Source organism: Variovorax sp. TBS-050B, from assembly GCF_029893635.1.
Classification (GTDB): domain Bacteria; phylum Pseudomonadota; class Gammaproteobacteria; order Burkholderiales; family Burkholderiaceae_C; genus Variovorax.
In genome coordinates this window covers 449,931-559,439 of sequence record NZ_JARXYR010000001.1, presented here as the reverse complement: position 1 = coordinate 559,439, position 109,509 = coordinate 449,931, and the positions used below count along the sequence as shown (strand labels likewise).

Sequence of the window (109,509 nt, the reverse complement as noted above, 5' to 3'; positions counted from 1 at the left end):
TCGCGGGCACCTGGGCCGAGGCGGGCCGGCTGCGCGCCGGGGCCGGCACGTGGCTCGGCCGTCTCGCGGCGCTGGCGGGCTTCGGCCTGCTGAGCGGGCTCTTCTATTTCGGCTGGGTGTTCTGGCTGCAGGACTACCCGCGCGGCGGCAATCCGCTGGGCGCGCTGGTCCTGCTGGCGTTCTACGTGCCCGCGATCTGCACGGTCGGCCTGCTGCTCGGCTGCTGGTTCCGCGACCGCGAGCGCGCGCTGCAGGTGCTGCTCTTCACTGCACTGCCGATGGCATTCCTGTCGGGCTTCTCGTGGCCGGTCGAGGCCCTGCCCGGGCCGCTGCAGGCGCTGCGCTGGCTCTTCCCGAGCACGGCCGGCATCCAGGCCTCGCTGCGGCTCAACCAGATGGGCGCACCGCTGCACGACGTGCTGCCGCATCTGGCGGCGCTGGCGCTGCTGGCCCTGGCAGGATGGGCCACGCTGGTGTGGGTGGCGCGGCCGCCGCGGCGCTGAGCGGCGGTGCGCGCGGCTCCTACAGCGGCCGTCCTGCTTCGCCCACACGCGGCGGCGGGGCCGGAGGGAGGATCGGTCTTCGGCATCTTTCGCCGGAACGATGAAAAGGAGCACTCATGCCCAAGCGCGCACAGAACGATCCGGGCGACGACACCGGCCGCCCGGACGCGATCGGCCCCCACGGGCCGAACCCGCCCTCGCGTGGCCGTGTGAGCGGCGGCGACGCCGGCGCGGAAGCGGAAGTCAATTTCGATGACGACGAGATCTATGCCGGCAGAGGCAACAACGCGCGCCGCGGCGGGACCTCGACGAGCACCGGGGCCGACAGCGGAGCGCTCGGCCCGCCGTCGGAGCAGCTGTCTGACAGCAACCAGCCGAGCGATGACGACGAGGCCGGGCCCGGCACGGGCGGGAACGCGCCGGCTTCCTGAAGCAACGCGGCCCTGAGTCGCTCAAGCGGGCCGCCGGGCCTCGGCGAAGATCAACGGAGGGCTTCCGCCTTATGCTGTGCGCGATGCGGCGCAGTGGCAGCCGACCCGACACGAGCAAGCGAGAGCACGACATGACGAGCATCCAGCAGGACGCGGCGACCGAGGTCGCCGTCTACATCGGCCGGTTCCAGGTCTTCCACAACGCGCAGCTCGCGCTGTTGCGGCGCGCGCTCGCCGCCGCGCCGCAGTGCGTGGTCGTGCTCGGCTCGGCCTTCCAGGCGCGCTCGCCGCGCCATCCCTTCACCTGGGAAGAGCGCGCGGCGATGATCCGCGCCGCGCTGACGGCCGAGGAGCAGGAGCGCCTGCAGTTTCTGCCCGTGCGGGATTGCTACGACGCCGCGCGCTGGACCGCGGCGGTGAAGCGCGGCGTGGCCGCGCTGCATCCGGCCGCGCGCTCGGTGCGGCTCGTGGGGCATCTGAAGGACGAGACCAGCGGCTACCTGCGCGACTTTCCCGAATGGCGCCTCGACGCGGCCGAACGCCAGGGCGACATCAGCGGCACCGCGCTGCGCGACGCCTACTTCCAGGCCGCGGCCGATGGCTCGGTGGCTGCGGCACTCTCGGCGCTGGTGGGCCAGGCGCCGGCGAGCACGCTGCAGTTCCTGCGCGCGTGGGCCAGCCTGCCCGCCTACGCGCGGCTCGCGGACGAATGGGAAACGCTGCGCCGCGAGAAAGCGATGTGGAACGGCTCGCCGTACCCGCCGGTCTTCGTCACGGTCGACTGCGTGATCCAGTGCGCCGGCCAGGTGCTGCTGATCGAGCGCGGCCGCGCGCCCGGCAAGGGGCTGCTCGCGCTGCCGGGCGGATTCCTCGAACCGCACGAGACCGTGTGGCATTCCGCCCTGCGCGAACTCGAGGAGGAAACCGGCCTGCGCCTGCCCGACAGCGAGATCGCGGCCGCGTTCAAGGCCGTGCGCGTGTTCGACCACCCCGAGCGCAGCCAGCGCGGCCGCGTGCTCACGCATGCCCACTGGTTCGACCTCGGCGAGCGCACGCCGCCCCGGGTGAACGGGGCCGACGATGCCGCCGCCGCGCACTGGACGCCGATCGCCGACATCGCGGCCATGGAGGACCGGCTGCACGACGACCACTTCCACATCCTCGACACCTTCCTCGGGCTCACGCGCGACACCGCCGCGGAGGCGGCGCGATGAGCGGCGAGCAAGCGGCGCAGGACACGGCCGAGTACATCCCCTTCGAGGAATTCCGCGACGGGCTGCCGCGGGGCCGCTTCCGCGTGATCGTCAATCCCGCGCTCGCGGCGCCGTTCGTTTCGTACCGCACGCATGCGACGATGCTCTCGATCGCGCTCGTCGGCCCCGGCATCGCGCTCGCGCTCGCGGGCCATCCATTCCCGGGCGGTGCGCTGGTGGCGGCCGGCATCGCGCTGCGCTGGTCGGTCAAGGCCCAGGCGCCGCGCATCCTGCTGCACCTCGCCGCGCGCATGCCGGCGGTGTACGAGCAGGCGACCGAGCACGGGGTGATGGAGGTGCGGCGGGCCTGAGTTCAGGGCGCATAGCGCAGGCCCGGCTCCCAGGCCGCACGCATCCGCGCCAGAAGATCCTTCGACACCCGGGCGTCGTGCGGGGCTTGATCGAGCGTCCGCTGCATGGCGTGCGCGATGCCCTCGAGCACCTGCGCAGGGTGGCTGACGCCGCAGACGCGCCGGCCGAAGTCATGGAGTTCTTCGACGGTCGGGTAGGCCTTGGTCTGGTGCCTGCCTGCGAACAGCTTCAGCGCCAGGGTCCGGTCCTCGAGTTCCGGGCCGCCCGGATGCATGGTGTAGCGGTAGATGGAGGTCGTCACGACATCGAACATCGGTGCCAGCCACACTTCCTTCGCGGAACGGTACAGCACGCCGAAGTTCTTCAAGTGCGCGTCGCCGTTGCGCACCATGATCGAAAAGGCCACCTGCTCGAAGAAGCGTTGAAGGTTGGCGCTGTGCAACTGCAACTGGCGCAGAAGCTCCGCGATGCGCTGGTAGCTGCCCTGGTACTTCCGGTCCGCGAGGACGTCACGCACGCGCAGGCCCGCGAGCGCCGCGATGTCTTCGAAGCCGAGCCGCTCGACGCGCCCGTCCTCGTGCCGCACCAGATCGAAACGGTCGAGGATCAGCATCTGCCCGTCGTCGGACAGTGCGAAGTCGGGGACTTCGATGCCAGCCTCGCGCGCCGCGCTCAGGCACAGGAATTCGTTGACCGCGAGACCGGGATAGGCGGGGCTTGCCGCCTTCACGATCAGCGACGGGATGGGCACCGTCGCACGATCGGGAACCATGATCTTGGGCTGCATGCCCGCGATGCCCGCCCCTGTGCTCAGATAGGCGGCCACCAGTTCGTCGAAGACCTCCGGCGTGTAGCGGATCTTGAGCAATTCCTCCTTGCGCATCGGACGCGCAGCGGGCGTGGCGTCCTGATCGGGGAGTGCGTACCCGAGCCGACCGATGCCATTGCGACCCACGAGCGCGAGAAGGTGCATCGGTGTCATCGGCTGCTTCGGAAACAGCTCGCGAATCCGCATGAACAGATCTCCTTCGGGGAGGTTCTGGTCCATGGGCGAGAACAGGTCGCCCTCCTGCCATGTGAGCCGCTCCCGGGCCGGCATGAGCAGCGCCACCGAGGCCTGCGCCGGATCGGAGGACAGGTAGCGGAATTCATAGACGGAGGTCCGCAGCAGCTGGCCGGCCTGCTGCGCATCGCCGATGGAGACGGTGAGCGCGCGGATCTTCTCAGGAAGCATCGTCCTCCTCCTGGAAGCGGCGGGCGACTTCCTGCGCCGTGGGCAGACCGACGGGCTCGAGGCGCATCGCGAGGCCCAGCGCACCGAGCACCGCCATCAGCGAGGACACTGTCGTGTCCTCGCCGGCCTCGAGGCGGTAGATGACTTCCCGGACCTTGCCTGCCTTCTCGGCCAGATCTGACTTGCTCATTCGCAGGGCCTTGCGGCGCAGGAGCAGCTGCTGACCAAGTTCGTCGGGCAAGCGGATGATGTCAGTCATGGCTTGCAATTTAGGCCTGATCTGCGCAAATCGCAAGCTATAACTGACATTTCTGTGTTTGCCGCGCCGGTATTCAAGCGTTGCAGGGCGTGCGGAACCGCCCCGAGGTCCGACCCGGTGCTGGAACACCCACGAGGGGGCGCGTCACCCGGCGCGCACGTTCACCGCCCCGCGTCGTAGACGACCTTGCCGTCCACGATGGTCTGCAGCGGCACGATGTCCTTGATCTGCGCCTCGGGCACGCTGAGGTAGTCGGCCGACAGCACCACCATGTCGGCGAAGCGGCCGACCTCGATTGCGCCCTTCTTGCGCTCCTCGAAGGTGTAGTAGGGCCCGGCGTTGGTGTAGAGGCGCAGCGCCTGCTCGCGCGTGATCGCCTGGTCGGGGCCGTAGATGCGGCCGCGCGGGTCCTTGCGCGTGACCATGACGTACATGCCGACGAAGGGGTTGAGCAGGTTGACCGGGTTGTCGGTGCCTGCGGCCGTGCCTTCGTAGCCCAGCGTGTCGAGCAGCAGCTTCGTGGGCACGGCGCGGTTCGCGAGCCTCGGGCCCATGTAGCGCTCGACCGTGGCGGCCTTGTCCCACATGAAGGCGTTCTGCGCGTCGATGCGCACGCCGAGCTTCTTCGCGCGCGCCACCTGCTCGGGCGTGATCAGGCTGGCGTGGATCAGCACGAAGCGCTTGTCGCGCAGGCTCTGGTCCCTGTCGGCCGCTTCATACGCATCGAGTGCGAGGTCGACCGCTGCGTCGCCGACCACGTGGGTGCCCACGCGCCAGCCGTAGCGGTTGGCGAGCCGCACGTTCTCGCGGTAGACCGCCGGGTCGGTCGCGAGGGTGCCGTGGTTGTGCGGATCGTCGGCATAGGCGTCGCGGATGTAGGCCGACTTGAGCGTCATGCCGCCGTCGGCGAACATCTTGATGCCCGCGGTGCGCACCCAGTCGTTGCCCGTGTTGTCCTTGAACTTCGCGGCCTTGAGCATGCGCTCGAAGGCCTCGGGGCTGTCCGCGCGCGCCAGCCACTTGGTGCCCGTGCGCACCGAAGCCTGGCCACGCTCCGCGACGGCGAAGTAGACGCGGATCTGCTCCTCGTCGACCGCCGCGTCGACGGTGCTCGTGATGCCCGAGCGGTTGTAGATGCGCTGCGCCGCGATGGTTTGCGCCACCAGGTCCTCGAAGCCCGGCTTCGGGATCTTCGCTTCGACGAGGTCGATCGCGGTCTCCTCGAGCACGCCGGTCGCCTCGCCGTTGGCGTCGCGGAAGATCTTGCCGCCGACCGGGTCACGCGTCGTGCGCCCGATGCCCGCGAGCGCGAGCGCGCGCGTGTTCGCCATCGCGAAGTGGCCCACGGTCTGCACGAACACCGGATGGTCCGGCGCGACCGCATCGAGCTCCTGCCGCGTGAGGTAGCGCTGCTCCTGCAGCTGCGAGGGCGGATGCCAGCGGCTGGTCTGCACCCAGTGCCCGGCCGGCACCTGCTTCGCGCGGATGAAGTCCGCGATGATCGCCTGGGCCTGGGCGATGGTCTTCGCGGGCAGCATCTGCGCGGTGGTCTCGGCAGTGCCGGCATTGTTCATGTGGCTGTGGCTGTCGGTCATGCCCGGGATCACGGTGCGGCCCTGCAGGTCCACGGTGCGCGTCGTCGGGCCGGCGAGCTTCTGCATCTGCGCATTGGAGCCGACGCCGACGAAGCGGCCGTCCTTAACTGCGACCGCCTCGGCGATCGAGAACGCCTTGTCGGCCGTGATCACCTTGCCGTTGAGGTAGACCGTGTCGGCCGGTCCGGTGCCGCCGAGGCTCGCGCAGGCGGCGAGCGCGGCGGCGGCCGCGAGGGTGGCGAGGGAGGGGAGCAGTCGCATGGGATGCCTTTCTGGAGTGTCGTTGTCGCGGAAGGGAGAGGAGGGCGCGGGCCGCCTCAGGCCGGCACCTCGGCGATGCCGACCCCGAGCAGTCCGTCGAGCAGCGCGCGGTCGCGCGCGAGATCCCGGCTCGGGCCTGCGTGCACCACCGTGCCGCGTTCGAGCACGATCGCCTGGTGCGTCATCTCGAGCGCCAGCACCGGGTGCTGCTCGACCACGATCGAGGGCAGCCCCTCGCTCTCGCACAGCCGCCGGATCGCGCGCGCGAGCTCCTCGACGATGATGGGCGCGAGGCCCTCCATCGGCTCGTCGAGCAGCAGCAGCTTCGGGTTGGTCATGAGTGCGCGGCCGATCGCGAGCATCTGCTGTTCGCCGCCCGAGAGCTGGTTGCCGTAGTTGCCGCGGCGCTCGCGCAGCCGCGGGAAGAACGCGTAGACGCGGCCCAGGTTCCAGGCGCCGGGCCGCGCGACCACGGTCAGGTTCTCCTCCACCGTGAGCGAGGGGAACACCTCGCGCTCCTGCGGCACCCAGCCCAGGCCCGCGCGCACGCGGCGGTGCGCCGGCCAGCGCGTGATGTCCTCGCCGCGCCAGCGGATCGCGCCGCGCGGCACGCGGGTGTTGCCCATCAGCGTCTCGAGCAGCGTGGTCTTGCCCACGCCGTTGCGGCCGAGCACGGCGAGGCTCTGCCCCTCGGCGAGCGAGAAGCTCAGGCGGTCGAGCACCACGGCGTTGCCATAGCAGGCGACGACCGCGTCGAAAACAAGCGCTTCAGACATGCGAAGTCCCCAGGTAGACCTCGCGCACGCGCGGGTCGGCGCCGATCTCGGCGGGCGTGCCCTCGGTCAGGATCCGGCCCGCGACCAGCACCGAGATGCGGCGCGCGAAGCGGAACACCAGCTTCATGTCGTGCTCGATGAAGAGCACGCTGATGTCCTGCGGCAGCTCGGCGATCACCTCGAACAGCTCCGCGCTCTCGTCCTCGGGCACGCCGGCGGCAGGCTCGTCGAGCAGCAGGATGCGCGGCTTTGCGGCCAGCGCCAGCGCGATCTCGAGCAGCCGCTGCTTGCCGTAGGCGAGCTCGGCCACCGGCACCTCGGCGAGCGCGTCCAGCCGCAGCCGCCCGAGCAGCGCATGGGCCTCGTCGAACAGCGCCCGGTGGCGCGCGAGCGGGCGCCACCAGACCGCGCTCAGCCCCTCGCGCTCCGCGATCGCGAGCACCACCGACGACAGCGGCGTGAGGCTCGGGAACAGCGTATTGATCTGGAAGGTGCGCGCGAGCCCGAGCCGCGCGCGCCGGTCGGCCGTCAGACGCGTGAGCTCCTGCCCGCCCATGTGGATCGTGCCCTGCGTGGGCCTGAACACGCCCGTGAGCAGGTTGATCAGCGTGGTCTTGCCGGCGCCGTTGGGGCCGATCAGCGCCTGCCGCGCGCCCGGTTCGAGGTGCAGGTTCACGTCCTGCACCGCGCGGAACGCGCCGAAGGAGATGCCGAGGCCCTCGGTGCGCAGTGCCGCCGCGCTCACGAGGGCCTCCCGCTCGTCTTCACGAGGCGCGAGAGCGCGCCCATGATGCCGCCGCGGCCCAGCATCACGGCCGCGATCAGGAACACGCCGAGCCAGAACATCCAGTACTCGGGGTTGAGCTCGGAGAACCAGTCGTGCAGCAGCATGTAGACGATCGCGCCCACCATGCCGCCGTAGAGCCGCCCGGTGCCGCCGAGCACCAGCACGATCAGCACCTCGGCCGAGCGGTTGAAGCCGATCGATTCGATGCCGACGAACTGCGTGGTCTGCGCGAGCAGCGCGCCCGCGACGCCGGCCACCCCGGCCGACAGCGCATAGGCGGTGCGCAGCCGCGCGTCCACCGGCGAGCCGATCGCGAGCATGCGCTTGCGGCTGTCGTGGATGCCGCGCAGCGCGAGGCCGAACGGCGAGCGCAGCACCAGCCGCACCGCGAGGAACATCGCGAGCACCACGCCGTAGGCGTAGACGAAGGCGGTGCGGCCGTAGAGGTCGAACTCGAAGCGGCCGAGCACGGGCGAGATCGTCACGCCCTGCAGCCCGTCGGAGCCGCCCGTGATGAACGAGAGCCGGTTCGCGAGCTCGGCCAGCAGCACGCACACGCCGATGGTGATCATCAGCCGCGTGAGGTCGGCGCCGCGCACCACCAGGTGGCTCAGCAGCCAGCCGAGCGCGGCGCACACCGAGAGCGCGAGCACAAGGCCGCTGAAGGGCTCGCCGAAGCCGTGCTTCGCGAGCAGGCCGGCCGTGTAGGCGCCCATGCCGAAGAAGGCCGCATGGCCCACGGTGATGATGCCGGCGTAGCCGAGCGCCATGTCGAGCGAGACCGCGAACAGCCCGAAGATCAGCACCTGGCTCATCAGCGTGAGCTTGTCGGGCAGGAGGAAGAAGCTCGCGGCGAGCGCGAGCCAGAAGGCGATCTCGGCGCCGCGCAGCCGCGCGGGCGAGAGGACGAGCGGCTTCATGCCAGCCCTTTCCGCGGAATGATGCCGTTCGGCCGCAGCAGCAGCATCGCGATCATGACCACATAGATGAGGAAGGCGCCGGCTTGCGGCAGGTAGTACTTGCCGGCCACGTCGACGATGCCGACCAGCAGCGCGGCCACGAAGGGCCCGGTGATGGTGCCGGCGCCGCCCACGCAGACGACGATGAGGAAGTACACGAGGTACTTGAACGGGAACGAGGGCTCGAGCCCGAGCATGCCCAGGCTCAGCGCGCCGCCTAGGCCCGCGAGCCCGCAGCCGAGCGAGAAGGTCAGGAAGAAGAGCCGCTGCACGTGGATGCCGGTGCCGCCGGCCACGCGCTGGTTGTCCACCGCGGCGCGCACCATCGCGCCGTAGCGCGTGCGGCCGAGCGCGAGCAGCAGCGCCGCGAGCACCAGCACGCCGCAGACGATCAGAAACAGCCGGTAGCGCCCGACCTCCATGCCGAGCAGCGACACGCGGCCGTCGAGCACCGGCGGCAGGCTGAAGGGCTGCATGCCCGGCCCGAAGAAATAGGTGAACACCGCCACCGCCACGAACACCAGGCCGATCGACAGCAGCACCTGGTCGAGCGCATGCGCACGGTACAGGCGCCGGTAGAACAGCAGCTCGAGCACCGCGCCGACGAGCGCCGCCGCGACGAAGGCCGCCGCGAGCGCGGGGAAGAAGCCCACGCCGAAGCGGCTCATCAGCAGGCTCGCGGCATAGCCGCCGACCATCGCGAAGGCGCCGTGCGCGAGGTTGACGAAGTTCATCAGCCCCATCGTGATCGACAGGCCGACGGCAATGAGGAACAGGAGCATGCCGTAGGCGATCCCGTCGAAGATGATGATGTGCATGGAGGTTCCGTGTGCGCGGCGCGCCCGGCGCGCCGCTGGCTGCCTACTGCGCTTCCTTGGCCGGATCCTTGACGCGCTCGAACTTGTCGAACTCCACGTTCACCAGCTTGCCGTTCGCGCGCTCGGTCCTGCGGATGTAGACCGTCTGCACGATGTCGCGCGTGGCGGCGTCGATCTCCACCGGCCCGCGCGGGCTCTCGAAGGCCAGGCCCTTGAGCGCCGCCATGAACTTGTCGCCCGCGGTGTCGCCCTGGGTCTTGGCGAGCGCGAGGTCGATCGCGGCCATCGCGTCGTACGCGGTCACGGCGAAGTAGCTCGGGCGCATGGCGGTGCCGAACTGGGCCTCGAAGTCCTTGACGAACTTCTGGTTCTTCGGCGAGGCGTGGGCGTACGAATAGTGGTGGCTCGTCACCAGGCCCAGCGCCACGTCGCCGGTGGCGTCGAGGTAGCTGTCGTCGGTGGCTTCTCCGGTCGCAAAGAGCTTGATGCCCGCTTCCTCCATGCCGCGCTCCTTCCAGACCTTGAGGAAGGCCGGCGGCATCACGCCCGAGGGAAAGAAGAAGAACACCGCCTGCGGCTTGGCGTCCTTGATGCGCTGCACGTAGGCCGAGAAGTCGGGGTTGTTCATCGGCGTGCGCACCTCGCCCGAGACCTTGCCGCCGCCCGCGGTGAAGGCCTTCTTGAACGCGGTCTCGGCATCGACGCCCGAGGCGTAGTCGGCCACCACCGTGTAGGCGTCCTTCACGCCCTGCTTGAGCATGTGGCGCGCCATCGGATCGGTGACCTGCTGCACCGTGAACGACAGCCGCGCGACGTACGGCGAGCTGGTGGTGATCGCCGAAGAGGCCGCGTTCATCACGAGGGTCGGCACCTTGGCCTGGGTCGCGATCGCGCCCACCGCATAGGCGTTGGGGCTGAAGTCGAGGCCCGTGAGGATGCTCGCCTTGTCGCGCACGATCAGCTCCTGCGCGATGCGCTTGGCCGCGTCGGGCGCGGGGCCGCCGGTGTCCTTCTTGAGGATCTCGACCGTGCGGCCCGCGATCTTGCCGCCGTGCTCCTTGAGGTAGAGCGCGACACCCGCATCGAACTGGCGGCCGTAGTCGGCATAGGGGCCGGAGTAGGTCGCGATCAGTCCGATGCGCAGCGGCGGCTCGGCGGCGGAGGCGGCGCCGGCGGCGCCGAGGCCGGCGAGCGCGAGGGCGGCCAGCAGTCTTCTTCTCTCAATGCTTCTCATCGTGGGCTCCGTTAGGGTGGGGTGGGAATTCGGGATGGGGCTCAGGCCGGCGCGGGCCGCCGAAGCTCGAAGGAGGGATCGGCGAGCTCGGCGGCGCCGAAGCGCGTGCCCTCGGCGATCAGCTTGCGGCTGTGCAGGTGCTCGGCCGGCCGGTTGACCGACTGCGCGGCCGCGAGCACGCCGTCGCGCAGGTAGAACACGCTGAAGCGGTCGCTGGCCATGTCGCCGCGCAGCACCACCTCGTCGCCCGGCTGCGGCAGGCCGGCCATCTGGAACTTGAGGTGGTACTGGTCGCTCCAGAACCACGGCACCGCGCGCCAGGGCTCGGGGCGCCCGGCGACCAGCGAGGCCGCGGCGCGCGCGCCGTCGTTGGCGGCCTGGATCGATTCGAGCCGCATGCGCCGCGGCACGCCCGGTGCGGGTGGCAGCTCCATCGCCGCGACGTCGCCGATCGCGAGCACGCCCGGCGCCGAGCTGCGGCCGAGCCGGTCGGCGAGGATGCCGTTGTCGAGCGCGAGGCCGGCCTGCTGTGCGAGCGCATCGTTGGGCAGCACGCCGATGCCGAGCACCACCATCTCGCACTCGATGCGCCGGCCGTCGTCGAGCACCACGGCGGCCACGCGGCCCTGCGCATCGCCGAGCAGTTCGCGCACGCCCGTGCCCGTGAGCACCTGCGTGCCCTGGGCGCGATGGGCCCGTGCGACGTAGTCCGACATCGCGGGCGGAAAGGCACGCGCGAGCAGGCGCGGCTGCGCTTCGACCACGGTCACTTCGGCGCCGCGCGTGCGCAGCGCCGAGGCCACCTCCAGCCCGATGAAGCCGCCACCGATCACGCAGGCCCGTGCGCAACTGTGCGCGGCTTCGGCGATGCGTTCGGCGTCGTCGAGCGTGCGCAGGTCGAACACACCGGCCAGCTCGGCGCCCGGACACGTGAAGGGGCGGCAGCGCGCACCGGTGGCGAGCGCGATCCAGCCGGCCTCGAGCCGGGCACCGTCGTCGAGCCTGACCGTGAGCGCCGCCGCATCGAGCGCCTCGGCGCGCCGCCCGAGCAGGAGCTCGATGCCGTTCTCGGCGAAGAAGTCGGCACCGCGCAGCGACAGCTGCTCGCGCGTGGTCCTGCCGCTCAGCAGCCCCTTCGACAGCGGCGGCCGCTGGTAGGGCGCATGCCGCTCGTCGCCGACCAGCACGATGCGGTCGGCGAAGCCCAGCTCGCGCGCGCTCGCGGCCAGCTGCACGCCGGCGTAGGACGCGCCGACGATCACCAGGGGCTTGCGGGCCTCGGCCATCAGCTCTGCGTGTCCGGCACGCGCACGGTGAGGCCGTCGAGCGCCGCGGTCACGGTGATCTGGCAGCCCAGGCGGCTCGTGGGCCGGCGCTCGGCCGCGACCACCTCGAGCATCTCGCGCTCCATGTCGTCGGGCGGCGGCAGCAGCGCGAAAAAGGCGTCGTCGACATAGACGTGGCAGGTGGCGCAGGCGCAGGAGCCGCCGCATTCGGCGTCGATGCCGCGCACGTTGCCGCGGATGGCGTTCTCCATCACGCTGGTGCCGGCCTTGGCGTCGATCGCGCGCGTGCTGCCGTCCTGGAGGATGTAGTGGATCGTGGGCATGGGCTGGCTCAGAACATGTCGAAGTACTCGCGGTGTTCCCACTCGCTGACCTCGAGGTTGAAACGCGCGATCTCGGCTTCCTTGATGCGGCAGAGGTAGTCGACGAAGCCGCGGCCGAGCTCGGTGCAGAGCATCTCGTCGGCGCGCAGGCAGGCCAGCGCCTCGGCGAGCGAGCGCGGCAGCGCCTCGGCCGCGGTCTCGTAAGGCGCGTCGGCCGAGGGGCCGGGGTCGGTCCCGCGGCGCATGCCGTCGAGGCCCGCGAACAGCTGAGAGGCGAGGTAGAGGTAGGGGTTGGCGGTCGGCTCGCCCACGCGGTTCTCGATGCGCGTCGCGCTCTGGCCCGGGCCGCCGAGCACGCGCAGCATCGCGCCGCGGTTGTCGCGCGCCCAGTTCGCGCGGTCGGGCGCGAGCGAGAAGGGGCGGTAGCGCCGGTAGCCGTTGATCGTGGGGCTCGCGAGCGCGGCCGCACCGCAGGCATGGGCCTTGAGGCCGCCGAGGTAGTGCCGGCCCGTTTCGCTGAGCGCATCGCCGTCGCGTTCGGGCATGAAGGCGTTGAGGCCGTCGGCCTTGCGCCGCAGCGACTGGTGCAGGTGCCAGCCGCTCGACATCACGTTGGGGATCTTCGGGCGGCACATGAAGCTCGCGTGGTAGCCCGCGCGCTGGCAGATCTGCTTGATCGCGCTGCGCAGCAGCACCATCGTGTCGGCCGGCAGCACGCCGGCCGTGGGGCCGAAGGTGAGCTCGAACTGGCTCGGGCCGAACTCGATCTCGAGCGAGCGCAGCGGCAGCCCGAGCGCCATGAGCTGCGCGCGCAGCAGCTCCATCACCGCATCGACGCGGTCGTAGCGCAGCTCGGTCAGGTACTGGTGGCCGTGCGTGAGCAGCGACACGCGCGGCGGCTCGCCGGGCTGGCCCGAGTCGCCGAGCGCCATGCGCGCATCGTCGAGCCTGAAGACGTGGAACTCCACCTCCAGCCCGGCGACGAAGTCGAGACCGAGCGCGTCGAGCTCGCGCACCGCGCGCTGCAGGATCTGCCGCGTCGCATAGGGGCAGGGGCGCCCGTCCGCCATGTAGGCGTCGCAGAGCACCCAGCCGGTGCGCGGCGCCCAGGGCAGCACCTTGAAGGTCGCGGGGTCGGCCACGATGGTGAAGTCCGCGCCGCCCTGGAAGCCCTCGATCTCGAAGCCGCCGCCGGCCGCGAACACCGGGAACACCGTCTTGTGCGAGGTGTCCTTGGCGAGCAGCGTGGAAGTGAGGTTCACGCCCTCGCGCAGCGCCGAGCGCGCCTCGCCGGCCACCAGCGTCTTGCCGCGCAAGAGGCCGTGCTGGTCGGGCCAGGCGAAGCGCAGCACGTCGATCTCGCCGGCGTCGATGCGGGCGATCAGCTCGCGCGCCTGGCGCGCCTGGTCCTCGCTCCAGAGGCCGTGGCGTTCGGTGAAGAACGTGCTCATGGCGCGAGCCGGGCCGAGGCCCAGTCCGACTTCAGGCGGCGCGCGCGGTCGGCGCTCAGCCAGTAGCCCTCGGTGTCGCCGGTCTCGCCGATGCCGTCGATGGAGGGCGGGCCGGTCAGCGTGCGCGCCTGTGCGTCGTCGATCAGCATCGGCGCGCCTTCGCCGGCGAGCGTGCCCTCGATCGCCTTCACCAGCATGCGGCGGTAGGCGATGATGCCCTTGTCGGTGCTGCCCAGGTGCTCGCGCGTGCGGTCCTGGATCGGGCCCTGCGACTCCACGGCCCACTGGTCGTGCACGTTGATGTCGTCGCCCATGCCGGTGTAGGTGGCGGTGAGCTGCTCGTCGACGCTGTAGCCGTAGTTGTTGCGCTTGTTCTTGCGCGAGGTGTAGGCGGGCAGTTCGTAGAGCTCGAGGCGCTGCGCGCGCATCTGTTCCTTGTCGACCGGGCCGGTGAAGCTGGTGAAGATCGCGAACCAGTAGCAGTGCGTGTCGTCCACCGGCACATGCCACTGCGAGATCGTCATCTCGGCGCTCATCGGGATCACGAAGGCCTGCGGGAACACCACGTTGGTCACGCGCACGTGCGTGCTCTGCTCGGAGAGCCGGCGCAGCGCGGTCAGGCGCAGGCCGTAGTCGGTGGGGTCCACGCTGATCTCGGGGCGCTCGAATTCGCGCAGCACCTTGGTGATCGGCATGTCGGAATCGGCCGAGGCGCCGCGGAACTGCTTGCCGTAGCTCCCGGCGGTGTCGGCGTCTTCGAAGAAGCGGTGCAGGTACGAGGCGTGCGCCGGGTCGATGCCGACCTCCAGCGCCTGCAGCCAGTTGCATTCGAACAGGCCCATGAAGGCGAAGGTGTGCGAGTCCGGCGCGACGAAGCAGTCGAAGTCGGGAAAGGCCGGCGGCTCGCCTTCGCCGATGTAGGCGAACACGGTGCCCGCGCGCTCGACCACCGGATATGCCGACTGCCGGATGCGGCTGCAGAGCTTGCTGCCCTCGGGCTCGGCGGGCGTCTCGAGGCAGCGGCCCCGGGCGTCGAACAGCCAGCCGTGGAAGGCGCAGCGGATGCCGCCGTTCTCGAGCCGGCCGAAGGCGAGGTCGGCGCCGCGGTGCGGGCAGTCGCGGTCGAGCATGCCGAGCTGGCCGTTCTCGTCGCGGAACAGCACGAAATGCTGGCCCATGAGCTGCACCGGCCGCACCGGCCGCGGCCCCTGCAGGTCGGCCGACAGCGCCACCGGCTGCCAGTAGCGGCGCAGCAGCCTGCCCGCCGGGGTGCCCGGGCCGACCCGGGTCATGAAATCGTTCTGTTCAGCGCTGATCATGGGTGCTCCATCGAGGGTGTGGGTCCGTGCATGCATTGCATACAACTGGATGCATTGTTCGGGTTGGGGTGCGACGAAGTCAATCCGGAAGCCGACGAATCTTCGGATTTCGGCCCTGAAACACGGGTTAATACCTACAAATTCGGTGCACTCGATCGGTGCGGCGAGTTCTGTTGCATTCAATGAATCCTGATTGCATGCAACAACAATGCCAAGTTTTAGATGCTGTGTGCAGCGGCGCCCGGCTGCCTACAATTCCCCCACCTTTCCGCCCTGCTTCACCGATGGACTCCCAACAGAACCGCGTGCTGGTACAGCTTCGAGACCTGATCCTCAAGGGCGAATTCGTGCCCGGCGAGCGGCTGGCCGAGATCCCGCTGGCCGAGAAGCTCGGCGCCTCGCGCACCCCCGTGAGGCTCGCGCTCACCAGCCTGGAGCACGAAGGCTTGATCGAGCCCTCGCCGAACGGCGGCTACCAGATGCGCCGCTTCACCTCGCAGGAGATCGCCGACGCGATCCGCGTGCGCGGCGTAATCGAAGGCTTCGCCGCGCGGCTGCTGGCCGAGGACGGCGCGCCGCGGCAGCTGCTGCGTGAACTGCACGAATGCCTCGACGAGGGCGACCGCGTGGTCAACAAGCCCGCGATGAGCCTCGACGACTACGCGGCCTACGTGCAGATGAACGACCGCTTCCACACGCTCATCATGCAGGGCTGCTCCAACAGCGCACTGCAGCGCGTGATGGAGATGCTCGACCGCCAGCCCTTCGCCTCGCCGAGCGCGATGCTGCCGATGCAGTCGTCCATGGAGGAGGGCCAGCAGTGGATGAAGATCGCCCACCGCACGCACCATGCGCTGGTGCAGGCGATCGAGCGCGGCCAGGGCTCGCGTGCGCAGGCGCTCGGCGAGGAGCATGTGGAGATCGCGCGCATGAACCTCGACTACGCGCTCGAACGGCCCGAGCTCGCGGCCGAGCTGATGCCGGGGCTGCGGCTGGTGGCGGGCAAGCGGCGCGAGTGAACCTCGGCCCGCCGGCGCGAATTCTCCCGATGCCGTCTGGATGATTCGCAACCGACCGGTCCGCGCGGCTTTGTCGGACAGGCACAGGCGCCGTCGGCGCCGGAGGTGGACCGGCGGCGCCCTGTAGAACGGGCGCATGACCGTTTCGCTCGCGGCCTCCCTCCTCGAACTCGCATTGGGCCTGCAGCTCGGCGCGACGGGCTCGGCCGGGCGCAACCGCTGCACGATCGAAGGCCTGACATGCCGGCCCCGCGAGGACGGCGCGTTCGAGATCGGCATCGAGCGGCTCGAAGCGATGGCGCTGCGGATCGCATCGGGCGCGCATGGGCTCGAGGTCGAGCGCATCGATGTGCAGGGGCTCGCCGCGCAGGTGCGCGCCGACGGCGGCACCGCGCGCATGGTGTCGCTCCAGGCACGCGAGGCCGCCTTCTCGGGATTGAAGCTGCACGGCCCGGTGGCGCTGCCGCCGCAAGTGCGCAAGCTGCGGGAGGCCATGCAGGCGCCGGCTGCGTCGGCGCCTGCTGCAGGCGTGGCCGCGGGCCAGGCGCGGGACGACGCATGGCGGCTCGATCCGCTCGCGGCCGCCGAGGGCACGGTCCGCAGCCGCATCACCGATGCGCACCTGCTGTTCGATGCCGACGTGACGGTGCCGATCCGCGCGGGCGGCATCGACTTCAACGATGCGACGGTCGAGCATGTCGGGCCCGACTCGCGCATGGGCGTGAGCAAGATGGGCCTGTACGTCGATGCGCCCGACGGCCGCAGCTACCTCTACCAGTTCGCCGCGGCGCCGGTCGCGGGCGTGACGTTCGAGCGCCGCGGCGCGCTGCTCGGTCCGTGGATCTCGGAGCGCGGCAGCCTGCGGCTCCAGGAGTTCGCCGAATCGATGCTGCGCCAGGGCCGGCGTGGGCCCGGCCAGGGCCTGACCGAACAGGCGCGGCTGCTGCTCGGGCGCACGGCGCTGTCGGGCGAGCTGCGGCTCGGCGACGGCCTCGTCGCGATGCCGGGGCTGCAGGTCTTCGTCGAGGCCAACGAGGGCGGCGGCCATGTGGTGGCGCTGCATGCCGAGTCCGTGGGACGCGGCCTCACGGCGGAAATCGCGTCGCTGACGGCGCGCGATGCGGTGGCGGACTGGGGCGGCTTCGCGCTGGGCGCGGCGCGGTTGAAGGCGGCGCTCTCGCTGCAGCTGCGCGTCGACGACTCGCAGATGCGCTTCGAGCTCGCGCTTGCGGACGGCAGGGCCGAAGGCCTGCGGCTCGAAGCCGCGCCGGCCGCTAGCGCACCAGCCCTGCCCACGCCATGAGATAGCGCATCAGCATCGCGAGCGCGCCGGTGGACGCGACGCCGGCGATCCACAGCAGCACCAGCCACCCGAAGCGCCGCAGCCACCTGCCGCGCGACCGCGCGCGCTCAGTGGTACCCGTCGCCATGGCGCACCTTGCCGCGGAACACCCAGTAGCTCCAGGCCGTGTACATCAGGATCACCGGAATGATCAACAGCGCCCCCACCAGCGCAAAGCCCAGGCTCTGCGGCGGCCCCGCCGCCTGCCAGATGCTGATCGCGGGCGGCACCACGTTCGGCCACAGGCTGATGCCCAGCCCCGTGTAGCCCAGGAACAGCAGCGCCAGCGTCAATACGAAAGGCGAGGCATGCCCCTCGCCCTTCAACCCTTGCAGGAGGCGCCACGCCACCAGCCCCACCAGCAGCGGCACCGGCGAGAACCACAGCAGGTTCGGCCAGCTGAACCAGCGCTTCGCGATCGCCGCGTGCGCGAGCGGCGTCCAGAGGCTGATCGCCACCACCACCGCCAGCATCAGCCACACCAGCGGTCGCGCCAGCGCGCGCATGCGGTCCTGTAGCCGGCCCTCGGTCTTCATCACCAGCCACGTCGCCCCCAGCAGCGCATAGGCCGCCACCAGCGCCAGGCCCGTGAAGAGCGAGAACGCCGACACCCAGTCGAAGGCCCCGCCTGCGTAGTTGCCATCCACCACCGGCACCCCGTCCAGAAAGGCCCCGAGCGTCACGCCCTGGAAGAAGGCCGCCGTCACCGAGCCGCCGATGAAGGCATGGTCCCACCAGCGCCGCCGGCCCGCGCGCGCCTTGAAGCGGAACTCGAAGGCCACCCCGCGAAAGACCAGCCCGACGAGCATCAGGATCAGCGGCAGGTAGAACGCGCTCAGGATCACCGCATAGGCGAGCGGGAAGGCCGCCAAGAGCCCCGCCCCGCCCAGCACCAGCCAGGTCTCGTTGCCGTCCCAGACCGGTGCGACCGTGTTCATCAGCACGTCGCGGTCTTCCTTCGCCGGCACGAACGGAAACAGGATCCCGATGCCCAGGTCGAAGCCGTCCATCACCACGTACATCATGATCCCGAACAGGATGATCACGGCCCAGATCAGCGGCAGGTCAATGCCCATGGCGGTGCTCCTCGTTGCGTTCGCTGATCTCTTCCTCCCCCGCCGCCGACAGCGGCCGCGCCGGCGTGCGCGGCGCGCCCGGCCCGCCGCGTGCCGGATGCGCGGCCTCGTCGCTCGCCGGCCCCTTGGCGATCAGGCGCAGCCCGTAGGCCGTGCCCGCGCCGAAGACCACGAAGTACACGATGACGAAAAGCGCCAGCGTGAACCCCACCTGCGCCGCCGAATGCTGGGGCGACGCCGCCTCGGCCGTGCGCATCAGGCCCTGCACGATCCAGGGCTGGCGCCCGATCTCGGTGGTGTACCAGCCCGCGAGGATGGCCGCGAGCCCGGCGGGCGACATCGCGAGCGCGAAGCGCAGGAAGCCGCGCTTCGCATAGAGCCGGTCGCCGCGGCGCAGCCATAGCCCCCAGAAGGCGAGCGCGATCATCAGCAGGCCCAGGCCGACCATGGTGCGGAAGGTCCAGAACACGACCGTGGCGTTGGGACGGTCCGCGGGCGCGAAGTCCTTGAGCGCGGGGATCTGGCCGTCCCGGCTGTGGGTGAGCAGCAGGCTGCCCGCGCGCGGGATCTCCAGCGCATAGCGCGTGGTCTCGGCGGCCATGCCGGGCCAGCCGAAGAGGATCAGCGGCACGCCCTCGCCCTCGGGCGAGCGCTCCCAGTGGCCTTCGATGGCGGCGAGCTTGGCGGGCTGGTGCTCGAGGGTGTTGAGGCCGTGCTGGTCGCCGATCAGCGCCTGGATCGGCGCGGCCGCGAGTAGCATCCACAGCGCCATCGAGAGCATGGTGCGCACGCGGGTGTTGTCGTGGCCGCGCAGCAGGTGCCAGGCCGCGCCGCCCGCGACCATGAGCGCGGTGGCGATGTAGGAGGCGACCACGGTGTGGGCGAGGCGGTAGGGGAAGGAGGGGTTGAAGATGACCTGGAACCAGTCGACCGGCACCACGCGCCCGTCGATGATGGCGTGGCCCTGGGGGGTGTGCATCCAGCTGTTGGAGGCGAGGATCCAGGTGGCGGAGACGAGGGTGCCGAGGGCGACGGCGAGGGTGGAGACGAAGTGCAGTGCGGGGCCGACGCGCTGGCGCCCGAAGAGCATGACGCCGAGGAAGCCCGCTTCGAGGAAGAAGGCGGTGAGCACTTCGTAGGCGAGCAGGGGTCCGGTGATGCCGCCTGCGAAGCGCGAGAAGTTGCTCCAGTTGGTGCCGAACTGGTAGGCCATGACGAGGCCGGAGACCACGCCCATGCCGAAGGCGACGGCGAAGACCTTGATCCAGAACTCGTAGAGATCGAGGTAGACCTGGCGCTGCGTGCGCAGCCACAGCGCCTCCAGCACGGCCAGGTAGCTCGCCAGCCCGATGGTCAGCGCCGGGAAGATGATGTGGAACGAGATCGTGAAACCGAACTGGATTCTGGCGAGAACGAGGGAGTCCATGAGGGACAGCACTCCGGCAGTGGGCGTCGGGCCGCGATGCGGCGGATGAACAGCATTGGACGCCCTGCCGGCGCGCCTGTGAATTGGACCTTTTGTCTTGGACGTTTTGTCACAGCGCGTGCTGCTGCGCCGCGAGCCATTCGCGCGGCGACACGCCCACCCGCTGCGCGAACAGCCGCGACAGCGCCGATGCATTCGCGTAGCCGAGCTGGTCCGCGATCGCCTTCACCGGAGCGCCGCGCCGCAGCTCGGCCTGCGCGATCGACAGGCGCCAGTCGGCGAGGTAGTCCGCGGGCGTGGTGCCGACCACCGCCTTGAAGCGCGCCGCGAGCGCGCTGCGCGACAGGCCCGCCTCGCGCGCCATCTGGTCGAGCCGCCAAGCGTCGCCCGGGCGCTCGTGCAGCGCGACCAGCAGCCGTGCGAGCGGCGGATCGCCGAGGCCGGTGAGCAGGCCGACCGGCAATGCGCCTTCCTCCGGATGGTCGAGCAGCCAGCGCAGCAGCTGGATCAGCACCACCTCGAACAGCCGGTCCGCGAGCAGCCGGTGGCCGCATTGCACGCGCGTGGTCTCGCCGAACAGCAGCGCGAGCGACTGCTCGAGCCCGTCGACCGCGCGCAGCGGCAGCCGCACCAGCGCAGGCAGCGCACGCGCGAGCGGATGCGCCTCGCCGTCGTCGAACGCGACCGTGGCGCAGACGAAGTCCGAGCCCTCGACCGGCGGGTTGTGGAAGTGGTGCGCGAGCGGCCGCGGATAGAACAGCAGGCTCGGCTCGCGCACGGTGATGCGGCGCGACACGCCCGCGCGCGACGGATGGGTCACGACCATCTCGCCGCGTCGCAGCACATGCAGGAAGCCGCGCCCCTTCTCGGGCGCAAAACTCGTCACGCCGCACAGCGGACCGGCATGGAACAGCTGCGTGCGCACGCGGAAGCGCTCGAGCAGGGACGAGAGCCGGTCTATCGCTGGCATGGGCGTCATTGGACGAAAAGATATGTTCGATGGATCAAACGATACCCATCATACAAAGAGCTGGCGCAAACTGCCTGCACCGACATCACTTCAACCAAGGAACCTCTCATGTCCTCCGCCCGCATCGACCCCGTGACCGACACCACCGCCAGCCCGGAAGCCAAGGCCGTGCTCGCGCAGATCCACGGTGCCTTCGGCGCCACCCCCAACATGTTCCGCACCGTGGCCCGGTCGCCGGCCGCGCTCCAGAGCATGTGGGGATCGTTCGGCGCCCTCGGCGGTGGCGTGATCCCCGCGCCGCTCGGCGAGCAGATCGCCGTGGCGGTCGCCAACTACAACGGCTGCGACTACTGCCTTGCGGCGCACACCGCGCTGGGCCGCAAGGCCGGCGTCGGCGCGGCCGAGATGGCGGCCGCGCAGCTCGGCGAATCGGCCGATCCGCGCACCGGCGCGGCGCTGCGCTTCGCGCTGCAGCTCGTCGAGCGCCGCGGCCACGTGGGCGAGGCGGACGTGCAGGCGCTGCGCGACGCGGGCTTCGACGATGCGCACATCGTCGAGATCGTCGCGCACGTGGCGCTGAATCTCTTCACCAACTACGTGAACGTGGCCTTCGCGGTGCCGGTGGATTTCCCCGGCGTGAAGCTGCGCCCGGCCGCGGCCTGAGCGCGCATCCTCGGGCAGACTGCCGGGGCGGGCCGCCGCCGCGCCCCGGCGTCGCCCCTCGAACCGGAGCCAGCACCATGACCCACCACCATCCCGAAGCTCCCGCACTGCAGGTCGCGCAGTGGCTCAACACCGAGACCGAGCCGACGCTCGCGGCGCTGCGCGGCCGCATCGTCGTGCTGCATGCGTTCCAGATGCTCTGCCCGGCCTGCGTCTCGCACGGCCTGCCGCAGGCGCGCAAGATGCGCCAGCTCTTCGCCGCGCGCGACGTCGCCGTGATCGGGCTGCACACGGTGTTCGAGCACCATGCGGTGATGACGCCCGCGGCGCTCGACGCTTTCGTGCGCGAATACCGCTACACCTTCCCGATCGGCATCGACCGGCCCGTGGCCGGCAGCAGCATCCCCGCGACCATGCGCGCCTACCAGCTGCAGGGCACGCCGAGCACCGTGCTGATCGACCGCCAGGGCCGCATCCGGCTGAGCCACTTCGGCCTGCTCGACGACATGGCCGTGGGCGCGGCGATCGGCCAGCTGGCGGCCGAAGCGGCCGAATCGCCGCTGGTCGCGGCGGCGCCTGAAGAAGCCGGCGTGCCGGACGATGCAGGCTGCGATGCGCAGAAGGGCTGCGGCCTCGGCACCGGCGCGGAGGGCACCTGACCATGCAATGCATTGCCCTGCAGCACCTCGCCTTCGAGGACCTCGGCCTCTTCGCCGAACCGCTCGCGCGCGCGGGCTACCGCATCAGCTACCGCCAGGCCGGCATCGCGCCTTTGCGCGAAGAGGAATGGCGCGAGGCCGATCTCGTGGTCGTGCTCGGCGGCCCGATCGCGGCCTACGACACGCGCGGCTACCCCTTCCTCGACGACGAGATCGCGGGCCTGCGCGCGCGCCTCGCGCTGCGGCGCCCCACGCTGGGCCTGTGCCTCGGCGCGCAGCTCATGGCACGGGCGCTCGGCGCGCGCGTGCATGCCGCACCGGCCAAGGAGATCGGATGGGCCCCGGTCGCGCTGAGCGAAGCGGGCGCGGCCTCGTGCCTCGCGCCGCTCGCGGATGTGCCGGTGCTGCACTGGCACGGCGACACCTTCGACCTGCCGCCGGGCGGCGAGCTGCTCGCGCGCACGGCGGCGACGCCGCACCAGGCCTTCCGGCACGGCGGGCATGCGCTCGCGCTGCAGTTCCATCCCGAGGCCGATCCCGCGCGCATCGAAGCCTGGCTGATCGGCCATGCCTGCGAACTGGCGGCAGCGGGCATCGACGTGCCCGCCTTGCGCGCAGAGTGCGGCGCTCGGCGATGCGACGCGCGCGGCAGCGACGGCCATGCTCGCGCGCTGGCTGGACGAGCTGCGATGAGCCCGCTCGCGCCGACCACCGTCGATGCGCTGCTCGTCGGCGCCGTGGGCCTGCTGCCCGACGGCCGCACCGCGAGCGCCATCGGCAAGTCGCCGGTCGCGCATGCGCTGTGGCTCTCGCCCACGGGGCTGCAGGGCGATGCGCAGGCCGACCTGCGCATCCATGGCGGGCCCGAAAAGGCCGTGCACCACTATCCGCACGAGCACTACGCGGCGTGGGGTGCGTGGAGCCGCCGCACCGACCTGCTCGCCCACGCCGGCGCCTTCGGCGAGAACCTCTCGACGCAGGGCTGGGACGAATCCACGGTGTGCGTCGGCGACGTGGTGCGGCTCGGCGAGGCGCTGGTGCAGGTCTCGCAGGGCCGGCAGCCCTGCTGGAAGCTCGATGCGCGCTTCGGCGAACCCGGCATGGCGCGGCAGATGCAGGCCAGCGGCCGCACGGGCTGGTACTACCGCACGCTGGAGCCCGGCTGGGTGCGCGCCGGCGCGGCCATGACGCTCGTCGACCGGCCGCATCCCGCGTGGCCGCTCGCGCGCCTGATCGCCTTGCTGTTCGCGCGCGACGTACAGCACGCGCCCGAGTGGGCGCAGGCGGCCGAGCTTGCGTCGCTGGCCGAACGCTGGCGGCTCACCTTCCGGCGCCGGGTGGAGTCGAGAGAGGTCGAGGACTGGGGGCCGCGGCTCGGCAGGCCGGAAGCCGGGGACGAGGGCGCCTGAAGGCGCCCGAGCGCTAGAGGCCCGTCCCGAGTTGGAGCCGCATGCGCGCGCCGCCGAGGTGCGAGGCGCCGACGGTGAGGCTGCCCTGGTGCAGCCGTGCCACCTCGGCCACCAGATGCAGGCCAAGGCCGGCGCCGCTGCCGCGCGGATGGATGCGGTGGAAGGGCGCCACCACGCGCTCGCGCTCGTGCACCGGGATGCCCGGTCCCGAATCGCAGACCTCGACGGTCGCGGGCGCGCGCACGTGGACCTGGATCTCGCAGCCTGCGCCGCCGTGCTCGGTGGCGTTCTGCACCAGGTTCGACACCGCGCGTTCGATCGAGGTCGCGTCCGCGCGCGCGAACACCGGCTGCGGCGCCTCGACCGACAGCGAACCGCCGTTCCGGATCACCAGCGGCGCGAGGTCCGCGGCCACGCGCTCGCACAGCGCGCGCAGGTCGACGAGGTCGCCGGCGACGGCGACGCGCCGCAGCCGCTCGAGGTCGAGCAGCTGCTCGGCCAGCGTCACGAGGCGCGTGGTGGCGCGCACCAGCCGGGCCTTCTCGGCGTTCTCGTGCGGCAGCGACTCGACCTGGATGCGCAGCGTGGTGATCGGCGTGCGCAGCTCGTGCGCCGCATCGGCGAGGAAGCGCTCCTGGCGGCGGTAGCCGTCGTCGAGGCGGTCGAAGGCGCGGTTGACCGCCTCCACCAGCGGCCGGACCTCGGCCGCCACGCCCTCGAGCGGCAGCCGGGTGGCGAGCCGGTCGACGTCCATCTGCTCGGCCCTCGCCGCGGTGGCGACCACGCCCTCGAGGCCGCGGCGGATCACGAAGGGCGTGGCGATCACCACCACCAGTCCCGTGACGAGCAGGATCGGCGCCACCAGGATCAGGAACGCGATCGTGACCCATGCGGACTTGCCGGTCACGGACAGCGGCGCGCGCGTCTGCACGATCAGGTCGACGGGCCCGGTCGGCGTCTCGATGCGTTCGAAGCGCGCCGCGGGGCGGGCGTTGGGCTCGGCCAGGTCGAGCGCGGCGCGTCCCATGCCGCCGAGCGCGCGCACGAGTGCCTGGTAGCGCGGCGGGACCTCGCCGCGGCGCAGCTCCTCGCCCTGCGCATCGCGCGCGACGAACCAGAGCGAAGGCGCCGCATCGAGCAGCCACCGCGCCTCCGCATCGGGCGTGAGCACGAGCCGGCCCTCGGGCGTGTGGCCGAGCGCGCCGCCGATGATCTGCGCCGCGCGGTCGCCGCCTTCGTCGACGAAGCGTCCGGCCGCGGCCATGAGCGCGAGGAAGCCGAGCAGCACCAGCAGGCTCGCGGCGACCTGCAGCGCCACCAGGCTGCCCACCAGGCGCCAGCGCAGCGAGTGCGTCTTCATGCGGCGCGGACCGCGGCCTGCAGCAGGTAGCCGACGCCGCGCACCGGATGGATCTCGACGCCTGCGCCGATGCGCTCGAGCTTGGCACGCAGCCGCGAGACATGCGCATCGAGCGAGTTCGAGCGGATGTCGTCGCCGTCGCCGTAGACGCGTTCGACCAGGCGCTGCCGCTGCACGGTGCGCCCCTTCGACAGCACCAGCGCCTCGAGCACCAGCAGCTCGCGCCGCGGAAGGACGAGGGCTTCGCCGTCGACGTCGAACTCGCGCGCCTCGTGGTCGAAGCGCAGGCGGCCCGCCAGGGTGGCCGGCCGCGCGCGCACGGCCGGCCGCCGCGCGAGCACGCGGATGCGCGCCATCAGTTCGTCGATCGAGAAGGGCTTCGCCAGATAGTCGTCGGCGCCGCGGTCGAGGCTGCGCACGCGCTCCGCGACCTCGCCGATCGCGGTCAGCACCAGCGCCGGCGTCGAGCGGCCGGCGCGGCGCAGTTCCTCGATCAGCGACAGGCCGTCGCCGTCGGGCAGGTTCCTGTCGACCACCAGCACGTCGTGGTCCGCATCGAAGGCCAGCTCGCGCGCCTCGCGCAGCGACAGCGCGGTGTCCACCACCATGAGCTGGTCGTGCAGCGCCGCGGCGAGCGCCTGGGCCAGGTCGAGGTCGTCTTCGACAACGAGGATCTTCACGGGGGCGAGGAAGGGTGCAGTACGGATCCGCGATTCTCGGCCACCGGCGGCACCGCCGCGCGCCGGCGCAGGCGGGCCGGCCTGCGCCACGCGAGGCACAGCGCGAGCCGCGTCAGCGCCAGCCCGCCCAGCACGTCGACGAAGACATGCTGGCGCGTGGCGAGCGTCGAATACACGATCGCCGCGCACCAGAGCCAGTTGAGATGCCGCGCCCAGCGCGGCGCCCCGAGGCTGGCGAGCTGGCTCGCGATCAGCAGCGCGGCGTAGCAGGCGAAGGCCACGTGCAGCGAGGGGAAGGCGTTGCCGCCCGGGTCGGAACTCTTGAGGAACTGCAGCAGCGGATAGCGCGCCCAGTCCACGTCGAAGGCCGGCGTGACGGTCGGGAACACCCAGTAGCTCGCGAGGCCCAGGCTCGCGATCGCCAGCGCCCCCGCGGCCTGCGCGCGAAGCGCCCCCGCGTTGGCCGCGAACGCCGGCGCCAGCGCGAGGTACAGCCACAGCGACGCGTAGGGCAGCAGCGCGATCTCGCTGACACCGACCCAGCGGTCGATCCAGGTGAGCGGCAGCGTGACGGCCCGGTCCGCGGTGCCGTGCAGCGTCCAGGCATACAGCACGAAGAACAGGCCGATGCCGAGGGTGGTGCCGGCCATCTTCAGCAGCCAGAGGGTGCGGGCGCGGCGCCAGAGCAGCCGGGTCCAGGAAGGCCGAACAGGGTGCGGGCGGCGGGGTCGCATCGGTGCTCCGGATGGATGGGATGCGAGGAAGGCTATGCACGGACATTGCGGCAACATTGCGGCCGCGCATCGGAACCTCAGCCCGGCCGCAGCCGGCACGCCGCGCGCACGATCCGCGCCGTGGGGTTCGGCGTCATGTCCCGGAAGCGCAGCGGCCGCGGCGCATCCGCGTAGTCGGCCTCGTGGTGCGGCTCGCCGCGCCACAGCGGCTCGGCGTAGTAGCGCGCGTGGACGTAGGCGGCGCTCTTCGAGCGGCAGTCGAAGACCACGCGCGACTCGTACGACCGGTAGGGAATGCCGTCCCAGTTGTAGCGCGGCGCCGCGCGGTTCACGCGCACCCGCATCTCGACGGTGCCCCCGTCGGCCGCGGGGTCGCCCGTCACGCGATCGGGATCGACCTGCACCGTGTCGACCATGCGGTCGAGCGGATCGCCCACGACCGTGAACCATGCGGGCTGCGCCCACGCCAGGCCCGCGCACATCGCCAGCCCTGCGACCACGTACCGATACCTCACGCTGCTGCTCCTTCGCTCGTTGTGGTGGCGTGCGCATTGCCGAAGCGCTCCTCGAAGCAGCGCGTCACCCAGTCGATGAACACGCGCACGCGCGGCGACAGCAGCCGCGCCTGCGGGTAGAGCACCGAGTAGAGCATCGGCGGACACGGCGCATGCGCGAGGATCTCGACCAGCGTGCCCCGGCGCAGCCGCTCCTCGACGCCATAGCGCGGCACCTGGATGATGCCGCAGCCCTGCTCGGCGCAGGTCTTGTAGCTGTCGGCGCTGTTGACGCTGATCCAGCTCTTCATGAAGTGCTCCTCGATGCGGCCGTCGACCTCGAAAACACAGGGGAACACGCCCGTGCGCGAGGACGAGAAGAAGTTCACCGCCCAGTGCTGCGCCAGGTCCGAAGGCTGCAGCGGCGTGCCGTGCGCGGCCAGGTAGGCCGGGCTCGCGCAGGTGACCTGCGGAATCAGCGCGAGGCGCCGGGTCACGAGCGAGGAGTCCTTCGGCTCGCCGGCGCGCACCACGCAGTCCACGCCCTCGCGCACCAGGTCCACCAGCCGGTCGCCGCTGCCCATCACGAGTTCGATGTTCGGATAGCGCGCATGGAATTCGCCGATGCGCGGCAGCACGATCTCGTTCGCCGGCGCGCCGTGGATGTCGATGCGCAGCCGCCCGCGCGGGTTGACGGCGTGCTGCGCGAGCGAGGACTCGGCGTCCTCGAGTTCGTGCAGCAGATGGCGGCAGCGGTCGTAGAAGGCCTGGCCGTCGAACGTGGTGCGCACCTGCCGCGTGGTGCGTTCGAGCAGCCGCACCTGCAGCCGCGCCTCGAGCTGCTTGATCGCGTGCGTCGCGGTGGCGCGCGGCAGGTCGAGCGCCACGGCGGCCTGCGTGAAGCTGCCGAGCTCGACGATGCGCGTGAACAGCCGCATGGTCTCGAAACGGTCCATGAGCGCGTGGATTGTTGAGGTTCGTTGGATTGTATTGACAACATTCGGGCATTTATTCGGCGGAGCCAAACATCCAGACTCCAGCGCATCCCCACCCCGAGGAGTGCACTGCGATGCGATCGATCCTGCCGCGACTGCGCGGTTTCTGCGAGCGGCTGGAGCCCTGGAGCTATCTGCTGCTGCGCGTGGCCTTCGGCCTGATGCTCATGACCCACGGCCTGCCGAAGATGCTGGGCCGCAGCCACGGCAGCATGGCCGACCCGATGGCGGGCTCGGTCCACCTGATCGGCAACGTGCTGCACCTGCCCGCGGCACCGGCGATCGGCTGGTTCGTCGCGCTGCTCGAGGGCGTGGGTGGACTGATGCTCGCGGCCGGGCTGCTGACGCGGCTGGTGGCGCCGATGGTGGTGGTGCAGATGCTCGTGATCTGCTGGCTGCTGGCGCCCACCTTTCCGTGGATCGACCGCGGCTTCGAGTACCCGCTGATGCTGTTCTTCACCGCGCTGCTGATCGCCGCACGCGGCGGCGGCCGCGCCTCGGTCGATGCATGGCTGGCGCGGCGCGCCTGAATCGTGCGGCCGACTTCACAAGGACTTCCACGATGACCTCCCTGAACACCCTGTCCGCCGCCGGGGGCGGCGCCACGCCGCCGCTTCGCCGGCGCACCTTCATGATGGCCACGGCCGCCGGCCTCGGCGCCGCGGCCGCACCGGCCGCCGGCGCGGCCGACGGGCCGGCGCCCGCGGCCGGTCCCTACGAAGGCAGCCAGCCCACGCAGGTCACGGTCAACGGCCAGGTGCACCGGCTGATGCTGCAGCCGCGCACCTCGCTGCTCGACATGCTGCGCGAGCAGCTCGGCCTGACCGGCGCCAAGAAGGGCTGCGACCACGGCCAGTGCGGCGCCTGCACGGTGCACGTCGACGGTCGCCGGGTCGCGTCCTGCCTCACGCTCGCCGTCAAGACCGACGGCTGCGCGGTCACCACCATCGAAGGGATCGGGTCGGCCGACGGGGCGCTGCATCCGATGCAGCAGGCCTTCATCGACCACGATGCGCTGCAGTGCGGCTACTGCACACCGGGTCAGGTGATGGCCGCGATCGCCTGCGTGCGCGAAGGCCATGCCACGAGCGACGCGCAGATCCGCGAGTACATGAGCGGCAATCTCTGCCGCTGCGGCGCCTATGTGGGCATCCTGGAGGCGATCCGCGCGGCCGCGCCGCAGATGCTGGCGCCGGAGGGCCGCCGCCATGCGTGATTTCGCCTACCTGCGTCCGCGCGAGGCCGGCGAAGCTGTCGCGCTGCATGCCCGCCACAGCCCCGGTGCGCGCTACTTCGCGGGCGGCACCACGCTGTTCGACCTGATGAAGCTGGGCGTGGAGTCGCCCGCCACGGTGATCGACGTCACGCGCCTCGAGGGCCTGGCCGGCATCGACGCGAGCCGCCGCGGCGAGCTGCGCATCGGCGCGCTGGCGCCGATGAGCGACGTGGCCGAGCATGCGACCGTGCAGCGCGAGTTCCCGGCGCTGTCCGAAGCGCTGTGGAAGGCCGCCTCGCAGCAGTTGCGCAACATGGCGACCGTCGGCGGCAACCTGCTGCAGCGCACGCGCTGCGCCTATTTCCGCGGCGCGGGCGAGTACGCCTGCAACAAGCGCGTGCCGGGCAGCGGCTGCGCGGCGCTCGACGGGCTCAACCGCGGCCATGCGGTGCTGGGTGCGAGCGAGGCCTGCGTGGCGGTCTATCCGGGCGACATGGCGGTGGCGCTCGCGGCCTTCGATGCGGTGGTCGACACGCTGAGCCCGCGCGGCGAGCGCGCGGTGCCGGTGCGCGAACTGCATCGCGCGCCCGGCAGCACGCCGCACCTGGAGACGGTGCTGGCCGAGGACGAGCTCATCGTGCGCATCCGCGTGCCGCGCGGGCCGATCGGCCGGGCCTCGACGTACCACAAGGTCCGCGACCGCGAGTCGTATGCCTTCGCGCTCGCCTCGGCCGCGGTGGCGGTGCAGCTGCAGGGCAACCGCGTGGCGGATGCACGCATCGCGCTCGGCGGCGTCGCCACGCGGCCCTGGCGCGCCGACGAGGCCGAGCGCAGCCTGGTCGGCCGGCCGCTCACGCGCGCCGCGGCGCGGCGCGCGGCCGAGCTGGCGTTCGCCGAGGCTCGGCCGCTCGCGCACAACGGATTCAAGGTCGCGCTCGGCATCGAGACCGTGACCGACGCCCTCATGATCGCCAAGGACAGGAGCTGAACCGATGGCCACTTCGACCCCCACGGCGGCGCGCAGGGCGCGCCCCGGCGCCGAGCGCGTGGATGCGCGCGACAAGGTGCGCGGCCTCACGCGCTATGCGGCCGACGACACGCGCCCCGGCCTGCTGCATGCCGCGCTCGTGCCTTCGCGCATCGCGCGCGGCCGCATCGTGCGCATCGACACCGCGGCCGCAGAGCGCGTGCGCGGCGTGCGCGCCGTGCTCACGCACGAGAACATCGGGGCTTTCGAGAGCGCCGGCTTCCTGATGGCGGGCGGCTTCGGCTTCCAGAGCTTCTATCCGCTGCGTTCGGACCAGATCGCCTACCGCGGCCAGAGCGTGGCGATGGTCGTGGCCGACACGCTCGAAGCCGCGCGCGAGGCCGCCGCGCGCGTCGAGGTCGCGTACGAAGCCGCGCCGTTCGCCGCCACGCTCGATGCCGCCGACGGCGCGCCGCTCGCCCAGTCCGAGGTGCTGCCGCAGCCGATGTTCGCCGACCGTCGCGTGGGCGATGCCGAGGCCGCGTTCGCGCGCTCCGAGGTGCGCGTGGACCAGCGCTACGACCTGCCGCCGCAGCACCAGAACCCGATGGAGATCATCGCCACCGTCGCGCAGTGGCAGGACGGCATGCTGACCGTGCACGAACCGACGCAGAACGCCGAGGGCGTGCGCCACGGCCTCGCGAAGCAGCTCGGTCTCGATCCGGCGCAGGTGCGCGTGCTCTCGCCCACGCTCGGCGGCGGCTTCGGCCAGAAGAACTCGCTGCAGTCGCACACCGCGCTGGTCGCGCTCGCGGCGCGCCGGCTCGGCCGGCCCGTGAAGCTCTTGATGACGCGGGCGCAGCTGTTCCACAACACGAGCTTCCGGCCCGCGGGCCGGCACCGCGTGCGCCTGGGCGCGGACCGCGAGGGGCGGCTCATCGCGGCGGTGCACGAGATCGACCAGCAGACCTCGCGCCACGACCTGTTCCCTTCGGTGGGAACCGAGATCACGTCGCGGCTCTACGGCGTGCCCCACTTCCTCGGCCGCGAGCGGCTGGTGCGCACCGACGTGCAGACGCCCGGCTACATGCGCGCGCCCTTCGAGCATCCGGCCGCCTTCGCCTTCGAAAGCGCGATCGACGAACTGGCCTATGCGCTGGATCGCGACCCCGTGGCCTTCCGGCTCGCGAACGATGCCGCGGCCGATCCGCTGACCGGCAAGCCTTTTTCCTCGCGCCATGTGCGCGAGTGCCTGATGCGCGGCAGCGAGATGTTCGGCTGGCAGCGCCGCACGATGGCGCCGGGCTCGATGCGCGCGCCCGACGGCAGCCTCCTGGGCTGGGGCGTGGCGCTCGGCATCTACAAGGCCGCGATGGCGCCGGCCGTTGCGCGCGTGCGGCTGCGCGCCGACGGCACCGCGCGCGTGAGCGTGGGCGGCCACGAGATGGGACAGGGCCTGCGCACCGCGATCGCGGTCGCGGCGGCGCGCGCGCTCGGCATCGGCACCGCGGCGGTCGAGGTGGTGCTCGGCGACACCGCCGCCGCGCCGCAGCATCTGACGGCGGGTTCCTGGGGCACCGCGACCGCGCTGCCGCCCGTGGCGGAGGCGATCGAGCAGCTCGTGGACGAACTGCGCGCCCAGGCCGACCGCGCCGCACCCGATGCCGCGCCGCTCGCGCTGCTGCGCGCATCGGGCCGGCCCTTCGCCGAGGCCGAGAGCCGGCGCCGCGCGCCCGGCCAGCCCGAGCAGGTCTACGGCCGGCTCACGGGCGGCCTGCCGGCAGCCGCCGGGCCGGTGTACCCGGACTTCGTGGCCTTCAGCTTCATCGCGCATTTCGTCGAAGTGCGCATCGAGCCCACCACGCGCCGCATCCGCGTGCCGCGCGTGGTCAGCGTGGCCGACTGCGGCGCGGTCGTGAGCCCGCGCACCGCGCGCAGCCAGGTCGAGGGCGGCGTGGTCTGGGGCATCGGCGCGGCGCTGCGCGAGATCAGCGAGGTCGATCCGCGCCATGGCGGCTTCCTCAATGCCGACCTGGCCGAGTACGTGCTGCCGGTGGCGGCCGACATCGGCCGCATCGAGGTCGACTTCGTCGGCCAGCCCGACACGCGCTTCAACGCGCTCGGCGCGAAGGGGCTCGGCGAGGTGGCGATGGTGGGCGTGGCGCCCGCGATCGTGAACGCGGTGTTCCACGCGACCGGCAGGCGGCTGCGCAAGCTGCCGGTGCTGGTGGAGGACCTGCTTCAGGCCGCCTGAGCGCGGCCCACGGGGGGATCAGTCGCGGTCGCCGTAGTAGTAGTGCTCGCGCTCCCACTGGCGGCGGCGCCATTCGCGGCGCGCGCGGCGCTCTTCCCAGCGTTCGGCGCGGCGTTCCTCCCAGCGGCGCTCCTCCCAGCGGGAGGCGTCGTAGGCGGGTGCCGGGACCACGTAGGCCGGCTGCGCAGGCGGGTAGTACACCGGGGCCGGGCGCGAATAGACCGGCGCCGGCTCGTAGTAGACCGGTGCGGGCTCGTTCACCACCACGCCCGGGACGCTGATGCCGACGGACCAGCTGGTGCCGGCGCTGGCGGAGGCGGCGCCGAGCAGGGCGCCGGCGCCCACCAGGGCTGCGGCGGCGAGCTTGAGAGCGGTTCGCGAAGAAGTCATTCTGGGTTCCTGAAAGGGCGGAAAAAGGCCCTTGTGCGTCTTCCAACGCCCCGCGGCCGGGCGCCGCGCACATCCCGATGGTGAAGAAGGTTCCCAAATGTCACGGCGGGGGCCCGCGCGGGCGCACCGCAGGCGGCGTCAGGAGCCCGGATTGACGATGCGCTGCAGCGCATCGGCGTCGGCAATGCGCAGATGGCGCTTTTCCACCTGCACGATGCCGTCCTCCATGAACTTCGACAGCGTGCGGCTCACCGTCTCGAGCGTGAGGCCGAGGTAGCTGCCGATCTCCTCGCGCGTCATGCGCAGCACGAACTCGGAGCGCGAGAAGCCGCGCGCATGCAGGCGCTGCACGAGGTTGAGCAGGAAGGCCGCGAGCCGCTCCTCCGCCCGCATGCTGCCGAGCAGCAGCATCACACCGTGTTCGCGCACGATCTCGCGGCTCATGATCTGGTGCATATGGCGCTGCAGCGCGGGAACCTCGCGCGAGAGCTGCTCGATGCGGTGGAAGGGCATGACGCAGACCTCGGCGTCCTCGAGCGCGACCGCGTCGCAGGTGTGCTGGTCGTTGACGATGCCGTCGAGGCCGATGATCTCGCCGGCCATCTGGAAGCCGGTGACCTGGTCGCGGCCGTCCTCGGTGGCGACCCGGGTCTTGAAGAAGCCGGTGCGGATCGCGTACAGGGCGCCGAAGGTTTCGCCGTTGCGGAACAGCACTTCGCGGCGCCGCAGCTTGCGGCGCGAGGCGACCACCTCGTCGACGCGCTGCAGCTCCGCCGGCGTGAGGCCGATCGGCATGCAGAGCTCGCGCAGCGAGCAACTCGAACAGGCGACCTTGACGTTCTCGGCTTTCATGGATGGGCTTCGGGGTTGGGGCGATTCTGTGGCGCAGGGCAGCCGCGAGGCTTGATGCACATCAAGGCCGGCCGGCCGGAGCCGCCGCATAGTGGGCCATTGCCAGCAGCCTTGCGAAGCCGCGATGAATCCCTCCCTTGCCCTCGAAGCCCTTGCCGATCCCGAGCCCGTGATGCCTTCGCCGGAGGTGCTGCGGCGCTTCGACGTGACGGGGCCGCGCTACACCTCCTATCCCACCGCGGACCGGTTCGTCGACGCCTTCACCGCGGAGGACTACGCCCAGGCCCTGCGGCAGCGCAGCGAGCTCGGTGCGCACGGCCGGCCGCTGTCGCTGTACGTGCACATCCCGTTCTGCGAGTCGCTGTGCTACTACTGCGCCTGCAACAAGATCGTCACGCGGCACAAGAGCCGGGGCAGGGAGTACCTGGACTACCTCGCGCGCGAGGCGGCCCTGCAGGCCCGGCAGCTCGGCCGCGGCGGCGTCGTCAGCCAGCTGCACCTGGGCGGCGGCACGCCGACCTTCCTGAACGATGCCGGCCTGCGCGAACTGGTGACGATGCTCGACGACACGTTCACGCTGTCGCCGGTGCGCGAACAGTCGATCGAGATCGATCCGCGCACCGTCGACGGCGCGCGGCTCGAGCGCCTGGCCACGATGGGCTTCAACCGCCTGAGCTTCGGGGTGCAGGACTTCGACCCCGAAGTGCAGAAGGCCGTGCACCGCATCCAGCCGGCGGCGCAGGTGTTCGACCTGGTGGCGAGCGCACGCTCGCTCGGCTACGGCTCGATCAACATCGACCTCATCTACGGCCTGCCGCGGCAGGACACCGCCTCCTTCGACCGCACCCTGCACCAGGTCTGCGAGCTGCGGCCCGACCGCATCGCGCTCTACGCCTATGCGCATCTTCCCGAGCGCTTCAAGGCCCAACGCCGCATCGCGGCCGACGCGCTGCCGGACGCGGCCACCAAGGTGCAGATGCTGTCGCGCTCGATCGCCGCGCTCACCGCGGCGGGCTACGTGTACATCGGCATGGACCATTTCGCGCTGCCCGACGATCCGCTCGCCGTCGCCAAGCGGCAGGGGCGGCTGCACCGCAACTTCCAGGGCTACAGCACGCAGCCCGATTGCGACCTGGTGGCGCTGGGCGTCTCGGCGATCGGGAACGTCGGCGCGACGTACAGCCAGAACGCCAAGACGCTGGAGGAGTACTACGACCTGCTGAACCAGGACCGGCTGCCGGTCGTTCGCGGGCTGGCGCTCACGCGCGACGACGTGCTCCGGCGCGCGGTGATCATGGCGCTGATGTGCCAGGGCCACGTGGACTTCGAGGCGATCGGGCAGGCGCACCTCGTGGACTTCAGGCGCCATTTCGCGGGCGAGCTCGCGGCACTCGCGCCGCTGGCCGCGCAGGGCCTCGTCGAGCTGCGCAGCCGCGAGATCGAGGTCACGCCGCTCGGGTGGTTCTTCGTGCGCGCCATCGCGATGGTGTTCGACCGCTATCTGCAGGCGGACCGCAACCGCACGCGCTTCTCGCGCATCGTCTGACGGGCCGCGGCCCCGTCAGTCCGCTCAGTCCGCTCAGTCCGCTCAGGCCTCTCCGGCCGCCGCGCGCCGACCGCCAGCGGCCCGGGTCAGCTGCGCGACGATCGCGGCCTTCAGCGGCGGCAGGCGCTGGGCGCCGTCGAGGAGCAGGCGGCGGGCCAGGCGCTGCGGCGCGCCGTTGCTCGCGTAGAGCCTGGCCACCGCGTTGGTGCCGTGGTAGAGCACGGCCGAGCCGCGCCGGTGCGCGCGCTCGTAGCCTTCGAGCACCGCGGGCTGCGCGATGTCGCGGCGCTGCGCGAGCGCCTCGGCCAGGGCCTGCGAGAGCAGTTCGACGCTGCGAAGGCCGAGGTTGTAGCCATGGGCCGTGACGGGATGCATGCCCACCGCCGCATCGCCCACCAGCACCGCGCGCGGTGCGGCGAAGCGGCGCGCCCAGGTGGCGACCAGCGGATAGGGGTGGCGCGGCCCGCTCAGGTGCATGGCGCCGAAGCGGTCGCGGAACTGGCGCTGCACCAGCGCCGCGAACTCGGCCTCGGGCAGCGCCATCAGGCGCGCCGCGGACGCGCCATCGGTGGTCACGACGACCGAGGATTCGGCCCCCACGGCGGGCAGCACCGCGAGCGTGCGCTCGTAGCCGAAGCATTCGTAGGCGATGTCGTCGTGCGGCCGTTCGTGCCGCATGCGGCAGACGATCATGGTGCGGCCGAAATCGACCATGTCGACGCCGATGCCGAGCTGCCGGCGCGTCGAGGAGAAGCGGCTGTCGGCGGCGACCAGCAGCCGGCCCTGGAGCCGCTGCGCTGCCTCCGGCGCGGTCTTCGGTGCCAGTTCCAGCTCCGCATGCGAGGACCGGACCTCGACGCGCTGCACCTGCGTGCCGGTCAGCAGCTGCACGCCCGCGCGCTCGGCCGCGGCGGCGAAGCTCGCGCGGCGCAGCGCATGGTTGGGCACGATCCAGCCGAGCGCTTCGGTCGCCCACCCCGGCGCGACGAAGCGCAGCGCGGCGTCCTGGCGGTCGCCGTCGATCACGCGGGCTTCGCGGATGCGCCCGATCTCGCCGGGCAGCAGCCGCTGCCACAGGCCGAGCGCGCGCAGGGTGTCGACGCTGGCATGGGTCAGTGCGATGTCGCGTCCGTCTTCGGGCGGCGCGGCCAGCCCCTCGCGCGGCTGGGCGTCGACCACGGTGACGGCGAGGCCGGCATCGCTCAGTGCGATGGCGAGCGCCAGGCCGGCCGGGCCGGCGCCGACGATGAGGACGTCACGGGGTTGCTGCTGCTGCATGGCCTGATGGGGTTTGGAGTGTGAAGGCGCCCGATTGTGGGCAGCCCCTCCGCACGCGTGTTGACCTGGCTCAAGAAGGAGGCCGGTCCGCGCCGCGCCGCAGCGCCATCTCCGCGCCCATGGCCTCGCGCGCACGCTCGTCGAGCAGCGCCGCGGCCGCCGGATAGGCCAGCGCCTCCTCGGCTTCGATGTGCCCGTCGTAGGTGTGCGCGAAGGCATCGAGCGGCGCCGCTTCCTCGGCCGTCAGCGCCTGGATCTGCGCCGCCTCGATGCGTGCGAGCACCGCGCGCGCGGCCTGCCACTGGGCGGCCATCCGCAGGTGGTCCTGCTGCAGGCGCGCGACCAGCGCGCGCACGTCCGGGCCGCCGTGCGCGAGCAGCGGCGGAAACACGTGCAGTTCCTCGTCCTGGTGGTGCTGCGGCGCGGCCAGGTCGAAATAGCGCATCACGTCGCGCGCGGCCTGCTGCGCCTGCGCGTCCGCGCCGTGGCGCGCGACATGCGCACGCAGCCGCGCGAGCAGCCGCAGCGTGCGCTGCACGCGTTCGTGGCAGGCCTCAAGCATTTCGAAGGGCTGCTCGAAGCCGGCCGCCGGCGGCGCGACCAGCAGTCCGAGGCGGGCGGCCGGCTTCATGGCGGCGTACCCAGCTCGCGCATGTAGCGCTCGCGTGCCGGGCGGTCCGGCGCGGCCCTGGCGGCCGTCGCGGTGCCGATGCTGATGAAGCAGAGCGGCTCGTCGTCGGGGCCCAGCGAGAACAGCGCGCGCAGCCCCTCGGAGCGCAGCGCCTTGCCGGTGGTGAGCGCCGAGCCGAAGCCCAGCGCCGTGGCCATCAGCAGCATGTTCTGGACCGCGCATCCCGCGGAGATCAGCCGCTCGGTGGACGGGATCTCGTGGCCGGCCGGACCGAGCTGCGCCACGGCCAGCATCAGCAGCGGCGCGCGGAAGGCCTTCTCGCGCGCCTGCTCGCACTGCGCAGGCGTGGCCGCGGCGTCGCGCGCGCGCAGCGACTGCGCGAACACGTCCGCGAGCCGCGCGCGCTGAGGCGCCGGAACGACCACGAAGCGCCACGGCACCAGCCCGCCGTGGTCCGGCGCGGCGGCCGCGGCCCCGAGGAGCAGATCGAGTTCCGGCCCCTCGGGCCCGGGCGCGGCGAGCCGCTTGGGCAGCACGGTGCGGCGGGCCTGCAGCAGCGCGTCGAGCTGCCGTGCGGTCACCGGCGCATCAGCCGGGTCGGTGGTCGGCGCGCGGGCGCCCATACCAGGAGGCATGTCGGATTCCCCAGATGAACATGAGCGCCAGCCAAAGAAGGGCGGCGAGGGTCAGGATGCGCTGCGCCCCGGCGAAGGTCAAGGCCGCCGCGATGCGCAGCAGCGTCGCGGCCTGCAGCGCCGCGAGCAGCCCGCTCAGCAGGCCTTCGGCATGCACCGGGCGACCGGCGTGGGCCATGGAGATGCGCGCCACCATCGTCAGCATCAGCGTGCCGAGGCAGCCCATGCCGAGCGCATGCAGGCCCGCGAGCGGCAGCTGCACCTCGCCGGTCGCGGTCGTCAGCAGCCGCGCGGCCGCGGCGAGCAGCAGCGACAGGCCGAGCCACAGGAAGCCGAGGTGCAGCATCCCGACCCAGCGCAGCGCGAGGTTCTGCGCCAGGCGCCAGCGCGCGCAGAGCCAGATCACGCCCGCGCCGGCGACGAGCTCCACGCCGGCGCGCGCGGCTTGCTGCATGTCCGATCGCCCGCCGGCCGCCTCGAGCAGCTCGGCACCGGCCTCGAAGGCCGCCAGGCCGGCCATCGCCCAGAGGCTCCAGGACTGGCGGAGCCAGCGCGAGGCCGGGAACAGCTCGGAGGTGAAGAACGGGATCAGCCGATGGGCGACCACCAGGAACACCGCGACGACGAAGCCCCAGAGGCCGCTGCGCACCCAGCCGATGGCGGCGCGGTCGGCGCCCGCCGCGGTGCATGCCGCCACGGCCATGAGGCAGAGGCCGCCGAACGCCAGCGCCAGGCCGATCAGCCGCGCATGCACGCGATCGGGCTCGACGCTCGCGTGCACCATGCGGCCGAAGCCAATCGCCATGCCGAGCAGCCCGCCCGCCGCCAGCGCGAGGCCGGCGCAGGCGGCCAGCCGGTGCACATGGCTGCCGGCAAGCCAGATGAGCCAGCCGGCAGCCTGCGCGAGCAGCGGCGGCGCGATGCGGCGCGCCGGGGGGGCCGGCACATGCAGCCACTTGGGCAGGGCGGTGAAGAGAAAGCCGCCGAAGAAGAGCGGCATGAAGCCGAAGCTCGTCACGGCCGCATGCACCAGCGACGGCGACACCGAGAGCGCGAGGCCCGGCACGTGGCCGCCGCGCATCAACTGGACCGCGGCCCACCACAGTGCGGCGGCGAGCAGCACCAGCGTTGCGAGGAAGAAGCCGAGCCGGTGCGGCGCCAGCAGCAGGTGGCGCGCCCGCCAGCGCCGGGCTTCGGCCCGTGCGGCGGCATCGGCCTCACCCACAGCTGCCCAGGTGCCCGCACTGCGTGCAGTAGTCGCAGCCGTCCTTGCGGATCATCGCGTGCGCACCGCACTCGGGGCACTTGGCGCCCATCAGCGGCGCGGGCACCGCGGCCGCGGCCGTGGATGCGGGCGCGCCGGCCGGCGGCGGCGCGGTGCCGCTGCGCTGGGCGATCAGGTTCTGGATGGCGAAGGCGATCGCGCCGACTTCCGAGTCGTGCCACATCGGCACCGGAGTGCCGTCGGCCTTCACGTGGCTGCCCAGGCGCACCGGGCCGCGGTCCCAGGCGACCTTGCGCATGTCGGCCAGCGCCCGGTCGAGGAAGCCGCCGCGCGCGGCCAGCGACAGCAGCCGCATGCTCGCCGTGATCCATTGCTGCGACTCGCCGCTCTGGCCCACGGGCATGAAGAACTCGACCGCGCGCTCGCGCCCGTCGGGAAGCGGCAGGAAGGACACGACCAGGTACAGCGTCTGCCGGCCCTGCTGGGTCCAGTACTCGATCTTCTCCGCGAGCGCGCTCAGCGCGCCCGTCGGACGGCTCTCGATCATGGCGCGCATCGGGTCCGCCGGTGCGGCGCCGGCGGCCGCTTCGGCTTCCTTCGCCGCCGGCGTGGCCTCGAGCACCGCGCCGAGGATGGCGTTGGGCCGATAGGTCGCGAGGCCCTTCAGCCGCGCGCGCCAGGCCTGCAGGTAGAGGTCCTTGAAGTCCTCGTACGGATACTCGGCCGGCACGTTCACCGTCTTCGAGATCGCGGTGTCGACGAAGGGCTGCACCGCTTCCATCATCGCGAGGTGGTCGGCCGCGGGCATCGACAGCGCCGACACGAAATAGGGCGGCAGCGCGTCGGTGTCGCCGCCGAGGAAGCGGTAGAGGCGCCAGGCATGGTCCTCCACCTGGTACTCGGTCGTGCTGCCGTCGGCCTCGCGCTTCCTGCGACGGTAGGTCCAGGAGAAGGGCGGTTCGATGCCGTTCGAGGCGTTGTCGGCGAAGGCCAGGCTCACCGTGCCCGTGGGCGCGATCGACACCAGGTGACTGTTGCGGATGCCGTGCGTGCGGATGCGCTCCTGCAGCGCGGGATCGAGCCGGCTCGCGAAGGTGCCTTCAGCGAGGTAGTGCGGCGCGTCGAATTCGGGGAACGGGCCTTTCTCGCATGCGAGCGCCACCGAGGCCGCATAGGCGGCGTCGCGCAGGCTGCGCGCGATGCGCGCCGCCATGGCGCGGCCCTCGGGGCGGTCGTAGCGCAGGCACAGCATGGCGAGCGCATTGCCCAGGCCCGTGAAGCCGACGCCGATGCGCCGCTTGGCCATCGCCTGTGCGCGCTGCTGGGGCAGCGGCCAGTGCGTGAGGTCGAGCACGTTGTCGAGCGCGCGCACCTGGAGCGCCACGGCCTGCTCGAAGCGGTCGAAGTCGAACCGGGCGGCGCCGCCGAAACCGAAGGGATGGTCGACGAAGCGCGGCAGGATGACCGGGCCGAGGTCGCAGCATCCGTAGGGCGGCAGCGGCTGCTCGCCGCAGGGGTTGGTGGCCTCGATGGTCTCGCGGTCGCGCAGGTTGTTGTCGGCGTGGATCGTGTCGGTGAACAGGATGCCGGGCTCGGCGAAGTCGTAGGCCGAGCGCATCACCGTGTCCCACAGCGTGCGCGCGGGCACGCGGCGGTAGACCCAGCGGCCGTCGTCGGCCTGCGCCGCGCCCTGCGCGATCAGCGCGGCGCCGGGCCGCGCGGCGTGCACCAGCGCCCAGTCCTCGTCGGCCGCCAGCGCCTGCATGAAGCGGTCGCTGACCGCCACCGACACGTTGAAGTTGTTCCAGCGGCCCGGCGTGCGCTTCGCGGTGATGAAGTCCAGCACGTCGGGATGGTCGATGCGCAGCACGCCCATCTGCGCGCCGCGGCGCGCGCCCGCGCTCTCGACGGTGGCGCACGAGCGGTCGAACACGTCGATGTAGCTGCACGGGCCCGAGGCAAGCGAGGCGGTGGCGCGCACTTCGGCGCCGCGCGGGCGGATGCGGGAGAAGTCGTAGCCCACGCCGCCGCCGCGGCGCATCGTCTCGGCGGCTTCGCGCAACGCCTCGTAGATGCCGGGATGGCCGGCCGCGTCCTGGCCCTGGATGCAGTCGCCCACGGGCTGCACGAAGCAGTTGATCAGGGTCGCCTCGAGCCCGGTGCCGGCGGCGCTCATGATGCGCCCGGCGCCGATGGCACCCGCGCGCAGGTTGTCGAGGAAGCGCGCCTGCCACTGCGCGCGCACGTCCTCGGCCTCGACCGATGCCAGCGCCTGGGCGACGCGGGCGAACAGGTCCTCCGCCTCCTGCTCGCCCGGCTTGAGGTATTTCTCGCGCAGCACGTCCTGGCTGATCGGCTGCACCGGCAGCGCGGTGGCTGCGGCATCGTCGCGTTTCATGGAATTCCTGGCATGGGGGTGGCGCGCCGACCGGGCGCCGGCGGGGCGCTCAGAGGCCGGCAACGACGAGGATGGCGGTCGCGACGAGGGTGGCGAAGGCGAAGGCCGCGGCCTGCAGCGCGTCGGATTTGGTGAAGGTCATGGCGGATCCTGTGCGTCGGTGGATGGAGGTCACGACTCTAGGGAGGGCGCGGCGCGCGCGCCTTGCGGTAGATCAAGCGCGGCGCAGCGGCCGCGGGCCCGCCGGTTGATGCGGCGCAAGCCGCGCGGGCGCTTCGCGAGCGACCATGGCCGCTCCAGAACGCCCGACCCCGCCATGACCCCGCCTTCCCCGCACTCCGCCCCTTCCGACCGGCCGGCCGCCGGCGTGCTCGCGGACCGCCTCGGCCGGCCGCTCACGGACCTGCGCATCAGCGTCACCGACCGCTGCAACTTCCGCTGCACCTACTGCATGCCGAAGGAAGTGTTCGACAAGGACCATCCCTATCTGCCGCACGCGGCCATGCTGAGCTTCGAGGAGATCACGCGGCTCGCGCGCCTCTTCGCGCGGCAGGGCGTGCGCAAGATCCGGCTCACGGGCGGCGAGCCGCTGCTGCGCCGCGGGCTGGAGCGGCTCGTCGCCTCGCTCGCGGCGCTGCGCACGCGCGAAGGCCGGCCGCTCGACCTCGGCCTGACGACCAACGGCTCGCTGCTGGCGCAGAAGGCCGCGGCCCTGCGCGATGCGGGGCTCGGCCGCGTGACCGTCAGCCTCGACGCGCTCGACGATGCGGTGTTCCGGCGCATGAACGACGTCGACTTCCCCGTCGCCAAGGTGCTCGCGGGCATCGAGGCGGCCCAGGCTGCGGGCTTCGCGCGCATCAAGGTCAACATGGTGGTGAAGCGCGGCACCAACGCGCAGGAGATCCTGCCGATGGCGCGCCATTTCCGCGGCACCGGCGTGGTGCTGCGCTTCATCGAGTACATGGACGTCGGCGCCACCAACGGTTGGCGCATGGACGAGGTGCTGCCGTCCTCCGAGGTGCTGTCGCTGCTGTCGCAGGCCCATCCGCTGGTGCCGCTCGAGGCCTCCGCGCCGGGCGAGACGGCGCAGCGCTGGGCCTATGCCGATGGCGCGGGCGAGGTCGGCGTGATCAGCAGCGTGACGCACGCCTTCTGCGGCGCATGCAGCCGCGCACGCCTGTCGACGGACGGGCGGCTCTTCCTGTGCCTGTTCGCGCACGACGGCCACGACTTCAGGGCGCTGCTGCGCGACGAACCGGAGGCGGCGGGCGATGCGCGCATCCAGGCCCGCCTCGCGCAGATCTGGCAGGCGCGCGCGGACCGGTATTCCGAGCTGCGCGCGCTCGGCGCGGCGCCGCCGCGGAACGCCGCTCGCCGGATCGAGATGAGCTACATCGGCGGCTGAGGCGTGCACGATCCGCGGCCGCCGTGCCTTGATCCAGCGCAAGCCCGCGAGAGCCCGGTGCATGGACGCTATGGGGATGACAGCTCTCTCCCTTTTCGACACGCTGCTGCAGGCCGCCGCGATGCAGCCCGAACCCCAGCGACTGCTTTTCGTGTTCACCGAGGCGGAACTCCCGTCCGACGCCACCGATGCGCAGCGTGCGGGCTTCCGCGCCCGGCGCGGCGGCGCCCTCGCGCCGCTGGCCTGCGCGGACAAGCGCCTCGACGAGCTGAGCGATTTCGCGGCGCTGGTGGCCGAATCGCGGCGCGCCTGTCCGCCCTGGTCCTTCGTGTTCATCGCGGCGCTCGCGGGGCGCGATGGCCAGGCGCCGTCCGACGCGCAGGTGGACACCGCGCTCGAGACCATGGTGCGCAACGTGCGCGAGGGCAGCTTCGGCGGCTACATGGCGCTGGACCCGTCGGGCGAGCCCGTGCGCTTCTTCGCCGGCTAGCTGAACGGCGCGGGGCGGCCGGACCGGCTCAGGCGACGTAGCGCAGCACCGTGACGTAGTGGCAGCCGCTGCCGGCGAGCACGCACAGGTGCCAGAAGCCGTGGCCGTGGCGCAGCCGGTGGTCGGTCGCGTAGAAGCCGATGCCCGCGGTGTAGACCACCCCGCCGGCGGCCAGCCAGGCGAAGCCGCCGGGCGTGAGCGCGCGCCACAGCGGCCAGGCCGCCGCCAGCGCCATCCACCCCATCAGCACGTAGATCGCGAGCGACAGCCTGCGCGCCCCCTTCGCGAACCAGATCTCCTGCGCGATGCCCAGCAGCGCCAGGCCCCAGACCGTGCCCAGCAGCGTCCAGCCCCAGGGGCCGCGCAGCGAGACGAGCGAGAACGGCGTGTAGGTGCCGGCGATCAGCAGGTAGATCGCGCAGTGGTCGAACTTGCGCATCACCGCCTTGGCCCTGCCGCGCAGGCTGTGATAGAGCGTGGAGAAGAGGTAGAGCGCGACCAGCATCGCGCCGTAGATGCTGAAGCCGACGATCTTCCACGGGTCGCCCGAAGCGCTCGCGTGGGCGACGAGCAGCGCGGAGCCGCCCGAGGCGCAGCCGGTGCCCACGAGGTGGCTGATGCTGTTGAAGCGCTCGCCGTGGTGCATGGGCGACGGCTTCAGCCGCAGGCGGCGGCGCGCGGGCCGTGCGCTTCGTCTTCCACGTAGGGCGGGTAGGGACCGGTGCCGCTGTTGGAGGCGATGGCGGCGGGCACGAAGTCGCCCGCGAGCGCGTCGAAGACGTGCACCGCGCCGTCCTCGATGACGTAGTGCCAGCCGTGCAGCGTGATCGCCCGGCGCTCCACCCGGCTGCGCACCATGGGGTAGGCCATCAGCCGTTCGAGCTGCAGCACCACCGCGCGCTGCTCGCTGCGCCGCAGCGCGTCGGGGCCCGGGCGCACCGGCAGCAGGGCCTCGTCCGCCAGGCGCAGCCACGACTTCAGCGCCACGGCCTCGGCGGGCACGCCCTCGTAGGCCGCGCGGATCGCGCCGCAGTGGCTGTGGCCGCAGACCACGATGCGTTCCACCTTCAGTTCGAGCAGCGCGAATTCGATCGCGGCCACCGTGCCGTGCAGCCCGTGCTGGCCGTCGCAGGGCGGCACGAAGGCGCCCACGTTGCGGATGATGAAGAGCTCGCCCGGCCCGGTGCCGGTCAGCAGGTACGGCACGAGGCGCGAATCCGAGCAGCCGATGAAGAGCGTCTTCGGATGCTGGCCCTGCGCGACCAGGTCCTGGAAGCGCTGCTGGTGCAGCGGGAAGTAGTCCGACTGGAAGTCGCGCAGCCGCGACAGCAGTTCGTCGGGGCCGGCCTCGGCGTTCATTGCACCAGCAGCGAATCGGCGCCTTCGAGCGCCAGGCCCTCCACGTCGGCCGCGCCGGCGAGCAGCTGCATGTACTGGTGCAGCGCCTTGGCGCGCGACTGCTGGGCCAGCTGCACGGCGATGCGCTCGCGCACCTCCTCGAAGGACTGCTGGCGGCCGGGGTCGCGCTGCAGCACCTCCACGACGTGGAAGCCGTAGCGGCTGTGCATCAGGCGCGGATGCAGGCCGACCGCGTCGCGCGCGCCCTCGGCATGGAACAGCTCGGCCGTGAGTTCGTCGGCGCAGTCGTCCGGGCCGATCCATCCGAGCTCGCCGCCTTCGGCGCCGCTCGGGCAGTTCGACAGCTCGCGCGCCAGCTCGGCGAAGCGCGCGGAGTCCGCCGGCTGGCGCAGCGCGATCAGGCACTGCTCCGCCCGCGCGGCCAGCGCCGGCACGTCGATGCCCTGGGTGACGGCGAAGAGGATGTGCCGGGCCAGCACCCGCCGGCCGATCGCGAAATGCGCGCGGCGCGCCTCGTAGTAGCGGCGGCATTCGGATTCGCCGGGCGCGGGGATCTCGATTGAGCGGTCCAGCATGCGCTGGATCGCGGCCTGCTCGGCGTCGCCGAGCGCGGGCGCCTCCAGCACATGCCGCGCGGGCAGCACGCCCAGGCGCACGGCTTCCTGCCGCAGCAGTTCGGTCCACGCCAGCTCGCGCAGCGTGTGTTCGTCGGGCCGCTCGCCCGGGCGGTGCAGGGCGATGCCGTTGACCGCGGCCGCGCGGCCGGTGTCGGCGCCGCCCGCGCCCTGGCATCCGCAGGCGCCGCTGCCGCATCCGTTCGCGCCGGCCGTCATGCGGCCCTCCGCGGCTGCGTGACCACTGGGGTCGGCCGCGCATGGGCCGCGGGCACGGCGGCCGGCGCCGGCTGCGCGGCGGGCCGCTCGAGCCGCCGGCGGCTGCGCACCACCTGGTAGGGGCGCAGCAGGTAGGCGGCGGTGGCGAAGCCGCTCCATACGTGGACCAGCCGCGTGAACGGGAAGACCAGGAAGATCGACATGCCGAGGAACATGTGCGCCTTGAACACCCAGCCCGCGCCGTCGAGCAGCTCGTCCGCGCCGCCGCGGAAGGTGACGATGCGCTGCGCCCATTCGGCCAGGCGGAGCATCATGCCGCCGTCCAGGTGCTGCGCCGACAGCGGGATGGTCGCGAGGCCGAGCGCCAGCTGCAGCCACAGCAGCACCAGCAGCACGATGTCGCTGGTCCTCGAGTTCAGGCGGATGCGCGGGTCGGTGAGCCTGCGGTGCAGCAGGATCGTCACGCCGGCGAAGCCGAGCAGGCCGGCCACGCCGCCCGAGACCATCGCGACCAGCTGCTTGCTGCCCGCGTCGATGAAGCGCTCGTAGAGGAAGTGCGGCGTGAGCATGCCGGCGCTGTGGCCGAGGAACAGGAAGAGCACGCCGACGTGGAAGAGGTTGCTGCCCCAGCGCAGCTGGCCGGCGCGCAGCAGCTGCGAGGAGTCGCTCTTCCAGGTGTACTGGTCGCGGTCGAAGCGGATCAGGCTGCCGAGCAGGAACACGCTCAGGCAGATGTACGGATAGAGGCCGAAGAGGAAGTTGTCGAGTGCGTTCATGCCCTGGCTCCCACGGCGCCGGCGGGCGCCTTGCGGACGAAGTGGAGGGGTTGCGGCTGGCCGGGACGGGCCTGGCCTTGGGTGCTGCAGCCGTCGAAGGCCATGGGCTCGGCCCAGGCCTCGTCGAGCGGCTGCTCGTCGGCGACCGGCACGGCCTCGGCACGATGGCCGGCCAGCTCGAGGATCGCGGCGACCACGCTCGCATAGGCGCTGTCGCGCTGGCGCAGCGCGCTGAAGACGGCGGTCAGGATGTGGGCCATCTCGCCGAGGAACTCGCGCGCCACCGGCGCCGGCTGCGTGGAGGCGAACTCCAGCACCACGCACAGGTGGTCCGGCACCTCGTGCGGTGCGATGAGCAGGCCGGCCGTCTCGTAGGTCTTGACCAGGTCGATCATGGCCGGGCCGCGCTCGCGCGAGTCGCCGTGCACATGCTCGAAGAGGTGCAGCGAGGTGCTGCGGCCGCGGTCGAAGAGTTCGACGAACTGCGTCTCCGCATCGACCGGGTCCATGCGCACGATCGCATGCGCGAGCTTGCGCAGTTCCTGCCGCCGCGGCGCGGGCAGCGCGCCTTCGGCATCGATGGCGTCGGCCACGAGGGGCAGCAGGTCGCGCACGCGCGCGTCGGGATAGCTCAGCAGCAGCGCCAGGGCGCGCAGGGTGTGACGTTGGGTTTTCATGGCGGTGTCCGTCTCAGACGTCGGCGTGGATGGGAATGGTGCGGCGCTTGCTTCCGCCGAACAGGCTCGTCTCCGAGCTGCCGTCCGAGCAGCCGTTGCCGAAGGAGAAGCCGCAGCCGCCCTTCATGTCGAAGGTGTTCTCCGCGTACTCGCGGTGGCTCGAAGGGATCACGAAGCGGTCCTCGTAGTTGGCGATGGCCATCACCTGGTACATCTCCTCGACCTGCGCGGCGCTCAGGCCGACCTGGGCGAGGATCGCCGGGTCCTCGATGTGGTCGACATGCTTGCCGCGCTGGTAGCTGCGCATCGCGAGCATGCGCTCCAGCGCGCGCACCACGGGCGCGGTGGCGCCGGCGGTCAGCAGGTTGGCGAGGTACTGCACCGGAATGCGCATCTGCCGCACGTCGGGGATCGCGCCGTGGGCGCCCACATGCCCGGCATTGGCCGCGGCGGTGATCGGCGACAGCGGCGGCACGTACCAGACCATCGGCAGCGTGCGGTACTCCGGGTGCAGCGGCAGCGCGACCTTCCAGTCCATCGCCATCTTGTAGACCGGGCTGTTGCGCGCGCCCTCGAGCCAGGCTTCGGGGATGCCGTCGCGCCGCGCCTGCGCGATCACCTCGGGATCGTGCGGATCGAGGAAGATGCCGAGCTGGGCCTCGTAGAGGTCCTTCTCGTCGGGCACGCTGGCGGCCTCCTGGATCCGGTCGGCGTCGTAGAGCACCACGCCGAGGTAGCGGATGCGACCGACGCAGGTCTCGGAGCAGACCGTGGGCTGGCCGGCCTCGATGCGCGGATAGCAGAAGATGCACTTCTCGGCCTTGCCGCTCTGCCAGTTGTAGTAGATCTTCTTGTACGGGCAGCCCGAGACGCACATGCGCCAGCCGCGGCACTTGTCCTGGTCGATCAGCACGATGCCGTCCTCCTCGCGCTTGTAGATCGAGCCCGAGGGGCAGGAAGCGACGCAGGCCGGGTTCAGGCAGTGCTCGCACAGGCGCGGCAGGTACATCATGAAGGTGTTCTCGAACTGGCCGACCATCTCCTTCTGCACGCGGTCGAAGCCTTCGAGGTTGGCGTCCTTGCTGCGCTTGGCGAACTCGCCGCCGAGGATCTCCTCCCAGTTCGGGCCCCACTCGATCTTCTCCATGCGCTGGCCGGTGATCAGGCTGCGCGGGCGTGCGGTGGGCGGCGCCTTCACCGAGGGCGCCGACTGCAGGTGGTCGTAGTCGAAGGTGAAGGGCTCGTAGTAGTCGTCGATCTGCGGCAGGTTCGGGTTGGCGAAGATGCGCATCAGCAGGCGCCACTTGCCGCCCTGGCGCGGCTCGATCGAACCGTCGGGCTTGCGCACCCATCCGCCCTGCCACTTGCCCTGGTTCTCCCAGTCCTTGGGATAGCCGATGCCGGGCTTGGTCTCGACGTTGTTGAACCAGGCGTACTCGACGCCGGGCCGGCTGGTCCAGACGTTCTTGCAGGTGACGGAACAGGTGTGGCAGCCGATGCACTTGTCCAGGTTCAGGACCATGCCGATCTGTGCGCGAATTTTCATGGTGGGGTTCTCCTCGCTTCAGGCCGCGGCTGCTGTCGCCGAGTCGGCCGGTGCGTCGAGCCAGTCGACGCGGTTCATCTTGCGCACCACCACGAACTCGTCGCGGTTGGTGCCGATGGTTCCGTAGTAGTTGAAGCCGTAGCTGAACTGGGCGTAGCCGCCGATCATGTGCGTGGGCTTCAGCACGATGCGCGTGACCGAGTTGTGGATGCCGCCGCGCGTGCCGGTGATCTCCGAGCCGGGCGTGTTGATGATCTTCTCCTGCGCGTGGTACATCAGCACCATGCCGGGATTGACGCGCTGGCTCACCACCGCGCGCGCCGCGATCGCGCCGTTGACGTTGAAGAGCTCGACCCAGTCGTTGTCGACGATGCCGGCGCGCTTCGCGTCGTCCTCCGACAGCCAGACCACCGGGCCGCCGCGGTTGAGCGTGAGCATCAGCAGGTTGTCGCTGTAGGTCGAGTGGATGCCCCACTTCTGGTGCGGCGTGATGAAGTTGAGCTGGATCTCCGGATGGCCGTTGCCGCGGATGTTGTGCAGCTCGTGCGTGGTCTTGAGGTCGACCGGCGGGCGATAGGCCACGAAGCCCTCGCCGAAGGCCGTCATCCACGGATGGTCGAGGTAGAACTGCTGGCGGCCCGTGAGCGTGCGCCAGGGGATCAGCTCGTGCACGTTGGTGTAGCCGGCGTTGTAGGAGACCTTCTCGCTCTCGATGCCGCTCCAGGTGGGCGAGGAGATGATCTTGCGCGGCTGGGCCTGCACGTCGCGGAAGCGGATCTTCTCGTCCTCGCGGTACACCGCGAGGTGGGTGTGGTCGCGCCCGGTCTGCGCGCCGAGCGCCTCCCAGGCCTTCACGGCCACATGGCCGTTGGTCTCGGGCGCGAGCTGCAGGATGACCTCGCAGGCGTCGATGTCGGTGTCGATGTTCGGCAGGCCCTGGGTCGCGCCGGGCTCGGCCACGCGGCCGTTGAGCTGGCCGAGCTCGCCCACCTCGGTGCCGGTCTTCCATGCGATGCCCTTGCCGCCGTTGCCGATCTTGTCCATCAGCGGGCCGAGGGCGGTGAAGCGCTTGTAGACGTTCGGATAGTCGCGCTCGACGACCGTGATCTGCGGCGCCGTCTTGCCGGGGATCAGCGCGCACTCGCCGCGCTTCCAGTCGGCCACGCCGAAGGGCTGCGCGAGCTCGGCGGGCGAGTCGTGCATCAGCGGCGTGAGCACCACTTCCTTCTCCACGCCCAGGTGGCCGGGGCACAGCGCGCTGAAGGTGCGCGCGAAGCCCTTGTAGATCTCCCAGTCGCTGCGCGCCTGCCAGGCCGGGTCCACCGCGGTGGACAGCGGATGGATGAACGGATGCATGTCGCTGGTGTTGAGGTCGTTCTTCTCGTACCAGGTCGCGGTCGGCAGCACGATGTCCGAGTACAGGCAGGTGGTGCTCATGCGGAAGTCCAGCGTCACCAGCAGGTCGAGCTTGCCCTCGGGCGCCTTGTCGTGCCAGACCACCTCGGTCGGCTTGGCGTCGTCGGGGCCGAGGTCCTTGCCCTGCACGCCGTGGGTGGTGCCCAGCAGGTGCTTGAGGAAGTATTCGTGGCCCTTGCCCGAGGAGCCCAGGATGTTGGAGCGCCAGACGAACATGTTGCGCGGCCAGTTGGCGGGATGGTCCGGGTCCTCGCAGCTCATGCGGAGCGACCCGTCGGCGAGCGCGCGCGCGGTGTAGGCGGCGCCCTCCATGCCCGCGGCCGCGGCGTCGCGCGCGACCTGCTGCGGGTGGGTCTGCAGCTGGGGCGCGGAGGGCAGCCAGCCCATGCGCTCGGCGCGCACGTTGTAGTCGATCATGGTGCCGGCGTAGGCCGCCTTGTCGGCCAACGGCGAGAGCACCTCCTCCAGGCCCAGCTTCTCGTAGCGCCACTGGTCGGTGTGGGCGTAGAAGAAGCTGGTGGAATTCATCTGCCGCGGCGGGCGGATCCAGTCCAGCGCGAAGGCCAGCGCGGTCCAGCCGGTCTGCGGGCGCAGCTTCTCCTGGCCCACGTAGTGCGCCCAGCCGCCGCCGCTCTGGCCGATGCAGCCGCACATCATCAGCATGTTGATGACGCCGCGGTAGTTCATGTCGCTGTGGTACCAGTGGTTCATCGCCGCGCCGATGATCACCATCGACTTGCCGCCCGTCTTGTCGGCGTTGTCGGCGAACTCGCGCGCCACCGTGATGACCTGGTCGCGCGGCACGCCGGTGATCTTCTCCTGCCAGGCGGGCGTGTAGGGGGTGTCGTCGTCGTAGTCGGCGGCCGCCTTCTCGCCGGGCAGGCCGCGCGCCACGCCGTAGTTGGCCGCCTGCAGGTCGAAGACGGTCGCCACCAGCGCGCGCTCGCCCGCGCTGCCGAGCGCGATCTCCCGCACCGGCACCGTGCGCACCAGCACGTCCTGCTGCACGTTGGCGGGGAAGTGCTCGCTCTGGATGCCGCCGAAGTACGGGAAGCCGACCTGCGCCGTCGCACAGGCGTCCGTGCCGGCTTCGAGCATCGACAGCTGCAGCTTCACGTCGCCGCCCTCGCGGGCTTCCTTCGGTTCGAGGTTCCACTGCCCCTTGTCGGCGCGGCCGTCCGGTCCCCAGCGGAAGCCGATCGCGCCCTGCGGCACCACCACGCGGCCGTCCTCGGCGAGCGCGACCGTCTTCCACTCGGGGTTGTTCGCCTGGCCGAGCTGGTCGCCGAAGTCGCTCGCGCGCACGTAGCGGTCCGGCACCATGACCCGCTCGCCCGAGGGCAGCGCGTGCGCCTTCAGCAGCACCAGCATCGGCAGGTCAGTGTAGCGGCGCGCGTAGTCATCGAAGTAGGCGCTGCGCCGCTCGAAATAGAACTCCTTGAGGATCACGTGGCCCATGGCCATCGCGACCGCGGCGTCGGTGCCCTGCTTCGGATGCATCCAGAGGTCCGAGAGCTTGGCGACCTCCGAGTAGTCGGGGGTGATCGCGACGGTCTTGGTGCCCTTGTAGCGAACCTCGGTGAAGAAGTGCGCATCGGGCGTGCGCGTCTGGGGCACGTTGGAGCCCCAGGCGATGATGTAGCTGCTGTTGTACCAGTCGGCCGACTCCGGCACGTCGGTCTGCTCGCCCCACACCTGCGGGCTCGACGGCGGCAGGTCGCAGTACCAGTCGTAGAAGCTCATGCACACCCCGCCGATCAGGCTCAGGTAGCGGCTGCCGGCGGCATAGCTCACCATCGACATCGCCGGGATGGGCGAGAAGCCGATGATGCGGTCGGGCCCGTGCTTGCGGATGGTGTGGATGTTGCTCGCCGCGACGATCTCGTTGACCTCGTCCCAGCTCGCACGCGCGAAGCCGCCCAGGCCGCGCGCGCTCTGGTAGCTGCGGCGCACCGCCTCGTCGTCGACGATCGAGGCCCAGGCCTCGACCGGCGGGCGGTCGCGGCGCGCGGCGCGCCAGGCCTTGAGCAGCTGGCCGCGCACCATCGGGTACTTCACGCGGTTGGCGCTGTACAGGTACCAGCTGTAGCTGGCGCCGCGCGCGCAGCCGCGCGGCTCGTGGTTCGGCATGTCCCAGCGGGTGCGCGGATAGTCGGTCTGCTGCGTCTCCCAGGTGACGATGCCGCCCTTGACGTAGATCTTCCACGAGCAGGATCCGGTGCAGTTGACGCCGTGCGTGCTGCGCACGATCTTGTCGTGCGCCCAGCGCGTGCGGTAGGCGTCCTCCCAGGTGCGGTCTTCGCCGGTGACTTGTCCGTGCCCGTCGGCGAAGGATTCGCGTACCTGCGCGAAGTAGGTGAGGCGGTCGAGGAAGTGGCTCATGGTGGGTCTTGGTTCGTTGGGGGCTTGGGGGCTGGTCAGCAGGGCATCGGTGCGTTGCGCCGGCTGTAGTTCCACCAGGTGATCGCGATGCAGACGAGGTAGAAGGCGACGAAGGTGTAGAGCGCGGCATCCGGGCTGCCCGTGAGGCTGATCGAGGTGCCGTAGCTCTTCGGGATGAAGAATCCGCCGTAGGCGGCCATCGCGGCGGTGAAGCCCAGCGTGGCGGCACCTTCGGTGTTGCCTTCCTTCGTGGCGCGGGCCACGGCTTCGGCGTCCTTCGTGTCGACGCCGCGCATCGCCTGGTTCAGGAAGATCACCGGGATCATCCGGAAGGTCGAGCCGTTGCCGATGCCGGTGGTCAGGAACAGCACCAGGAACATCAGGAAGAAGCCGGTGAAGCTGCCGCCGGCCCCGCCGTGCGGCAGGAAGTAGAGGACGCCGAGCACCGCGAGCGCCATCACCACGAAGTTCCAGAAGGTGACGCGCGCGCCGCCGAGCTTGTCGGCGAGCCAGCCGCCGAAGGGCCGCACTGCCGCGCCGACCAGCGGCCCGAGCCAGGCGTAGGACAGCGGGTTGACGCCTGGGAACTGGCTCTTGATGAGCAGCGGGAAGCCGGCCGCATAGCCGATGAAGGAGCCGAAGGTGCCGAGGTAGAGCACGCACATCAGCCAGTTGTGCTTGCGCCGGAAGATGGTGGCCTGCGTGGCGAACGAGGCGCGCGCGTCGGCGATGTCGTTCATGCCGAACCAGGCCACGAGCGAGGTCAGCGCGATCCACGGCACCCAGATGAAGGCGGCGTTCTGGGTCCACACCTGCGCGGACTGGCCGGCCTTGACGACGGTCTGCGGATCGCCGCCGAAGACGCCGAACACGCCGGCGGTGACGACCAGCGGGCTCAGGAACTGCACCACCGAGACGCCGAGGTTGCCGAGCCCGGCGTTGACGCCGAGGGCCGAACCCTTGCGCTCCTTCGGGAAGAAGAAGCTGATGTTCGACATGCTCGAACTGAAGTTGCCGCCGCCCAGGCCGCACAGCAGCGCCAGCACCAGCATGGTGGCGTAGGGCGTGGTGTTGTCCTGCACCGCGTAGCCGATGCCGACGGCCGGGATCAGCAGCGTGGCGGTGGAGATCGCGGTCCAGCGGCGCCCGCCGAGGATCGGCACGATGAAGGAATAGAAGATGCGCAGCGTGGCGCCCGAGAGCGCCGGTGCGGCCGCGAGCCAGAACAGCTGGTTGGTCGAGTACTTGAAGCCCAGCGCCGGCAGGCCGACGGCGACGACGCTCCAAACCTGCCAGATGGCGAAGGCGAGGAAGAGGGCGGGCACGCTGATCCAGAGGTTCAGCTTCGCGATGGCCTGACCCTCGCGCTCCCAGAATTCCTTGTCCTCCGGCGTCCAGACCGACAGGACGCGGCCGCGCCGCGCAGCCCGCGCGGGAAGGGTGGTGGTCGAGTTCATGGTGTGTTCCTGGTGGCCCGGCTCAGCGGGCGAACGATGGTGCGGCGGGCGCCTGCTGGCCCATCACCGCGGTCTGGCGCACTTCGGTGAAGTACATCCAGATCAGCGAGACCCACACGACGCCGTAGAGCAGCATGAAGGCGCTCGAGCGGATGCCGGTGAGGTCCATCAGCGCGCCGAACAGGATCGGCAGCACGAAGCCGCCCAGGCCGCCGGCCAGGCCGACCACGCCGCTGATCGCGCCGATGTTCTTCGGGTAGTCGTCGCTGATGTACTTGAAGACGCTCGCCTTGCCGAAGGCCATGGCGATGCCGAGCACGAACATCAGGGCGGTGAAGGCGTAGACGTTCAGGCCGATGTGGAAGGTGCGCGGGCCGTCGACGGTGGCCACGGTGAGATCCGTCTGCGGATAGCTCAGCAGGAACAGGCAGATCCAGCAGACCCAGAGCACCCACCAGGTGACGCTGTGCGCGCCGTAGCGGTCCGACAGCCAGCCGCCGACGGCGCGCAGCACGCCGCCGGGCAGCGAGAAGCAGGCCGCCAGCAGCGCGGCAACCCGGATGTCGAGGCCGTACTCGCCGACGTAGAACTGCACCATCCACAGCGACAGCGCCACGTAGCCGCCGAAGACGATGCTGTAGTACTGGCAGTAGCGCAGCACGCGGCGGTCGCCCAGGGCCTTGAGCTGCTCGGAGAAGGAGGCGGTGCCGCCGCTGCGGTGCGAGGGATCGCTCGCGCTCATGAACCAGAAGAGCAGCAGGGCGCCGAGCATGATGGCGGCATAGGCCTGCGGCACCATGGTCCAGCCGAATGCGACCACGAGCACCGGCGCGACGAACTTGTTCACCGCCGCGCCCGAGTTGCCCGCGCCGTAGATGCCCATCGCGAAGCCCTGCCGGTCGCGCGGGAACCAGCGCGCCACGTAGGGCGTGCCGACCGAGAACGAGCCGCCCGCCAGGCCGATGAACAGGCCGAGCGCGAGGAACTGCCAGTACTGCGTGGCGTACGACAGCAGCCAGATGGCCGGAATGGTGAGGCCCATGACCCAGGCCATCACGACGCGGCCGCCGAAGCGGTCGGTCCAGATGCCCAGCGGCACGCGCACCAGCGAGCCGCTGAGCACCGGCATCGCCGTGAGCAGGCCGAACTCGGTCGCGTTGAGGTTGAGGGCCTTGCGGATCGGGATGCCGATGACGCCGAACATCATCCACACCATGAAGCAGGCGGTGAAGGCGACGGTGCTGACCGCAAGGACGCGCCACGCCTTCGCGGACGCCCGGGCGGGCTGGGCGCCTGAGCCTTGAATGGCTCCTTGTGGATCTGCGCGCTGTAGCAAGTGGGTTCTCCTGGTGATGTGAACCGAGCTTAGGTTTTGGGGTGCGGCCCCGTGTTGATGCAGATCAAGCGCTTGCCCGGCGTGTGTTCGGCGCATCGAATCCGGCGCGGCTTTGACCTTCATCAACATCGCATGCAGCACGAGGCCCTACCGTGCGGGGATTCCAACCAATGCAGTGCGGCGCGCATGTGCCCTGCCGCGTCCGCCATGACTCCCGAAGACCCCTCCATCGCTTCCACCGATCCCCTCGCCCCCGTGCCGGACGCCGCCGGGAACGCCGCGCAACTGATGGCCCTGCTGGCCCGGAGCGGCCTTGCGCCGCTGCGGCTGGGCGCACGGACGCTGCTGCCCGTGGTGCAGGGCGGCATGGGCGTCGGCGTGTCGGCGAACCGGCTCGCGGGCAGCGTGGCCGCGCTCGGCGCGATGGGGACGATCTCGTCGGTCGACCTGCGCCGCCACCATCCGGACCTGATGGCACGCACCCGCGACCTGGCGCCCGGCGAGGCCGCGACGCGGCAGGCGAAGGAGGACATCAACGCGGCCAACCTGGAGGCGCTCGCGCGCGAGATCGCGGCCGCGCGCCAGCGTTCCGGCGGACGCGGCCTGCTCGCAATCAACGTGATGCGCGCGGTGGGCGAGTACGCGCCCTCGGTCACGCGTGCGCTCGAATGCGGCATCGACGCGGTGGTGGTCGGTGCCGGCCTGCCGCTCGACCTGCCGGAACTCGCGCAGGACCATCCCGATGCGCTGCTGGTGCCGATCCTGTCGGATGCGCGCGGCGTGCAGCTGCTGGTGCGCAAGTGGGAGCGCCGCAAGCGCCTGCCCGACGCGATCGTGATCGAACATCCGCGCCTGGCGGGCGGCCACCTGGGCGCGGCGAAGATCGCGGACCTCGGCGATCCGCGCTTCGATTTCGAGAACGTGATCCCGCAGACGCTCGCGTTCCTGCGCGCCGCGGGCATCGAGAAGCAGATCCCGCTGATCGCGGCCGGCGGCATCCGCCGTTTCGAGGACATCGCGCGGCTGCAGGCGCTCGGCGCTTCCGGCGTGCAGCTCGGCACCCCCTTCGCGGTGACGCAGGAATGCGATGCGCACGACGGCTTCAAGCAGGTGCTGGCCGAGGCGCGCGACGAGGACCTGGTCGAGTTCACCAGCGTGGCGGGGCTGCCCGCGCGCGCGGTGGCGACGCGGTGGCTCAAGGGCTACCTGAAGGCCGAGCCCAAGCTCCAGGGCGTCGCGCACGTCAAGCCGCGCTGCACGCTCGCCTTCGACTGCCTGGCGCAATGCGGACTGCGCGACGGCTTCGCCACCTGGGGCCAGTTCTGCATCGACACCCAGCTCGCCGCCGCGCTGCGCGGGGACGTGAAGAAGGGCCTGTTCTTCCGCGGCGTCGGCGAGCTGCCCTTCGGCGCGCAGATCCGCAGCGTGCGGGAGCTGATGGCGCGGCTGCTGACCCGGCCCGCCGACGCCGCGCTCGCAGCCTGATCGCGCCGAAGGAGAAGAAGCATGGAACAGGTGGGCATCGTGCAGCTGGCCCGCGAGGACGGCTACCGGTTCAGGATCGACTTCGGCCTCGCCGGCGTGCAGCACCTGCTCACCGATGCCACGCCGCCGCTCGGGCGCGCGGGCGGCCCCGACTCCGAGCGGCTGCTCATGGCCGCGGTGGCGAACTGCCTGTCGGCCAGCCTCGCCTTCGCACTGCGCAAGTTCAGGAACGAGGACGTGCCGATGCGTGCCTGCGTCGACGCGACCTTGCGCCCCAACGAGGCCGGCCGCCTGCGGATGTCGGGCATCGACGTGACGCTGAACCTCGGCGTGCCCGCGGCGCGGCTGCGGCTGCTGGAGCGCGCGCTGGCGCAGTACGAGGACTTCTGCGTCGTGACCCAGAGCGTGCGCGCCGCGATTCCCGTGACGGTTCGCGTGCGCGATGCCGACGGCGTGTTGCTGCGCGGCTAGCGATGCCATGACCGCATCGCCCGTCCGCCCCGCGAGGCCGCATGCGCTGCTGGACGACGCGCAGGGCTTCGGAACCGCGATCCTGCTGGTGGGCCTCGGGCTTGCGGTGCTCCGCAGCGCCGGGCTGCTGACCGGCGGACTCCCGGGGCTCGCCTTCCTGACCGCCTATGCGACCGGCTGGCCGCTCGGCTGGACCCTCGCCGTGGTCAACCTGCCCTTCGTCGCGTTCGCATGGCGGGCGTTCGGCACGCGCTTCACCTGCAGGACCCTGATCGTCGCGGCCGGCCTGTCGCTCGGCGTGGAGGGCATCGGGCGCGCGCTCAGCGTGCATGCCGCGCATCCGCTCTTCGCGGCGGTGGCCGGCGGCCTGCTGATCGGCGTCGGCCTGCTGGTGCTGTTCCGCCATGGCGCGAGCCTCGGCGGCTTCGGCGTGCTGGCGCTGTTCCTGCAGCGGCGCCGCGGATGGAATGCGGGCGCCGTGCAGCTGGCCTGCGACGCGGCGATCGTCGCCGCGGCGTTCGCGGTGGTCGAGCCGCAGCGCGTGCTCCATTCCGTGGTGTCGGCCGTGGTGGTGAACCTGGTGCTGATGTGGAATCACCGGCCCTGACGGGGCTGCGAGGCCACGCGGGGAGGCCGCGGCGCCATCCATCCGCACCAGCGTTGAGCCACATCAACGTGCGCGATCCCCGGCCCGCTAGCCTCGGGTCTTCATCATCCAAGGAGATCGCATGGCCGCCCTGCAACGCTTCGGTGCACTGGCGCTGGAGCTGCCGTTCATGGACCACGCCTGCAGGGACTTCCTGGGGCTTCTCGCGCGCGTCGACGCGTCGGACGACGCGCGGCTGCGCACCGCGTGGGACGAACTGGTGGCGTTCACCGACGAGCGCTTCGCGCGCGAGGACGTCTGGATGCGCACGACCGGTTTTTCCTCGGGCAAGGAGCACATGGTCCAGCACCGCGTGGTGCTCGAAGTGATGCGCGAGGGCGCGCTGCGCGCCGCGCGCGGCGACGTGGCGCATGTGCGGGAGATGGCGCGCCAACTCCGGGACTGGCACCAGAAGCATGTCCAGTCGATGGACGCGGCGCTCGCCCTGCACCTGCGCGGCATGCGCTTCGCACCCGCGAATGCGGGCCGCCTCAGCCCGGCTTGCCGTCCAGCCGGGGCCGGGTGAGAACCGGCGCGTAGCGCAGCGCATAGAGCCCGAAGCCGAGGCTCCAGAAGGCCGCCGACGCCAGCACCGCGGCGAGGGTCTGCGACGGGGCCACGAGCGGCAGCAGCACCCGCACGACCGCCGCGAGCAGCACCAGCACGAAGCAGGCGGTGTCGACCCGGTCGGCGCGCAGCACCCGCGCCGTGTGGCCCCGCGCGGTGCGGACCATCATCCCGATGATGAGACCGCCCGCCGCGCCCACCGTGAGCGCATGGGTGGCCAGCGACGGCGCGGCCCAGCCGCCGAGCGACAGCAGCCGCAGCGCGAGGTGCAGCGGCACCCACGCGTAGGCCAGGTGCAGCACCAGCACGAGCGTGTTGCGCGCGCTCTTCCACGGCTGCCAGAGCAGCCAGCGCGCGGCATGGGCCAGCGCCGCCGCCAGCGCGATGGCGCCGGTGATGGCGGCCGGCAGGTCCGCGGCATCGGCCGCCAGCAGCGCGAGCACGAGCGCCAGGCTGGTCTTCTCCAGCCAGGGCTGCCGCTTCGCATCGGCGCCCGTGATGCCGTTGTTGGTGAACATCGGAATCACCCGGCCACCCATCACCGCGAGGATGAACAGCAGGATGTCGAGCGCGAGCTGGATGCCGATCCAGGCCGGCGTGCGGATCACGCCGAGCGCGGACAGGTGGAAGGCGAGGGTGGCCGCCGAGAGCATCAGCAGCAGCCCGATGAAGAAATAGTTGCGTCGGTTGCGCGCGCCCACGAGCGCCATGCCCAGCCCCACCGCGCATGCGAGCGGAAAGGCCGCGTTCACGAGCGCGGCGGTCCAGGCGAAGGGCGTGAGCACCAGCACCCGCCCGGCGACCCAGAGCGCCGCCAGCGCGGCGAGCGGCAGGCCCGTCGGCGTCGGACGCCCGGACCAGTTGCGCCCGGCGGTGAAGAGGAAGCCGACGATCACCGCCAGCGTGAAGCCGAACAGCATTTCGTGCGCATGCCAGAGCGGCCCCTGCAGATAGGCCCGCGGCATCCAGCCGGCGAACTGCATGGCCCACAGGGCCACCGACAGCGCCGCGAAGGCGCTCGCGAGCAGATAGAAGGGACGGAAGCCGAGCTGCCAGAGCGCGAAGGCGGGCGCCGCGGCGGCGGACGGACGGGCGGAAGGGTGTGCTTCGAGGGGGATCATCGGGGGGTCTTTCCGGCACCTGCGGTGCCATGGCGCCAGCGCCACGCCAGGGCCGCGCCGGCCAGCGTGGCGGCGAAGAAGCCCAGGGTTGCCGCGTTGCCGGCTGCGCCGGCGGCGTGCAACGGCTGACTGAAGGCGCCCGCTGCGAAGCGCAGCAGCAGCGAGAGGTGCAACGCGGCGGGCGCCAGGTAGAAGAAGTTGCCGAACGCGAGCTTGACCCGTGCGACGGCCGGCAGCACGACCGGCGCGTGGCCCATGACCATGCCGACGACGAAACCGAGGCCGAGCGCATGCAGCGCGACGTCGCGCGCCGGCCATCCGAGCGCGGTGGCGGCCCAGGCGACGCCGGCGACGCCGAGCCAGGCGTAGCCGCCGAGCAGGCACACCGCCATGTAGCGGGCCAGCCCGTGGGTGCGCACCGTGCGCCGGGCGACGTCGAAGACCGCGAGCCACGCGGCCAGCAGCGCGAGCGCCGCGCCGTAGGCCAGCCCCCCGCCGCGCGGTGCCGCGCCCGACCACGCCGCGCCCAGCAGCAGCAGCGCGAGCACCGCGTGGAGCGCGGCGGCCGCGCCCGGCCGCCGCTTCATGAGGCGCGTCATCTCGAGGCGCTCGGCGGCGATGGTGAGGACGAGAAAGGCGAACCACCAGGGCAGGACGGCATGGCCCGCACGGCCCTGTGCGAACAGCAGGCTGCCGACGGCCCAGGCGAGGGCGCCCACCAGCAGCAGGAAGGTGTGCGGGGCGGCCTGGCGCCGTACGACCACCACGCCGACGGCCAGGAAGCAGGCCGCCGCCACCACGCAGAGCCATGCGCCGAGCGCCTGCTGTCCCAGCGCCAGGCACAGCGCGCCCGCGCCCGATGCGAGCGGCGCGAGGAAGGCCGCGCGATGCCGGAGCGCCACCGCGCGCTCGATGCCGATCACGGTGCCGAAGAAGCCGCAGATCATCAGCGCCGCATGGGCCAGCAGCCACTGCCCGGCCCAGGGAAAGGCGCGCCCGTCCGGCAGCGCGATGCCCGCGCGCCAGAGACCGCCGGCGATGCCCGACAGCAGCGACAGGATCGCGAGCGCGCCGAGCAGCGCGCGCGCGGCGATCCGCACGGGCGTGGCCGGCGACCGGCGCTGCGTGCGGCCGGCGGGGTGCACGGCGCTCACCATCCCATGATCCGCTTGGCTTCGCCGCTCATGCGCTCGGGGGTCCACGGCGGCGTCCACACCAGCTCCGTGCAGATGCGCAGCGCGGGCGGCACGACCCGGTCGAGCTCGCGTTCGGCGTCCTCGAGGATGAGATCGATCACGGGGCAGGTCGCGGAGGTCATGGTGAGACGGACATGCACCACCTCGTCGTCGACCGCGACGCCGTAGACCAGGCCGACGTCGACGATGTTGAGGGCCACCTCGGGGTCGACCACGCGCGCGAGCGCGGCCGCGATGGGCGCGCGCAGCGCGGGCGGCCCGTCGTAGGGAAAGGGCGCGGGCGCGGCAGGCGCCGGCTGGGGCGATGGAAGGCGCGTGTTCATGGGGCACGCCGTCCGATGCCGCGCGGCGGCGCGGCGCCCGCGAAGAGAACCGTGGAGAGCGCCTCGCGGTTGCGCACCAGGTCCGCGAGCGTGTAGCGCTGCAGCACCGCATGGAAGGCCGCCGCGGCTTCGGCGAGCACGCCGCGCAGGCGGCACAGGCCCTCGATCGGGCATTCGCCGGCGCCGGCGCCGAAGCAGGCCACGATGTCGCTCGCCTCGGTGTGGCGCACGACCTCGCCGATCACGATCGCTTCGGGCGGCTTCGCGAGCGACAGCCCGCCGCCCTTGCCGCGGACGTTGACCAGCCAGCCCTGCCTGCCGAGCGCATGGACCACCTTGGTCAGGTGGTTCTCCGACACGGCGAAGGCGGCGGCGATCTCGCCGATGGTGGCGCGCCGGCGCGGCTCGGCGCCCAGGTAGATCAGCACCCGCAGGCTGTAGTCGGTGAAGGCAGTGAGCTTCATGGCCGCTCGCCCGTTGCGCCGGCCTCAGCGCCCCGCGGCATGGGCCGCGGCCGCGGCGCTGCCGGCGGCGGGCGCGAGGGTGCCCGCCGCCGCCTGCAGCACGGTCGGCCGGCGCAGCAGGCGCAGCGCATAGCCGGCCAGGAGCACCGCACCGGCGGCGAAGACGAGGTCGCCGGGCACGCGCATCCAGACCAGGGTCTCCATCACGCGCGAATGCACGATCTCGGCCGAGCGGGCATACCAGAGGCCCTGCGTGACGCTCGCCCAGGCCTGGTAGATGCCGGCCGGCAGCAGCGAGAGGAACACCATCATCGCGAGCCCGATGTTGAGGCTCCAGAACGCCGGCCGGAGCAGCGCGTCGGCATGCAGCTGGCGCGCATACAGGCCGCGCAGGCAGAACAGCATCAGGCCGATGCCCAGCATGCCGTAGACGCCGAAGAGCGCGGCATGGCCGTGCGCGGGCGTCATGTTCAGGCCCTGCACGTAGTACAGCGCCGCAGGCGGATTGATCGCGAAGCCGAGCAGGCCCGCGCCGATGGTGTTCCAGAAGCCCACCGCGACGAAGCACATGACCGGCCAGCGGTAGGCCGCGAGCCAGGGCATGGCCCGCGCGCGCCGGTAGGTCTGCAGCGCCTCGAGGCCGATCAGCGTCAGCGGCACCACCTCGAGCGCCGAGAACACCGCGCCGACGGCGATCACCGAGGTCGGCGTGCCGGTGAAGTAGAGATGGTGCAGCGTGCCGAGGATGCCGCCGAACAGGAACACGATGGTCTCCGCGATGATCGCGCGGTTCGCGCTCTCGGTGCGCACCAGGCCCAGGCGGCTGAAGAGGAGCGCGACGACCGCGGTCGCGAAGACCTCGAAGAAGCCTTCGACCCAGAGGTGGACCAGCCACCAGCGCCAGTACTCGACCATCGCGTAGTGGGTGTGCTGCCCCCAGGCGAGCGAGGTGGCGTAGAAGCCGCCGATGCAGGTGGCCGACAGGAACACCATCGCGATCAGGCCGCGCGATTCCGAAGGCCGGGTCAGCGCGGGCCAGAGCGCGCGGCCGAGCAGGAAGACCCAGAACAGCAGGCCCGCGAACAGCAGCACCTGCCACACGCGGCCCATGCTGGTGTACTCCAGGCCCTGGTTGCCGAGCCAGAACGAGAAGTCCACGCCGCGGTGCTGCAGCGTGCCGAGCCATCCGGTCAGCGTGGAGCCGACCACGATCGCGATCAGCGCCCAGAACAGCAGGTCCACGCCCAGCTTCTGCAGCCGGGGCTCGCGGCCGGACAGCAGCGGCGCGATGTAGAGGCCGGTGGCCAGCCAGGCCGTGGCGATCCAGAAGATGCCGACCTGGGTGTGGATCGTGCGGCCGACCACGTAAGGCAGCAGCTCGGCCAGCGGCAGGCCGAAGAACGACTGCCCCTCGACCGCATAGTGCGCCGTGACCACGCCCATGGCGATCTGCAGCAGCATCAGCCCGATCACCGCGAAGAAGTACTTGCGCGTCGCCTTCATCGAGGGCGTCGCCACCGCGCCGAGCAGCGGATCGGCCGCGGGCGGCACGGCCTCGGCCTCGTGCCTGCGGCTGCCGTGCAGCCAGAGCATGGCCGCGATGGCCGCCAGCAGCAGCACGATGCTGACCATCGACCACACGGCCGCGGCGCTGGTCATGGTGTTGCCGACCAGCGGTTCATGCGGCCAGTTGCTGGTGTAGCTCAGGCCGGTTTCGCCGGGGCGGTCGGTGGCGGCGGCCCAGGCGGACCAGAAGAAGAAGGCGGCGAGCGCCTGCCGGTCCTCGGGCGCGGGCAGCGTGTCGGGCGTCATCGCGTACTGTTCGCGCAGCTTAGCGACCGCCGGCTCGCGGCCGAACAGCGCATCGTAGTGCGACGCCACCTCGCGGATGGCCCGCGCGCGCGTCGCCGAAACGGTGATGGCGCCGCTCGCGCCGTCGTAGGTGTTGCGGCGCATCTCGTCGCGCACGGTCGCGTCGAGCGCGCCGCGCTCGGCGGGGGTCAGCGCGGCGGGCGCCTTCCGGTAGGCCCGGGCGTGCAGATGCCCGAGCGCCACCGCCTCGCGGTGCAGCCAGTCGGCGGACCAGTCGGGCGCGACGTAGCTGCCGTGGCCCCAGACGGAGCCCAGCTGCTGGCCGCCGGACGCCAGCCAGACCCGCTGACCCTGGCGGACCTGCGCGCCGGTGAAGACCACCTCGCCATCGGTCGCGACGACGGAGGCGGGCATCGGCGGCGCCGCCAGGTAGATCTGCACGCCCAGGTAGCCGAGCGCGCCGAACGACAGCACGAAGATGAAGGCCAGCCAGCGCCACAGCCCTTTGTTGTTGCTCATTGCAGATTCCTTGCTCGTGGGACCGTCACGGCGCTCATGCGCCGCCGCAGCCGCCGCAGCAATGCCCGCTGCCATGGGGCTCGAAGGAAGGCACCTTGACGATCGCGACGCGCCACACCGCAGGGCCTTCCTCGAGGTAGTTCCATGCGAAGCGGCCGGGCCACTGCGCCTGGAACTGCGCGAAGAGCGGGCGCGGATCGTGGTCGTTCACGAGCTCGATGGCCTGCTCGTCGTCGAGCGCGGCGAAGGTCGAGAAGATGTGCGAATGGCGAAAGCGCGGCTCGAGCACGCGGACGTCGACGGTGGCGCAGAAGGCGGCAGGTTTCACGGCGGGTTCCTCGGTGGCTGCGCGAGTGCGCAGAAGGTGTATTTCGGATGCACCTATGCTAGGAACGGCTCTGCCGTGCGGTTTTGATCTGCGTCAACCTGCGGTCGTGCCGCGGTCGAGAAGGCCGGCGAGGGTCCGGCGCGGTGGGAAGCGAGGAGAGAGAGGGGAGACCGCCGCGGTCAGCGCCGCTGCCAGCGTTTCCACCACCGGCGCGCGGGCGGCTGCCAGGGCGCCAGCGGGCGGGTGTCGAGGTCGTGATCGACCGCGGGCGCGCTGCCGCGAAGCTGGCGCACCTTCACTTCGAGCAGGTGGGCGATGCCGCGCGCCTGGCGCTCGCCGCGCAAGGCGCGCCGGCGCCACTCGGCGGCCTGGGCGGCCAGCGCGTGCTGATCGGATTCGTCCACTTCGAGCATGTCGGCATTCTTGACGGCGCGCGCGCGCCGCCTGTAGGCGGGCGGCGCACGCTGGTGTACGAAAAGATACATCCCGCTGCACACCGGCGGCCGCCCCGATGCGAGGAAATCATGTGGCGCGGCGGCGGCCCCGCGATACGATGGCGTCCCCTCAAGGAGTCCGAATGCCGAACCGTCAATCCCCCGAAGGCCGTGAAGGCCAGGAAGCCCTGCCGGTCCAGCATGCGCTCGACCAGAGCAAGGACGTGAAGCAGGCGGTCGAGCAGGCCGCCGACGAGCTCGCGGTGGTCCACGCCGTGCTCGACAAGGAAGTCGCGGAAGCCGAACGCAGCGAGGAAGTGGACCGCGCGATCGCGCAGACGGACCGCATCGAGAAGAAGCTCTCGGCATCCGCCGAAACGCTGGAGCGGGTCGTCGAGACGCTCGACGCCGAGGTCCGCAAGAAGTCGCCCTGAGCGCCGTCACGAACTCGGCCGCCGTCGACGTCCTGCTCACATCGAGCCGCCAGCCTACAACCGCGACGGAAGCAAGGCCGTAAAAGCATTGCACGTCGTCGAGCGCATCTTCCCCCGTCCGGGAGGCCTCCGCGTTTGAAAGCACAGGCATGCCGCTCACCACGATCCTTGTCGAGGACAGCCAGACCATCCGGGAGAACCTGATCCCGGCGCTGGAGGAACTCGCGGGCGTCCACATCGTGGCCTGCGCCGAAACCGCGCAGGAGGCGATCGCCGCCTTCGCGCGCCATGCGTCGTGGCAGCTCGCCATCGTCGACCTGTTCCTCAAGGAAGGCAGCGGCCTCACCGTGCTGCGCGCCTGCGAGGGCCGCCGCGAGGACCAGCATGCGGTGGTCCTGACGAACTACCTGACCGACGAGATGCGCCGCCGCTGCCTGGCGCTCGGCGCCGACGCCGCCTTCGACAAGTCGACGGAGCTCGACGCCTTCTTCGCGCACTGCCTGCGCTACCAGGCCGGCTGAGCCTTCGTTCAGACCGCGGCGCGTGCGGGCTCGGCGGCCGCGGGCGTGATCGTCTTGGGCTCCAGGAACGCCTCCATCCCGAACACGCCGAATTCGCGGCCCACGCCCGACTGCTTCACGCCGCCGAACGGCGCGCCGAGTTCGGGCGCAATGCGGTTGACCAGCACCGTGCCCGCGTGCAGCCGCGCCGCGAGTGCGAGCGCGCGCTGCGGCCGCGCCGAGAAGACGTAGGCCTGCAGGCCGTAGGGCGAGTCGTTCGCGATCGCGACGGCATCGTCCTCCCCGTCGAAAGCGATCATCGAGAGCACCGGCCCGAAGATCTCCTCGCGCGCGATCGCCATGTCGTTGCGCACCTCGGCGAACACCGTGGGCCGCACGAACCAGCCCCGCTCGAGGCCTTCGGGGCGGCCCTCGCCGCCCGCCACGAGCCGGGCGCCTTCCTCGATGCCGCGGCGGATGAACTGCTGCACGCGCTCGAACTGGGCCTGGCTCGCCAGCGGGCCGATCGCGGTGGCCGGGTCGCGCGGATCGCCCACGCGCATCGCGGCGGCCGCGCGCTGCACCTGCCCGATCGCCTCGGCCATGCGGTGGCGCGGCACCAGCAGGCGCGTGCCGGCCACGCAGGCCTGGCCGTTGTTCATGAAGGCGGCGTTGAGGGCCAGCGGCAGCACCGTGGCGAAGTCCGCGTCGTCGAGCACGATCGTGGCCGACTTGCCCGAGAGCGCGAGGCTCACGCGCTTCATGGTCTCGACGCCCGCGCGCGCGATGCGCTTGCCGGTGGCCGTGGAGCCGGTGAACGAGATCTTCGCGACCTCGGGGCTGGTGGAGAGCTCGTCGCCGACGTCCTCGCCGCAGCCGAGCAGCAGGTTGAAGGCGCCGCGCGGCAGCCCGGCCTCGTGCAGCGCCTCGGTGACGATCCGCGCCTGGATCGGGCCCAGCTCGCTCGGCTTGATCACGCTCGCGCAGCCGGCCGCGACGGCCGAGGCGACCTTGCTGCAGATGCTGCCGGCGGCGGCGTTCCAGGGCGTGATGAGCGCGGCGACGCCGACCGGTTCCATCACCACCGTGGCGTCGCCGATGCGGCGCTCGAAGGCGTAGTCCTCGAGCGCCCGTGCCGTGGTGGCGAAGCATTGCGAGGCGTAGTTGCTGACCCACTGCGCGCGCGCGAGCGGGCCGCCGTATTCCTCGACGGTGGCGTCGCGGATCTGCGCGGTGCGCGCGAGCACGGCGGCCTCCAGGCGGCGCAGCATGTCCAGCCGCTCGGCCCGGGTGCTGCGCGCCATCGCGGGCTGGGCCCGGTTCGCGGCGGCGATCGCGCGCTTGGCGTCCTCGCGGTCGGCGAGCGTCGCGCTGCCGATGCGCTGCCCGGTCGCGGGATTGGCGATCTCCACCCGCTGCGTGCCGTGCACGGGGACGAAGGCGCCGTCGATGTAGGCCTGGTCGATGTTCCACATGGTTGGGTTCCTTGGTGCTTCGAGGGCAGTCTAGGAAGGCCTCGTTGTTTCGAGAAGATGTTCAAATCCGGATGAATCAATCCGAGAATCGGAACAATGCACAAAAGCGCACTGCTGGAACTCGAGGTCGTGCTGGCCGTCGCGCGCCGCCATGGCTTCCGGCTCGCGGCCGTGGACCTGGACATGTCCGCCACGGCGGTGAGCAACGCGGTCGCGGGGCTCGAGGCGCGGCTCGGCGCGCGGCTGTTCCACCGCACCACGCGCAGCGTGTCGCTGACCGAGACCGGCCGCCGCTTCGTCGCGGAGATCGAACCCGCGGTCCGGCAGATCCGCGGCGCCATGGCCGCCGCGGGCGAGGGCCATGCGGCGCCCGTCGGCACGCTGCGCATCAACAGCGCGCTCGGCGCGGCGCAGATGGTGTTCCGCCCCGTGCTGCTCGAGTTCCTGCGCCGGCATCCCGGCATGACGGTGGACATCGCGACCGAGGGGCGCATGGTCGACATCGTGGCCGAAGGCTTCGACGCCGGGCTGCGGCTCGCCTCCCTGGTGCCGCGCGACATGATCCGCGTGCCGCTCGGCGACGCGCTTCGCATGGCGGTGGTCGCGTCGCCCGGGTACATCGCGGCGCACCGCGCCCCGCGCACCCCGGCCGAGCTCGCGCGCCACCGCTGCATCCGGGCCCGGCTGCCGAGCGGCGTGCCTTCGCCCTGGGAGTTCGTGCGCAGGGGCCGGCGCACGCGCGTCGAGGTGCCCGGCCCGCTGGTGCTCGATGCGCCGCTGCTGATGCTCGATGCGGCGCGCGAGGGCATCGGGCTCGCGCAGCTCGCCGAGTGGTACGTGGCCGAGGACCTCGCGCGCGGCCGGCTGGTGCGCGTCCTCGAGGACTGGAGCTCGCCGCTGCCGGGGCTTTGCCTCTACTACGCCGGACACCGCCACGTGCCCGCGGGGCTGCGCGCACTGATCGAACTCGTGCACGAGCTGCGCGCGGCGTCCGGCGCCGCTGCCTTGGCCTGAGGTGCGCGCACGATGCGAAGGCTGCGACTCCTCACCCACCGGCACCGCGCACCGTCCACCAACCGCGCGCTCGGCTTGCTGCTGGCCTTCAATGCCGGCGCGATCAATGCGGGCGGCTTCCTCGTGCTGCACATGTACACCTCGCACATGACGGGCTTCGCATCGCAGTTCGCGGACGGGCTGGTGCTCGGCAACGCCAGGCTCCTGCTCAACGCGCTGGGCGCCATCCTGGCCTTTCTCTCCGGCGCCGCGGTGTGCGCCATCCTCGTGAACTGGGCACGCCAGCACCGGCTGCGCAGCGTCTATGCGCTGCCGTTCCTGCTGGAGGCGCTGCTCATGTTCCCGTTCGGGCTGATGGGCTCGATCACGCTGAGCTGGCCCACGCCGTTCGCTGTGCCGCTCACCGTGCTGCTGCTGTCCTTCATCATGGGCCTGCAGAACGCCGTGGGCTCCAAGACCTCGGGCGGCAGCGTGCGCACCACGCACATGACCGGCAACATCACCGACCTGGGCATGGAGCTGGGCAAGCTGCTCTACTGGAACCGGCGGGCGATGGCGAAGCACGCGTGGGTGCGGCACGACCCGCACCGCATGAGAACCGCCGGCGGGCTGCTCGGCATGTTCGTGCTCGGCGGCGTGGCGGGCGCGCTCGGCTTCAGCCGCGTCGGCTTCGTCTGCGTGGTGCCGCTGGCCGCGCTGCTGCTCGCGGTCTCCATTCCGCCGCTCTGGCAGGACGCGCCGCGTTCGCGCCTGCTGCGGCGCGTCCTTGCCGTTGCCGGCGTGAAGGCGCGTGGTTCCGCACGGGGCGCTGCCGACGGTCCGCCGCCGCCCGAACGCTGAGCGGCGCATCAGCGCCTCGCGCGGGTTTGCACGCGCAGGTCGGCGGGCGCGCGGTCGTCCATGGCCATGCGGCAGGGGCGGATCGCCGCGCGATCGTCCGCGTCCCCCGGTGCATCCGCGGTGCGCGATGCGGCGCGAGCGGCGGGCGCTGTGCCGCGCTCCGTCGGGGCGGCGGGCCGTCGGCGCGAGAACAAGAAGGCGGCGAGCAGGTCGTACATGGGCAGGTCGGGCGGTGCTGTCGGACCTGCTATTGAAAAGGGCCCGTGTATCCGCGGTGTGTTCGGCCCGGGGCTGTTCGGCATCCTCGTGTGGCAAGCGGCCGGCGCGACACACGGCGGTACAAAAAATCCCGCGGCCTGTGCGCGACGGCCGGCTTGCACGCGCGGCGCGGCAAAGCACCCCGCCCGCATGGGGACTCCCGCCCGCGGCGCGCGGCGCGGCTTGTCAGAATGCCGGTCGCCATGCCACAGCCTCCGATGCCCTTCCCCGCCGCCGCCCGCGGTTCCCGCCGACGCGCGCTCGCGGCGAGCGGCATCCTGCTGTCGAGCGTGCTCGCGCTGATCGTGCTGGGCCACGACGGCCGCAGGGTCGGGCAGTTGCTGCTGCTGGCGGCGCCCGTGTTCGCCTGGCTGCTGTTCCCGGTGCGCAGCGCGCCGGTGCACCGCCTCCGCAGCGCGCTCGTCTGGCTTGCGGCGATGGTGTTCGCGTTCGACGGCATCGCGCGGGCCTACCTGCTCGAAACCTATCAGGCAGCGCCCGACAGTTCGCTCGTGCTCGCCGCCGCGGCCAACACGAACGGCAGGGAAGCGGCCGAATACTTCGCCATGCATTGGCGGGCGATGCTCGTCTGCGCGGTCGTGTTCGTGCTCGCGGGGGTGGTGGCCGCGGCCCATGCCGGCCGGGGTGTGCGTGCGCCGGCGCCGCGGTGGCCGCGGTGGGCCGTGGTCGCGCTGGCTGCGGTGCTGCTCCTGGGCGCGGTGGCGCATGCCAGCAAGCCGTGGCGGCGGCTGCATCCGGTGGTGTTCTGGAAGGCATGGGGTGCTTCGACACTGGCGCTGCGGGCGACCTGGGCGGACCAGCAGAAGGAGCGCGACCGGGCGCTGGCGCACGCCCGGGCGCTGGCGCCGGTGATCACGCGCGAGGGACCGGCCACGCTGGTGCTCGTGATCACCGACAGCATCAATCGCGACAACATGTCGCTCTACGGCTATGGCCGCGACACCACGCCGCGGCTGCGCGCGCACAAGGCGCAGCTGCAGGACGAGATGCTGGTGATCCGCAATGCCTGGTCAGTCGATGCCAGCACCCTGCCGGCGCTGCGCAACATCTTCCGCTTCGGCACGGCGCCCGAGGGCGAGGGCGAGGGGCCGCACCTGCTCGCGCTCGCGCGCGCCGCGGGCTACAAGGTCTGGTGGATGAGCAACCACGACGACATCGCGATCGAGCAGCAGCATGCGCGGCTCGCGGACGTGGTCGATTTCGTGAATCGCGTGCCGGGCCGCGCGGGTGCGTCGCTCGACGGCGAACTGCTCGACTGCGTGCAGGAGGCGCTGGAGGACCCCGCCGAGCGCAAGCTCATCGTGGTGCATCTGATGGGCGCGCATCCGCACTACCGGCTGCGTTTTCCCGAGGATGCCAATCCCTTCGACGACCGCATCGACGGCGTGGAGCAGGGCTTGCAGCAGCGCGGGCGCTCGGCCTGGGTGCGCAAGTTCCGCCAGGAGTACGACGCCGCGCTGCTGTACCACGACTTCGTCGTGTCCGAGACGCTGCAGCTTGCACGCAGGGCGGGCCGCACCGACGGCTACCGCGCCTGGATGTACCTGTCGGACCACGGGCAGGAGGTCGGGCACGCCGGCAACCACGCGGGCCACAGCCCGTCGACGCCCGCGGGCTACCGGATTCCGACGGTGGTGTGGCGCAACACGCCGGCCGACCGCCACTTCGCCGTCGCCGAAGCGCGGCCCTTCAGGGCGGACTGGGCCGGATGGACGATCGCGGACCTGCTCCACATGCGATGGCAGGGCGACGGCAGCGCGCGGAACGCGCTGAGCGCGGACTACCGCTGGGAGGCGCCGGTGCTGCCGACGGCCGTCGGGTCGTTCGCGGATTGAATCATTCCGCCCGCGGCGCCGAGGTGCGCGGCTGCGCATCGTCCGCATCGAACACGATGCGCGCGGGCCAGGGTTCCCAGGGCGTCGCGGGGTCCGGCCGACCGGGGCTGCCGTCGCGCGCGAAGCGGCCGAGGCTCTGCATCATCTGCGCCGAGAGCGCGAGCCGCCCGGGCCGGTTGCGCTCGGTGAACATGACGTTCGCGTAGAGCGAGGGGCCGAAGTTGCCGAACAGGAACGGCAGGTCGAAGGTGTGGGCGGCGCCGTAGATCGCATCGAAGGGCGCCGGCAGCCGGTCCCATGCGAAGTCGTAGGCCCAGACCTCGCGCTGCCGCGAACGCAGCGCGTCGAGCACGTCGTTGCGCATCGCATCGAACCAGATCCGGTCGAGCGCCGCGGTGCGCGCGGCGAAGCCGGTGGCGGGCCGGTCGACCGGCAGATAGGCGGGCGGGATCCACTGGCCGATCGTGGTCGCGGGCGCGGCTTCCGGGTCGTAGCGGGAGACCAGCGCGAACACGGCGGCATCGTCGAGCAGCCGCCCGCTCGCGCCGCCGAGCGCCGGGTTCAGCGCGAGCAGCTGCGGGAACAGCCGGGTCTCGTCGCGCGTCTTGCCCGCGAGCACCGGCACCCGCAGGTAGCGGCCCTCGCGGATGGCGCGGATCGGGTCCTGCGCCACCACCCAGCCGTCGGGAATGGGATTGGACGCGGCCATGCCCTTCGGCGTGAGCCGGGTGCGCACCACCGACAGCAGCGCGTCGGCCGTGCGGCTGCGCAGGTAGGCCGCCATGCGCTCGGTGCCGCGCCCGGCGTCGACCTGCGCCCGCGCGGCCGCTTCGTCGGCGGCCGTGCCGTCGGCGAGCAGCGACTGCAGCAGCAGCGCCTCGCCGCGCTCGGCCCAGAGCGCGCGCGGCTGGATCGCCGCGATCGCGCCGGGCGGCAGCGTGGCCGCGGTCGAGATGCCGCCGCTCAGCGCCACCAGCCGGTGGAACAGCGGAGCCGGACGCGCCACCAGCATCGGCGAGGTCAGCAGCGCATACACGTTCACCGCGCCCGCGGACTGGCCCATCAGCGTGACGCGCGAGGGATCGCCGCCGAAGGCCGCGATGTCGCGCTGCACGAACTCGAGCGCCTTGACGATGTCCAGCAGCGCGAAGTTGCCGGCGTCGTTCTCGGGCCGGCCGTCCTTGAGCGGCGCGAGATCGAGGAAGCCGAAGATGCCGAGCCGGTAGTTGACCGAGACCACCACCGCGTCCTGCTGCCGCGCGAGTGCGGCGCCGTCGTAGACCGGGTCGGCGGTGTAGCCGGTGATGTTGCTGCCGCCGTGCACCCAGACGATCACCGGCCGCGGCCCGTCCCGCCCGCGCGCGGCCGGCGCCCAGATGTTGAGGTAGAGGCAGTCCTCCGCGCCGAGCGTCTGCCCGAGCGTGGTGCCGATGGTCTGGTCGTAGTGGTTGTGGCGCCCCGGGCCGTAGAGGCGGCCGGTCTGCACGCAGGCCGGCGCGAAGTCGACCGCCTGCCGCGGCGCGGTCCAGCGCTCCGGATCGGCGGGCGGCTTCCAGCGCAGCGCGCCCACGGGCGGCCGCGCGAAGGGCACGCCCTTCCAGCTCAGGGTGCCGGCGCCGTCGGCCTTGCCCACCACCGTGCCGAAGCTCGTCTCGCGCACGGTGCCGGCCGGCGCGCTCCCGGGGCTCGCGCAGCCCTGGAGCAGCGCGAGCACGATGGCGGCAAGGCCGCAAAAAGCGCGGTGCATGTCCGCCACTCCTATTCGGCCGTGATGTTCGCCGCCTTGATGATCTGCGCCCACTTGCGCGTCTCGCCGGCGATGAATTCGGCAAAGGCCTGCGGCGTACCGCCGCGCAGCTGCAGCCCCGCGGCCTCGGCCTTGCGGCGGATCTCCTCGTCGGCGAGCGCGGCATTGGTCTCGGCATTGAGGCGTTCGACGATCGCCGGCGGCAGGCCCGCGGGCGCCATCAACCCGTACCAGCCATAGCCGACCACGTTCGCGAGCCCGCCTTCGCGGAAGGTCGGCGCGCTCGGATACATCGGCGTGCGCTCTTCGGTGCTGACCGCGAGCACGCGCAGCTTGCCGGCCTGGATGTGCGGCACCGCGGTCGACACGGCCGTCAGCGTGGCGTCGATGCGGCCCGCGAGCAGCTCCGCATAGGCGGGCGCGTCGCCGCGGTAGTGCACGACCACGCCCTTCAGGCCCGCCTGCCGCAGCAGCAGTTCGGCCGTCAGGTGCGGTGCCGAGCCGGCACCGGGCGACCCGAAGCTCAGGCCCTTCGGCGCCTCCCTGCCGTGGCGCAGGAATTCGGCGAGCGTCCGGTAGGGCGACTCGGCATTCGTGACGAGGAACAGCGGCGCGATCGCGGTGCTCACGATCGGCGTGAAGTTCTTCTTCACGTCGTAGGGCAGCTTCGGGTACAGCGCCTCGCCGATCGCGATCGGCGCCGCCGCATGCAGCAGGGTGTAGCCGTCGGGCGGCGCATGCGCGATGAACTCGTTGGCGATGCGCGTGCCCGCGCCGGCCCTGTTCTCGATCACCACGGCCTGGCCGAGCCGGCGCGCGAGGTGGTCGCCGAGCAGGCGCGTGAGGATGTCGTTGGAGCCGCCCGGGCCGTAGGGCGACACGAGGCGCAGCGGGCGCGCGGGCCAGGCCTGCGCGAAGGCCGGCAGCGCGGTCATGGCGGCAAGGCCCGAGGCCATCGCGCCGAGCATTTGCCTTCGATCGATCATCATGCTGTGTCTCCTTTTTTTGTGATCGGTTCGGGTGCGGCCGCTAGAGCCGCTGCACCGCCGGGTAGATGAACCGTTCGTCGAGGTGCTCGGCGCGCGGCTGGTAGAGCCGGAGGATGACGTAGAAGCGCTCGCCCGAGGGCGCCGGCAGCCAGTTGACGCCCTCGCCCGGATCGTGCGCCTGCATGCGGATCGCGAGGCTGCCGTCGGCGTCGTGGCGCAGGCCCGGCGTGCGGTCGCCGATCGAATAGCGGCCGATCGGGTTGGCGACGAACAGGCAGTCGCTGCGGCGGTACAGCGTGAGCGACCAGAAGGCATCGACCTTCGGGCCCGCGCCCGGCGCGAAGCGCAGTTCGTAGGCGTGCGTGCCGTCGAGGGCATTGCCGTCGGCGTCGATCTCGGCGGTCGGGTACATCGCTTCCTCGATGCCGAGCGCGCCGATCAGGTTGCGCGCGACCCGCGCGCGGGTCAGGTGGTCGTCGCCCCAGGCGGTGCGCACGCGCACCGGCAGCGCCCAGCCGCCGCCGAGCTGGTGCGGCTGCGCGGCGGCGCGCAGTTCGTCGTAGACGCACGGCACCCAGTGCGCGAGCGCATCCCCGGCCACCGGCCAGGCCAGCCGCTCGCCCGGCGGCGGCGGATTGCGCTGCAGCGCATGCGCGACGATCTCGTGGAAGGCCGCGGCCGAGGGCACCGCGGTGTCGCGCCCGTCGAGCAGTACATCGAGCCGCGCGGCGGCGTCGCTGCCGTCGGGCCGCGAGATCCGCAGCTGCGACTGCAGCAGGCGCACCCGCGCGACGTCGGCTTCGTCGGCCACCAGCATGCGGCCGATGAGCCAGACGTCCGCGCCCGGCGCCGCGATGACCTGCGTCACGCCTTGGGGCACCGGGCCCTGCCACCCCGGCCCGTGCACCAGCGTGCGCTGCGCCCGGTTGCCGGTGGTGCGGCGGCCGACATAGGCGAAGGGGTTGGTCCAGGCATCGAGCAGGCCCAGGGTCCAGTAGCGCTCGCCCATGTCGGGCGAATCGATCAGCACCGGGCCGTCCGACAGGTCGAGCCATGCGTTGCTGTAGACGGTGTCGTTGTTGGGGCTCACGACCTCGCGGTCGTCGGGCCCGAGCCGCCGGTGCGTGTGCGTGAACTGGTTGACCCAGCGCACCGGCGCGTCGCGCCGCTCGGAGGCGAAGCCATGCAGCGGATGCCGGCGCGCGGTGGTGGCGGCACGCATGCGCATCATCTCGAACAGCGGCAGCGTCTGGATCACGGCGGTGCGCGCGGGATCGTCGGTGGTGGTCACGGTGGAATGGTCCTTCATGGATTCAGGCCACGGCGCCGGTGCGCCGCAGTGCGTCGATCTGCGCGGCGTCGTAGCCGAGCTCGGCCAGCACCGCGTCGCTGTCGGCGCCGCATGCAGGGGCCGCCGGCGGCGCGGCGCGCGGCGCCTCGCCCAGGCGGTAGGGCAGGCCGAGCGCCCGGTAGCGGGTGCCGTCGGGCGCCGCGGCATCGACCAGCAGACCGCTCTGCGCGAAGTCGGGCGCGGCCAGAACCTGGGCGTAGCTTCGCACCGCGCCCGCCACGATCTGGTGGCGCCCGAGCTTCTCCACGCATTCCTCGCTGCTCAGGCCCGAGAGGCATTCGCGCAGCACGGTGCGCAGCGCCGGCCGGTTCGCCACCCGCAGCGCGTTGGTGGCAAAGCGCGCGTCGCGCACCAGTTCCTCGCGGCCCATCACGCGGCAGAAGCGGGCCCAGTGCGCATCGGCATAGGCGGAGAGCACGATGTGGCCGTCGCGCGTGGGCACCACCTCGGCCGCGGGCGCGTTGTGGGGCTGCCCGTCGCCGATGCGCGTGGGTTCGGGCGCGCCGCCGAGGTAGTCGCTCCAGGTGGTCGCCTGCAGGTGCATGGCGACCTCGAACAGCGAGGTCTCGAGCGTCTCGCCGATGCCGCTGCGCTCGCGCCCGTAGAGCGCCGCGAGCACGGCCTGCGCGCCGAGGTGGGCGGCGGCGGCATCGATGATCGGCACGCCGACCTTCTGCGGCGGGCGGTCCGGCTGGCCGGTCACCGACATCAGGCCGCTCTCCGCCTGCGCGGCGATGTCGTAGCCCGGGCGGTCGCGCGACGGCCCGCGCGCGGGGAAGCCGGTGATCGAGAGGTACACGACGCGCGGGAAGCGCTCGCGCACCGCACGCGCACCGAGGCCCAGCCTTTCGATCGCGCCGGGGCGCAGGTTCTGGATCACCACGTCGCTCTGCGCGATCAGGCGCCACGCCGTCTCGCGGCCGGCGTCGCTGCGCAGGTCGAGCGCGATCGAGCGCTTGCCGCGGTTGTAGGCGCGGATCATCGATTCGCCGTAGCGGCCGATCTGCCGCGCCTGGTCGCCGGCGAGCGGCTCGACCTTGGTCACCGTCGCACCGAGTTCGCGCAGCACCATGGCCGCGCCGGGCCCGGCGATGTACTGCCCGAGGTCGAGCACGCGAATGCCCTGCAGCGGCCCTGCGTGCGTGGAGGAATCGTCGTCTTGCGCCATGCTCATGCGCACCGACAATAGCGCCTCGCCCCATTCCTGAAAATTCGAAAATCGTGAGGTGGCGATCACGCCGGGTGATCGCCTGGAGACATGGCCACTGGCACCGACTACCTGCTGCGCCGCCTGCGGCTGCGCCATCTCGAACTGCTCGTCACGCTCGCCGATGCGGGCACCGTGCGCGGCGCGGCGGGCCGCCTGAGCCTGAGCCAGCCGGCCATCAGCAAGATGCTCGGCGAGATCGAGGAGGCGCTCGGCGCGCGGCTGTTCGAGCGCAGCCACCAGGGCGTGCAGCCCAATGCGCTCGGCACGGCGGCGATCTACCGGGCGCGCGTGGTGCTGAGCGAGCTCGGGCGCATCGGCGACGACCTCGGTGCGCTGCTGCGCGGCGCCACGGCGGTGCTGCGCGTGGGCGCGCCCTCGGTCACGGCGACCGTGCCGGCGGCGATCGTGCAGCTGCGCGCGCGCATGCCCGGCACCTCGGTGCGCATCACCGAAGGCCCGGTGCGCGAGCTGATCCGCCGCCTGCTCGACGGCGAGCTCGACTGCGTCTTCGGCGCCATCACGCCCGAGCTGATGGCGGGCGACGAGCTGCCGCTGCTGCAGTCCGAGGTGCTGGTCGAGGACCGGCTCTGCGTGCTCGCGGCCGCGTCCAACCCGCTCGTGCGGCGTCGCGGCCTGCGCTGGGCCGACCTGCGCGCGGCCGACTGGGTCGCGCCGCCGAAGCAGACGCTGGTGCGCCAGGGCTTCATGACCGCGTTCGCCAACGAGGGCGTCGATCCGCCCGAGCCGGCGATCGAGGTGATGTCCTCGGTCACCATCGGCGCGGTGCTGCGCATGGACCCGTCGCTGCTCTGCGCAGTGCGCTTCGACCAGGCGCGCGACGAGGTCGCGCGCGGCGACGTGCGGCGGCTGCGCGTCGAGCCTGCCGTCGCGCTGCCCTCGCTGGGGCTCTTCACGCGCCGCGGCGCGGGCCCGCAGCCGGCGACGGTGCAGGCCTTCGCGCGCGCGGTCCGCAGGGCCGGCGCGGGCTGATTCCTACGGCACGCGCCGCCGCCGGCCGACGGCGGCGCCGGTCGCAGTGCCTAGGCTTTGCCGATCCACAGCGAAACATCCGCTGCAACGGAAAGCCACCATGAACCCGCAAGACACCACCTCCCAGACCATCGACGCCGGCGACGCCGCCGCCGTTCAGGCCCTCGCGAAGAAGCTCGACGCCACGCCCGAGCAGATCGAGGAAGCCATCCGCGCCGTCGGGCCCAAGCCCGCCGACATCGAACTGCACCTGAAGGGCTCGCGCAGCAGCAGCAACGCGGAGCGCACGGCCTCGAAGACCTGAGCCCGACCGGTGCCGCGCCTCAGCGCACGCACTGGAACGAGGCCGCGAGGTTGACGTCGCCCGTGCCCTTGTACTGCGGCCACTTCGGGTAGTCGCACAGCGGCCGCGTGCGGCCCGGCACGCCGGCGGTGTCGGTCGTCACCTGCCCGGCGGGCGCGGTGCCCCGCTCGGCCCAGGCCTCGAGCGCGGTCAGCGAATCCCAGCTCGCGTTGAACACGCTGCTGATCGCATGGCCGAGGCCGGGCACTTCGTAGTAGCGCACGAAGGTGTCGATCTCCGCCGGCCCCATGCGGGCCTGCAGCCGCTGGTAGTACTGCTCCGTGGCGCGGGTGCTGACCAGCACGTCGGCCAGGCCGTGGGCGAGCAGCAGCTTGCCGCCGCGCGCCTTGAAGGCCGAGATGTCGGTGCTGGCGTCGAGCTGGGTGCTCAGCGCGCTGATGCGGCTGGCCCACGGGCCCGGGTCCTCGGGATCGAGCGAGAGCGAATCGAAGGCCGGATCGCGCGTGACCGAGTACTTGATCCACTGGTCGGTCAGCACGCTGATGTACGGCGCGCTCGCGGGCATTGGGTTCGCGGGCTGCGTGGTGCCGAAGGCCAGGAAGGTGACGACCGGCTCGAGCGGCGAGGTCCAGGTGGTGATGCCGGGGTCCGCGCCCCAGATGTTGTAGCCCGGGTACTGCGTCTCGCCGCTCGCGAGCGGGAAGCGGAACTGGGTCGCGCTGTCGATGGTCTTCATCGCGGTGATCTGCGCATCCGACAGGCAGGTGTCGCCGGTGTCGGCGCCGCCCGCGCAGCGCAGCGGCTGGCCCGCGAGCGTAGCGGTGGCCGGGTCGAAGCGCGCATTGCACAGCGTCTGCTGGCTGATGAGCCCGTCCGCCACGCCGTCGAGCGCGTCGCAGGCCTCCATCGCGGCCTTGTAGAGCAGTTCGCGTTTGGCCGAGTTCGGATAGGCGCCGGGCTGCGCGAGCGCGCGGCTCATGCGGTGGCCGCCGAGCAGCGCGGCGGCGTCGTTCCATGCCGGATACCAGGCGATGGCGCCGTCCCAGTCGGCGGGCCAGCGCTGGATGGCCGTGACCGCCTCGCGCCCGCCGGTGGAGCCGCCCGCGAAGTAGGCCTTGCGCGGACGCTCGGCATAGCGCGCCTCGACGATCGCGAGCGCGGCGTCGCGGGTCTTCTTGAGCGCATCGCCGCCGAAGTTGCGCACGGCCTCGTCGTTGAGGCCGAAGCGGCCGTCCTGCGAGCCCAGCGCATTGGCCTGGTGGCCCGAGTCGCTCGCGAAGGTGGCATAGCCGCGCCCGAGCGGCGTGGGCTGGTCGACCGGTCCGTTGGGCACGTTGCCCTTCACGTTGGGAATGCTGCCGTTGAAGCCGCCGCCGCCGAGCATCACGACCTTGCCGTTCCATGCAGTGGGCAGCGCCACGGCAAAGCGGATGTCGGGCGCGGTCGCATCGACCGGCGCGATCCGGCCCGCGACCTCGCAGTGCACGGGCACGGCCGCGGCGCCGGTGCCGCTGGCGGCCACGGTCTTGGCGGCGGTGACGGTGGCGCCCTGCGTCGGCAGGCCGATCGCCGAGGCGGGCACGACCAGGCCGGCGAGCTGTTCGCAGCCGAGGGCCGCGCTCGGCGGCGGTGGCGGCGGTGCGGGCGGCGGCGGCGGCGCGGGGGGCTGGCCGGCCGCCGGCGGCGGCAGGAACGGAAAGCCGCCGCCGCTGCCGCCGCCACCGCCGCAGCCCACGAGCGTGGCGCTCACGGCAAGGCAGGCGGCAACGCCCAGGACGAAGTCTCGATGGCTGCTGGTTGTCATAGGTCTCCGATGTCGTTCGTTGTTCGGTTCTCGCGGCAGTACCGCGGGCGGTGCCGGTCCTGCAGGGACCGCCGCAGTCTCGCGCGCCGCACCGCGCCGGCCAATGTGCGGACCCGACACCGGCGCGCACCGTCCTGTGTGCGCACAGGACGCCGTGCAAACCCTGATCAGTGCGGCAGCGGCACGTCGAAGCCGGCCTTGGCGAGCTCGAGCTGGTACTGCTCGAAGCCGGTGCCGGGCACGCGCTCGCCGCGGCGGTCGCGGATCTCGTCCATGCGCGCGGCGACCTGCGCTGCCACCTCGTCCGATCCGTCGATGAAGATGCCTTCGGTCATCGTGACGTGCGCGCTCTCGAAGCTGCCCGCGCCGGCGAGCAGGATGGTGCGCGTGGGCGCGTCCTCGGCCACCAGCGCGACCAGGCCGGGGCTGACGTAGGCGGGCTGCAGCCGGGCCAGCGCCTCGGGCGGCAGCACGCCTTCGGTCATCGCGGTGGCGGCCGTGGGCGCGAGGCAGTTCACGCGGATGTCCTGCCGCGCGCCTTCGAGCGCCAGGGTCTGCATCAGGCCGACCAGCGCCATCTTGGCCGCGCTGTAGTTCGACTGGCCGAAGTTGCCGTACAGGCCCGAGGACGAGGTGGTCATCACGATGCGGCCGTAGCGCTGCGCGCGCATGGTCTCCCACACGGCCTTGGTGCAGTGCACGCTGCCCATCAGGTGCACCTCCATCACGCGGCGGAAGTCGTCGAGCGGCATCTTGGAAAAGCTGCGGTCGCGCAGCACGCCGGCATTGTTGACGAGGATGTCGATGCGGCCCCAGGCCTCGACGGCGCGCGCGGCCATGGCTTCCATCGCGGCGAAGTCGCACACGTCGCCGCCGTCGGCGATGGCGGCGCCGCCCGCGCGCACGATGTCCTCGACCACCGCATGCCCGGGCGAGCCCGGCTGGCTGCCCGCCACGTCGTTGACCACCACGCGCGCGCCGTGCTGCGCGAGCGCGAGCGCATGGGCGCGGCCCAGGCCGCTGCCGGCGCCGGTGACGATGGCCACGTGGCCGTCCAAAAGCTTCTTCATTGCTGTTCCTGCGAGAGAGAGGGGTGGGGGGAAAGGAAAAGGCCTGATCAGAACGCGACCGCGTCGCGGCCCTTGAGGCCGAGCATGGCGCGCGCCTCGTCGGGCGTGGCGATCTCGAGCGAGAGTTCCTCGAGGATGCGGCGGATCTTGCGCACCTGCTCGGCGCACGACCTGGCGAGCTGCCCCTTGGCGATGTAGAGGCTGTCTTCCAGCCCCACGCGCACGTTGCCGCCCATCACCGCGCCCATGGTCAGCAGGGGCATCTGGTGGCGGCCCGCGCCCAGGATCGAGAAGCGGTAGCCGTCGCGGCCGAACAGCCGGTCGGCGGTGCTGCGCATCGTCACCAGGTTCTCGGGATCGGGGCCGAGCCCGCCGAGGATGCCGTAGATGCTCTGGATGAAGAGCGGCCCCTCGACCAGGCCCTCGTCGACGAAGTGCGCGAGGTTGTAGAGGTGGCCGACGTCGTAGCACTCGAACTCGAAGCGCGTGCCGCACTCGTCGCCGAGCACGCGCAGGATGTGCTTGATGTCGCGGAAGGTGTTGCGGAAGATCAGGTCCTCCATGCCCTCGACATAGGGCCGCTCCCAGTCGTGCTTCCAGCTCGTGATGCGCCGCGCCGCCGGGTGGATCGAGAAGTTCATCGAGCCCATGTTGAGCGAGCACATCTCGGGTTTGGCCTGCAGCGGATAGGCGAGGCGCTCCTCGAGCGTCATGCGGGTGCTGCCGCCGGTGGTGATGTTGATCACCGCGTCGGTCGCGGCCCGGATGCGCGGCACGAACTGGTCGAACACCTTCGGATCGGCCGAAGGGCGCCCGTCGCGCGGATCGCGCGCATGCAGGTGCAGGATCGCGGCGCCGGCCTCGGCGGCCTCGATCGACTGTTCGGCGATCTGGTCCGGCGTGAGCGCGAGGTGCTCGGACATGCTCGGCGTGTGGACCGAGCCCGTGACCGCGCAGGAGATGATGACCTTGTCTTGGGTTCTTGCCATGGTTGTCGTCGGTGGATGAAAGCTGTGAAGGAAGCGGCGGAAGCGCCGTCAGACCGCGAGCCAGTCGGCGACGAGCTGGCGGTCGGCCGTCAGTTCGCCCGGCGTGCCCTCGAAGACGATGCGGCCGTGGCCCATGACGCAGACGCGCGTCGAGACCTTCAGCGCGATCGCGAGCTTCTGCTCGACCAGCACCACCGACAGGCCCTTGCGGTGCATGTCGACGATGCACTCGCCGACCTGCGCCACGATCCTGGGCGCGAGGCCCTCGGTGGGTTCGTCGATGAGCATCAGCCGCGGGTTGCCGAGCAGCGAGCGGCAGATGGTGAGCATCTGCTGCTCGCCGCCCGACATGCTGCCGGCCCGGGTGTTGCGCCGCTCCTTGAGCCGCGGGAAGTAGTCGAACATCTGCTCGATGCTCCAGCGGTGCGCGCCGGCCGCGGGCGGCTGCTCGCCCATGCGCAGGTTCTCGTCGACCGTGAGGTTCGCGAACACCTCGCGCTCCTCGGGCACGTAGCCGATGCCCGCGCGGCAGACCGTGTAGGGCCGGGCGCCGGCCAGTTCGCGGCCGTCGAGCCGGATGCTGCCCGACGAGGGCGGGGCCAGGCCCATGACGGCCTTCATGGCGGTGGAGCGGCCCGAGCCGTTGCGCCCGAGCAGGCTGACCACCTCGTTGCGCGCCACGCGCAGGTCGACGCCGTGCAGCACATGGCTCTTGCCGTAGTGCACGTGCAGGCCGCGCACGTCGAGCAGCGTGCCGGCGGCCGGCGCGGAAGGCGTGCTCATGCGGCCACCTCCTCGCCGAGGTAGGCTTCCTTCACGCGCGCGTCGGCGCGGATCTCGGCCGGGGTGCCGGTCGCGATCACCTGGCCGTACACCAGCACGCTGATGCGGTCGCTGAGCGCGAACACCACGTCCATGTCGTGCTCCACGATCATCAGCGCGCGGCCCTTCGTCACCTCGCGGATCAGCGCGGCCGTGTAGTGCGTCTCCTCGGTCGACATGCCGGCCATCGGTTCGTCGAGCAGCACCACCTTCGGGTCGGAGGCCAGCGTCATCGCGATCTCGAGCGAGCGCTGCTCGGAGTAGGCCATCTCGCCGGCGGTGGTGGTGGCGCGGGCCTCGAGCCGCACCAGCGCGAGCAGCCGCTCGGTCTCGGTGCGGACCGCGCGGTGGCCGTCGATGAAGCGCCAGAAGACGTACTGCAGGCCGTGGCGGCGCATGACCGCGAGGCGGATGTTCTCGTACACGCTGAGCTGGGGAAAGATGTTGGTGATCTGGAACGAGCGCGCGAGGCCGAGCCGGTTGATCGCCTGCGGCGTGCGGCCGCCGATCTGCTGGCCGTCGAACACGATCTCGCCGGCGCTCGGCGCGAGATGCCCCGAGACCAGGTGGAACAGCGTGGACTTGCCGGCGCCGTTGGGGCCGATCAGCGCATGCCGCTCGCCGGGCCGCAGGTCGAGGTCGACGCCGCGCATGATCTCGGTCGGGCCGAAGGACTTGCGCAGGCCGCGGATGCGCAGGATCGCGTCGTCGCTCATGCGAGGCCTCCGTTCCCGGCGGCCAGGAGTTCGGGTGCCGCCGCGGCGGACTCCGCCGCCGCGAGCGCCCTGAAGCGCAGCCGCGCCATTTGCGCGAGCAGCGCGCCGACGGCGATCAGCCCGAGCGGCACCGCCCAGGTCGCGGCCGATGCGGGCGCCCAGGCGCGGCCCAGGTACGCGATCGGCGGCCAGCCCCGGCCGGGTTGCAGGTTCGCGAGCGCGCGGTAGTCCTGCGAGAACGCGCGCTGCAGCATCTCGATCGCGAAGGTGGCGCCGGCCGCGAGCAGCAGCGCCGCGCCGAGCGACAGCAGCGCGAGCGGCAGCAGCCGGCCCCATCCGAAGCGCTGCCGCAGCCGCGCGGTGGTGCCGACGAGGCCCGCCAGGCCGGCGGGCATGAACATCATCACGCCCACGAACAGCACGCCCTGGTAGAGCAGCCACGAGCGCGTGAGGTCCGACACCGCATAGCCGAAGAAGGTCATGAGCGCCGCGCCCAGGGCCGGCCCCAGGAACACCTTGACGCCGCCGATGTAGGTGTTGAGCACCACCGCGGCCGACAGCGCGGGATCGAACACCACGTAGTTCGCGGATTCGTTCGACAGCACCTGCAGGCCCCCCGCGATGCCCGAGAACATCGCCGAGATCGCGAACACGCCGGTGCCCAGGCCGTGCACGTCGTAGCCCAGGAAGCGCAGCCGGTGGCTGTTCTCGCGCAGGCCGCAGGTGAGCCGCCCCAGCGGCGTGCGGGTGTAGAGGTAGAGCAGCGCGAGCGACAGCAGCACCCAGCCGAGCGCGAGGTAGTAGACCTGCGTGGTGGAGCCGAAGTCCAGGCCCCAGGCCGGCATGCGCATGGTGGACACGCCGGCCTCGCCGCCGAACAGCCCCTTGAGGTGCGGCGCGAGCGAATGCACCAGCTCGGCGATGGCGAGCGTGATCATCGCGAAGTAGGTGCCGCTGCGCTGGGTGGCGAACCAGCCCGCGACCGTGCCGAAGGCGAGGCCGCAGACCGCGCCGGCGAGCGGCATCAGCGGCGTGGGCAGCAGGCCGGCGCCGCCGAGCGCGTTCATCGCATGCACGGTGCCGAAGGCGCCGATGCCGAAGTAGGCCGCATGGCCGAACGACAGCATGCCGGCCTGCCCGCACAGCAGGTTGTAGGCGCTCGCGAAGAGCGCGGCGATCAGCATCTGCACGGCCGCGTTGAGCAGGCCCTGCGAGAGCAGGAAGGGCAGGGCGGCGAGCAGCGCGACGCCGGCCGCGACCAGGGCGAAAGCGGTCTTCATCGCCTCAGCCCTTCTCGCCCATGAGCCCGCTCGGGCGCACGAGCAGGATCAGCAGCATCAGTGCGAACGGGATCGTGGCCGACAGGCTCGAGAGCTTGAGCGTCATCAGCCCGCCCACGCCGCGTGCCCAGTCGCCCGCGCCCGTGAAGGCGAGCAGGTCGGCGAGGCTGTAGTCCACGCCCACGGCCAGCGAGGTGACCAGCCCGATCAGCAGCGACGCGAGCATCGCGCCGCCGAGCGAGCCGAGGCCGCCGACCACCACCACCACGAACACCATCACGCCGAGTTCGAGCGCCATGTTCGGGTTGGTGGTGTAGAACGCGCCGGCCACCGCGCCCGCGAGCCCGGCGAGCGCGGCGCCCACGCCGAACACGCCCATGAAGACCAATGGCACGTTGTGGCCCAGCGCCTCGGCCATGCGCGGCTTGTGGATCGCCGAGCGCACCACGATGCCGACGCGCGTGCGCGTGAGCAGCAGGTAGAGGGCGGCGAACATCGCGAGCGCCACGCCGCCCATCAGCAGCCGGTAGGTCGGGTACTGCGCGCCGCCGATGCTGAAGGCCGGCACGTCGAGCGCGGGCGGAATGCGGTAGTCGACCGGGAAGTTGCCGAAGAACAGCTTGATCGACTCGGCGATGATGAACGACAGGCCGAAGGTCAGCAGCAGTTCGTGCGCATGGCCGTGGTGGTGGACGCGGCGCAGGAAGAAGCGCTCGACCACCACGCCGATCAGCCCGACGAGGATCGGCGAGGCGACGATCGCGGCCCAGAAGCCGACGTGGTCCTGCAGCGTGTAGGCGAAGTAGGCGCCGAGCATGTAGAACGAGGCATGCGCGAAATTGAGCACGCCCATCATTCCGAAGATCAGCGTGAGGCCGGCGGAGACCATGAACAGCAGCAGCCCGTAGACCGCGCCGTTCATGAGGGAGACGAGCAACTGGTCCATGGGCCTCAGCCGGCGCGCTTCATCGCGCAGGCGGGTTGCGCGGGCGTCGAGGCTTCCTCGGCCGAGAAGCGCCTGACCGGCTTGAAGCCCATGTCGGTGCCGTCGGCCTTGTAGCGCGCATCCTTCGTCACCGTCGAGACCACGATCGGCAGCAGCGCCTGGTGGTCGGCCGCGCGCATGCGCATCTCGCCCATCGGCGTCATGACCTTCGCGGTCTCGATGGCGCGCGCAAGCGCGTTCACGTCGAGCCTGCCGTTCACCGGCGAGGTGCGCTTGAGCGCATCGGCCACCATCGCCATGCCGAAGACGGTCTGCGGCTCGACGAAGGCGGGCGCGTGGCCGGTCCTGGCCTTGTACTCGTCGACGAAGCGCTCGCCCTCGGGCCCGCCCGCCTCGGCATTGAAGGTGTGCGCCACGAAATGCCCCACCGCGAGCTCGCCGGCGTTCGCGATGTTGCCCGGCTGGTCGAGGAAGACGGTGCCGAAGCGCACCTTCAGGCCGGCCGACTTCGATGCCTTCATCAACAGCAGCAGGTCGTTCGACCAGTTGCCGGTGAGGACCGAGTCCGCCCTGGCCGCGCTGATCTTGGCGACGTAGGGCGCGAAGTCCTGCACCTTGTTGACGTCGTGCAGCGTCTTCTCGACCACCTGGTAGCCGCCGGCGGCCGCGTTGTCGGCGATGGCGCGCTCCATGTCCTGGCCCCAGGCGTAGTTCTGGTTGATCGAATACACCCGGGTGCCGAGTGCGTCGGCCTGCTTCATCGCGCTGACCAGCGCCTTGGTGCGGATCTGCGCGTCGCCGCTGAAGCGGAAATGGTGGAAGTGGCACTTCTCGCCGGTGAGTTCGAGGGCCTCGGCGCCGACGTTGATGTAGATGATCTCCCTGCCCGGGTTGCGCAGGTTGTGCTTGCGCACGTCCTCCGTGATCTGGCCGCCGATGGCCGAGGAGGCGCCCTGCACGATCAGGTGCACGCCGTCGGCCGCGGCGGCCTTGAGCTTGTCGGCCGCGCCCGCGGGCCCGCCCTGGTTGTCGTACTCGAGCAGCTGCACCGGCTCGCCGTTCCAGCCGCCGGCCGCGTTGATGCGGTCGATCGCGAAGCGCACCGCCGTGCGGTAGGCCTGGCCGGACGAGGCCTGCGGACCCGAGAGCGTTTCGAGCACGCCGACCTTGACGGGCGCGGCCGCGGCCGAGCCGAAGGCGAGGATGCCGATCGCGCAGGCGAGACCGGAGGTGAGGGTTGCGTTGAGTTTGTGCATTGATGTCTCCATGCTTGTCGGGAAGGGAAGAAAGGCGAAAGCGGTCTCAGAGGTATTCCATGTTCCCGTCGACGCTGATGGCCTGGCCGCTGACGTTGCGCGCCGCGGGCGAGCACAGGAAGAGCGCCATCGCGGCCACGTCCTCGGTCGTGACCATGCGGCGCAGCGAGATCTTCTGCAGGTACGCCGCGCGCATCGCCTCCACCGGGACGCCCGCCGTGGCGGCGCGCGCGCCGATCACGCTGTTCATGCGGTCGCCCTCCACCGTGCCGGGCAGGATCGCGTTGACGCGCACGCCGTGCGGCCCGAGCTCGATGGCGAGCGACTTCATCAGCCCCACGACGGCCCACTTGGTGGCCGCGTAGGGCGTGCGGAAGGCGTAGCCGAGCCGGCCCGCGACCGAGCTCATCGCGATCAGGCTCGGGTTCATGGCCGAGCGCTTGAGCAGCGGCACCGCGCGGTTCGAGAAATAGAACTGGCTGTTCAGGTTGACCGCCACGGTGCGCTCCCAGTCGCCGCGCTGCAGCTCCTGGATCGCGCCGGTGGGGCCCGCGATGCCGACGTTGTTGACCAGCACGTCGAGCCCGCCGAGGGCGCCCTGCACGTCGTCGAACACGCGGTCCACGTCGCCGGGCACCGAGGCGTCGGCCACGCTGGCGGTGATCTCGGGCGCCTCGCGCGCGAGCCGCTCGAGCGCCGCGCCGTCGATGTCGCACACGTGCACGCGCGCGCCGGTCTCGCGAAAGGCCAGCGCCACGGCCGCGCCGATGCCCGATGCGCCCGCGCTGACCAGCACGCGCAGGCCGGGCGGCGGGCGCAGTGAATCGATGATGCTCATGGGTTCCTGTGGGGTGTCGGAAGTCGTCGGGTGCAGGGTGGGGCGTGCGTGCGGCAGGCCTGTCCCGCTGCCGCATGCAGTGTCCGGAAACGGGTCGCGCTCGCCTATGTGCGGCGCGCACACTGGCGGCGCCGCGGCGGTGTGATCGCGCGCCGGCGGCAGGGACAGGGCTGGAACCCATGGGCAGCGGGATGGCGTTCTGCTAGCCTTCGCGGCCCTATGTCCCTACTGTCCCCCGATCGACAACGCGCGGCAGGCTCTGCGCCCGATGCGTCCGGCGAGGCGGTCGACGCGATCGCCGCCGAGCTGCTCGGCCTGCTGCACCGGAATGCGCCGGCCGAGGAATTCGCCGCGCGCCTCGCGCGGGTCGAGGCGCTGCCCGATGCGCTGCAGCGCAAGACGGGCCTGGTGGAGCTGGTGCGCATGGCGATGGCGCTGCGCCACCGGCTGGAAGTGCACGAGCAACGCGAGCGCGGCATGCTCGCGGTGATCGAGTCCGCGCAGGACCTGTCGAGCCGGCTCGACCTCAGCGAGCTGCTGCAGGCGATCGTGCGGCGCGCGCGCCACCTGATGGGATCGCAGCTGTGCTGGCTCACCATCTACGACGCCGCGAGCGGCGAGTTCCAGGTCGTGGTGGCCGACGGCGCGATCTCGGACCGCACGGGAAAGATGACCGCGGCACGCAGCCTCGGCGTGGCCGGCGTGGTGATGTCGACGCGGCTGCCGTTCTTCACGCCCGACTACCTGCACGACAACCGCTTCGTGCACGACCCGGCGCTCGACGACACCTTCCGCGCCGAGGGCGTGGCCGCGCTCGTGGGCGCGCCGCTGATGTGCGACGACAACGTGATCGGACTGCTCTTCGTGGCCGACCGCTACCACCGCACCCACACCGCGCTCAACGTCTCGATCCTGTGCACGCTCGCCACGCATGCGGCGGTGGCGATCAACAATGCCAAGGCCTTCGCGGAATCGAAGGCCGCGCTGGCGCATGCCGACCTGGCCCGGCGCGAGCTGGAGCGGCATGTGCGCGACGTGCAGGGCGCGGCCGAGGCGCACGAGCAGCTGACCTCGCTGCTGGCGCAGGGCGCCTCGCTCGGCGCGCTCTGCCAGTCGGTGGCGCAGCTGCTCGACGGCAGCGTGCTGGTGCTCGACGAGGCGTTCCAGGTCATCGGCCGCGGCCGCGCCGCCGGCTATGCGGGCACCGCGGCAGACGCCTATGCGCCGCACGACGCGCACAGCGCGGAACTCGCGGCGGCGCTGCGCGAAAGCCGGCGCGCGGGCCGGTCGGCGGTCGCCTATGCGGAAGGGGACGAACTCTGCCGCGTGATCGCGGTGCTCGGCGGCAACGACGTGCTCGGGGCCGTGCTGCTGTTCCGGCACGAGGACCTGCGCGAGGTGTCGCTGCGCACCTTCGAGCGCAGTTCGAGCGTCATCGGCATCGTGCTGCTGTCGCAGGAGCGCGTCGAGGCCGGCAAGAGCCGCGAGGTCTCGGCGCTGCTGCGCACGCTGGTCTCGCCGCGGCAGGACGAGCCGGCCGTGACGCGCGACCGCGCCGAGCGCTTCGGCCTCGACCTCTCGCAGCCGGTCTCGCTGCTGCTGGTGGAGATGGCCGAGCCGCGCCCGGGCTTCTGGGCCCGGCGGCTGCGCGCGGGGGTGCCGCTCCTGGCCGACCATGTGCTCGACGAGATCGACGGCGTGCTGGCCGTCGTGTGCGGCGCGACCCGGGCGCAGGACGTGCTGGCGCAGATCGCGGCCTTCGCACGGCGCGAGCTCGGCGACGCCTACCGCGGCGTGCTGTCCAGGCCGGTGCGCTCGCCCGCGGAGATGCCAGCGCTCTACGCCGCGCTGCGCAGGGCGCTGTCGGTGCTGGGGCGCCTGGGCATGCGCGGCAGCATCGTGGGCCAGAACGAGATGGCGCTCTATTCGGTGCTGTTCGAGACCCACGACCAGGGCAGTCTCAACGCCTTCCTGGACGCGACCATCGGCGCGCTGCTCGCGCACGACCGCAAGCGCGGCTCGGAACTGACGTCGACGCTGCTGGCCTACTTCGACTGCAACCAGAACGCGAAGACCACCGCGTTGCGCATGAACATCCATGTCAACACCGTGCGCCAGCGGCTCGCGACCATCGAGGAATTGATCGGGCACTGGGGCAGCGCGAGCAGGGCGCTCGAGATCCACATGGCGCTGCGCCTGTGGAGCATCGGGACGCTCATCTGAAGCCGCGTCGACGGCTGCAGGTGCGGCCTGGCTATCGCAGTTGCGCTTCGATCGCCACCTCATCGATCACGGACCAGACCTGTTCGATCCTTCCGTCGCGGAACGCGTAGAAGACGTTCTCGCAGAAGCTCACGCGCCGTCCGTTCACCGGCACGCCGAGGAAGTCCGCGGCCGGCGTGACGTCGAAGCGGAGCCTGGCCGCGAGCCGGGGCGGGTCGGCCACCAGCATCTCGATCTCGAAGCGGAGATCGGGAATCTGCGCGCAGTCGGCCTCCAGCATCGCGCGGTAGCCGTCGATGCCGAGCGCCGCGGCGTTGTGGCGCACGTCCTCGTGGACAAAGCGACCGAGCGCCGTCCACTCGCGCCGGTTGAGGCATGCGATGTAGTCGCGGTAGGTGGTCTCGAGTTCTGTCTTCGTCATGGCGGTCTGGCCATGAATGTATGCGGACGCCGCCCGCCTGTGCCACCACCGGGGACGACATTCCCGGGTGTTCGGCCGAAATCCGGAAAATGGGTAAAATCCAGAAAACACCCCTGCCGAGGAATCCCATGGCCGCCCACACCGCTTCCGTCCGCCCCGCCGAGATCGAGCGCCTCACGCGCGAGCTGCCCTCGTTCTCCGCCACCCGGCTCGCGTCCGGCATGCAGAGCGTGACCAGCACCGTGATGGCGCGCGGCGCGGTCGTGATCACGCGGCACGAGCAGCCGTCGATGGTGCTGATGTCGGTGGAGCGCTACCTCAAGCTCGAACAGGCCGCGGAGCCGAACCTCGAAGCGCTCACGCACCGCTTCGACGACATGTTCGCGCGCATGCAGGGCGATGCGGCCGCGCAGGCCATGGCCGATGCCTTCGCGATGACGCCGGACGAGCTCGGCGAGGCCGCGGTCACCCAGGCCGCCCGGCGCTGATGCCGGCCCGAATCTTCGTGCTGGCCGGCGTCAACGGCGCCGGCAAGAGCAGCGTGGGCGGCGCCGCGCTGCTGCAGAAGAAGGTCGACTACTTCAACCCGGACCTGGCCGCCCGCGCGCTGGCGGATGCCGACCCCGCGCTGTCGGTCGAGGCGGCGAACGCGAAGGCCTGGGAGCTCGGCCGTCAGGGGCTCGAGCGCGCGCTCGCGCAGCAGTTGAACTTCGCGTTCGAGACCACGCTCGGCGCGCGGACCTTGCCCGAGATGCTGCTCGAAGGCGCGCGCGCGGGCGCGCAGGTCCATCTCTGGTACGCCGGGCTCTCGTCGCCCGAACTGCACCTGCAGCGCGTGCGCGCCCGCGTCGCCGCGGGCGGGCACGACATTCCAGAGGGGAAGATCCGCGAACGCTACGAGACCAGCCGCGCCAACCTGATCCGGCTGCTGCCGCACCTCGCGAGCCTGCGCCTCTACGACAACAGCGCCGAACGCGACCCCAAGGCCGGACAGCGTCCGCAGCCGCTGCTGCTGCTGCACATGGAGGGCGGGCGCATCGTCTCCCACATCGCGCTCGACCGGGTGCCGCAATGGGCCAAGCCGATCATGGCGGTGGCGCTGGGGCGGGGCGGCGGCGCGGGCTGAGCGTGCACGGGCAGTTGTTCCAACACCGGAGCGGCTCAGAAGCCAACATGATCACCCTGCACCGAGCCGGCGGAACGAAAGCAGCCGCAGGTCGCCGACGACTATGCCAAGTGGTTCCTGGCGCGGCTGCGGACCCTGGAGCCGCGGCTCGGCGAGCGTGAATACCTCTGCGCGGGCCGCTTCACGGCGGCGGATGTGTCGGTGGGCTACGCACTGCTGCTCGCGCAGCATCTGGGCTTTGCCGAGCGCTTCACCCCTTCGCTGGAAGCCTACTGGGCGCGTCTGCGGGCGCGACCGGCCTTCGAGGCAGCGATGGCTGCGCAGTCGCGAGCTGCCGAGGCGCAGGGCGTCCCGCTGATCCCTGCACCGGATATCAGGCCCGACGGTTCTTGACGAATCGCATCGGTATGGCCCAGCAGATCGATAGGCGGAAAACATATCTGCTATAGAACCCATGTGCTTACGCTTGATCTCCCTGCCTGAAAGACTCCAGGCATGGAGACAAAAGATTCAACCGCACATGCCGGGGTCCACGCCCCCGCAACGCGCAAGCTGATCAGCTATCGCTCGGCCCGCGACGGCGCGGAGATCCAGATCGAGTACGCCGACGAAGGCGCCGGGCCTGCGATCTGCATGCTTCCCTCGCTCGCGCGCTCCGGCCGCGACTACGACGTGGTCGCGGCCATGCTGGCGCGCGAGGGTTTCCGTGTGCTGCGGCCCGAGCCGCGCGGCGTCGGTCGCAGCACGGGCCCGATGCAGTCGCTGGACATGCACGACTTCGCCGCCGACGTGGCCGCCGTGTTGGACCAGGCGCGCACCGGTCCGGTCGTCGTGGTGGGCCATGCGTGGGGCAGCCAGCCGGCGAGGGCGCTGGCTGCGGATCGGCCGGACCTCGTCTGCGGTGTCGTCATGGCCGCCGCATCGGCAGGCAAAGTGCCGCCGGGCTCGGACGAGAAGCCCTACGGCCGGCTGCGCGATGCGATCGACGGTGCCGGCGACCCGCGCCTTCCCGAAGCGCAGCGCATCGACTGCCTGCGCCGCGCATTCTTCGCCCCCGGTCACGATCCGCGCGTCTGGCTGGACGGCTGGAGCGTCGCGGCGCACGAGGCGCAAAGCCATGCGCGGCGGGTGACGCCGGTGGACGACTACTTCTCCGCAGGTCTGAAGGTGCCCATCCTCGATCTGCAGGCCGAGCACGATGCGGTGGTGATCCCCAACGTCATGAAGCCCCACCTGGGCGATCGCGTGACGGTGGCGGTGATTCGCGACGCCGGCCATGCGATGGCGCCGGAGCAGCCGCGTGCCATGGCCGACGCGATCGCGGCATTCGCGCGCCGCATCCACGGTTCGCAACCCGGCGTCTAGCGTGACAGACCCGTTCGCAGCGCATCGCCCTGGCCGCAGGGCGAGGGCGGACATCGAGCCATCCCATCCAGAAAGCAGGAGACTCACCTTGATCGAAAGAAACCGCCTTTCCGCCCTGAAGCTCGCATGGGCCGCATCGGCGCTGCTCGCCGCCGCCTTTGCGCACGCAGAGAGCTATCCGAGCAAGCCGATCCGCATGGTGATTCCCTACACGCCCGGCGGCTCGATCGATACCGTGGGCCGCCTGGTGGCCGATCAGCTGCAGCGCCAGCTGGGGCAGCCGATCGTGATCGAGAACACGCCGGGTGCTTCCGGCCTGGTGGGCGCGATGAACGTGAAGAAGGCCAAGGCCGACGGCTACACGCTGCTCTTCAACGCGTCGAGCCAGACCTACCTGCCGCTGGTCGTGGCGAAGAAGACCTACGACGCGCAGCGTGACTTCACGCCGGTGGGACAGATCGGCTACGTGCCGCTGATCGTCGCCGTCAACAACGACGTGCCGGCCAGGACCATGGGCGAGTTCGTGCAGCTGGCCAAGGCCCATCCCGGCAAGTACACCTGGGCCACCTCGGGCCTGGGCACCACCAGCCATCTGAGCGAGGAGATGGTCAACCGGGCGCTGGGCCTGCAGATGCAGATCGTGGCGTACAAGGGCGCCGTGCCGCAGTTGACCGACGTGATCGGCGGCCATGTCTCGGCCGCGATCTCGCCAATGCCCGGCGTGGCGCCCTTCGTGCATGGCGGACGGCTGCGGCCGCTCGCAGTGACCAGCAAGGTGCGCGTCGCGTCGATGCCGGACGTGCCGACGCTCTCGGAGGCCGGCATGCCGGGCTTCGAGCTGCTGTCGTGGTACGGCATCTGGGGGCCGGCCGACCTGCCGGCGGCCATCACGGACCGGCTCAACAGCGAGATCGCCAAGGCTGTCGAGGCGCCGTCGCTGAAGGCCAGGTTCGCGGAACTGTCCTTCGTGCCGACGAAGTCCAGCCCGGCGCAGTTCAGGCAATTGATCGCGGACGACCTGACGAAGATCGGCAAGGCCGTGAAGGAAGCGGGCATTCGCATCGACTTCTGACCCGCCTCATGAAGACGCGCCAGCGTTTCCCTGGGCCTCCGGCCAGCGGGTGACGCGCTTCACGCCGCCGCCGCCGAGGGCGGCCGGTAGGCGCGAAAGTCCAGCGCGCGCAGCAGCTTCGCGGTCTCCTGGATGAGACGGCTGTTGGGGCGCGCAGCGGGCATGGCGAGCACCAGCCGGTTCCACATCGCCGGCGGGCCGATGGGCGCGGAGCGAACCTTCGCGCGGCGCGCGCTGAGATGGAGCGCGCTCTCGGGCAGGATGGAACACGCCATGCCTTCCTCCACCACCGTCATCGCCGTGTGCACCGCGCCCACTTCGGCCAGGATGTTCAGGTTGATCTTGCGCGGCAGGAGCACCGCATCGACCAGGCTACGTATCGGGTTGGGCGCCGCGGGCAGGATCAGCGGGAAACCCGCGAGCGATGCGAGCGGCACACGCTCTGGCAGGCGATAGCCGGCGGGCGTGACGAGCAGCAGCCGCTCGCGCATCAGGGGCTCGTAGCTCAGCAGCGGCGTGGGCGGCGGGTCGAAGAGGACGCCGACGTCGATGCGCCCCGCGAGCAGGCCCTCGCGAAGCGACAGGCTCAGCCCTTCCACCACCGACAGCATGGCATGCGGCAGCCGCTCGCGGAACGCGCGCACGAGCGGCACGCAGAGGCCGCTGGCCACGCGGTTCGGCAGGCCCACGACCACCTTGCCGGCGGGCTCGTCGCGCATCTCCTTGATCTCGAACAGCGCCTGCGCCGCGGCGTTGAGCATGACGCGCGCATGCGCCAGCAGTGCGTGCCCCGCCTGCGTGGGCGTGACGCCCCGTCCCGTGCGCTCCAGCAGGCGCTGACCCAGCTCCTGCTCGAGCAGGGCCACTTGCCGGCTGATGCTCGGCTGCGCCAGGTTCAGCACCGCCGCGGCACGGCTGAAGCTGCCTTTCTCGACCACCGCGACGAAGTATTCCAACTGCCTGAGATCCATAGCGGCAAGACATATCTGATATAGAAGTCATTGGATTTAACTTTGCTTCCACCCGGTTCAGACTCCATGTTTTCCCGGGGACGCCGGGCGCGAGGAACAAGGATGACGAGATTCGAATCGAAGGTCGCGATCGTGACCGGCGCGGGCTGCGTGGGAACCGGCTGGGGCAACGGCCGCGCGATGGCCGTGCGGCTGGCGCAGGAAGGTGCCAAGGTGCTGGCGGTCGACCGCGATGCCGAACGCCTGGCCGAGACCCTGGCGCTGGCAGGCAGCGCGGCGGCATCCATCACCAGCTGCATCTGCGACGTGACCCGCTCGGAGAGCGTGCGGGCGATGGTCGACACCTGCCTCGAGACCTACGGCGCGCCCGACATCCTGATCAACAACGTGGGCGGCTCGGCCGCGGGCGGTCCGGTGCAGCTGAGCGAGGAAGCCTGGGACAGCCAGATCGACATCAACCTCAAGAGCGTGTTCCTGACCTGCAAGCATGTGCTTGGGCACATGGTGGCGCGCAAGCGCGGCGCCATCGTCAACGTGGCCTCGACCTCCGGCCTGCGCTGGACCGGCAGCGCGCAGGTGGCGTACGCGGCCAGCAAGGCCGGCGTGATCCATCTGTCGCGCGTGGTAGCGGTTCAGCACGCACCCGACGGTGTCCGCGTCAACACCGTCGTGCCCGGGCAGTTGCACACGCCGATGGTGGAAGTGCGCCTGGCCAAGCAGCGCACCGGCGGCGACATCGATGCGCTGCTCGCTTCGCGCCTGCGGCGCATTCCGCTGGGCTTCATGGGCGACGGCCGGGACACGGCGAGCGCTGCGCTCTATCTTGCGAGCGACGAGGCGCGGTTCGTCACCGGCACCGAACTGATCGTGGACGGCGGCATGACGGCCCGCTGCGACTGAGTAATTGCAAAAACGAACGGAGACAAGCCAATGAACAGACGGCACATCCTGGCCGCCGCCGCGGTGCTTTCGATGGCACCGGTCGCCTTCGCGCAGACCGGCGGAAAGCCGGTTCGCATCGTGACCTCGTTCAGCCCGGGCGGGCCGGTCGATTTCGTGGCGCGCACGCTGGCCGAGCAGCTCGCGCGCGAACTGAAGCGGCCGGTCATCGTCGACAACAAGCCGGGCGCGAACGGTGCGCTGGGCGCACTGGAAACCCTGCGCTCCGAAGCGGATGGCGGCACGCTCTGGATCACCAGCGTGGGTGCCGCCGCGATCAATCCGTCGCTGGTCGACAAGTCGCCCTACAACACGCTGCGCGATTTCGCGCCGGTCTCGCTGGTGGCGAACAACGTGGAGGTGCTGGTGGTCGGCGCGAAGGATCCCGCAGCGGACGCCGCGGCGTTCGTGCAGGCCGCCAAGGCGAGCAAGGAGCCCACGCCGATGGCCTCGTCGGGCTCCGGCAGCATCCCGCATCTGGCCCTGATCCAGCTCGAGGAGTCCACCGGCGCGCGCTTCCTGCATGTGCCGTACAAGGGCATGGCGCCGGCTTTCACCGACCTGATGGGCGGGCAGGTGAAGGGCGTGTTCGCCGACGTCGCGGCGATCATGCCCCATGTGCAGGGCGGCCGGCTCAAGGCCATCGGGATCGCGGCGGCCAAGCGCCATCCGTCGCTGCCGGAGGTCAAGACCCTCGACGAGCAGGGCATCAAGGCGGTGGACACCAACAACTGGTACGCCTTGTTCGTTGCCGCCAAGACACCGCCGGCGGTGGTGGCGCAGTTGAACCAGGCCGTGCGCCATGCCGTTGCCGACCCCGAGGTGAGCGCCAGGCTGCTGCGCGGCGGCGCCGAGCCGAAGACCTCCACGCCGCAGGAACTGGCAGCGCTGCTGAAGGCCGATACCGACAAATGGGCCGCATTGATCAAGTCCCGCAACATCAAGGCCGACTGATGAGCACCAGCCATATCCGCGTTCCGCTGGTGGTTCCGGGAACCGTTCCCGAACTGGCCGAGATCGAGGCACGCATCCTGTCGGAGCGCGGCCGGATCTCGCTGCTCTACCAGGTGCTGCTCAACAGCCCGAGCATCGCCAGCGGCTGGGAGTCGATGCTGACGGCCGTGCGCAACCGCACCGGCGTGCCGGCCGACCTGCGCGAGATGATCATCCTGCGTGTGGCCGTGCTCAACGATGCGGCCTTCGAGTTCGACGCGCATGTGCCGCATGCGCTCGAAGCCGGCTTCGCGCAGGCGAAGATCGATGCGCTGCGCGCGCCCGTTCCCGACGCCAGCTTCACGGAAGACGAGCGGCTGTTGCTGGCGCTGACCGATCGCATAACGCGCGAGGTCCAGGTGCCGGCCGAACTGATGGAGCGCGTGAACGCGCGCTTCGATCCCGCCACCGTGGTCGAACTGGTCGCCACCGTGGCGGCCTACAACATGGTGTCGCGGTTCCTCGTGGCGCTGAACATCTCGCACTAGACGCAAGCACCCGGTGCCTGCCCGCCCCATGACCGACGCCACTGCCGATGCCAATGCCGAAGCGCCCGTGAGGACCTATCTGGAACACCCCTCGCCGCCGGATCTTCGCCTGCCACCGAATTCCTGCGACAGCCATGTGCACGTCTTCGGTCCGGTCGCGCGCTTTCCGTATGCGCCGAACCGCCGCGCGACGCCGCTGGAAGCACCCAAGGAGACGCTGTTCGCGCTCCACCGCGGCATGGGCATCGAGCGCTGCGTGATCGTGCAGTCGATCACGCATGGCACGGACAACCGCGTGGTCGAGGACGCGATCGCGGCGGGGCAGGGCCGCTACCTCGGCATCGCCCTGGTCGAGCCCGAGGTGCCCGATGCCGAGTTGCAGCGCCTGGCGGCGGCGGGATTCCGCGGCGTGCGCTTCAACTTCATGCGGCACATCGCGACCACCGCGGGGGTCGAAGCGGTGCTCGCGCTGACGCCGCGCCTGGCCGCAGTCGGCATGCATCTGCAGGTGCATTTCGAGAGCGAACTGATCCACGAGCTCTGCGCCCCGCTGCAGCGCAGCCGCGTGCCGGTGGTGATCGATCACATGGGGCGCGTGGACGCCCGGCGCGGGCTGGACGCCCCCGACTTCCAGGCGCTGCTGAAGCTGCTGGAGAACCCGCGCTTCCACGTCAAGGTCAGCGGCATCGATCGCATCGATGCCCATGCGCCCGCGGCCGAGCGCTATGCGCGCGGCGAGGCGCTGGCGCGCATCCTGGTCGCGCGTTTTCCGGAGCGCTGCGTCTGGGGCACCGACTGGCCGCATCCCAACCACACCCACATCCCGGACGACGGCGCACTGGTGGATGCGCTGGGCCGCATCGCGCCCGATGCGAGGCACCTCGAGCAGCTGCTGGTCCACAACCCGCAGGCGCTGTACCGCTTTACGACCTGATCCGCGGCCCTGTCGCCGCACGCTTCATTCGAGGTGCCCATGTCCACTGGACGGATTCCCACCGACGTCATACGTCTGCGATTCCATGGTCCGCTTCCGGACCCCGCCGCACTCGGCGAGGGGTTCGCGAGCCTGCCCTGCTGGGAGGACCTCGGCTGCAGCATCGTCCGGCGTGCGCACGCCGAAACGCTGCAGGTCGCGCATGTGTACCTGCAGCTGCTTCACCGCACGGCGCTGTCGAAGCACACGCTCGCCGCGCTGACCGACGCAGCGGGCGCGGCCTGCCCTGGCACAAGCGTGGAGGCCGCTCGCCTGACCTTGATGCAGGACCTCGCCGGCGCCAGTGCGGAATCGCCCGCGCGTTTCCATTACACCGTCGAGATGGCGCCTGAACCGGGCTGGGGCATCGAACTGCAGCGCTGGTACGACCAGGAACATCTGCCCGGGCTGGCCGCCGTGCCGGGCTGCGTCAGGGCTCAGCGCTTCTGGAACAACGACGATGAACGGGCGTCGCTCGCATGCTATGACCTCGTCTCCGATCGGACCACGGCCTCTGCCGAGTGGCTGGCGGTTCGCGGCACGGCGTGGAGCGATCGCGTGCGGCCGCATTTCATGAAGCCCGCTCGAACCATGTTCACCCTCGTCGCACCGGTACCCTGAGACGCGCGCGGCGCCTCGTTCGAGCGGGGCGTCGGATCGTGGGCAGTACGATGTGGAACGACGCACCGCAAAGGGTCCGCCGCCGCAGGCGAGCCCGAATGAGTGCCCGCCTTCCTCCTTCCAACGACGCGACCACGCCGATGCTCTACGAACTCCGCATCTACACCGCCATGCCGGGCCGCCTGCCCGACGTGCTGGCCCGCTTTCGCGACCATACGGTCGGCATCTGGAACCGGCACGGCATCCGCCAGCTCGGCTACTGGACCACGGTGGTCGGACCGGACAGCAACGCGCTCACCTACATGCTCGTCTGGGACAGCATGGCCGATCGGGAGACGAAGTGGGCCAAGTTCGTGGCGGACCCGGAATGGATCCAGGTGCGACAGGCCAGCGAAAGTGCAGGGCCGATCGTCGCGAACATGGACAGCTCCTTTCTGGCGCCGACTTCGTTTTCGCCGCTCGCGTAGGCTGCGTGCCTCACGTGGACCCGCCCTTGTCTGCGCAACGCATTTGAAGCACAATCTCGCGAATGAAGTCAGCCATCCTTCCACAGGTGCGCGTTGACCCTGAGCTTCGCGCAGACCTGGAGTCGGTGCTTGCTGAGGGCGAGACCTTGTCCGAGTTCATCGAGGACACAGTGCGCGGCGCCGTGGCTTACCGACGCACCCAAGTCGAGTTTCATGCCCGCGGTGAGGCTGCCTGGCAGGCGTACTTGCGCACGGGCGTGTCGCATCCAGCAGACCAGGTCATCGCAGAGATGCGCGAGCGCCTTGAAATCAAGCGCCAGCAACTGGGTATTCCGTCGACGAAGACGCGATGAGCTTTGCGGTTGCGTTCGCTCCGCAAGCGAGAACGGATCTCCTCAGGCTCTTTCAGTACCTGATTGACCGCGCTGAAACGGTCGAGGACCTGGATCTTGCGGAACGCGCGATCGCGGCCGTCGAGATGTCTGCCCAGACACACCTGTCCAAGACACCGTTTATCTACCGCAAGGCAACACGGGGCGATGGTCTGCGTCGCGAACTGGTTGTTCCCTTCGGAGCCAGCGGTTATGTCTTGCTTTATGAGATTGTGGGTCCCTCCACGGTCGTCGTGCTCGCTGTAAGGCATCAGCTGGAGCAGGATTACCACTGACGGTGGGAAGGGATGCAGGTTCTCGGCCGAGTAGCGTCGGTTCGAGCCTGCCTGCCGCGACGAGCCGGCTGAGAACCACAGTTGGGATGCCTTGCTCGGCGATATTGCGAGCGCAGGAGCGGTCGGCTCCGGGCGAGGCAAACATTTAGATCCAAGAGGGCGCGCGAAGCGCAACCGGCATGCATTGATCAGCCGGGCTGATAGCCGCATTCAGCAGTCACCAGCGACGTGCATTCCTTGGTTCTGACTAACCCGCGGGGCCGCTCTGGCGCAGCGCCTGCACCACAAGCGAGAACGCGGCCGAAGGCTGGCGCCGGTGCGGGTAGTACAAGTGATAGCCCTCGAAGCGAGGGCACCAGTCCGGTGGGATGGTGGGCCTGGGTGGCGCGCACCTTCCCGCACGACGCCGAGGCCGGCGGCGGCCTGTTCGTGGCGGTGGTGCAGATGGCGATCGCGCTCGGCTCCACGGTGGGCGGGCTGCTGTTCGACCACCACGGCCATCGGGCCACCTTCCTGGCCAGCGCCGCGCTGCTCGCGGCCGCGGCGGCGTTGACCGGGGTGACGGCCGCGCGCGGCCGCTGAAGCCGCGCGGGGCTCAGGCCCGCGCCAGGTCGATCACCGCCTTGGCGAAGGCCTCGGGCGCTTCCTGCGGCAGGTTGTGGCCGATGCCGCCGCTGACGAGCCGGTGCTCGTAGCGGCCCGAGAACTTCTTCGCGTAGCTGCTCGGCTCGGGATGCGGCGCGCCGTTGGCGTCGCCTTCGAGCGTGATGGTCGGCACGGCGATGGTCGGCGCCTTCGCGAGCCGGTCCTCGAGCGCCTGGTACTTCGCTTCGCCGTCGGCCAGGCCCAGGCGCCAGCGGTAGTTGTGCACCACGACCGCGACATGGTCGGGGTTGTCGAAGGCGCGCGCGCTGCGTTCGAAGGTGGCGTCGTCGAAGTTCCACTTGGGCGAGGCGAGCTGCCAGATCAGCTTGGAGAACGCGTTGCGGTTCTTGTCGTAGCCCTCGCGGCCGCGCTCGGTCGCGAAGTAGTACTGGTACCACCACTGGAACTCGGCCTGCGGCGGCAGCGGCACCTTGCCCGCCTGCTGGCTGCCGATCAGGTAGCCGCTGACCGAGACCAGCGCCTTCACGCGCTCGGGCCAGAGCGCGGCCATGATGCAGGCGGTGCGCGCGCCCCAGTCGCAGCCGGCGACGGTGGCGACCTGGATCCTGAGCGCATCCATCAGCGCGACGATGTCGACCGCGACCACCGACTGCTGGCCGTTGCGCGGCGTGTCGGCCGAGAGGAAGCGGGTGCTGCCGTAGCCGCGCAGGTACGGCACGATCACGCGGTAGCCGGCCGCGGCGAGCATCGGCGCGACGTCGACGAACATGTGGATGTCGTAGGGCCAGCCGTGCAGCAGGATCACGGGCGGGCCGTCGGCCGGGCCGGCCTCGTGGTAGCCGATGCTGAGGCTGCCGGCGTCGATGTTCTTGATCGGCTCGAGGCGGCGCGTGCTGCCGGCGCGGGGACCGGCCGTCTGCGCGAAGGCGGGCACGGCCGAGACCAGCTGGGCCGCGGCGGCGCCGAGCGCAGCCTTGGCGAGGAAGGCGCGGCGCGGCAGCAGGGGTGTTGCAGTCGTCATGGGAGAAATCCGGGATCGTTGGATGGGGAACGCTCAGAGGGTGCCGTGGGCGGCGCCGCGCGCCTGGGCCTGCACCGCGGCGCGGTCCAGCGTGCTCACGAAGGCCTGCGGCAGGCCGGCCTCGGCGCCGTCGGCGTACGGGTTGCCTTCGCGCGCGGCGGCAACGGCCTCGGCGCGCACGTCCTTGCGGGCGAGGGCCGTCGGCAGCGCCGGCGCCACGTCGGCCGAGGCGCCTTCGCGGTAGGGATCGGCACTGTGCGCGGCGGCCACCGCTTGCGCCCGGACGTCGGCGCGGCTCGCACTGGGGTGGAACTGCAGCACGCCCTGGTATTGCTCGGCGCTCGCGTGGAGGGCGAACAGCGAGGAGAGGGCGGCGGCGGCGAGAAGGGCGGGGACTTTCATGATGATTCCTTTCGAGGTTGGCGGTGGCCCGTCGGCAGGCGCGCCGCAGAGGTGGAGACCGTTCGGATGGGGTGCGGTTTCGATCCGACAGCGCGATTGTTCGGCGCGCCTGCGCCGTGGCGCACCGGTTCGTATGCCTCTGTATCCGCGGCGCTTTCGCGCACACTAAATTTCAATCGGGGGGCCGTCGCGTCGGCGCGGCGCGCGCGATGAGCCGCGTGCCGGCGTTGAATTTCGTGCTGCAAGCGTGGAGATCACCGCTCGCAGCGCGGGGGGCACGCCAGGCCAGGCATGCAGCGCCCATCCTCGATGGGCCGCATCTGCTGCGGAAGGACCCGTTGCAGGTCCATGCCACGCCCTCACGGGCGCGTTCATCCGGTGTGTGAAGGGGGAGGGGGGTCGCCCCTCAGGCGATCATCGATTCCAGGTCGGACGCGAGTTCGCGCGGCGCGGGCATGTCGTGCACCACTTCTTCCGACAGGCCGATGGCATCGGCCGAGGCGGCGGGCCAGACATGCCGGGTGTCGCCGATCGGGAGTCCCTCGCGCTCCAGCGCCACGCGCCACACCGCCAGGTGCAGTACGTTGGCGAGCGCGTCGGTGCGGCCCGACTCCATGGGGTTCGCGAAGCAGGCGAGGGCGCTCGTGAACTCGGAGGCGAATTCCCAGCGCGCGGCCAGCCGCGCGCTCACGTCGCCGTAGTGGTAGCCGAACTTCTGCGCCTCGACCTCGAGGCGCCCCATCGCGTCGAAGGGATGGACGGCGTTGAGCCTGGCCATCTCGTCCTTCATGGCACGGGCCATGATCAGGTGGCCGATGGCATGCATGCTGCCGACGGTGAAGGCCAGGCTGTGGTCGATGCCGCGCGTCTTGCCCGCGAGGTAGCGCGCGACCGCGGCCACGCGCAGGCTGTGCGCCCAGAACGCGGGCAGGTCCACGTTGTCGACCTTCTGGAAGGTGCCCTTGAGCCCCGAACTCACCACCAGCGATCGGATCGCCGAGAAACCCAGCAGCTGGATCGCGTCCTGGATCGAGACGATCTTGCGGCGCAGCCCGAAGTAGGGCGAGTTGACCATCCGCAGCACCCTGGCGGTCAGCACCTGGTCGAGCTCGAGCTTGCGCGCCACCGCCGGAACGGACGCATCCTCGCTGCGCAGCATCTCGATGAGGTCGAACACCACCTTGGGCACCGTCGGGAGCAGGTGGGCATCGGCAAACAGTTCGTCCAGGGTCATGGCGATCTCGGCTTTGGTTTTTCGCTGGCGAGATTCTCATTCAAACTTAAGGTTGCATGTGGATGTCGAGCGAAATCCGGTCTTGTTCGGCCAATTGCGCCGTGGACTTCCCGCAACAGCGCATCCATCGCTAGCGGGTTCCCGGTATTGCGCATTCGGTCAAAGCAGCGTAATAGCGCCGCACCGGCTCGATGCCATGCCGCCAGGGCGGCATCGCATGCAACGTTCTGTGGCAAGGCACAGCGCCGACACACAGGCATACAGAGAAGGCGCGAGGGGGCGCAGGCCGCTCCTAGAGTCGGCGCCGTCGGCATCCAGCCGATCCCTCTCTCCGTCTCTCAACGTCGAACCCAGGAAGAACCGTCATGACAAAGTCTCCCGGCCGCCGCATCGGCATGGCCCTGATCGCCGCCGCACTCGGTCTCGCAGCGCTCGTGCCGCTGCAGTCCTTCGCGCAGCAACAGCAACAGCAACCACAGGCGCAGAAGCCCACCATCGTGCTGGTGCATGGCGCCTTCGCGGATTCCTCGAGCTGGGACGGCGTGGTGCGCGGCCTGCAGGCGCGGCACTACCCGGTGATCGCGGCTGCGAACGCACTGCGCGGGCCGAAGGCCGACGCGGCCTCGGTGGCCGGCGTCATCGACTCGATCCAGGGTCCCGTGGTGCTCGTGGGTCATTCCTATGGCGGCTCGGTCATCTCGGCCGCGGCAATCGGCAAGGCCAACGTGAAGGCGCTGGTCTATGTCGCGGCCTTCGCGCCCGAGGCGGGCGAGACCGCGCTGGGCCTCACGGGCAAGTTCCCCGGCAGCACGCTCGGCCCCACGCTGGCGCCGCCGGTGCCGCTCGCCGACGGTGGCAAGGACCTCTACATCCAGCAGGACAGGTTCCCGGCCCAGTTCGCGGCCGACGTGCCGCTCGCCAAGGCGAAGCTGATGGCCGTGGGACAGCGTCCGATCGCCGAGGCCGCGCTCAACGAGGCGGCCGAGGCGCCGGCGTGGAAGTCGGTGCCCTCGTGGTTCGTCTACGGCGACCGCGACAAGAACATTCCACCGGCCGCGATGGCCTTCATGGCGCAGCGCGCGCATGCGGTGAAGACGACCGTAGTCAAGGGCGCTTCGCACGTGGTGATGACCTCGAAGCCGGAGGCGGTGACGAAGGTGATCGTGGAGGCGGCGACGCACTGAGGCGGCGCCGGTCCGCTTCAGTCCCGCGACGGTTTCGATCCGCGCGGCCTAGACCGCCCGCGGCGTGCGTTCCGCCCCTGCGCCTGGCAGCTCCAGGCGGAACGTCGACCCGCCTTCACCGGTCTGCTGCAGCGTGACGTCGCCGCCATGGCGTCTGGCGATCTCGCGTGCGAGGTGGAGGCCGAGGCCGGTGCCGGCCACCGCGGTCGCGGTTTCCGCGCGGAAGTACTTTTCGAAGACGCGGCCGGCATCGTCGTGGGCGATGCCCGGGCCGCGGTCGATCACGTCCACCTGGACGGCATCGCCCGCCTGCCGCAGCACGATGCGAACGGGCGCTTCCGGCGGCGAATACTTGAGGGCGTTCTGCATCAGGTTCTGCAGCGCGATCTCGATCAGTGCACGATCGCCCCGCACTGGGCGCAGCGAACCCTGCACCTCCAGGGCCAGGCGCGACCCGCCCGGCATCGCGAAGGTGTCGCAGAGGCCGCGCGCGAGGGCGGCCATGTCCACGTCTTCCACACGCAGGACCCGGTTCTCGGGCTGCAGCCGGTCTGCGAGCAGGACGTTCTCGATCAGCATCGTCAGCCGTTGCACCGCCCGCCGTATGCGCTCGGTGCGCTGCCTGAGCACGGGTTCCGTTCCGAGCCTGGAGAGGTCGAGCGACTGCGCGGCGCCGTCGATCACGGTGAGCGGCGTGCGGAACTCGTGCGACACCATCGAGACGAACTCGCGCTGCTGCGCGATCGCCTGGCGCTCCACTTCGAGCGACTGGCGCAACTGGGCCTCCAGCCGCGTCCGCGCGGCGATCTCCTCGTGCAGTGCCGCATTGGTGCGCGCAAGTTCGGCGGTGCGCCGTGCCACGGTGGATTCCAGGGCCTGCTCGGCCTCGAGCCTGACCGCGAGCACGCGCTCGCGCTCGGCGCGGTAGTCGCGCTCCGCACGCCGCGTGCGGTCGGCCACCGCTGCGTTGAGCAGGACGAGGTGCGCCATGCTCCCGAGCCAGTACAGGCGATCGGGCGAGGCGCCCGGCACCCGATCGCCGAGCCATAGCTTGAGCAGGCCGTAGAGTCCCAGCACCGTGCCGGTGGCGAAGGCCGAGGCAGGCAGCAGGTACTGGAACTGCCTTCGCACCAAGAGCAGGTAGCAGACGAAGAGCGCGCCGAACAACGTCGATGCGGCGCTGCCGGCACTCACCCAGGGAGCGATCGCGCTGTGGTAGCCCGCCACCGCGAGCACGAAGGCCGCGAGGTTGAACACGACGACCGCATCGAAGACGCGTGCCGCCGGCACCCAGTGGCGCCGGAACTGGAAGATGCGCGCCATGAAGGCCGTCCCGACCACGTTGAAGAGGCAGTTGACCGCCAGCAGCGTCTGCGCGACGCGCTCGGGGCGCGTGGCGAGGAGCCACTCGGCCGCAAAGCCCTGGCGGTTCATGCTCAGCGCCGCGATGCAGAAAACATAGAGCGCGTAATGGGCGTAGAGCCCGTCGCGCAACCAGACCCAGAAGATCAGGTTCATGCAGACCACGAGCGCCGCGGCGCCCAGCAGCACGCCGAACGTCGTGTAGTCGGCCGTTCGCGCGCGCTCGAAGCCGCCGGGCTGCCAGAGATCGAGTTCGGCCCGCAGCGATGGTCCATCGTTGCGCAGCCGCAGAAAGTACCGGGCCGGCTCGGCCGCGACTTCGAGCGGGAAGACGAAGTTGTGGTCGGGGATCTCGCGCGCCGCGAAAGCCTGCCTGTCGCCGAGCGCGGTCTCGATGAAGCCGCCGCGGCCGTCCGGCGCGTAAAGCGTGGCTTCGTTGATGCGCGGCGGCCGCACGCGCAGCAGCCATCGCGCGGGTGCATCGTGCGTGCGCGAGAGCGAAAAGCGCAGCCACACCGCATCGCGGCTGAAGCCCTCCTGCACCGAACCCTGGAGCGCTTCGAAGCCCTGCGCCCGCGCGCCGGTGGCGACGTCTTCGATGCGCCAGTCGCCCGTGGGATCGCGCAGGATCTCGATCCCCCGGGACAAGGCCACGGAACTGTCCACGCCGTCGGCGGACGACAGCACGGCCGCGCGCGCCGGCAGCGCCAGGGTCCACAGCAGCAGCGGCAGCAGCCACGCCCATGCGAGCAGCAGGCATGCGCAGCGGGCGAGGGCACGTGACGGGCGCGCGTGCTTGCGGGTGTGTTCGGCGTCGAGGCGCATCGGGGCGCGACTTTATACTTTCCGCCCCATGCCATCCCCGAGCCCGCGCACCGGTCTTCGCATCCACGTGATCGAAGACGACGAAGACATTCGCGCAGAAACCGTGTTCGCGCTCGGCGAGCTGGGCTTCGACGCGCAGGGCTTCGCGGATGCGCCGTCCTTCTACAAGGCCTTTGCGCTCCAGCCCTGCGACATCGCGGTGGTCGACATCGGCCTGCCGGGCGAAAGCGGCCTGGAGATCGTGTCCCACCTGCGCACGACCAGGCGCCTGGGCCTGGTGCTGGTCACGGCCAGGGGCCGTCTCGAAGACCGGCTGCTCGGGCTGCGCGAAGGCGCCGACGCCTACCTGGTGAAGCCCGTGAACATGATGGAACTGGCCGAGACGCTGCACGCCGTGGGGCGCCGCCTCTTTGCGGAAGGCACGATGGACGACGGAAAGGCCGCTGCGCCTGCCGCGCCGCCCCAGGCCGCAGAGTGGCGCCTCCAGGAAGGCGACTGGATCCTCGGCGATCCCGAGGGCCGGCAGATGGTCTTGACCACGAGCGAGCGCGCCTTCCTCGGCTGCCTGTTCCGCCAGCGCGGCCACGCAGTGAGCCGCGACGACCTGATCCGTGCGCTCGGCGGCGACGTGTTCGACTTCGACGAACACCGCATCGATGCGATCGCCAGCAGGCTGCGCCGCAAGGCCGCGAAGCTCGGCATGCGACTGCCGGTGCATTCGGTGCGTGGCACGGGCTACGTGTTCGCGAACTGAGCGGGTCGCCCTCCGCGCCGCGGCCGCCCTTGCCGCGAACTGGCGCGGCCATCAGGATCGGTGAGGAATGGTCAGAAAGCGCCAATGAAATAAATCGACGGGACTTGCACCATCCGGGCGCCAATGGCGGCTGCCCGGTGGATCGGAGATCCGCGGATGCGCGACGCCGCACGGCGCATCGACGCAATCCGCATGTCCTACTGGTCCCGGGCCTTTCCGCAGCGCGCGCACATCCTCGTCATCGACGACAAGGTCGAGGAGCTGCAGTTGCTGCTCGCGGCACTGCGCCGCGCCGGTCACCGCATCAGCGTGGCTTTCGAGGCGCTGGAGGGCTACCGGCGCGCGAGTGCGCTGCAGCCGGACCTGGTGCTGCTCGACGTGCACCTGGGCGCCAGCAGCGGCTTCGAGGCATGCCGGCTGCTGAAGGCGGATCGCGGCACCGCGCGCATTCCGGTGATCTTTCTGAGCGCAAGCCACGCGCTGGAAGAGCGGTTGACCGGCCTGCGCGAGGGTGGCGTCGACTACATCCTCAAGCCCTTCGAACCCGAGGAGGTGCTGCTGCGCGTCGCGGTGCACCTCGCGCTCGCGCGCGGCGACGAGGAGGAACAGCCGCCGCAGCACCCCGATGCGCGCAGCGGCACGCGCGGCACCGCGGCGCTTCCGCACGATGCCGATCGCGTGCTGGTCGAAGCGGCAGTGCGGCTGATCGAGAACGACCTCGCGCACGTGCCGCCGCTGGCGGAACTGGCCGCGCGCGTGGGCACGCACGAGAAACGGCTGTCGCGCGCCTTTCGCGCGCACATGCGGCGCACGGTCTTCGAATTCGTGCGCGAGGCGCGGCTCGCGCGCGCGCAGCGGCTTCTGACGGACTCAGCCCTGAGCGTCGAGGAGGTGGCGCTGGCGGTCGGGTTCTCGGGGGCGGCGAATTTCTCGACCGCGTTTCGTGAGCGCTTTGGCAGCACGCCTGGGGGCTTTCGGCGGATGCGGGGTGGGTGCGCGCAGGGCGCGCGATGCGACGTTTGATCGCCCCGAACGAAGCGCGCGATTGCGTTTTCGGTCTGCGTTGCTGGCGCCCAACAGAGCTGCGCGCCGAATGTAATCCATTCGAATTAACCGAGGTTTTCGGCGTCTGCACTGTTTGATTGCAGGTGTGAGCAAGTACACAAAGTCGATCACTTCGTCGATTCTTGACGTCTGCTAAGGCCCAACACCCTCTGACAATCGGCGCCCGTCGCGCTTTGATACGAAAGCGTGGCGAGTATCCAAAAATCGTCAGTGAGGGAGTTGGGCCATGAATCGCCGTCTGTACCGCATCGTCTTCAATGCCGCGAGGGGCGCGCGGATGGTGGTGCAGGAAACCGCATCGAGCACGGGCAAAGGTTCGCGCAAGGCCACGACCGGCGCAGGCGGCTTGCTCGCCGGTGGTGCTGCGGCATTCGCACCCATGCTGCTCGGCGCGGCGCTGGCGGGTGTGCTTGCCCCGCCGATGGCCCATGGCCAGATCGCCGGCGCCGCCAACGTTCCCGGAAGCCAACGCCCCACCGTGCTCGTCGCACCCAACGGCGTGCCGCTCGTGAACATCCAGACGCCCAGCGCGGCTGGCGTCTCGCGCAACATCTACAACCAGTTCAACGTCGGCCCCAACGGCGCCATCCTCAACAACAGCCGCACCGACGTGCAGACCCAGCTCGGCGGCTGGGTGCAGGGCAACCCCTTCCTCGCGAACGGGCCCGCACGCATCATCCTCAACGAAGTCAACGGCGGCAGCCCCAGCCAGCTGCGCGGCACCATCGAAGTCGGCGGCAGCCGCGCCGAGGTCATCATCGCCAACCCCGCGGGCATCAGCGTCGACGGCGGCGGCTTCATCAACGCCAGCCGCGCCACCCTCACCACCGGCACGCCGCAGTTCAACGCCATGGGCGGCCTCGACAGCTTCCTCGTGCGCGGCGGCACCATCACCATCGACGGCGCCGGCCTCGATGCCAGCAAGACCGACTACGCCGCCATACTCGCGCGCGCCGTGCAGGCCAACGCCGGCATCTGGGCGAGCGAACTCAAGGTCGTGACCGGCGCCAACGACGTCTCGGCCGACCACGGCCAGATCACCCCTATCGCGGGCAGCGGCAGCGCGCCCACCTTCGCGCTCGACGTGGCCGCGCTCGGCGGCATGTACGCCGGCAAGATCACGCTCATCGGCACCGAGGCGGGGCTTGGCGTGCGCAATGCGGGCACCATTCAGGCTGCGCCGGGCGCCACCCCACTGATGGGCGCCGGGCAACTGGTGGTCACCAGCGCCGGGCGGCTCGAGAACATCGGCAGCCTGCAGGCCACCGCGGGTGCCGACCTTGCGGCCGCGAGCCTCGCCAACAGCGGGCGCATCGCGAGCGGCGCCAACTTGAAGATCACCACGCAGGACACGCTCGCCAACGCCATCGATGGCAAGGGCGGCACGATCGAGGGCGCGCGCCTCGAGCTTGCGAGCACCGCCGGCGCCATCGACAACCGCGGCGGCACCATTCGGCAGACCAGCAGCGCGGCGCTGGACATCGCGGCGGCGGCGTTGAGCAACACTGCGGGCGGCGTGATCGGGTCCGAGCCGGTGGCGCAGCCTGGCGGCGGCATCGGCACCGAGCCGGGCACGGGAAGCGGTGCAGGAAGCGGCGGCGGAACGACCACCCCGACCAGCCCCGACGCGCCCACGACTGGCGGCAGCGCGGGAACCGGCGAGGTCATCACGCCTGCGCCCTATGTGCCCCCATCGCCGGGCACCCTCACCGCCGCGGCCGGTGCGATCCTCAACGATGGCGGCAAGGTCTACGCGGGCGGCGCGATCAATCTGCAAAGCGCCAACATCAACAACAGCGGCGGCACCTTGAGTCTCGCCAGCATGGCGGTCAGCCAGCCCAGCTTCGACAACCGGGGCGGCACGCTCAACGTCGCGAACGGCTTCAGCGCCGATGTCGGGCGCTTCGACAACACCGGCGGCACCCTCAATGCCGGTCGCCTCGACATCACGACCACGGGCGACTTCGTCAACGTCGAC

At 71.2% G+C, this 109,509-nt stretch carries 109 protein-coding genes and 4 pseudogenes (2 of these 113 running past the window's edge); 47 read left to right on the top strand and 66 right to left on the bottom strand.

Translation table 11 applies throughout. The annotated features are described in order from the left end of the window. The 4 genes from M2165_RS02610 to M2165_RS02595 all read left to right on the top strand — a co-directional run. On the top strand, positions 1–503 hold the final stretch of the coding sequence (locus tag M2165_RS02610) for an ABC transporter permease (protein ID WP_280813106.1). Its footprint begins 616 nt before the window's first position; only the last 503 of its 1,119 coding nucleotides appear in the window; its start codon lies off the left edge, out of view; it ends in the stop codon at positions 501–503. Positions 504–619: 116 nt separating this feature from the next. Further along, positions 620–934, top strand: coding sequence for a hypothetical protein (locus M2165_RS02605; protein WP_280813105.1), 315 nt, complete (start codon positions 620–622; stop codon positions 932–934). Between the two features lie 131 nt (positions 935–1,065). Then, on the top strand, positions 1,066–2,148 hold the full coding sequence (locus tag M2165_RS02600) for an NUDIX domain-containing protein (RefSeq protein ID WP_280813104.1): 1,083 nt from the start codon (positions 1,066–1,068) through the stop codon (positions 2,146–2,148). Then, positions 2,145–2,498 carry a hypothetical protein gene (locus M2165_RS02595; RefSeq protein ID WP_280813103.1) on the top strand — a complete coding sequence of 118 codons (354 nt, stop codon included), beginning with the start codon at positions 2,145–2,147 and terminating at the stop codon, positions 2,496–2,498. Before M2165_RS02600 ends, M2165_RS02595 begins: the two co-directional genes overlap by 4 nt. A 2-nt stretch (positions 2,499–2,500) precedes the next feature. Here M2165_RS02595 and M2165_RS02590 read toward each other — a convergent pair whose 3' ends face one another. The 12 genes from M2165_RS02590 to M2165_RS02535 form a co-directional block, all read right to left on the bottom strand. Next, the gene (locus M2165_RS02590) at positions 2,501–3,733 is read right to left on the bottom strand and encodes a HipA domain-containing protein (RefSeq protein ID WP_280813102.1); all 1,233 of its coding nucleotides are present in this window, start codon (positions 3,731–3,733) and stop codon (positions 2,501–2,503) included. Beyond that, a complete protein-coding gene (locus M2165_RS02585; protein ID WP_280813101.1) occupies positions 3,723–3,992 on the bottom strand; it encodes a helix-turn-helix domain-containing protein in 270 nt (89 codons plus the stop codon). The genes M2165_RS02590 and M2165_RS02585 overlap by 11 nt, the downstream gene beginning before the upstream one ends. Before the next feature lie 161 nt (positions 3,993–4,153). Further along, positions 4,154–5,848, bottom strand: coding sequence for an amidohydrolase (locus M2165_RS02580; RefSeq protein WP_280813100.1), 1,695 nt, complete (start codon positions 5,846–5,848; stop codon positions 4,154–4,156). 56 nt (positions 5,849–5,904) lie between these two features. Beyond that, positions 5,905–6,624: an ABC transporter ATP-binding protein gene (locus M2165_RS02575; RefSeq protein ID WP_280813099.1), complete on the bottom strand. Its 720-nt coding sequence runs from the start codon at positions 6,622–6,624 to the stop codon at positions 5,905–5,907. After that, positions 6,617–7,369: an ABC transporter ATP-binding protein gene (locus tag M2165_RS02570; RefSeq protein WP_280813098.1), complete on the bottom strand. Its 753-nt coding sequence runs from the start codon at positions 7,367–7,369 to the stop codon at positions 6,617–6,619. Before M2165_RS02570 ends, M2165_RS02575 begins: the two co-directional genes overlap by 8 nt. Beyond that, on the bottom strand, positions 7,366–8,331 hold the full coding sequence (locus tag M2165_RS02565; RefSeq protein ID WP_280813097.1) for a branched-chain amino acid ABC transporter permease: 966 nt from the start codon (positions 8,329–8,331) through the stop codon (positions 7,366–7,368). Before M2165_RS02565 ends, M2165_RS02570 begins: the two co-directional genes overlap by 4 nt. Next, entirely contained in the window at positions 8,328–9,188 is an 861-nt protein-coding gene (locus M2165_RS02560) for a branched-chain amino acid ABC transporter permease (RefSeq protein ID WP_280813096.1), read from the bottom strand. Before M2165_RS02560 ends, M2165_RS02565 begins: the two co-directional genes overlap by 4 nt. 43 nt (positions 9,189–9,231) lie before the next feature. Continuing rightward, entirely contained in the window at positions 9,232–10,422 is a 1,191-nt protein-coding gene (locus M2165_RS02555; protein WP_280813095.1) for an ABC transporter substrate-binding protein, read from the bottom strand. 41 nt (positions 10,423–10,463) lie between these two features. Beyond that, positions 10,464–11,708 carry an FAD-dependent oxidoreductase gene (locus M2165_RS02550; protein WP_280813094.1) on the bottom strand — a complete coding sequence of 415 codons (1,245 nt, stop codon included), beginning with the start codon at positions 11,706–11,708 and terminating at the stop codon, positions 10,464–10,466. Next, on the bottom strand, positions 11,708–12,031 hold the full coding sequence (locus tag M2165_RS02545) for a 2Fe-2S iron-sulfur cluster-binding protein (RefSeq protein WP_280813093.1): 324 nt from the start codon (positions 12,029–12,031) through the stop codon (positions 11,708–11,710). Before M2165_RS02545 ends, M2165_RS02550 begins: the two co-directional genes overlap by 1 nt. 8 nt (positions 12,032–12,039) lie before the next feature. Next, entirely contained in the window at positions 12,040–13,482 is a 1,443-nt protein-coding gene (locus M2165_RS02540; protein WP_280813092.1) for a glutamine synthetase family protein, read from the bottom strand. Continuing rightward, positions 13,479–14,801 (bottom strand): aromatic ring-hydroxylating dioxygenase subunit alpha, encoded by a 1,323-nt coding sequence (locus M2165_RS02535; protein WP_280813091.1) that lies wholly within the window; start codon positions 14,799–14,801, stop codon positions 13,479–13,481. Before M2165_RS02535 ends, M2165_RS02540 begins: the two co-directional genes overlap by 4 nt. A gap of 284 nt (positions 14,802–15,085) precedes the next feature. On the opposite strand from M2165_RS02535, the gene M2165_RS02530 reads away from it, so the two are divergent. Then, a complete protein-coding gene (locus M2165_RS02530; protein ID WP_280813090.1) occupies positions 15,086–15,820 on the top strand; it encodes a GntR family transcriptional regulator in 735 nt (244 codons plus the stop codon). Positions 15,821–15,956: 136 nt separating this feature from the next. Then, entirely contained in the window at positions 15,957–17,123 is a 1,167-nt protein-coding gene (locus tag M2165_RS02525; RefSeq protein ID WP_280813089.1) for a hypothetical protein, read from the top strand. Here M2165_RS02525 and M2165_RS02520 read toward each other — a convergent pair. The 4 genes from M2165_RS02520 to M2165_RS02505 form a co-directional block, all read right to left on the bottom strand. Continuing rightward, positions 17,095–17,250, bottom strand: coding sequence for a DUF2474 domain-containing protein (locus M2165_RS02520; RefSeq protein ID WP_280813088.1), 156 nt, complete (start codon positions 17,248–17,250; stop codon positions 17,095–17,097). The two genes, M2165_RS02525 and M2165_RS02520, sit on opposite strands and share 29 nt — an antisense overlap. Then, positions 17,231–18,238, bottom strand: coding sequence for a cytochrome d ubiquinol oxidase subunit II (cydB, locus tag M2165_RS02515; protein ID WP_280813087.1), 1,008 nt, complete (start codon positions 18,236–18,238; stop codon positions 17,231–17,233). Before cydB ends, M2165_RS02520 begins: the two co-directional genes overlap by 20 nt. Next, positions 18,228–19,664 (bottom strand): cytochrome ubiquinol oxidase subunit I, encoded by a 1,437-nt coding sequence (locus M2165_RS02510; RefSeq protein ID WP_280813086.1) that lies wholly within the window; start codon positions 19,662–19,664, stop codon positions 18,228–18,230. The genes cydB and M2165_RS02510 overlap by 11 nt, the downstream gene beginning before the upstream one ends. 109 nt (positions 19,665–19,773) lie before the next feature. Continuing rightward, positions 19,774–20,643, bottom strand: a complete 870-nt coding sequence (locus tag M2165_RS02505) for an AraC family transcriptional regulator (RefSeq protein WP_280813085.1) — start codon at positions 20,641–20,643, stop codon at positions 19,774–19,776. A gap of 99 nt (positions 20,644–20,742) precedes the next feature. Here M2165_RS02505 and M2165_RS02500 point away from each other — a divergent pair, with 99 nt between their 5' ends. The 4 genes and pseudogenes from M2165_RS02500 to M2165_RS02485 all read left to right on the top strand — a co-directional run bounded on the left by M2165_RS02500 (position 20,743) and on the right by M2165_RS02485 (position 23,365). Beyond that, positions 20,743–21,297, top strand: a complete 555-nt coding sequence (locus M2165_RS02500) for a peroxidase-related enzyme (RefSeq protein ID WP_280813084.1) — start codon at positions 20,743–20,745, stop codon at positions 21,295–21,297. Between the two features lie 77 nt (positions 21,298–21,374). Further along, positions 21,375–21,956, top strand: a complete 582-nt coding sequence (locus M2165_RS02495; protein WP_280813083.1) for a TlpA disulfide reductase family protein — start codon at positions 21,375–21,377, stop codon at positions 21,954–21,956. A gap of 2 nt (positions 21,957–21,958) precedes the next feature. Next, a pseudogene (locus M2165_RS02490) lies at positions 21,959–22,519 on the top strand (glutamine amidotransferase); the annotation flags it as partial. Between the two features lie 126 nt (positions 22,520–22,645). After that, positions 22,646–23,365: an MOSC domain-containing protein gene (locus M2165_RS02485; RefSeq protein WP_280813165.1), complete on the top strand. Its 720-nt coding sequence runs from the start codon at positions 22,646–22,648 to the stop codon at positions 23,363–23,365. A gap of 13 nt (positions 23,366–23,378) precedes the next feature. On the opposite strand, the gene M2165_RS02480 is transcribed toward M2165_RS02485, so the two are convergent. From M2165_RS02480 to M2165_RS02460, 5 genes are all read right to left on the bottom strand, one after another. After that, the gene (locus M2165_RS02480) at positions 23,379–24,725 is read right to left on the bottom strand and encodes a HAMP domain-containing sensor histidine kinase (protein WP_280813082.1); all 1,347 of its coding nucleotides are present in this window, start codon (positions 24,723–24,725) and stop codon (positions 23,379–23,381) included. Beyond that, positions 24,722–25,405: a response regulator transcription factor gene (locus M2165_RS02475; RefSeq protein ID WP_280813081.1), complete on the bottom strand. Its 684-nt coding sequence runs from the start codon at positions 25,403–25,405 to the stop codon at positions 24,722–24,724. The genes M2165_RS02480 and M2165_RS02475 overlap by 4 nt, the downstream gene beginning before the upstream one ends. Beyond that, positions 25,402–26,139 carry a phosphatase PAP2 family protein gene (locus M2165_RS02470; RefSeq protein ID WP_280813080.1) on the bottom strand — a complete coding sequence of 246 codons (738 nt, stop codon included), beginning with the start codon at positions 26,137–26,139 and terminating at the stop codon, positions 25,402–25,404. Before M2165_RS02470 ends, M2165_RS02475 begins: the two co-directional genes overlap by 4 nt. Positions 26,140–26,216: 77 nt before the next feature. Next, positions 26,217–26,654, bottom strand: coding sequence for a surface-adhesin E family protein (locus tag M2165_RS02465; RefSeq protein WP_280813079.1), 438 nt, complete (start codon positions 26,652–26,654; stop codon positions 26,217–26,219). Next, complete coding sequence (locus M2165_RS02460) at positions 26,651–27,589, bottom strand: LysR family transcriptional regulator (protein WP_280813078.1); 939 nt, start codon at positions 27,587–27,589, stop codon at positions 26,651–26,653. Before M2165_RS02460 ends, M2165_RS02465 begins: the two co-directional genes overlap by 4 nt. A gap of 113 nt (positions 27,590–27,702) precedes the next feature. On the opposite strand from M2165_RS02460, the gene M2165_RS02455 reads away from it, so the two are divergent. Genes M2165_RS02455 through M2165_RS02440 form a run of 4 tightly spaced genes read left to right on the top strand, consistent with a single transcriptional unit; the run spans position 27,703 to position 32,065 of the window. Next, positions 27,703–28,158 (top strand): DoxX family protein, encoded by a 456-nt coding sequence (locus M2165_RS02455; RefSeq protein ID WP_280813077.1) that lies wholly within the window; start codon positions 27,703–27,705, stop codon positions 28,156–28,158. A gap of 32 nt (positions 28,159–28,190) precedes the next feature. Next, entirely contained in the window at positions 28,191–28,844 is a 654-nt protein-coding gene (locus M2165_RS02450; RefSeq protein WP_280813076.1) for a 2Fe-2S iron-sulfur cluster-binding protein, read from the top strand. Then, on the top strand, positions 28,837–29,832 hold the full coding sequence (locus M2165_RS02445) for a xanthine dehydrogenase family protein subunit M (RefSeq protein WP_280813075.1): 996 nt from the start codon (positions 28,837–28,839) through the stop codon (positions 29,830–29,832). Before M2165_RS02450 ends, M2165_RS02445 begins: the two co-directional genes overlap by 8 nt. 4 nt (positions 29,833–29,836) lie before the next feature. Further along, positions 29,837–32,065: a xanthine dehydrogenase family protein molybdopterin-binding subunit gene (locus M2165_RS02440; protein ID WP_280813074.1), complete on the top strand. Its 2,229-nt coding sequence runs from the start codon at positions 29,837–29,839 to the stop codon at positions 32,063–32,065. Between the two features lie 18 nt (positions 32,066–32,083). On the opposite strand, the gene M2165_RS02435 is transcribed toward M2165_RS02440, so the two are convergent. Together M2165_RS02435 and fnr are read right to left on the bottom strand one after the other, a co-directional pair. After that, positions 32,084–32,455: a hypothetical protein gene (locus M2165_RS02435; RefSeq protein WP_280813073.1), complete on the bottom strand. Its 372-nt coding sequence runs from the start codon at positions 32,453–32,455 to the stop codon at positions 32,084–32,086. 138 nt (positions 32,456–32,593) lie between these two features. Continuing rightward, entirely contained in the window at positions 32,594–33,307 is a 714-nt protein-coding gene (fnr, locus tag M2165_RS02430) for a fumarate/nitrate reduction transcriptional regulator Fnr (RefSeq protein ID WP_280813072.1), read from the bottom strand. Positions 33,308–33,431: 124 nt separating this feature from the next. Here fnr and hemN point away from each other — a divergent pair, with 124 nt between their 5' ends. Further along, positions 33,432–34,853 (top strand): oxygen-independent coproporphyrinogen III oxidase, encoded by a 1,422-nt coding sequence (gene hemN / locus M2165_RS02425; protein ID WP_280813071.1) that lies wholly within the window; start codon positions 33,432–33,434, stop codon positions 34,851–34,853. Positions 34,854–34,895: 42 nt separating this feature from the next. On the opposite strand, the gene ubiM is transcribed toward hemN, so the two are convergent. The 5 genes from ubiM to M2165_RS02400 all read right to left on the bottom strand — a co-directional run bounded on the left by ubiM (position 34,896) and on the right by M2165_RS02400 (position 41,020). Beyond that, positions 34,896–36,131 (bottom strand): 5-demethoxyubiquinol-8 5-hydroxylase UbiM, encoded by a 1,236-nt coding sequence (ubiM, locus tag M2165_RS02420; RefSeq protein WP_280813070.1) that lies wholly within the window; start codon positions 36,129–36,131, stop codon positions 34,896–34,898. Between the two features lie 70 nt (positions 36,132–36,201). Beyond that, positions 36,202–36,762: a hemerythrin domain-containing protein gene (locus tag M2165_RS02415; RefSeq protein ID WP_280813069.1), complete on the bottom strand. Its 561-nt coding sequence runs from the start codon at positions 36,760–36,762 to the stop codon at positions 36,202–36,204. Next, on the bottom strand, positions 36,759–37,397 hold the full coding sequence (locus M2165_RS02410; protein ID WP_280813068.1) for a nitroreductase family protein: 639 nt from the start codon (positions 37,395–37,397) through the stop codon (positions 36,759–36,761). Before M2165_RS02410 ends, M2165_RS02415 begins: the two co-directional genes overlap by 4 nt. After that, positions 37,351–38,622, bottom strand: coding sequence for an NnrS family protein (locus M2165_RS02405; protein ID WP_280813067.1), 1,272 nt, complete (start codon positions 38,620–38,622; stop codon positions 37,351–37,353). The genes M2165_RS02410 and M2165_RS02405 overlap by 47 nt, the downstream gene beginning before the upstream one ends. Further along, positions 38,615–41,020: an adenosylcobalamin-dependent ribonucleoside-diphosphate reductase gene (locus tag M2165_RS02400; RefSeq protein ID WP_280813066.1), complete on the bottom strand. Its 2,406-nt coding sequence runs from the start codon at positions 41,018–41,020 to the stop codon at positions 38,615–38,617. Before M2165_RS02400 ends, M2165_RS02405 begins: the two co-directional genes overlap by 8 nt. Positions 41,021–41,336: 316 nt before the next feature. On the opposite strand from M2165_RS02400, the gene moaA reads away from it, so the two are divergent. Continuing rightward, the gene (moaA, locus tag M2165_RS02395; protein ID WP_280813065.1) at positions 41,337–42,425 is read left to right on the top strand and encodes a GTP 3',8-cyclase MoaA; all 1,089 of its coding nucleotides are present in this window, start codon (positions 41,337–41,339) and stop codon (positions 42,423–42,425) included. A gap of 76 nt (positions 42,426–42,501) precedes the next feature. After that, the gene (locus M2165_RS02390; RefSeq protein ID WP_280813064.1) at positions 42,502–42,915 is read left to right on the top strand and encodes a ribonucleotide reductase subunit alpha; all 414 of its coding nucleotides are present in this window, start codon (positions 42,502–42,504) and stop codon (positions 42,913–42,915) included. Positions 42,916–42,943: 28 nt separating this feature from the next. Here M2165_RS02390 and M2165_RS02385 read toward each other — a convergent pair whose 3' ends face one another. The 9 genes from M2165_RS02385 to M2165_RS02345 are packed head-to-tail and all read right to left on the bottom strand — an operon-like array spanning position 42,944 to position 54,667. Then, a complete protein-coding gene (locus M2165_RS02385; RefSeq protein ID WP_280813063.1) occupies positions 42,944–43,561 on the bottom strand; it encodes a hemolysin III family protein in 618 nt (205 codons plus the stop codon). Positions 43,562–43,572: 11 nt separating this feature from the next. Next, positions 43,573–44,274, bottom strand: a complete 702-nt coding sequence (locus M2165_RS02380; RefSeq protein WP_280813062.1) for a carbonic anhydrase — start codon at positions 44,272–44,274, stop codon at positions 43,573–43,575. Continuing rightward, positions 44,271–45,107, bottom strand: a complete 837-nt coding sequence (locus M2165_RS02375) for a peptidylprolyl isomerase (RefSeq protein WP_280813061.1) — start codon at positions 45,105–45,107, stop codon at positions 44,271–44,273. The genes M2165_RS02380 and M2165_RS02375 overlap by 4 nt, the downstream gene beginning before the upstream one ends. After that, the gene (gene narI / locus M2165_RS02370) at positions 45,104–45,883 is read right to left on the bottom strand and encodes a respiratory nitrate reductase subunit gamma (protein WP_280813060.1); all 780 of its coding nucleotides are present in this window, start codon (positions 45,881–45,883) and stop codon (positions 45,104–45,106) included. The genes M2165_RS02375 and narI overlap by 4 nt, the downstream gene beginning before the upstream one ends. Beyond that, positions 45,880–46,560: a nitrate reductase molybdenum cofactor assembly chaperone gene (gene narJ, locus M2165_RS02365; protein ID WP_280813059.1), complete on the bottom strand. Its 681-nt coding sequence runs from the start codon at positions 46,558–46,560 to the stop codon at positions 45,880–45,882. Before narJ ends, narI begins: the two co-directional genes overlap by 4 nt. Positions 46,561–46,573: 13 nt before the next feature. Further along, positions 46,574–48,106, bottom strand: a complete 1,533-nt coding sequence (gene narH, locus M2165_RS02360) for a nitrate reductase subunit beta (protein WP_280813058.1) — start codon at positions 48,104–48,106, stop codon at positions 46,574–46,576. Positions 48,107–48,124: 18 nt separating this feature from the next. Next, positions 48,125–51,904, bottom strand: a complete 3,780-nt coding sequence (locus M2165_RS02355; RefSeq protein WP_280813057.1) for a nitrate reductase subunit alpha — start codon at positions 51,902–51,904, stop codon at positions 48,125–48,127. A gap of 35 nt (positions 51,905–51,939) precedes the next feature. Continuing rightward, positions 51,940–53,361: an MFS transporter gene (locus M2165_RS02350; RefSeq protein WP_280813056.1), complete on the bottom strand. Its 1,422-nt coding sequence runs from the start codon at positions 53,359–53,361 to the stop codon at positions 51,940–51,942. Positions 53,362–53,383: 22 nt separating this feature from the next. Continuing rightward, positions 53,384–54,667: a nitrate/nitrite transporter gene (locus M2165_RS02345; protein WP_280813164.1), complete on the bottom strand. Its 1,284-nt coding sequence runs from the start codon at positions 54,665–54,667 to the stop codon at positions 53,384–53,386. A gap of 318 nt (positions 54,668–54,985) precedes the next feature. On the opposite strand from M2165_RS02345, the gene M2165_RS02340 reads away from it, so the two are divergent. From M2165_RS02340 to M2165_RS02325, 4 genes are all read left to right on the top strand, one after another. Next, positions 54,986–56,182 (top strand): nitronate monooxygenase family protein, encoded by a 1,197-nt coding sequence (locus tag M2165_RS02340; RefSeq protein WP_280813163.1) that lies wholly within the window; start codon positions 54,986–54,988, stop codon positions 56,180–56,182. A gap of 21 nt (positions 56,183–56,203) precedes the next feature. After that, positions 56,204–56,653, top strand: a complete 450-nt coding sequence (locus M2165_RS02335) for an OsmC family protein (protein ID WP_280813055.1) — start codon at positions 56,204–56,206, stop codon at positions 56,651–56,653. Between the two features lie 7 nt (positions 56,654–56,660). Further along, entirely contained in the window at positions 56,661–57,260 is a 600-nt protein-coding gene (locus M2165_RS02330; RefSeq protein WP_280813054.1) for a YitT family protein, read from the top strand. Positions 57,261–57,381: 121 nt separating this feature from the next. Beyond that, on the top strand, positions 57,382–57,825 hold the full coding sequence (locus tag M2165_RS02325; protein WP_280813053.1) for a hemerythrin: 444 nt from the start codon (positions 57,382–57,384) through the stop codon (positions 57,823–57,825). On the opposite strand, the gene M2165_RS02320 is transcribed toward M2165_RS02325, so the two are convergent. From M2165_RS02320 to M2165_RS02290, 7 genes are all read right to left on the bottom strand, one after another. Further along, a complete protein-coding gene (locus M2165_RS02320) occupies positions 57,791–58,987 on the bottom strand; it encodes an NnrS family protein (protein WP_280813052.1) in 1,197 nt (398 codons plus the stop codon). The genes M2165_RS02325 and M2165_RS02320 overlap by 35 nt on opposite strands. Beyond that, complete coding sequence (locus M2165_RS02315; RefSeq protein WP_280813051.1) at positions 58,984–60,141, bottom strand: hypothetical protein; 1,158 nt, start codon at positions 60,139–60,141, stop codon at positions 58,984–58,986. The genes M2165_RS02320 and M2165_RS02315 overlap by 4 nt, the downstream gene beginning before the upstream one ends. After that, on the bottom strand, positions 60,138–60,506 hold the full coding sequence (locus tag M2165_RS02310; protein ID WP_280813050.1) for a metal-sulfur cluster assembly factor: 369 nt from the start codon (positions 60,504–60,506) through the stop codon (positions 60,138–60,140). The genes M2165_RS02315 and M2165_RS02310 overlap by 4 nt, the downstream gene beginning before the upstream one ends. Next, positions 60,503–60,970, bottom strand: coding sequence for an Rrf2 family transcriptional regulator (locus M2165_RS02305; RefSeq protein ID WP_280813049.1), 468 nt, complete (start codon positions 60,968–60,970; stop codon positions 60,503–60,505). Before M2165_RS02305 ends, M2165_RS02310 begins: the two co-directional genes overlap by 4 nt. 24 nt (positions 60,971–60,994) lie before the next feature. Further along, entirely contained in the window at positions 60,995–63,301 is a 2,307-nt protein-coding gene (locus tag M2165_RS02300) for a nitric-oxide reductase large subunit (protein ID WP_280813048.1), read from the bottom strand. Between the two features lie 34 nt (positions 63,302–63,335). Then, on the bottom strand, positions 63,336–63,629 hold the full coding sequence (locus tag M2165_RS02295) for a DUF2249 domain-containing protein (RefSeq protein ID WP_280813047.1): 294 nt from the start codon (positions 63,627–63,629) through the stop codon (positions 63,336–63,338). 179 nt (positions 63,630–63,808) lie between these two features. Beyond that, positions 63,809–64,042, bottom strand: a complete 234-nt coding sequence (locus tag M2165_RS02290; protein WP_280813046.1) for a hypothetical protein — start codon at positions 64,040–64,042, stop codon at positions 63,809–63,811. A gap of 164 nt (positions 64,043–64,206) precedes the next feature. Here M2165_RS02290 and M2165_RS02285 point away from each other — a divergent pair, with 164 nt between their 5' ends. Beyond that, on the top strand, positions 64,207–64,497 hold the full coding sequence (locus M2165_RS02285; protein WP_280813045.1) for a hypothetical protein: 291 nt from the start codon (positions 64,207–64,209) through the stop codon (positions 64,495–64,497). 149 nt (positions 64,498–64,646) lie between these two features. Further along, positions 64,647–65,018, top strand: coding sequence for a response regulator (locus M2165_RS02280; RefSeq protein WP_280813044.1), 372 nt, complete (start codon positions 64,647–64,649; stop codon positions 65,016–65,018). Positions 65,019–65,026: 8 nt separating this feature from the next. Here the strand turns inward: M2165_RS02280 and M2165_RS02275 are convergent, their stop codons facing one another. Next, a complete protein-coding gene (locus M2165_RS02275) occupies positions 65,027–66,472 on the bottom strand; it encodes an aldehyde dehydrogenase family protein (protein ID WP_280813043.1) in 1,446 nt (481 codons plus the stop codon). A 96-nt stretch (positions 66,473–66,568) separates the two neighbouring features. Between M2165_RS02275 and M2165_RS02270 the strand changes: the two genes are divergently transcribed. Both M2165_RS02270 and M2165_RS02265 read left to right on the top strand, forming a co-directional pair. After that, positions 66,569–67,486, top strand: a complete 918-nt coding sequence (locus tag M2165_RS02270; protein WP_280813042.1) for a LysR family transcriptional regulator — start codon at positions 66,569–66,571, stop codon at positions 67,484–67,486. A 12-nt stretch (positions 67,487–67,498) separates the two neighbouring features. Then, positions 67,499–68,326, top strand: coding sequence for a YoaK family protein (locus tag M2165_RS02265; RefSeq protein ID WP_280813041.1), 828 nt, complete (start codon positions 67,499–67,501; stop codon positions 68,324–68,326). Positions 68,327–68,334: 8 nt separating this feature from the next. Here M2165_RS02265 and M2165_RS02260 read toward each other — a convergent pair whose 3' ends face one another. Beyond that, a complete protein-coding gene (locus M2165_RS02260; RefSeq protein ID WP_280813040.1) occupies positions 68,335–68,544 on the bottom strand; it encodes a hypothetical protein in 210 nt (69 codons plus the stop codon). Between the two features lie 243 nt (positions 68,545–68,787). Here M2165_RS02260 and M2165_RS02255 point away from each other — a divergent pair, with 243 nt between their 5' ends. Further along, the gene (locus M2165_RS02255; protein WP_280813039.1) at positions 68,788–70,440 is read left to right on the top strand and encodes a phosphoethanolamine transferase; all 1,653 of its coding nucleotides are present in this window, start codon (positions 68,788–68,790) and stop codon (positions 70,438–70,440) included. 1 nt (position 70,441) lies between these two features. On the opposite strand, the gene M2165_RS02250 is transcribed toward M2165_RS02255, so the two are convergent. Genes M2165_RS02250 through M2165_RS02235 form a run of 4 tightly spaced genes read right to left on the bottom strand, consistent with a single transcriptional unit; the run spans position 70,442 to position 75,701 of the window. Continuing rightward, positions 70,442–72,187 (bottom strand): carboxylesterase family protein, encoded by a 1,746-nt coding sequence (locus tag M2165_RS02250; RefSeq protein ID WP_280813038.1) that lies wholly within the window; start codon positions 72,185–72,187, stop codon positions 70,442–70,444. Between the two features lie 11 nt (positions 72,188–72,198). Next, positions 72,199–73,176 (bottom strand): tripartite tricarboxylate transporter substrate binding protein, encoded by a 978-nt coding sequence (locus tag M2165_RS02245; RefSeq protein ID WP_280813037.1) that lies wholly within the window; start codon positions 73,174–73,176, stop codon positions 72,199–72,201. Between the two features lie 40 nt (positions 73,177–73,216). Then, complete coding sequence (locus tag M2165_RS02240; RefSeq protein WP_280813036.1) at positions 73,217–74,485, bottom strand: DUF1254 domain-containing protein; 1,269 nt, start codon at positions 74,483–74,485, stop codon at positions 73,217–73,219. A 4-nt stretch (positions 74,486–74,489) separates the two neighbouring features. Beyond that, complete coding sequence (locus tag M2165_RS02235) at positions 74,490–75,701, bottom strand: CoA transferase (protein WP_280813035.1); 1,212 nt, start codon at positions 75,699–75,701, stop codon at positions 74,490–74,492. Between the two features lie 84 nt (positions 75,702–75,785). Between M2165_RS02235 and M2165_RS02230 the strand changes: the two genes are divergently transcribed. Continuing rightward, positions 75,786–76,727: a LysR family transcriptional regulator gene (locus M2165_RS02230; RefSeq protein WP_280813034.1), complete on the top strand. Its 942-nt coding sequence runs from the start codon at positions 75,786–75,788 to the stop codon at positions 76,725–76,727. Between the two features lie 100 nt (positions 76,728–76,827). After that, the gene (locus tag M2165_RS02225; protein ID WP_280813033.1) at positions 76,828–77,031 is read left to right on the top strand and encodes a DUF3606 domain-containing protein; all 204 of its coding nucleotides are present in this window, start codon (positions 76,828–76,830) and stop codon (positions 77,029–77,031) included. Between the two features lie 19 nt (positions 77,032–77,050). On the opposite strand, the gene M2165_RS02220 is transcribed toward M2165_RS02225, so the two are convergent. From M2165_RS02220 to M2165_RS02180, 9 genes are all read right to left on the bottom strand, one after another. Next, positions 77,051–78,835, bottom strand: a complete 1,785-nt coding sequence (locus M2165_RS02220; protein WP_280813032.1) for a tannase/feruloyl esterase family alpha/beta hydrolase — start codon at positions 78,833–78,835, stop codon at positions 77,051–77,053. Between the two features lie 167 nt (positions 78,836–79,002). After that, on the bottom strand, positions 79,003–79,905 hold the full coding sequence (locus M2165_RS02215) for an SDR family NAD(P)-dependent oxidoreductase (protein ID WP_280813031.1): 903 nt from the start codon (positions 79,903–79,905) through the stop codon (positions 79,003–79,005). A gap of 47 nt (positions 79,906–79,952) precedes the next feature. After that, positions 79,953–80,894, bottom strand: coding sequence for a 3-keto-5-aminohexanoate cleavage protein (locus M2165_RS02210; protein ID WP_280813030.1), 942 nt, complete (start codon positions 80,892–80,894; stop codon positions 79,953–79,955). A 48-nt stretch (positions 80,895–80,942) separates the two neighbouring features. Next, positions 80,943–81,677: an ABC transporter ATP-binding protein gene (locus tag M2165_RS02205; protein WP_280813029.1), complete on the bottom strand. Its 735-nt coding sequence runs from the start codon at positions 81,675–81,677 to the stop codon at positions 80,943–80,945. Next, complete coding sequence (locus tag M2165_RS02200) at positions 81,674–82,432, bottom strand: ABC transporter ATP-binding protein (RefSeq protein ID WP_280813028.1); 759 nt, start codon at positions 82,430–82,432, stop codon at positions 81,674–81,676. Before M2165_RS02200 ends, M2165_RS02205 begins: the two co-directional genes overlap by 4 nt. Next, positions 82,429–83,712 carry a branched-chain amino acid ABC transporter permease gene (locus M2165_RS02195; RefSeq protein ID WP_280813026.1) on the bottom strand — a complete coding sequence of 428 codons (1,284 nt, stop codon included), beginning with the start codon at positions 83,710–83,712 and terminating at the stop codon, positions 82,429–82,431. The genes M2165_RS02200 and M2165_RS02195 overlap by 4 nt, the downstream gene beginning before the upstream one ends. A gap of 4 nt (positions 83,713–83,716) precedes the next feature. Continuing rightward, positions 83,717–84,658 carry a branched-chain amino acid ABC transporter permease gene (locus M2165_RS02190; protein WP_280813024.1) on the bottom strand — a complete coding sequence of 314 codons (942 nt, stop codon included), beginning with the start codon at positions 84,656–84,658 and terminating at the stop codon, positions 83,717–83,719. A gap of 5 nt (positions 84,659–84,663) precedes the next feature. After that, entirely contained in the window at positions 84,664–85,914 is a 1,251-nt protein-coding gene (locus tag M2165_RS02185; RefSeq protein ID WP_280813023.1) for a branched-chain amino acid ABC transporter substrate-binding protein, read from the bottom strand. Between the two features lie 46 nt (positions 85,915–85,960). Then, complete coding sequence (locus tag M2165_RS02180) at positions 85,961–86,752, bottom strand: SDR family oxidoreductase (RefSeq protein ID WP_280813022.1); 792 nt, start codon at positions 86,750–86,752, stop codon at positions 85,961–85,963. Positions 86,753–86,971: 219 nt separating this feature from the next. On the opposite strand from M2165_RS02180, the gene M2165_RS02175 reads away from it, so the two are divergent. Beyond that, on the top strand, positions 86,972–88,975 hold the full coding sequence (locus M2165_RS02175; protein ID WP_280813021.1) for a GAF domain-containing protein: 2,004 nt from the start codon (positions 86,972–86,974) through the stop codon (positions 88,973–88,975). Positions 88,976–89,006: 31 nt separating this feature from the next. On the opposite strand, the gene M2165_RS02170 is transcribed toward M2165_RS02175, so the two are convergent. After that, positions 89,007–89,396 carry an ester cyclase gene (locus tag M2165_RS02170; RefSeq protein WP_280813020.1) on the bottom strand — a complete coding sequence of 130 codons (390 nt, stop codon included), beginning with the start codon at positions 89,394–89,396 and terminating at the stop codon, positions 89,007–89,009. A 128-nt stretch (positions 89,397–89,524) separates the two neighbouring features. Here M2165_RS02170 and M2165_RS02165 point away from each other — a divergent pair, with 128 nt between their 5' ends. The 5 genes and pseudogenes from M2165_RS02165 (at position 89,525) to M2165_RS02145 (ending at position 92,959) form a co-directional block, all read left to right on the top strand. After that, positions 89,525–89,884 carry a hypothetical protein gene (locus M2165_RS02165; RefSeq protein WP_280813019.1) on the top strand — a complete coding sequence of 120 codons (360 nt, stop codon included), beginning with the start codon at positions 89,525–89,527 and terminating at the stop codon, positions 89,882–89,884. Then, positions 89,884–90,522: a zeta toxin family protein gene (locus tag M2165_RS02160; protein ID WP_280813018.1), complete on the top strand. Its 639-nt coding sequence runs from the start codon at positions 89,884–89,886 to the stop codon at positions 90,520–90,522. Before M2165_RS02165 ends, M2165_RS02160 begins: the two co-directional genes overlap by 1 nt. A 63-nt stretch (positions 90,523–90,585) precedes the next feature. Continuing rightward, positions 90,586–90,915 (top strand): annotated as a pseudogene (locus M2165_RS02155) (glutathione binding-like protein); the annotation flags it as partial. Between the two features lie 102 nt (positions 90,916–91,017). After that, on the top strand, positions 91,018–91,887 hold the full coding sequence (locus tag M2165_RS02150; RefSeq protein ID WP_280813017.1) for an alpha/beta fold hydrolase: 870 nt from the start codon (positions 91,018–91,020) through the stop codon (positions 91,885–91,887). Between the two features lie 88 nt (positions 91,888–91,975). Then, positions 91,976–92,959, top strand: a complete 984-nt coding sequence (locus M2165_RS02145) for a tripartite tricarboxylate transporter substrate binding protein (RefSeq protein ID WP_280813016.1) — start codon at positions 91,976–91,978, stop codon at positions 92,957–92,959. Between the two features lie 59 nt (positions 92,960–93,018). On the opposite strand, the gene M2165_RS02140 is transcribed toward M2165_RS02145, so the two are convergent. Continuing rightward, positions 93,019–93,930: a LysR substrate-binding domain-containing protein gene (locus M2165_RS02140; protein WP_280813015.1), complete on the bottom strand. Its 912-nt coding sequence runs from the start codon at positions 93,928–93,930 to the stop codon at positions 93,019–93,021. A 102-nt stretch (positions 93,931–94,032) separates the two neighbouring features. Between M2165_RS02140 and M2165_RS02135 the strand changes: the two genes are divergently transcribed. The 8 genes from M2165_RS02135 to M2165_RS02100 all read left to right on the top strand — a co-directional run bounded on the left by M2165_RS02135 (position 94,033) and on the right by M2165_RS02100 (position 99,078). Beyond that, the gene (locus M2165_RS02135) at positions 94,033–94,830 is read left to right on the top strand and encodes an SDR family NAD(P)-dependent oxidoreductase (protein WP_280813014.1); all 798 of its coding nucleotides are present in this window, start codon (positions 94,033–94,035) and stop codon (positions 94,828–94,830) included. A gap of 30 nt (positions 94,831–94,860) precedes the next feature. After that, on the top strand, positions 94,861–95,823 hold the full coding sequence (locus tag M2165_RS02130) for a tripartite tricarboxylate transporter substrate binding protein (protein ID WP_280813013.1): 963 nt from the start codon (positions 94,861–94,863) through the stop codon (positions 95,821–95,823). After that, positions 95,823–96,350: a carboxymuconolactone decarboxylase family protein gene (locus M2165_RS02125; RefSeq protein WP_280813012.1), complete on the top strand. Its 528-nt coding sequence runs from the start codon at positions 95,823–95,825 to the stop codon at positions 96,348–96,350. Before M2165_RS02130 ends, M2165_RS02125 begins: the two co-directional genes overlap by 1 nt. A 28-nt stretch (positions 96,351–96,378) precedes the next feature. After that, entirely contained in the window at positions 96,379–97,284 is a 906-nt protein-coding gene (locus M2165_RS02120; protein WP_280813011.1) for an amidohydrolase family protein, read from the top strand. A gap of 39 nt (positions 97,285–97,323) precedes the next feature. Continuing rightward, a complete protein-coding gene (locus M2165_RS02115; protein ID WP_280813010.1) occupies positions 97,324–97,944 on the top strand; it encodes a hypothetical protein in 621 nt (206 codons plus the stop codon). A gap of 98 nt (positions 97,945–98,042) precedes the next feature. Further along, complete coding sequence (locus M2165_RS02110; RefSeq protein ID WP_348541039.1) at positions 98,043–98,411, top strand: NIPSNAP family protein; 369 nt, start codon at positions 98,043–98,045, stop codon at positions 98,409–98,411. A 62-nt stretch (positions 98,412–98,473) separates the two neighbouring features. Continuing rightward, on the top strand, positions 98,474–98,764 hold the full coding sequence (locus M2165_RS02105) for a YlcI/YnfO family protein (RefSeq protein WP_280813009.1): 291 nt from the start codon (positions 98,474–98,476) through the stop codon (positions 98,762–98,764). Beyond that, positions 98,761–99,078, top strand: coding sequence for a type II toxin-antitoxin system RelE/ParE family toxin (locus M2165_RS02100; protein ID WP_280813008.1), 318 nt, complete (start codon positions 98,761–98,763; stop codon positions 99,076–99,078). Before M2165_RS02105 ends, M2165_RS02100 begins: the two co-directional genes overlap by 4 nt. Before the next feature lie 247 nt (positions 99,079–99,325). Here the strand turns inward: M2165_RS02100 and M2165_RS02095 are convergent. Next, positions 99,326–99,439 (bottom strand): annotated as a pseudogene (locus tag M2165_RS02095) (LysR family transcriptional regulator); the annotation flags it as partial. Between M2165_RS02095 and M2165_RS02090 the strand changes: the two are divergent. Beyond that, positions 99,436–99,660, top strand: a pseudogene (locus tag M2165_RS02090) (MFS transporter); the annotation flags it as partial. The pseudogenes M2165_RS02095 and M2165_RS02090 sit on opposite strands and share 4 nt — an antisense overlap. Before the next feature lie 13 nt (positions 99,661–99,673). Here M2165_RS02090 and M2165_RS02085 read toward each other — a convergent pair. From M2165_RS02085 to M2165_RS02075, 3 genes are all read right to left on the bottom strand, one after another. Further along, positions 99,674–100,705, bottom strand: coding sequence for an alpha/beta hydrolase (locus tag M2165_RS02085; RefSeq protein WP_280813007.1), 1,032 nt, complete (start codon positions 100,703–100,705; stop codon positions 99,674–99,676). 33 nt (positions 100,706–100,738) lie between these two features. Beyond that, positions 100,739–101,107 carry a helicase SNF2 gene (locus M2165_RS02080; RefSeq protein ID WP_280813006.1) on the bottom strand — a complete coding sequence of 123 codons (369 nt, stop codon included), beginning with the start codon at positions 101,105–101,107 and terminating at the stop codon, positions 100,739–100,741. A gap of 406 nt (positions 101,108–101,513) precedes the next feature. Next, on the bottom strand, positions 101,514–102,341 hold the full coding sequence (locus tag M2165_RS02075) for an HDOD domain-containing protein (protein WP_280813005.1): 828 nt from the start codon (positions 102,339–102,341) through the stop codon (positions 101,514–101,516). Positions 102,342–102,706: 365 nt separating this feature from the next. Between M2165_RS02075 and M2165_RS02070 the strand changes: the two genes are divergently transcribed. Further along, complete coding sequence (locus M2165_RS02070; protein WP_280813004.1) at positions 102,707–103,525, top strand: alpha/beta hydrolase; 819 nt, start codon at positions 102,707–102,709, stop codon at positions 103,523–103,525. A 48-nt stretch (positions 103,526–103,573) separates the two neighbouring features. On the opposite strand, the gene M2165_RS02065 is transcribed toward M2165_RS02070, so the two are convergent. Then, positions 103,574–105,712: a sensor histidine kinase gene (locus M2165_RS02065; protein ID WP_280813003.1), complete on the bottom strand. Its 2,139-nt coding sequence runs from the start codon at positions 105,710–105,712 to the stop codon at positions 103,574–103,576. Between the two features lie 28 nt (positions 105,713–105,740). Here M2165_RS02065 and M2165_RS02060 point away from each other — a divergent pair, with 28 nt between their 5' ends. From M2165_RS02060 to M2165_RS02050, 3 genes are all read left to right on the top strand, one after another. Next, positions 105,741–106,466 (top strand): response regulator transcription factor, encoded by a 726-nt coding sequence (locus tag M2165_RS02060; RefSeq protein ID WP_280813002.1) that lies wholly within the window; start codon positions 105,741–105,743, stop codon positions 106,464–106,466. Positions 106,467–106,622: 156 nt separating this feature from the next. Next, entirely contained in the window at positions 106,623–107,489 is an 867-nt protein-coding gene (locus M2165_RS02055) for a DNA-binding response regulator (protein ID WP_280813001.1), read from the top strand. A gap of 268 nt (positions 107,490–107,757) precedes the next feature. Further along, on the top strand, positions 107,758–109,509 hold the 5' end (the start) of the coding sequence (locus tag M2165_RS02050; RefSeq protein WP_280813000.1) for a filamentous hemagglutinin N-terminal domain-containing protein. Its footprint extends 6,915 nt past the window's final position; 1,752 of the gene's 8,667 nt are visible here — the first part of the coding sequence; its start codon is at positions 107,758–107,760; its stop codon lies beyond the right edge, outside the window.

Coding starts and splice junctions, on each gene's coding strand:
- M2165_RS02605 (WP_280813105.1), top strand. CDS start 620: ATGCCCAAGCGCGCACAGAACGATCCGGGCGACGACACCGGCCGCCCG.
- M2165_RS02600 (WP_280813104.1), top strand. CDS start 1,066: ATGACGAGCATCCAGCAGGACGCGGCGACCGAGGTCGCCGTCTACATC.
- M2165_RS02595 (WP_280813103.1), top strand. CDS start 2,145: ATGAGCGGCGAGCAAGCGGCGCAGGACACGGCCGAGTACATCCCCTTC.
- M2165_RS02590 (WP_280813102.1), bottom strand. CDS start 3,733: ATGCTTCCTGAGAAGATCCGCGCGCTCACCGTCTCCATCGGCGATGCG.
- M2165_RS02585 (WP_280813101.1), bottom strand. CDS start 3,992: ATGACTGACATCATCCGCTTGCCCGACGAACTTGGTCAGCAGCTGCTC.
- M2165_RS02580 (WP_280813100.1), bottom strand. CDS start 5,848: ATGCGACTGCTCCCCTCCCTCGCCACCCTCGCGGCCGCCGCCGCGCTC.
- M2165_RS02575 (WP_280813099.1), bottom strand. CDS start 6,624: ATGTCTGAAGCGCTTGTTTTCGACGCGGTCGTCGCCTGCTATGGCAAC.
- M2165_RS02565 (WP_280813097.1), bottom strand. CDS start 8,331: ATGAAGCCGCTCGTCCTCTCGCCCGCGCGGCTGCGCGGCGCCGAGATC.
- M2165_RS02560 (WP_280813096.1), bottom strand. CDS start 9,188: ATGCACATCATCATCTTCGACGGGATCGCCTACGGCATGCTCCTGTTC.
- M2165_RS02555 (WP_280813095.1), bottom strand. CDS start 10,422: ATGAGAAGCATTGAGAGAAGAAGACTGCTGGCCGCCCTCGCGCTCGCC.
- M2165_RS02550 (WP_280813094.1), bottom strand. CDS start 11,708: ATGGCCGAGGCCCGCAAGCCCCTGGTGATCGTCGGCGCGTCCTACGCC.
- M2165_RS02545 (WP_280813093.1), bottom strand. CDS start 12,031: ATGCCCACGATCCACTACATCCTCCAGGACGGCAGCACGCGCGCGATC.
- M2165_RS02540 (WP_280813092.1), bottom strand. CDS start 13,482: ATGAGCACGTTCTTCACCGAACGCCACGGCCTCTGGAGCGAGGACCAG.
- M2165_RS02535 (WP_280813091.1), bottom strand. CDS start 14,801: ATGATCAGCGCTGAACAGAACGATTTCATGACCCGGGTCGGCCCGGGC.
- M2165_RS02530 (WP_280813090.1), top strand. CDS start 15,086: ATGGACTCCCAACAGAACCGCGTGCTGGTACAGCTTCGAGACCTGATC.
- M2165_RS02525 (WP_280813089.1), top strand. CDS start 15,957: ATGACCGTTTCGCTCGCGGCCTCCCTCCTCGAACTCGCATTGGGCCTG.
- M2165_RS02520 (WP_280813088.1), bottom strand. CDS start 17,250: ATGGCGACGGGTACCACTGAGCGCGCGCGGTCGCGCGGCAGGTGGCTG.
- cydB (WP_280813087.1), bottom strand. CDS start 18,238: ATGGGCATTGACCTGCCGCTGATCTGGGCCGTGATCATCCTGTTCGGG.
- M2165_RS02510 (WP_280813086.1), bottom strand. CDS start 19,664: ATGGACTCCCTCGTTCTCGCCAGAATCCAGTTCGGTTTCACGATCTCG.
- M2165_RS02505 (WP_280813085.1), bottom strand. CDS start 20,643: ATGACGCCCATGCCAGCGATAGACCGGCTCTCGTCCCTGCTCGAGCGC.
- M2165_RS02500 (WP_280813084.1), top strand. CDS start 20,743: ATGTCCTCCGCCCGCATCGACCCCGTGACCGACACCACCGCCAGCCCG.
- M2165_RS02495 (WP_280813083.1), top strand. CDS start 21,375: ATGACCCACCACCATCCCGAAGCTCCCGCACTGCAGGTCGCGCAGTGG.
- M2165_RS02485 (WP_280813165.1), top strand. CDS start 22,646: ATGAGCCCGCTCGCGCCGACCACCGTCGATGCGCTGCTCGTCGGCGCC.
- M2165_RS02480 (WP_280813082.1), bottom strand. CDS start 24,725: ATGAAGACGCACTCGCTGCGCTGGCGCCTGGTGGGCAGCCTGGTGGCG.
- M2165_RS02470 (WP_280813080.1), bottom strand. CDS start 26,139: ATGCGACCCCGCCGCCCGCACCCTGTTCGGCCTTCCTGGACCCGGCTG.
- M2165_RS02460 (WP_280813078.1), bottom strand. CDS start 27,589: ATGGACCGTTTCGAGACCATGCGGCTGTTCACGCGCATCGTCGAGCTC.
- M2165_RS02455 (WP_280813077.1), top strand. CDS start 27,703: ATGCGATCGATCCTGCCGCGACTGCGCGGTTTCTGCGAGCGGCTGGAG.
- M2165_RS02450 (WP_280813076.1), top strand. CDS start 28,191: ATGACCTCCCTGAACACCCTGTCCGCCGCCGGGGGCGGCGCCACGCCG.
- M2165_RS02445 (WP_280813075.1), top strand. CDS start 28,837: ATGCGTGATTTCGCCTACCTGCGTCCGCGCGAGGCCGGCGAAGCTGTC.
- M2165_RS02440 (WP_280813074.1), top strand. CDS start 29,837: ATGGCCACTTCGACCCCCACGGCGGCGCGCAGGGCGCGCCCCGGCGCC.
- M2165_RS02435 (WP_280813073.1), bottom strand. CDS start 32,455: ATGACTTCTTCGCGAACCGCTCTCAAGCTCGCCGCCGCAGCCCTGGTG.
- fnr (WP_280813072.1), bottom strand. CDS start 33,307: ATGAAAGCCGAGAACGTCAAGGTCGCCTGTTCGAGTTGCTCGCTGCGC.
- hemN (WP_280813071.1), top strand. CDS start 33,432: ATGAATCCCTCCCTTGCCCTCGAAGCCCTTGCCGATCCCGAGCCCGTG.
- ubiM (WP_280813070.1), bottom strand. CDS start 36,131: ATGCAGCAGCAGCAACCCCGTGACGTCCTCATCGTCGGCGCCGGCCCG.
- M2165_RS02415 (WP_280813069.1), bottom strand. CDS start 36,762: ATGAAGCCGGCCGCCCGCCTCGGACTGCTGGTCGCGCCGCCGGCGGCC.
- M2165_RS02410 (WP_280813068.1), bottom strand. CDS start 37,397: ATGCCTCCTGGTATGGGCGCCCGCGCGCCGACCACCGACCCGGCTGAT.
- M2165_RS02400 (WP_280813066.1), bottom strand. CDS start 41,020: ATGAAACGCGACGATGCCGCAGCCACCGCGCTGCCGGTGCAGCCGATC.
- moaA (WP_280813065.1), top strand. CDS start 41,337: ATGACCCCGCCTTCCCCGCACTCCGCCCCTTCCGACCGGCCGGCCGCC.
- M2165_RS02390 (WP_280813064.1), top strand. CDS start 42,502: ATGACAGCTCTCTCCCTTTTCGACACGCTGCTGCAGGCCGCCGCGATG.
- M2165_RS02385 (WP_280813063.1), bottom strand. CDS start 43,561: ATGCACCACGGCGAGCGCTTCAACAGCATCAGCCACCTCGTGGGCACC.
- M2165_RS02380 (WP_280813062.1), bottom strand. CDS start 44,274: ATGAACGCCGAGGCCGGCCCCGACGAACTGCTGTCGCGGCTGCGCGAC.
- M2165_RS02375 (WP_280813061.1), bottom strand. CDS start 45,107: ATGACGGCCGGCGCGAACGGATGCGGCAGCGGCGCCTGCGGATGCCAG.
- narI (WP_280813060.1), bottom strand. CDS start 45,883: ATGAACGCACTCGACAACTTCCTCTTCGGCCTCTATCCGTACATCTGC.
- narJ (WP_280813059.1), bottom strand. CDS start 46,560: ATGAAAACCCAACGTCACACCCTGCGCGCCCTGGCGCTGCTGCTGAGC.
- narH (WP_280813058.1), bottom strand. CDS start 48,106: ATGAAAATTCGCGCACAGATCGGCATGGTCCTGAACCTGGACAAGTGC.
- M2165_RS02355 (WP_280813057.1), bottom strand. CDS start 51,904: ATGAGCCACTTCCTCGACCGCCTCACCTACTTCGCGCAGGTACGCGAA.
- M2165_RS02350 (WP_280813056.1), bottom strand. CDS start 53,361: ATGAACTCGACCACCACCCTTCCCGCGCGGGCTGCGCGGCGCGGCCGC.
- M2165_RS02340 (WP_280813163.1), top strand. CDS start 54,986: ATGGCCCTGCTGGCCCGGAGCGGCCTTGCGCCGCTGCGGCTGGGCGCA.
- M2165_RS02335 (WP_280813055.1), top strand. CDS start 56,204: ATGGAACAGGTGGGCATCGTGCAGCTGGCCCGCGAGGACGGCTACCGG.
- M2165_RS02330 (WP_280813054.1), top strand. CDS start 56,661: ATGACCGCATCGCCCGTCCGCCCCGCGAGGCCGCATGCGCTGCTGGAC.
- M2165_RS02325 (WP_280813053.1), top strand. CDS start 57,382: ATGGCCGCCCTGCAACGCTTCGGTGCACTGGCGCTGGAGCTGCCGTTC.
- M2165_RS02320 (WP_280813052.1), bottom strand. CDS start 58,987: ATGATCCCCCTCGAAGCACACCCTTCCGCCCGTCCGTCCGCCGCCGCG.
- M2165_RS02310 (WP_280813050.1), bottom strand. CDS start 60,506: ATGAACACGCGCCTTCCATCGCCCCAGCCGGCGCCTGCCGCGCCCGCG.
- M2165_RS02305 (WP_280813049.1), bottom strand. CDS start 60,970: ATGAAGCTCACTGCCTTCACCGACTACAGCCTGCGGGTGCTGATCTAC.
- M2165_RS02300 (WP_280813048.1), bottom strand. CDS start 63,301: ATGAGCAACAACAAAGGGCTGTGGCGCTGGCTGGCCTTCATCTTCGTG.
- M2165_RS02290 (WP_280813046.1), bottom strand. CDS start 64,042: ATGCTCGAAGTGGACGAATCCGATCAGCACGCGCTGGCCGCCCAGGCC.
- M2165_RS02285 (WP_280813045.1), top strand. CDS start 64,207: ATGCCGAACCGTCAATCCCCCGAAGGCCGTGAAGGCCAGGAAGCCCTG.
- M2165_RS02280 (WP_280813044.1), top strand. CDS start 64,647: ATGCCGCTCACCACGATCCTTGTCGAGGACAGCCAGACCATCCGGGAG.
- M2165_RS02275 (WP_280813043.1), bottom strand. CDS start 66,472: ATGTGGAACATCGACCAGGCCTACATCGACGGCGCCTTCGTCCCCGTG.
- M2165_RS02270 (WP_280813042.1), top strand. CDS start 66,569: ATGCACAAAAGCGCACTGCTGGAACTCGAGGTCGTGCTGGCCGTCGCG.
- M2165_RS02265 (WP_280813041.1), top strand. CDS start 67,499: ATGCGAAGGCTGCGACTCCTCACCCACCGGCACCGCGCACCGTCCACC.
- M2165_RS02260 (WP_280813040.1), bottom strand. CDS start 68,544: ATGTACGACCTGCTCGCCGCCTTCTTGTTCTCGCGCCGACGGCCCGCC.
- M2165_RS02255 (WP_280813039.1), top strand. CDS start 68,788: ATGCCACAGCCTCCGATGCCCTTCCCCGCCGCCGCCCGCGGTTCCCGC.
- M2165_RS02250 (WP_280813038.1), bottom strand. CDS start 72,187: ATGCACCGCGCTTTTTGCGGCCTTGCCGCCATCGTGCTCGCGCTGCTC.
- M2165_RS02245 (WP_280813037.1), bottom strand. CDS start 73,176: ATGATGATCGATCGAAGGCAAATGCTCGGCGCGATGGCCTCGGGCCTT.
- M2165_RS02240 (WP_280813036.1), bottom strand. CDS start 74,485: ATGAAGGACCATTCCACCGTGACCACCACCGACGATCCCGCGCGCACC.
- M2165_RS02235 (WP_280813035.1), bottom strand. CDS start 75,701: ATGAGCATGGCGCAAGACGACGATTCCTCCACGCACGCAGGGCCGCTG.
- M2165_RS02230 (WP_280813034.1), top strand. CDS start 75,786: ATGGCCACTGGCACCGACTACCTGCTGCGCCGCCTGCGGCTGCGCCAT.
- M2165_RS02225 (WP_280813033.1), top strand. CDS start 76,828: ATGAACCCGCAAGACACCACCTCCCAGACCATCGACGCCGGCGACGCC.
- M2165_RS02220 (WP_280813032.1), bottom strand. CDS start 78,835: ATGACAACCAGCAGCCATCGAGACTTCGTCCTGGGCGTTGCCGCCTGC.
- M2165_RS02215 (WP_280813031.1), bottom strand. CDS start 79,905: ATGAAGAAGCTTTTGGACGGCCACGTGGCCATCGTCACCGGCGCCGGC.
- M2165_RS02210 (WP_280813030.1), bottom strand. CDS start 80,894: ATGGCAAGAACCCAAGACAAGGTCATCATCTCCTGCGCGGTCACGGGC.
- M2165_RS02205 (WP_280813029.1), bottom strand. CDS start 81,677: ATGAGCACGCCTTCCGCGCCGGCCGCCGGCACGCTGCTCGACGTGCGC.
- M2165_RS02200 (WP_280813028.1), bottom strand. CDS start 82,432: ATGAGCGACGACGCGATCCTGCGCATCCGCGGCCTGCGCAAGTCCTTC.
- M2165_RS02195 (WP_280813026.1), bottom strand. CDS start 83,712: ATGAAGACCGCTTTCGCCCTGGTCGCGGCCGGCGTCGCGCTGCTCGCC.
- M2165_RS02190 (WP_280813024.1), bottom strand. CDS start 84,658: ATGGACCAGTTGCTCGTCTCCCTCATGAACGGCGCGGTCTACGGGCTG.
- M2165_RS02185 (WP_280813023.1), bottom strand. CDS start 85,914: ATGCACAAACTCAACGCAACCCTCACCTCCGGTCTCGCCTGCGCGATC.
- M2165_RS02180 (WP_280813022.1), bottom strand. CDS start 86,752: ATGAGCATCATCGATTCACTGCGCCCGCCGCCCGGCCTGCGCGTGCTG.
- M2165_RS02175 (WP_280813021.1), top strand. CDS start 86,972: ATGTCCCTACTGTCCCCCGATCGACAACGCGCGGCAGGCTCTGCGCCC.
- M2165_RS02170 (WP_280813020.1), bottom strand. CDS start 89,396: ATGACGAAGACAGAACTCGAGACCACCTACCGCGACTACATCGCATGC.
- M2165_RS02165 (WP_280813019.1), top strand. CDS start 89,525: ATGGCCGCCCACACCGCTTCCGTCCGCCCCGCCGAGATCGAGCGCCTC.
- M2165_RS02160 (WP_280813018.1), top strand. CDS start 89,884: ATGCCGGCCCGAATCTTCGTGCTGGCCGGCGTCAACGGCGCCGGCAAG.
- M2165_RS02150 (WP_280813017.1), top strand. CDS start 91,018: ATGGAGACAAAAGATTCAACCGCACATGCCGGGGTCCACGCCCCCGCA.
- M2165_RS02140 (WP_280813015.1), bottom strand. CDS start 93,930: ATGGATCTCAGGCAGTTGGAATACTTCGTCGCGGTGGTCGAGAAAGGC.
- M2165_RS02135 (WP_280813014.1), top strand. CDS start 94,033: ATGACGAGATTCGAATCGAAGGTCGCGATCGTGACCGGCGCGGGCTGC.
- M2165_RS02130 (WP_280813013.1), top strand. CDS start 94,861: ATGAACAGACGGCACATCCTGGCCGCCGCCGCGGTGCTTTCGATGGCA.
- M2165_RS02125 (WP_280813012.1), top strand. CDS start 95,823: ATGAGCACCAGCCATATCCGCGTTCCGCTGGTGGTTCCGGGAACCGTT.
- M2165_RS02120 (WP_280813011.1), top strand. CDS start 96,379: ATGACCGACGCCACTGCCGATGCCAATGCCGAAGCGCCCGTGAGGACC.
- M2165_RS02115 (WP_280813010.1), top strand. CDS start 97,324: ATGTCCACTGGACGGATTCCCACCGACGTCATACGTCTGCGATTCCAT.
- M2165_RS02110 (WP_348541039.1), top strand. CDS start 98,043: ATGAGTGCCCGCCTTCCTCCTTCCAACGACGCGACCACGCCGATGCTC.
- M2165_RS02105 (WP_280813009.1), top strand. CDS start 98,474: ATGAAGTCAGCCATCCTTCCACAGGTGCGCGTTGACCCTGAGCTTCGC.
- M2165_RS02100 (WP_280813008.1), top strand. CDS start 98,761: ATGAGCTTTGCGGTTGCGTTCGCTCCGCAAGCGAGAACGGATCTCCTC.
- M2165_RS02085 (WP_280813007.1), bottom strand. CDS start 100,705: ATGACGACTGCAACACCCCTGCTGCCGCGCCGCGCCTTCCTCGCCAAG.
- M2165_RS02080 (WP_280813006.1), bottom strand. CDS start 101,107: ATGAAAGTCCCCGCCCTTCTCGCCGCCGCCGCCCTCTCCTCGCTGTTC.
- M2165_RS02075 (WP_280813005.1), bottom strand. CDS start 102,341: ATGACCCTGGACGAACTGTTTGCCGATGCCCACCTGCTCCCGACGGTG.
- M2165_RS02070 (WP_280813004.1), top strand. CDS start 102,707: ATGACAAAGTCTCCCGGCCGCCGCATCGGCATGGCCCTGATCGCCGCC.
- M2165_RS02065 (WP_280813003.1), bottom strand. CDS start 105,712: ATGCGCCTCGACGCCGAACACACCCGCAAGCACGCGCGCCCGTCACGT.
- M2165_RS02060 (WP_280813002.1), top strand. CDS start 105,741: ATGCCATCCCCGAGCCCGCGCACCGGTCTTCGCATCCACGTGATCGAA.
- M2165_RS02055 (WP_280813001.1), top strand. CDS start 106,623: ATGCGCGACGCCGCACGGCGCATCGACGCAATCCGCATGTCCTACTGG.